We start from the raw sequence: 110677 nt of genomic DNA, 5'->3' as shown, positions 1-110677 counted from the left end.
CGGTCGAGATAATTGACCCGCACGGCTGCCGGGCGTTCGACCTCGGCATAGTAGTCCGGGATCGACAGGCAGCCTTCCTCGTAGACGGAGCGCGTGTCGGCGCTGCTCAGGATTTCCGGGTTGATGAAGACATGCGGTGCCGGCGTCTCGTCTTCCTTGGCCAGATCGATCACCAGCATGCGCACCGGTTCGCCGATCTGGATTGCCGCCAGACCGATGCCGGGCGCGTCATACATGGTCGCCAGCATGTCGTCGGCTAATTTGCGCAAAGGCCCGTCGACGCGCTCCACGGGCTTGGAAACCTGGCGCAGGATGGGGTCGGGAAGGATGATGAGCGGCTTGATCGGCATGGCGTTCCACCTAAGACCTCCAGCGAAAAGCGTCAACCGGGGCGCCGGGGCGCCGTTCACGTTTTGATCTGTGCCAGCCCCGCGAATCGGCTATGCTGTCCACATGAATGATCTGACATCCATCCTTTCGGAGCCTGTCGCCCGGCTTGGCGCCTCCACGATCACGCTCGGCCATGCGCTGGCCGTCGGCGCATTGCTGTTTGTCGGCCTGTTCGTGGCGCTTGTCATCGCGCTGTGGCGTTCGGCCAAGGCGCGCGCCGTCGCCGCCGCTGAGGCCGCCGATCATGCCCGCGACGCCGAGGCGCGGATGGCCGGCATTTTGCAAAGCCAGGCCGAGATGCAGGGCCGCATGGGCGCCATCGCCGAAGTGTTCGGAGCACGCCAAGCCGAGCTGACGCAGTCGATCGGCCAGCGCCTCGACGCCATGACCGGCCGCATCGGCCAGACCATGACCGAGCAGACCAAATCCACGCATGAGAGCCTGGCCAAATTGCAGGAACGGCTGGCGATCATCGACACCGCGCAAGGCAACATCCAGTCGCTTGCCGGCCAGGTCGTGCAGTTGCAGGCGATCCTTTCCAACAAGCAGACGCGCGGCGCCTTCGGCCAGTCGCGCATGGAGGCGATCGTTGCCGACGGCCTGCCCCATGGCGCCTACGAGTTCCAGGCAACGCTGTCGAACGGCAGCCGGCCGGACTGCCTGGTGAAGATGCCGAATGGCGCGCCGTCGCTTGCCATCGATGCCAAATTTCCGCTCGAAGCCTGGAACGCCATCCGCGCCGCCGATGGCGCCGACCTGCAGAAGGTTGCTGCCCAGGCCTTCCGCCGCGACATCGAGATCCATGTCCGTGATATATCCGAGAAATATCTGATCCAGGGCGAGACGCAGGACACCGCCTTCATGTTCGTGCCGTCGGAATCGGTGTTCGCCGAGATTCACGAGAATTTCGAGGCCATCGTCCACAAGGCGCACCGCGCCCGCGTCGTCATCGTCTCGCCGTCGCTGCTGATGCTGTCGATCCAGGTCATCCAGGCCATCCTCAAGGACGCCCGCATGCGCGAACAGGCGCATCTGATTCAGGGCGAGGTCATCCGGCTGATGGAAGACGTTGCGCGCGTCGACGAGCGGGTGCGCAAGCTGCAGGTCCATTTCGGCCAGTCGGCCAAGGACATCGACGACATCCTCGTCTCGACGTCGAAGGTCACCAGGCGCGGCCAGAAGATCGAGGCGCTGGAGTTCGGTGAGCAGCCCGACGGTGAGGCTGGCCCCGAAGCCGCATCACGGGCTGCAACCGCGAAGGTCGAGACAGGGACCCGCGTCGCCGATTCGAAGACCGGGCAGCTCAGGCTGAGGGTCGTCGAAGGCGACGACTGACGCCGCAGCGGCGCTACTGCTCCTCCACGGTGGTCATGCCCTGGAATTCCGGCAGCCAGTGCAGCGCTGAACTGTGCCATTTCTGCTGTGTCGGGACCAAATCCTCGCGTTGCCGCGCGGTTCCCGCTCGAATTCCATAGACCTTTGGACCATCTCCAACCGAGGTGGCGTAAAGGTGCGAGCCGCAGTCGGCACAAAAAGCCTGGGCGCGCTTGGCGCCGCTTGCCCCGGTCTTGATATAGATTTTCGGCGTACCGTTGGTGATCCGGTAGTGATCCTCAGGCGCCGGAACAGTCACCCGAAAGGCCGTGCCGGTCAGTTTCTGGCAGTCAGTGCAGTGGCAGATCGAGGTCTTTTCCGCGTCGACCTCCGCCTCGTAGGTGATAGCGCCGCAATGGCAGCCGCCGTCGATTTTCATTTTGTTTCTCCCTGCTTCGCCGACATCTTAACCGGCCTGATCCGGCTCGTCTCCTGACGCGGCTTCAACAATCTTGCGCCGCTGTTCCCAGGTCCCGGTGGTCTGCGGCTTGACGAACAGCCTGGCGATCTCCGGCATCTCTGTTTTCAGCCGCGCCTCCAGGCGCTCCACACAGGCTTCAATCTCCGGCGCCGTCAGGTGATCCTCGAACTCGATGCTGAGAGCAGCGACGATCTCTTGCGGTCCCATGTGGACGGTCAGAACGCCGTTCGCCTGCTGCACCGCCGGATCCTGCTGGACGATCGCCAGCACGTGTCTCTGCACCTCTGGGGAGGCCGGCTCGCCGATCAGCAGACCCTTGCTTTCGCGGGCCAGGAAGATCGCCGTCGCGCCCAGGATCAACCCAATGCCGATCGAGGCGGCGCCGTCGAGCTCCGGCATCTCCAGCAGTTCCGCCGCAAGGATGCCGGTAAAGGCGACGATCAGGCCGAGCAAGGCGGCGCTGTCCTCGAACAGCACGGTGTAGACGCTGGGGTCCTTGCTCGACTGCACGGCCTGCAGCCAGCCCTGCTTGCCCTTCTGCTGGCGGAACTCCTTCAGCGCCACCAGCCAGGAGCTGCCCTCGAACAGGAAGGACAGGCCAAGAACGATGTAGTTCACCTTGGCGTTGACGACCGGCTCCGGCGCCATGATGTGGATCACACCTTCGTAGAAGGAGACGCCGGCGCCCAGCGCGAAGACCAGAAGGGCGACGATGAAACTCCAGAAATAAAGCTCGCGGCCGTGACCGAGCGGATGCGTCCGATCGGCCGGGCGGGCGGCGCGGTGCATGCCATAGAGCAGCAGGCCGCCATTGCCGGTATCGACCAGTGAGTGCACGCCTTCCGACAGCATCGCCGAACTGCCGGTGAAGAAAGCGGCGGCGAACTTGGTCAATGCGATGGCGAGATTGCCGGCGAGCGCCGCGTAGATCACCCTTTTTGAGCCGCCATGCCCGGCCATGATGCTGCCCCCGTTCAAGGCGCCAGTCTAACGGCCAGCCCGTCAAAGCTCCACAAGACCATAACGCGCGAACCGTCGGCTCGTTCGGTCGGCTATTCGACGACCTCGTCGGTCCAAACTTTGAAACCGGCGAGCGTGCCCGGCCCGAAGATATGGGTCAGCGGCACGTCGGCGGCGTCACGACCGGAGGCGATCAGGATGCGGCCGATGCGCGGCGCATTGTTGCGCGGGTCGAAGGCATGCCAGCGGCCGCCGAGATAGACTTCCATCCAGGCGGCGAAATCCATGCTCGACCACGGCTTCGGCGTGCCGATGTCGCTGATGTAGCCGGTGCAGTAGCGCGTCGGGATGTTGAGCGCCCGGCAGAAGGTGACCGCGAGATGTGCGAAGTCGCGGCAGACACCACTCTGTTCGCGATAGGCTTCCGCTGCGGTACGTGTCGGCCGCGCGTTGCCGTAGTTGAAGACGATGTGATTGTGGACGAAGTCGCAGACCGCCTGCACGCGCGCAATGCCGAGCGGCGTGTGGCCGAACAGCCGCCACGCCTCGCTCGCCAACAGGTCGCTCTCGCAAAAGCGGCTGGGCAGCAGAAATAGCAGTGTATCCGCCGGCAGGTCGCGCACCTCGTGCTGCCAGGCCATCAGGTCGCCCATCTCGAAGGTGCCGGGATCGCGGATCACCGCGTCGGTGCCAAAAGTAAACCGCCCTGGCGGAGCGACGAACCGGTTGCACCAATTGCCGAAACTGTCGCGATAACTCTCGATCGGCACGGGCGGGTTGGAGGTCAAAAAGTCGGGCCGCTCAAGGTCGGAGGCGCGGGAATAGTGAACATTCAGCATCGCGATGAGCGGGGTTTCCTGGGGAAAGTCGAAGCTCATCTCGCAGCCGATATGGATTCGCATTGTCGTCCTGACCGGCCTGCCTGTTCATCGCCCGGCGAAAAGCCGGGCTGATGCTGCAGTGCGAAGATGACCATGGCACGGACCGGCGTGGTTTACGAGCAAATTAGAAACCGGTTAAAAGCGGCTGGCTGGCGGTGTCGATAGGCGCTGGCCTCTTGCAGTCGGACGTTTCTCTTGTTTCACTTCGCTTCCCGCAATCGGAGGAACGAATCATGGCTAAAGGTGCGATGAAGGCAGGCAAGGAAGCCCGCAAGCCGAAGAAGGATGCCAAGAAGCCAGCCCCGGCTCCGGCCCTGAAGGCGCCGCCGGTCAAGGCGATGAAGCTCAAGGACAAGTAGGTCCGGGCCGTACCCGTCCGAACGGGATTGCGACCGGCAATGTTGTTGCCGGTCGTTGTTGATCGAGCGCTCGAATTTCTTATATTGGCGGGGCGGGGACGACCTCGCGCTTTCCCCGAAAATCCGGCCGGGACGACCCGCCATTGTTGATTGAGCGTCGGATACCGAATCCGAATTCGGTCCGATGCTTTGATGGAGCGTAGTCGATGGCGTGGATTTTTCTGTTTTTTGCCGGCCTGTTCGAGATCGGCTGGGCAATCGGCCTCAAATACACGGACGGCTTCTCGAAGCTGATGCCGACCGTGCTGACCGTTGCCTCGATGATCGTCAGCCTCACTCTGCTCGGCCTGGCGCTGAAGGCGCTGCCCGTCGGTACCGCCTATGCGGTGTGGACCGGCATCGGCACCGTCGGCACGGCACTGCTCGGCATCTGGCTGCTCGGCGAGCCGGCCACCGCGATCAGGCTGGCCTGCATCGCGCTCATTGTCTGCGGCATCATGGGGCTGAAGTTCGCCGCCTGATAATACCGCTCTATCTCTTTGTTTTACGCAATTCCCTGAGGGAAAGCGCTACGCGCTTTTCCTGGGAAAACCGCTTCACACTTTTCCTGGAATTGCTCTAAAGCGCGTCGCGTTTGGCCGGATTCGGGTGAGGCGCTTTAGGGTCTTGCATGTCGTCCTCCCAAAACCGGGGCCTCATTTGCGAGACATGCATTGGACAAACACGTTCAGGGCCGCTGCAAGGCGACCCTGATCTTTGAAGCAGATTGCTCCGTTGCCTGGAGGCTAGCGGGCGGAGAAGCCCGGAGGCGTCCTGCCCGTGCGCTGTTTGCGCGCTGCATAACGCGCGTCGCGCTTGGCCTTGCGTTCGGCTTCGTCGGCCAGCAAACGGGCGATGCGCTCGTTTTCTTCGGCTTCCCGAATCTTGGCTTCAGCCTGTGCCGCCTCTTCGGCCGCGATGCGTGCCGCTTCGGCTGCTGCCTCGCGCTCGGCCTTCTCGACCGCCTCGCGTGCCAGCTTTTCCTGCTTCAGCCTGGCCTTCTCAGCCTCGCGTATCTGGCGAGCCTCGAGGATTGCCTTGCGTTCGGCCTGTCGTGCCAGCACCGTCGGATCGTCTGCTGCCGGCTTTGACTTGAAGCGCTCCAGAAGCGCCTTCTTTGCCTCGTTTGCGGCATTGCGCCGCTCGAAAATGTCTTTTTCCCTGTAGATAGCCAAGTCCACTTCCCTGAAGTCAATTCGCGACGCTTACATACGCGCGAATGCCGAGAGTTCAAGCGCCAAAACGGCATGCCAGCCATGAAATTCCGCGATGTTGCACCTGGGAGACGTATTTTCGGCCGGAACCGACATGCACTGTTCACCGTCCGCCCCTCTGGCGGCGAGGCGGGTCGATGGCTACCTCTAGCCCGAAACTCCAACACCAGGATGACATTCGAATGGAACTCGGTCTCTACACCTTCGCCGACGTCAGCCCGCAGCCGGGCCCCGGCGCCATCGGCCCGCATGAACGACTGCGCAACCTGATCGAGGAGGTCGAACTGGCAGACCAGGTCGGCCTCGACGTCTTCGGTCTCGGCGAGCATCACCGGCCCGACTATGCTGCCTCGGCACCGGTGGTGGCGCTGGCCGCCGCCGCCGAGCGCTCGAAGCGCATCAAGCTGACCAGCGCGGTCACAGTCCTGTCCTCCGATGATCCGGTGCGCGTCTTCCAGCAGTTCGCCACGCTCGATCTTCTGTCGGGCGGCCGCGCCGAGATCATGGCGGGGCGCGGCTCGTTCATCGAATCCTTCCCGCTGTTCGGCTACAATCTGGAGGACTATGACGAGCTGTTCGCCGAAAAGCTCGACCTCCTGCTTGCCATCCGCGATCATGTGAAGGTCACCTGGTCGGGCAATCTGCGCGCGCCGATCAACGATCGCGGCGTCTATCCAAGGCCGTTCCAGGACAGGCTGCCGGTCTGGATCGCCATTGGCGGCACGCCGCAATCGGCGGCGCGCGCCGGGGCGCTCGGCCTGCCGCTGGCGCTCGCCATCATCGGCGGCGAGCCGGCGCGTTTCGCGCCGCTGTTCGATCTCTACCGCGAGGCCGCCAAGCGCGCCGGCAACGATCCGGCAAGCCTCGCCACCAGCATCAACGTGCACGGCTTCATCGCCGAAACGACCGAGCAGGCGGCGGATGATTTCTACGGCCCGCAAGCCGAGGTGATGAACCGCATCGGTCGCGAGCGCGGCTGGGGCCCGACGTCACGGGCGCATTTCGACCAGTCGCGTGGCCCCAATGGCGCCCTGTTCGTCGGCAATCCCGAGCAGGTGGCCGAAAAGATCGTCGCCCAGCACAGGATCTTCGGCAATGACCGCTTCCTGCTGCAGATGGCAATCGGCACCATGCCGCATGCCAGGATCATGAAGGCAATCGAGCTCTACGGCACCAGGGTGGCGCCGATCGTGCGCAAGGAAACAGCGAAGTCCGCGCCCGCGGTGCCGGCGCCCGTTGCATAGGTCAGCGGGAGGTCCGCGCTCCGGGCCTTGTGCCCGGTTAACGGAACCCAAGCGCCGGTAGAGGCGTTTTCGTCATTGGATTGCACCAATTGCGGTGCGCCGGTGAGGGTCCATGATGAAAGCCGAACCTGCCGCTTTAGGCACAGGCGTTGCCGAGCCTGAAGACCCGCGCGCAGCGGCTCGCGCGGACACGCATCTTATGCGTTCGCTGCTCGTCGGCATCTTCCTGTTCATGGCCATCTACGCGCTTTACTTCGCCCGCGCCTTCTTCATGCCGGTGATCCTGGCTTTCCTGCTGGCGCTGACACTGACACCAATCGTCCGGCTTCTGCGCAGGCGCGGCGTTCCCGAGGCGGTTTCTGCGACACTTCTGGTGCTGTTGTCGGTCTGCATTTTCGCTAGTGCAGGCTATCTGCTCAGCGGCCCGGTCATCGACCTCATCAACAACACCTCATCGATCGGCCAGCAGCTCACCGAACGGCTGGCGCAATTGCGGCGTCCGTTCGAGAGGATCATGCAGATCTCGCACCAGATCGAGCAACTGACCGAGACGTCGCAGGAGTCCGGCATCCAGAAGGTGGCGGTCGCCCAATCAGGCATCCTGTCGTCGGCGGCCAGCAACATCCTGTCGGCTGGAACAGGCCTCACCATCATCTTCGTGCTGTCGCTGTTCCTGCTCGCTTCGGGCACGATGTTCTATGAGAAGATCATCCAGTCCTTCGCCAGCCTCAGCGAAAAGAAGCGGGCGCTGCGCGTCGTCTATGACGTGGAACGGGAAATCTCGCACTATCTGCTCACCGTCACCATCATCAATGCCGGTCTTGGCACGGTCATCGGCCTTGGCTTGTGGGCGCTCGGCATGCCCAACCCGCTGGTCTGGGGCGTCGCCGCGGCCCTGCTCAATTTCCTGCCTTACGTCGGGGCGCTGATGACCATCGTGCTTGTCGCGGTCATGGCGCTGATCAGCTTCGACACCATCTCCTACGCGCTGCTGGCGCCGGCCTTCGTGCTGGTGTGCGACATCGTCGAAGGCCAGTTCGTGACACCGATGGTGGTCGGCCGGCGCCTCGAGATCAACGCCGTGGCGATCTTCATCGCCATCGCCTTCTGGTCGTGGCTCTGGGGCTTCGTCGGCGCCCTGATGGCGGTTCCGCTGCTGGTCGTCATCAAGGTGTTCTGCGATCATTTCGACGGGCTCAGCCCTGTCGGCAACTTCCTCGCCGCGCAGCACACGGCCGTCGTCGTGGAAGACGACATCACCGACACGGAATCCGCAAAGGGCTGATCAATATTTTTGAATTTGCGGCGTCGCCAGGCGCTTCCTACATGCGGACCTTACACAGGACCCCGTTCATGACCGCTCTTTCCGTTCTCGACCTGTCGCCGATCATCGAAGGCAGCGATGCCTCCCAGTCGCTCGCCAACTCGCTCGATCTTGCCCGTCATGCCGAGCGGCTGGGTTACAAGCGTTACTGGCTGGCCGAGCATCACAACATGCCGGGCATCGCCAGTGCCGCCACCGCGGTCGTCATTGCCCATGTCGCCGGCGGCACCAGGACCATTCGCGTCGGCGCCGGCGGCATCATGCTGCCCAACCATTCGCCGCTGGTGATTGCCGAACAGTTCGGCACGCTGGCCGCCTTGCATCCGGGCCGCATCGATCTCGGCCTCGGCCGCGCGCCCGGCACCGACATGGGCACCGCACGCGCCTTGCGGCGCAACCTCGAGGCCGGCGTAGACAATTTCCCGCAGGATGTCGTCGAGTTGATGGGCTATTTCCAGCCGGCCGAGGAAGGCCAGCGCATCCGCGCCGTGCCGGGCGAGGGCCAGAACGTGCCGATCTGGATACTCGGTTCCAGCCTCTACGGCGCCCAGCTCGCCGCCATGCTCGGCCTGCCCTATGCCTTTGCCTCGCATTTCGCGCCGGCGGAACTCGACCATGCCCTGAACGTCTACCGCTCGCGCTTCCAGCCGTCGGAGCAGCTCGACAAACCGCATGTGATGCTCGGCCTCAACGTCTTTGCCGCGCCCACCGATGCGGAGGCGAGGCTGCTGTTCACCTCGCTGCAACAGGCTTTCGTCAATCTGCGCACCGGCCGGCCCGGTCGGCTGCCGCCGCCGGTCGAGAACTATGACCGCGATCTCGATCCGATGGCCAAGACCATGCTTGGCCAGGCGCTGTCCTGCGCGGTCGTGGGGTCTCCGGAAACGGTCCGGCAAGGCATCGACGCGTTCGTGCGCCGCACCGGCGCCGACGAGTTGATGGTCACCGCGCAGATTTTCGACCACGCGGCCCGCGTGCGGTCGTTCGAGATCCTGGCCGAGGCCCACAAATCGCTGTCGCAGGCGGCCTGACATTCTTGGCTTGGAGGATACGGGGTGCTTCTGCTAAGGGCGGGGCATCCTTCCGCAAGATCGAGCTCCCCCGTGAAAAATGACCATGACGCACGCATGCAGTTTGCCATCGAACTGGCGCGGCGTGCCGGCGAACTCGGCCTGAAGTACTTCCGCGACCTCGACAGCCTGACCATCGAGAGCAAGGGCCATCAGGACCTGGTCTCTGAAGCAGACCGCGAGGTCGAACTGTTCATCCGCGCCGCCATTGCCACCGACTATCCGCAAGACGGCATCGTCGGCGAGGAGCATGCCTCGGTCACCGGCTCGACAGGCTATGACTGGGTGATCGATCCCATCGACGGCACCGCCAATTTCGTGCGCGGCATCCCGGCCTGGTGCGTGGTGATCGCCTGCGCCCTGCATGGCGAGACCGTGGTTGGCGTGATCCACGAACCGTCGACCGGCGAGACGTTTCACGGCCGGCTCGGCGGCGGCGCCTTCGTCAACGGCAGACCGATCAGGACCAGTGCGGGCACCAGCCTGGAAGAGGGATCCGTCGGGACCGGATTTTCAAACCGTGCCGACACCGAAAATGTCGCCGTGCTGGTCCGCATGCTGCTGGCCGAAGGCGGCGTCTTCTTTCGCAACGCATCGGGCGCCTTGATGCTCGCCTATGTCGCCGCCGGCCGCCTGCTTGGCTATGTCGAGGAGCACATGAACGCCTGGGATTGCCTGGCTGGCATGCTTCTGGTCGAGGAAGCCGGCGGCATGGTCGTGAAACCCGATCCGAAGACGGTGCTGCAGGACGGAACGCTGGTCATCACGGGCGGCAAGGGCGTCTTCCCAAAGCTGCGGGAGCTTTCTTCGGAGGCGTTCAAGCTCTGAACGCTACCTTGTGCGAAAGACGCTCGGGCCTGTCGAGCCTCAGGCCAGTTTCGCCAGCAGCTTCATGAATGTGGCGATCTCCTTGGCCGAGAGCGGCGCCAGTGTTTCCTGGGTGATGTCGCGGGCAAGCGGGATCAGGCGTTCGACCGCGTCGCGGCCTTCGGCGGTCAAATTGACCAGCAGCCGCCTTTTGTCGACCTCATGCTTGGAGAGATCGACCAGGCCGCGCGCCTTCAGCCGGTCGATGACACCCTTCACCGTCGCCGCGTCCATGGCGATCAGCGTGCCGAGCTGGTTCTGCGAGGTCTCGCCGACATCGCGCAGCTTGGCCAGCGCCGCGAATTGCGGCGGCGTCAGATCGGCGATATGGGCGGCGAAGATCGAGACATGGCGCTGATGCGCCTTGCGCAGGATGAAACCGACCTGCTCCTGCAAGCGATAGTCGTTTTCGTCAGGCTCTTCGGCCTCGACCAGCTTCAGCAGATTGTCCTCGGCGCTCACCGCAGCCCGTCCCAGGCCTTGATATCCCCAGCCGCCAGGCCGCCCATGCGGTCGTGCACGCGTGGGCCACAGGTCATGGCGAGGCAGAACAGGATCTCGTCGGGGCGCGGGCCGTCGCTGATGCCGACTTCCATGGCGTCGAAATGGCTGCGCACATAGGCGGCGTTGATGTGGCCAAGCGGCACGTCGAGCCTGGAGCCGAAGGCGCCGACCTTCTTCGCCGACGGCACGATCGCCTTGGCATCGCCGAGCCGCTCGCGCATGGCGTAGCCGCCGGGCACATGCCACAGCGCGCCGTGCTCCAGTTCGCCTGCGGTGCCGACAATGGCGCCCTTGCCATAGCCGTCGATCTGCTTCACGTCGCCGCCGAGCGCCTCGATCAGCCGGTCGGCCAGCAGCAGGCCGAGCGGCTTCAGATCGTCCATGGCGCTCTGCAACTCCTCGACATAGCGCCCGGCGAACGGGTTCTTGACCAGCGCCATGGCGGCGGCGCGCCGGCGCGGCACCTTGGCCACCGGCCCGCCCTCGTGAAAGATCTCTTCGGTCAGAACCGCGATCTTGCGGATCGGAAACTCAGGCATGGGCAACTTCCTTCCCTGGACTTTTGTCGGGCGCGGCAAGCGCCATGGAACCACTGATGCGGGTCTGGCCGGCAAGAAACAGCGCCGATGCTGCGATCAATCCCCTGCGGCGGAAATCTTCGGCGACGGCAAGTCCGCCGTCCAGCGCCGTGGTGATTTCCCCTGAAGAAAGCCGGTTTACCTCTTGCGTCACCAACCTGTCGCCAAGGTCGCTGTCCGGCGCCAGGTCGCGCGCCGGCACGCGCCGGATGGATGGATGGCCGGGCAGGTCGACGGCATTGGCGATCAGCGTCGCGGCGGCATCGGCCTCGGCCCCGGTCCGCGCCAGCACGGTGACGGCATCGGCGATGCCAAGCGAAAACGAGCGTCCACGCCAGCCGCTGGTGGCGACGCCGCGCACGCCATCGCCGGCATGGATGACGATGCGATCGGCCAGACCGTGGCCGGTGCCGGCGATGGCAAGCGTCATCGACTGGCCGGCGCCGAGATGGATCGCGCTGTCACCGCCATTGTTGACATAGGCGCGGTCGAGCTTCCGGCCGGCAAGCATTGTCTCGAGCATTTCGTCGGCTACCGAACCGGCGACGGCGGCCATCGGCGTGATGAAATCTTTCGCTAGGGGCGCGACGGCCGCTTCCATGCGCTGCGCTGTCGAACCGGCGAAAGCGCGCGGTCGGCTCGTGGCCGGCTGGCGCAATTCAGGCAATTCCTCGACCAGCTCCGGCAAGATGGTCTGGAAACGCGCCACCGCCTGCTCATAGGCCCGGCGGCACTCCTGCGCCTCGCCAAAGGCCTCGACGATCAGGTCGATCGGCCCGTGGTTCAGATGCAGCCGCTTGCCGTCCTGCAGCCAATGCGCTTGCGGACCGGACATCACCCGGCCCCGTTGGGGGGCGCACGGTGCAATTGTGCCAACGGCGGCCATGGATTGCCGGCCGCGGCACCCGTACCCCGGCGCGGATTGAGATACTCACCGCCATTGGCGACGATATCCTCGACGCTGCGGATTTCGGCCTCGTAGCCGCCGAGCCTGACATAGTCGTCGCGGCGCAGCGTGAATTCGATCGGCGCCACCAACGCCGGGGTCGGCACATAGCCGAAGGCGCCTTCCGGCACCCGCGTGACATCGACCATCAGCGTGATGCCGCCGCCCGGCCAGACATAGACCGGCGCGCCGCCGACCGTCACGTAGGTGCTCAGGCCTTGCACGGAACGGGTGAGGTTTACCGGGTTTTCGGTGACGCCGGCGCGCAGCGAGCCACCGGCGCCGCCGATGAACAGCACGGTGCACAGCGCCGGCTCGCAATTGTCCTCGATCAGCCCGACTGACTTTTGCAGCCGCTCCGGGAAGGGTTTCTGTACTGGTTTCAATTCGTCATCGAGTTCGTAATAGGCAAACTGCTCGCCGGTGGTCGAAACCATCAGCAGCGACAGGCCCGGCCGCGCGCCCTTCTTGGCGTTCCACTCGCCGAGGATCGACAGCGGGTCGGATATACTGGTGCCGCCCCAGCCGAGGCCGGGATCGGACACCTTGAAATAGCGCCCCGGCGTCGAGCGGCGGCCGATGATTTTTATGCCCGTGTCCTGCCAGCCCAGCACCTTGCCGGCCTGATGCTCGGACACAACGCCGGTGATGTGGTCGTCGACCACCACCACCTCGTCGACCAGCCCGCGCCATTGCGTGGCGAACATGCCGATGGTGGCCGAGCCGCAGCCGACACGCATGCGGTGTTCCTGCTTGCCGTCGATAACCGGTGGTTTGCCGGCTTCGACGATGACGGTGGCGCCGCCGTCGATGCTGAGCTCCACCGGCTTGCGGTTGCACAGATTGAGCATCGCGTCGCAAGTGGCGCGCCCTTCCGACTTGGAGCCGCCGGTCAGGTGGTGCACGCCGCCCAGCGACAGCATCTGCGAGCCGTATTCGCCCGTCGTGACATGGCCGATCGCTTCGCCTTGCGATCGCACTGTAGCCGTCTCGGGCCCGATATGACGGTCGGTGTCGATCTTCACCTTGACGCCGCAGTAGGAGAAGATGCCCTCGGTAACGACGGTGACGAGATCGACGCCTTCGACTTGCTGGCTGACGATGAACGGAGCCGGCTTGTAATCGGGATAGGTGGTGCCCGCACCGATGGCGGTGACGAAGCGGCGGTCGGTGTTGACCAGTTCGCCGTCCCATGCGTCGCCCTCGGCGATGAACGGCACCATGGCCGCGCCGGCCTCGGCCGCGTGGTCGAGGATGGTCAGCGGATCCATGCGCACGATCCTGCCGCCGATATTGCCGTAGCGGTCGCAGGCGCCGGTGCGGCCATCGGCGATGTAGCACATCACCGGACAGGCATCGCAGCGGATCTTCTCCGCCACCTGCTTTTCGCCGGGATCGTGGGTTTCGAAGCGTTCGGCCAGCTCGCTCATGGGCGTGCCTCCTTTTCGCGAATGGCGGCGCGGATGCGCGTCGGCGTCGCCGGAACCTTGGTGACCAGAACGCCGGTGGCGTGGCGGATGGCGTTGAGGATCGCCGGCGCCGTCGGGATCAGCACATGCTCGCCCAGGCCCTTGGCACCGAACGGTCCTTCGGGATCGGGGACCTCGATCAGGATGGTCTCGATCGGCGGCACGTCGCCAATGGTCGGAATAAGGTAGTCGTGCAGATTCTCGGTGCGGCAGGGGATATACTCCTCCATCAGCGCCATGCCGATGCCTTGCGCGATGCCGCCTTCGATCTGGCCCTCGACCAGCAGCGGGTTGATCGCCTTGCCGACGTCGTGCGCCGCGGTGATCTTGATTAGCTCGACTGTGCCGAGCTTGAGATCGACTTCGAGTTCGGCGATCTGCGCACCGTAGCCATAAACCGCATAGGGCTTGCCCTGGCCCTTGGCGTCGAGCGGCAGCGTCGGCGGGTCGTAGTTTTCCTCGGCGCGGAAGACGAAGCCATCGGCATCCACGTCCAAAGCGGCGAGGTCGATATGGCGCGTCGCCTCGCCCTCGCGGATGATGATCGCCGGGCCGTCCAGTTGCAGCGATGCTTTCTCAGAGACGTTGGCAAAGCGCAGGATCCTTTCGCGCAAGGCACGGCCCGCCTTTTCGGCCGCCTTGCCGGTCACGAAAGTCTGGCGCGAGGCCGATGTCTTGCCGGCATCGGGGGTGATCGCGGTATCGGCGCTTTTCAGCCGGAATTTATCCAGCGGCAGGCCAAGCGCGTCGGCGCAGATCTGGGTGATGACCGTGTTCGAGCCCTGGCCTATATCGACTGCGCCCTGATGCAGGATGATGTCGCCGCTAGCCGCGATTCCGACGCGGATGGTCGACGGGTTGGGCAGCGAGGTGTTGCCGCAGCCATACCAGCAAGAAGCCACACCAACGCCACGCTTTCTATCCCTGTTGGTATCGTTGAACGCGGCAGCATCGGCCTTCGCCCGCGCCCAATGCGGCCGTAGCGATTCCAGGCATTCGGCAATGCCCACGCCGGACTCCAGCCGCTGTCCGGTAACCGTTTCGGATCCGTTCCGAAGGCAGTTTTTCAAGCGAAACTCGAGCCGGTCGATGCCCAGTTTGTCGGCCAGCTCGTCATAGAGCGTCTCCTGCATGATCGTCGCTTGCGGCACGCCGAAGCCGCGGAAGGCGCCGGAGATCGGCCCATGGGTGTGAATGGCGCGGCCCTCGGCACGATAGTTCGGTGTCGCATACGGGCCGGAAGCGTGCACCGGCACGCGGTTTGCGACAGTCGGCCCCCAGCTGGCATAGGCGCCGGTGTTGAAGTCGCCGGCAAAGATCATGCCGGTGACATGGCCGTCGGCATCGGCGCCGATGGTCGCCTTCATCTCGGCCGGATGGCGCTTGGTGGTCGACATCATCGATTCGTTGCGGGTGTAGGTGAGCGCCGCCGGCCGGCCGGTCTTCAGCGCCACAAGGCCGATCAGCGGCTGCAGCGAAACGTCGAGCTTGGAGCCGAAGCCGCCACCGGTCGCGGTCGGCACGATGCGCACCTTGTCGACGGCCAGGCCGAGCACCTTCGCGGTCTCGTCACGGTCCATATAGGGCGCCTGGGTGCAGGCGACGACGACCAGCGTGTCGCCATCCAGATATGCATAGCCGGCTTCCGGCTCGATATAGGCGTGCTCGACATAGGAGGTGTCGATGGCGCCGGACACGGTGATGGCAGCGCCGGCAAGCGCCGCCTCGGGATCGCCTCGCTCGACAAAGCCGGCGGTGAGCAGGTTCGCCGGGCGGTTGTCGTGGATCAGCCTGGCACCGCTGGCCTGCGCCTCGCAAGGCTCCAGGAGCTGCGGCAACTCGCTCCAGCGTATTGGGAAATCCGACAGGTCGAGATCGAGGATGGCCTCGCGCTCGCCGGCGACCAGCGCCACCGCTTCGCCGCGAAGGCGCGCGAAACCCTCGGCCAGCGCCGGCTGGTCGGCGAACGGGCCGATAACGCCGAAGCAGTTCTTGCCCGCAATGTCGGCTGCGGTGAAGACACCGGCGATGCCGGGATGCGCCTTCACCCAACCACCGAGGTCGCCGAAGGCAAAGCTGGCATGGTAATACGGCGAGCGCACCACCAGCACGGCCAATGCATCGGCGGGGAAGGAATCGCCGCCGAATTTTTCACCGCCGGTGACCTTCGGCACGCCGTCGAGCCGGATGGGCGAAGAGCCCACAGCATGGCCCGATCGCGGCAAGCGGAAATCGAGGCTTCCTGCCTGCAGGGAGGCATCCATCACCGCCGCGATGATCTTGCGGTAGCCGGTGCAGCGGCAGAGGATGCCGCCCAGCGCGTCCTGGACCTCGATCTCGGTCGGGTTGGGTTTCTTGTCCAGCAATGCCGTGGCCGCGACAAGCAGCGCCGGCGTGCAGATGCCGCACTGCGCCGCGCCATGGTCGAGGAACGAGGCCTGCAGCGCCGACAGCCGGCCATTGGCGAGCCCTTCGACGGTTGTCACAGCCGTTCCCGCCGCGGAAGCCGCCGACATCAGGCAGGCGCAAACCGGATCGCCGTCGACCAGCACCGTGCAGGCGCCGCAGTCGCCGGCGTCGCAGCCGACCTTGGTGCCGGTCAAAAGCAGTTCGTCGCGCAGCACCGAGGACAGCCGCCGCAGCGGCGGCACGTTGACCGAGATGGTTGCGCCATTCACCTCGAATGCGATGTCGGCTCGCTCAGGGCCGAGGCGAGGCTGAACGCCGCCCAGGTCGGGCAGAGCTTCGCGCATTTCAGGCGAGACCTGGCTCATGCCGCCACCACCTCGGGGTCGTTCATCAGCCCACAGGCCTTGAGCACGGCGCGGGCGGCGATCTCGCGCACCGCATCGAGCCGGTATTCGGCGCTGCCGCGCACATCGGCGATCGGCGACAGCTCAGCCATCGGCGCGGCCAGGACCGCATTGGCGAGCGCCTGGCCGGCGGGCAGGCCGCGCAAAGCGGCTTCGACGCCGGCGAGGCGCTTGGCCACCACCGAGCAGGAGCCGGCGGCAACCGCCGCTTCCACGACGATGCCGTTGTCAACCACCAGACGCGCCGCCACCATGGCGATGGAAATGACGAGATAGCGCCGCGCGCCGAGCTTGACGAAAGCCGACGTGCCGGCAGCAGGTTTCGGCACGCGGATGGCAGTGACCAACTCGCCGGGTTGCAGGGCAGTGCGACGATTGCCGAGAATGAAGTCCTGCAGCGGCACGCGACGTGTCGTTGTCGCCGACCGCAGTTCGACTTCGGCATCGAGGACGAGCAGCGCCGGCACGCCATCGGCGGCCGGCGAGGCGTTGCACAGATTGCCGGCGACCGAGGCGACGTTCTGGATCTGCGCCGAGCCGACCTCGCGCCCGGCCTGTTTCAGCGCATCGAAGGTCGGCGGCAAGGGGTGGCGGATGATGTCGGTCCAGGTCGTGCGCGCACCGATGACGAAGTGGTCATTCGTCTCGGCAATGCCGCGCAGTGCCGCGAGGCCATTGATGTCGAGAACATTGTCGCGGAAGGGCTTGCTGCCTTGTGCTGGATAGAAATCGGTGCCGCCGGCAAGGATCCGCCATGCGCTCTCGCCAAGCAAAGCGAGCGCTTCGTCGACCGAGGTGGGTTTGGCGTAACGGATCACGCTTTGCCTTCCAGAAAAGAGGCCTTCCAGAAACCGGTATTTTCGAAAGACCATGCCGGCATCGATGCCGGACGAAATTCATTCGTATGCAAATGATATCAAGACCGTAGGAATTGTCAAAGCCAGAGTTTTTGGCAGCTCGTCCGGCACGCATTTGTTATGCCTTGAGAGGTTGACGCCGCCGGCCATCTGGTCGAGTTTCTGCCTCCGGTCGCGTCAGCGGCATTTTCCACTGGAGCCTGCATACAGAAGAGGAAAGCCCCATGGCCGACGAAGCGCTTGTTGTCATCGACCTGCAGAACGATTTTTGTCCGGGCGGCGCGTTGGCTGTTGCCGGCGGCGACGAGATCGTGCCGCTGGTCAATGATCTGATCCGGCACGCCGATCATGTCGTGCTGACGCAGGACTGGCACCCCGCCGGCCATTCGAGTTTTGCCTGCAGCCATCCGGGCTCGCAGCCCTTCACGATAATCGACATGCCTTACGGCCAGCAGACTTTGTGGCCGGACCACTGCATCCAGGGCAGCCTGGGTTCCGATTTCCACTCCGGCCTCGCCTGGACCAAGGCGGAGCTCGTTGTCCGCAAGGGGTTTCGGCCCGCCATCGACAGTTACTCGGCCTTCTTCGAGAACGACCGGACCACGCCGACCGGCCTTGCCGGCTATCTCAGGGAACGCGGCATCGACACGCTGACCCTGGTCGGGCTGGCGACCGATTTCTGCGTCGCGTTTTCGGCGCTGGACGCCATCAGCCAAGGTTTCAAAACCACCGTACGGCTCGATGCCTGTCGTGGCATCGATCTCAACGGTTCGCTCGAGACAATGCTGCACCGCATGCGCGACGCCGGCGTGACGCTTGAAGACCACGTCTTGGATTGAACTGAACGTGCGGCGCAAGAGGGGCTTTTTGCGGATTGCGACAGGAGCGGGCGCTGTGATCGCCGTCGCAATGCTGTTTCCAGGCCAGGCCTTGGCAGCGGAGCAACACGCGCTGCCCGGCGCCGCGATGTCGCTGTGGTGGGCGCTGCCCTTTGCCGGCCTGCTTTTGTCGATCGCCACCGGGCCTCTGCTCTTCCATCACATATGGGAGCATCACTATGGCAAGATCACCGCGCTGTGGGCGGCGCTGGTGATCGTGCCGCTGGCTTTGGCCTTCGGCATTCCGAGTGCGACCGAGGCGGTGCTGCATGCGCTGCTTGCGGAATACATGTCCTTCATCATCCTTTTGTTCGCGCTTTACACGATTTCGGGCGGCATCCTGCTTGCCGGCAACATCCACGGGACGCCGCTGGTCAATGCCGGGCTGCTGCTGGCTGGCGCGATCCTGGCCTCGGTGATCGGCACGACCGGCGCCTCGATGGTCCTGATCCGCCCGATCCTGCGCGCCAATGACGCCAGGCCGTTCAACGCCCATGTCGTCATCTTTTTCATCTTCCTGGTTGCCAACATCGGCGGCTCGCTGACGCCGCTCGGCGACCCGCCGCTGTTCGTCGGTTTCCTGCGCGGCGTCGACTTTTTCTGGGTCACCGCCAACCTCTGGCGCGAGACGCTGTTCGTGGGCGGCGTCGTGCTGGCCGTCTTCCTGGGCATCGACATCATCCTGCACCGGCGCGAAAACGGTGCACCGAAGACCAGGGATCCGACGCCGGATACCAAGGTACGTCTGCGCGGCCTGGCCAACCTTCCGCTGCTGGCAGGTGTGATCGGTGCGATCCTGCTGTCGGCGGCCTGGAAGCCGGGCGTGAGCTTTTCCGTGTTGGGCGTGAGCCTCGAGCTGCAGAATCTGGTGCGCGACGCCATCAACCTGGCGCTGGCCTTGCTGTCGCTTCCCCTATCGTACAAGAGCCACCGCGAAGCGAACGGCTTCAACTGGGGGCCGATAGCAGAGGTGGCGAAATTGTTTGCCGGCATCTTCATCTGCATCGTGCCGGTCATCGCCATCCTCAGGGCAAGCCATGACGGCGCTTTGGCGCCGCTGGTGGCACTTGTCAGTTCGCCCTCCGGCCAGCCCAACGATCTCGCCTATTTCTGGCTGACCGGGGCACTGTCGTCGTTCCTCGACAATGCGCCGACCTATCTGGTGTTCTTCGAACTCGCAGGCGGCGACCCTCGGCATCTGATGACGGAGTTTGCCTCGACCCTGGCGGCAATCTCGGCGGGCGCTGTGTTCATGGGCGCCAACACCTATATCGGCAATGCGCCCAACTTCATGGTCTATGCCATCGCCAGGCATCGCGGCGTGAAGATGCCGGGCTTCTTCGGCTACATGCTGTGGTCCGGGCTGGTGCTGATCCCGACCTTTTTGATCGCGGGTTTTATGTTCTTCGGCTGATCACCCGACCCCCACATACCGCCGCACCGCCGACGGGTCGGCGCGCAGCTCCTCGACATCGACCGTCTCGCGGTTGCGGCCGTTCTCGATGAAGCATACACGGTCGGCAACCGACAGCACCGCATCGACCCGCTGTTCGACGAGGATCGTGGACACCCCCATGTCGCGCAGTTTCGACACCGTCTCGCGGATCTTGGCGATCATCGACGGCATCAGCCCTTCGGTCGGCTCGTCGAGCAGCAGCACCTCTGGTTCGAGACAAAGCGCGCGCGCCATCGCCAGCATCTGCTGCTCGCCGCCGGACAAGGTGCCCGAGCGTTGCCGCAGCCGCTGGCGCAGCAGCGGGAAGAGGTCGAGCACGGCTTCGCGCGTCGCCTTGCCCTTGCCGCGCGCCATCAGGCCGATCTCGATGTTTTCAGCGACCGTCATTTCGGCGAACAGCCGCCTTCCCTGCGGCACATAGGCGACGCCGGCCTTCGGCACCTCATGCGCCGGCAGACCGGTCAATTCCTTGCCACCGAGCCTGATCGAGCCGGCGCTTGAGGGGACCAGTCCCATGATGGCCTTCAGCGTCGTCGTCTTGCCGGCGCCGTTGCGGCCGAACAGGCAGAGCACCTCGCCCTTGTTCAGCACGAGATCGAGGCCGTAAAGCACCTGGACCTCGCCATAGAAGCAGTCCAGCCCCGAGACCACCAACGCCTCGGTCTTTGTCCGCGCCTTGGTCGTTTCGGTCATGGGGCGGTCCCCAGATAGGCTTCTTGAACAGCCGCGTTCTCGCGGATCGCCTCGGGCGAGCCTTCGGCGAGGATCTTGCCGGCGTTGAAGACGGTGATGCGGTCGGCCAATTGCATGACGACCGGCATGTTGTGTTCGATCAGGAGCACCGTGGCACTCGCGGCGATCTCGCGCACCAGGGTGATGAAATTGTCGATCTCGCTGTCGGCCAGGCCTTGCGTCGGCTCGTCGAGGATCAACAGGCGCGGCTTCAGCGCCAGGCCCATCGCCACTTCCAGCAGGCGCTGGTGGCCATAGGATAATTGTCCGGCCGGCATGTGGGCGCGGTCGGCCAGGCCGGTGCGTTCGAGCGCCGCCATGACGCCGGCCCGCACCGCGCCCTTCGAGCGGCCATCGCTCAGCGTGCGTTGCACCGGCAATGCGACATTGTCGTAGGCGGTGAGGTTGGCGAAGACGCTGGTGATCTGGAACGTGTAGGCAATGCCCTGGCGGACCCGGACATAGGCCGGCAGGCCGGTGATGTCGGCGCCATCGAAGACGATCATGCCTGACGACGGCTGGATGCGGCCGCTGACCAGGCTGACGAAGGTGGTCTTCCCCGCGCCGTTCGGGCCGATGACGGCGCGGATCTCGCCGGGCATCAAGGTGAAATCGACGCTGTCGACGGCGCGCAGGCCACCGAAGTTGCGCGACAGGCCCTTGGTGGTCAAAAGCGGCGTCACGGCAGCCACCCGAGCCAGCGCTGCCGCATGCTGCCGAGAATGCCCTTGGGGAAAAACAGCACCAGCAGGATGAGGGCGACGCCGACGATCAGCAGATAGGCCGAGGTGTAGCCGCTGGTGATGTCGATGACGTAGTACATGAACAGCGTGCCGATCAGCGGCCCAAGCGTCGTGGCGGCGCCGCCGAGCAGCACCCACAGCAGCGGCAGGATGGAATACTGCACCGACGCGAAGCTCGAGCCGACATAGCCGAACAGCAGCGCATAGGCAGCACCCGATGCAGCGCAGACGATGCCGGAGATGACGACGGCGGCGAGCTTGTTGGAGAAGGTGTCGTAGCCCAGCATCTTCGTCCGCTCCTCGTTCTCGCGGATGGCGACGAGCACGCGGCCATATCTGGAGCGGACGAGGGCAAGCGTGATCAGCAGCACCAGCGAGAACAAGCCGAGCGCGCTCATGTAGCGCACGGTCGGGTTGGTGAGATCGAGCGATGTGGCGCCGAAAGCAAGCACCCGCGCCGGCTGCGGCACGACCATGCCCTGGTCGCCGCCGGTCCATGACGAGAAGTAGAGGATGATGAGATAGAACACCTGCGCGAACATCATGGTGACGATCATGAAGGCGACGCCTGACGTGCGCAGCGCCAGCAGGCCGATCACCAGGGAAAGAACGACACCGCAGCAGAGGCCCGCGGCGAATGCCGCCGGCACGTTCCAGCCAAGCTGGATGACGGCAAGACCGGCACCGTAGAGCCCGGCGGAAAAGAACATGGCGTGGCCGAGGCTGAGCAGGCCGACATAGCCGAACAGCATGTTGTAGCCCATGGCGAAGACCGCCAGGACCATGATGCGGGCGAGCAGGCCGTGATAGTACTCCGGCAAAAGGAAGCTCAGCACGAACAGCAGCGCGATGATGCCGAGATGCAGGCCGTAGGCCTTTGCCGGCGAAGCTTCGCTCATCGCGACGCCGTCCCGAACAGGCCTTGCGGCCGGAACACCAGCACCATGGCGACCAGCAGCGTGGCGATGATCTTGGCCAGCGTCGGCGAGAAGAACACCGAGATGATGCCGTCGGACAGGCCGATCAGCACGGCGGCGACGACCGTGCCGCGCAGCGAGCCGAGACCGCCGATGATGACGACGATGAAGGACAGCAGCAGCGGATCCTGGCCCATCAGGTAATGCGCCTGGCTGATCGGCACGATCAGCACCGCGGCGATGGCCGCCAGGATCGCGCCGAGCGCAAAGACGCCGCCATAGACGCGGCCGACCGGGATGCCGAAGGCTTGCGCCGTCTCGCTGTCGTACTGCGTGGCGCGCATGATCAGGCCGATCTTCGTGCGCGCCAGCACCAGCCAAGTCACCACAAGCAGAAGCGCGGAGGCGGCGATAACAGACAGTTTGTAGCCGGAATAGCCGAACCACGGCAAAAGGATGCGATAGCTGAACGGCGGCTCCACCGGCCGCGCCTCCGGGCCGTAGAAGGTCAGCGCCAGCTGCTGGATGATGTAGAGCATGCCGATGGTGGCGACGATGGTGGCTTCCGGATTGTAGTTGAGCCGGCGCAGCACCAGCCGTTCGGCAACCAGCGCGATGGCGCCGACGATCAGCGGCGCGATTACCAGCGCCGCCAGGAAACCGAGCGCGGGGTGACCGCCGATCGCCGTGGTGATCGCCCAGGCAAGCACGGCGCCGAGCATGAAGAACTCGCCATGGGCGACGTTGACGACGCGCATGACGCCGAACACCAGCGACAGCCCAAGCGCCGTAAGCGCCAGCACGGCGGAGGTGACGAGGCCTTCGAGGGCGGCGAGGAGAAGGTGGGGACCGAAGTGCATCGGCTACACTCTGGCAGGCGCCAAGTGCACCCCCCTCTGGCCGGCCGGCAATCTCCCCCTCAAGGGGGGAGATTGGCAGTTCGTGCGATGGCGGCCATCCACCAGCTGCGATGATTGGCGAAGGCGGTGAAAGCAGCCGATCTCCCCCCTTGAGGGGGAGACGTCCGGCAGGACAGAGGGGGGTGGCTTGGCGCTCACGCTTGCTGGAGCAGCTAAGACTACAGCGCCTGCTTCGTGTAATCCCCCTCGGCCTCGTAAAGCCCGTCTTCGATCTTGGTCTTGTGGACGACCTTCAGCTTGCCACCTTCGACCTTGGAGATGTTCTGGATACCGAAGCACTGGTGGATCTTGCCGTTGAAGGTTTTTGGGCCCTGCGGATGCTCGGGTCCTTCGGCGAAGGCGGTCAGCGCCTCGGTCGCCTCGACCAGCTTGGCGCGGTCTTCCGGCCCCTTGTAGCCGGCGTCTTCCATCGCCTTCTTGACGACATAGAGCGTTTCCCAGCAGCCAAACATATGCGACGCGGTGGAGACGTCCTTTGGATCGCCGACGGCGGCGCCATTGTCGTCGATGCCGACGGCGGCGCGATAGGCTTTTTGCGCGGCGCTGTCGTCGGCCTGCGCATAGCGCGGCGAACCCTCCCAGAAATGGCTGCCGTCCAAAAATTCGAGCCCAGGGCTGTTGATGTCGGTGGCCTCCAGCGAATCCATGAAGCCGAACAGCTGCGGCCGGTTGGAGCCGTAGAACTCGCCGAGTTCCTTGACGAAGGTGAGCACCGCCGGGCCGACCATGACATGGTAGATCACCTCGGTCTCGGCCGGGATTTGCGGGAAGTATTTGGTGAAGGACGATTCCGTCGGCGGGATGGCGATCTGCGCGATGACTTCGGCGCCTTGCGCCTTCAGCGCCGGCGGCAGGTAGTCGCGGTGGTCGTAGCCGAAGGCGAAATCCGGGAAGATCTGCGTCACCTTCTTGCCGGCATTGGCCGCAATCCACGGCGCCATCGACTGGATCTGGCTCTTCACGTCGGTGATGCCGGGCTGGAAGACATAGCGGTTGAGCTTGGTCGAAGCGACATGATGGCCTTCGCTGACGACGAAGTAGGGGATCTTGGCCTCGCCGGCGGCGGGCGCCGAGCCGATGACGACATGCGAGAACAGCGTCCCGAAGACGATGTCGGTCTTGTGCTGGGTGGCGAATTTGCCGACCACTTCGGCGCCGCGGCCCGGATCGGTGCCGTCATCCTCGATGATCACCTCGACCTGGCGGCCATTGATGCCGCCGGCGGCGTTGATCGCCTTGATGGCGGCAGCGGTGGTCTTCTCGTACCAGCGGCCATAGGCGGCGCCGATGCCGGTGCGGTGCGACTGGAAGCCGATCTTGATCGGCGCCGAGCTCTGTGCCTGGGAATAGCGGACGAAGCCTGGCGCGGTGACCAAACCGGCGGTGGCGGCCAGCCCCTTCAGCGCCGTGCGGCGGGTGAGACCGGTTTTCGAGAGGTCGAAGGTCTTGCTCTTGTCCATGATGCCGTTCCCCTTTTTCAGCGTTTAGGAGCGCAAAGTCCGCTCATTTCCGGAAGTCGAAAAATTGCATGTGTACAAACTAAATCACCAAAGTCCGGACACGGCAATGCCGGTTCCGAAGGGGAAGCCCGGTTTATTTTTCCAGCGCGAACGGCTCAGCCAACCGTCGGCGTGGCAAGCAGCCAGAGGCCGAAGACCGTATAGGCGATCATCAGCACAGTGAGCGGGAACTGGCTGAGGGTTGCGCGGGAGGGCTGCGGGTGCAGGCGCCAGGCGAAGCCGTGGGCGACGAGGACGGCCAGCACATGGCCTGATATGATGACGCCAGCCTGGACGTTCCACAGCCACCAGGCGGAATCCGCACCGGCAACGATGCCCGCCTCGATCTGCATGTCGGCGGTGCCGAACAAGTTCCAACCCAGCGCGAACGGGTCGGACAATGCCGCAAGCGCATACTGGCCGTCGACGAGCAGCGACGTCAGGTAATGCGCGGCATGATAGGCAAGCGCGATCGGCACGATCGACCACACCAGCAGTCCGGCTGCCTGGCCGATGGGGCGATCGCTGCCGGCAAGATACTGGCCGAGCCAGACGGCAAGCATGAACACGCCTGCCAGCAACACGAACGTCAGAACCAGCCCAAGGCTTCCGCTGCCGATCACTGCCGTGCGGCCCGGGAATTCGAGCGGGTTCACGCCGAACAGACCGAGCCAGAAGAAGGTCTTCGACAGGCCGTCGAAGGACACCGACGACAGGGCAAGAAGAAGGAAGGCAATGCCGCTGGCCGGTAACGGCTCGGCGGCGAGCAGCTTGGCACCCGGCCAGCACAGGCCAAGCCGGCCGGTTCCGTTGCGCTCGACGACCGCGAAACGCGCCACCATCGAGAAGAAGACCGACAGGAATTCGCCGCTGCGGCTCCAGTTTCGACAGCCGAACGCCAGCATGGCAAGGAGGGTGAATAGCCAGTAGAGGCCGGCAGCATACGCCAGCCGCGCCGGATCGTCGGGCGCCGGATCGACGAGTTCGAACCAGGCGAAGGCGAAAAACAACAGGACGGCCGGCCAGCAGCCGAGCCATCGGGGAAGTCGCCAGCTCCCTTCATCCCCCGCGCCGAGCAGACGTGAGGCAAGGCGCCACGGCCCATACCATGGGTTGAGCCATGACCAGAGATCGCCGAGGACACCTTGCAGCAGCGTGACGCCAGCCCACAGCAGGGTCCAGATCACCAGCGGCAAAGGGTTTGAAAGCGGGTCGCGGCTGCCGAAAAGGCCGGCGGCGATGAGGATTGCAAAGCCGGCAAAGGAGATCAGGCTGACTGTGGTGCGGGTGCTATCGCCAAAGCTGAACAGCGGCATGCGCCGGCGCCAGAAACGCTCGAGCCAATCCCCCGGCAGCAGCGCCAGCACGAGGAAACTGACAGCCACGGCGAAAGCCCCGCCGGCCAGATAGTAGCCGGTCGGCAAGAGCAGGACATGGCCACGGTCGGAGGCGTGGGCGAAGGCAGGGGTGGGGAGGACAAAGATCAGGGCTCCGACAAAGGCAATCGTCGAGCAGGGATACACGCCACTGCCGCGATCCTTCGCACCCCCCTCTGTCCTGCCGGACATCTCCCCCGCAAGGGGGGAGATCAGCAGTTCATCTGCCGGCCACCTTTCTTGCAATGTTGAAAATTGGCGAAACCAGAGGTGGCGGCCGATCTCCCCCCTTGCGGGGGAGATGTCCGGCAGGACAGAGGGGGGTGGGAGGGAATGCGACCGGGCGGTCATGTCATTCAACCCATCACCCCTCACACCTTGACCAGTTGCTCCACGCGGTCCTTCTGACCGAAGATGCGCAAATAACGCTCGATCTCTTTCTCGTCGCCGGTCGCCTTGGCCGGATTGTCGGAGAGCTTGACCGCCGGTCTTCCATTGGCCTCGGTGACCTTGCAGACCAGCGATATGGCGTCCAGGCTGTTGGTTTCAGTCGGCGCGCAGCCCTCGAAATCATTGGTGAGGTTGGTGCCCCAGCCGAACGACATGCGCACCTTGCCCCTGAAATGGCGGTAGGTCTCCTCGATCGTTTCGACCTCGAGCCCATCGGAGAAGATCAGCAGTTTCTGCCGGGGATCCTTGCCCCTGTCGCGCCACCAGGACAGGATTTTCTCACCGCCCTCGATCGGCGGCGCGCTGTCGGGGCGAAAACCAGTCCAGTCGGCCACCCAGTCCGGCGCGTCGCGCAGGAACGACGCCGTGCCGAAGGCATCGGGCAGCACGATCAGCAGATTGCCACCATAATAGCGCTGCCAGTCCTGCAGCACCTTGTAGGGCGACTGTTTCAGCTCTTTTTCCGAATTGGCGAGCGCGGCGAACACCATCGGCAGTTCATGCGCGTTGGTGCCGAGCGCTTCGAGGTCGTTGTCCATGGCCAAAAGCACGTTGGAGGTGCCGGTGAAAGCTTCGCCGATGCCTTCCTTCAACGCCTCGACGCACCAGCGCTGCCACAGGAAGGAATGGCGCCGGCGCGTGCCGAAATCCGAAATGCGGATGCCGGGAAGCGCCTTCAGCCGTTCGGTCTTGGCCCACATCTTGGCCTTGGCGCGGGCATAGAGCACATCGAGCGCGAAGGGGCCGTACGCCCGCATGGCCGCGCGGGAACGGAGCTCATTTATGATCGCGAGCGCCGGGATCTCCCACAGCGTGGTGTACATCCACGGTCCGCTGAAGGTGAGTTCATACTGGCCGTCGCGCTTCGACAATTCGTATTCCGGCAGCCTGAAATTCTCCAGCCAGGCGAGGAACTCCGGCTCGAAGATCTGCTTGCGGCCGTAGAAATTGTTGCCGCCGAGCCAGATCATCTCCTTCTTGCTGAAGCGCAAGGTGCGGGCATGGTCGAGTTGTTCGCGCAGTTCGCCCTCGTCGATCTCGTCGGCCAGCCGCACGGAGGTGGTGCGGTTGATCAGCGAGAAGGTGGTGTCGACCTTGGGGTACATGCCCCAGATCATCTGCAGCATCAAAAGCTTGTAGAAGTCCGTGTCGAGCAGGCTGCGCACGATCGGGTCGAGCTTCCAAGTGTGGTTGTAGACACGCCGCGCAATATCGGTCCTAGCCATGTTTCAACACCGCCTTCGCTGCCTGCTACCCACAACCGCGACAGGCCTCATAGCATCGAATTGGCCAAAACGCTGCCCGGTTTCAGGGCTGGCCCGACAAAAAGAAAACCCTGCATGCGGCCGAGCACGATCGGCCGTCGCCGCCACCGCCAGCCGGTGTCAGCTCCCGGTTCTGCCGCCGATGACCCTGAGCGCCGGGCGCTTGCGGCGGGTGACGACGCGGCCCGCCACCGGCGCATCGGCGCGGCCGTCATCCTGTGCCTTCTCGGCAAACAGCCAGTCGATGAAAAGCTGCACGATCGGCGTCGACTTCATCTCGTTGCGACAGACGACATAGAAATCGTCGATCGCCGGCACCGACAAGCTGAACGGCGCCACCAGCATGCCCCTGGCCAGCAGCGAACTGGCCGTCACCGAATCGCCCAGCGCCACGCCATGGCCGTGGACCGCAGCCTCAACCGCCATGCGTGCATCGCCCAGATGATGACGGCGGCCGCGCTCCAGGTCCAACGCATCGGCGGCCGCCAGCCAGGTATGCCATTCGCGGCCGTCATCGCCATGCAGGAAGACATGGTCGGCGAGATCCCTGACGCTGCGGATCGGACGGTTGTTGATCAACGTCGGGCTCACGACGGGGAATAGCTCGAGCCCCGACCATTTGCGCATCCAGCAATCGGTCCAGCTGCCATCGCCGTAATGCACACAGACATCGATCTGCGGCGTGCGGATATCCTTGGCGTCGTTGGAAGGGATCAGCGTCAGCCTGATGTCAGGATATTGCGCCATGAAACTGCCGAGCCGCGGCGTCATCCACAGCAAGAGCAATGCGGGCACGCAGGAGACGGAGAGCGTGCCGCTGCTCGCCGGCCTTGTCATGCGCTGCGTGGCGGCGGCGATGCCGTCGAAGGCGCTCGAGACCGCGGGCAGCAGCTCGGCACCATGCGGCGTCAGTTTGACCCGCTGGCCGGCGCGCTCGAAAAGCTTGACGCCGAGCGACTGCTCGAGCGCCTTGATCTGGTGGCTGATGGCGCCATGCGTGACATTCAGCTCACTCGCTGCCTTGGTCAGCGAGCCATGGCGGGCGGTTGCCTCGAAGGCGCGCAGCGGATTCAGCGGTGGCAGGCGCTTGGCCATGGGCATCCATTGAAGCACGATCCCGAAAAATGGAGGCCGGTTTTCGGATGAGACCGTGCTCAGAGTTAATTGTGAGATTTTCTCACAGCCAACACCCTAACAATATCAATTGATTTTTCAATGCGGCTGCCGGACACTTTGGCCCGGAACAGCATCAAGACGTGAAATCTGCAGGCAGCCAGCGGGACAACGACCCGGCCGGATGACGGTCGCTTCGCCAAGGTCACCGGCGGCCGCCTGCATCAGGCAGGAGGAGCGGACATGGGTTACGATCGCGGCAAGCTCGACGCGTTGCGTCGCAAATATGGCGAGAGCCATGGCGGCGAGATGTTCGACCCGAAGTTTCGGCGCGTCGCCGACAAGATCTTTTCCAAGTCCGGCACCCGGCTGGCGCCCTATTCCGGCATACCAACTTTCCTCGCCGCCCCCTACCGCGAAATAGCGGCCGACAATCCAGATTTCGGCGACCTGCAGGTGGCGATGATCGGCGTACCGATGGACCTCGGCGTCACCAACCGGCCGGGCTCGCGTTTCGGGCCAAGGGCGCTGCGCGCCATCGAACGCATCGGCCCCTACAATCACGTGCTGGAATGCGCCCCGACGCATGAACTTCGGGTCGCGGACATCGGCGACACGCCGTTCCGCAGCCGCTACCGGCTCGAGATCAGCCATGAGGATATCGAGCGCCGCACCAACCAGATCGTCGATGCCGGCATCATCCCGCTGTCGGTCGGCGGCGACCATTCGATCAGCCATCCGATCCTGAAGGCGGTCGGCAAGAAAGCCCCGGTCGGCCTGATCCATATCGACGCCCATTGCGACACCAGTGGCCTGTTCGACATGACCAAGTTCCACCACGGCGGACCGTTCCGCAACGCGGTGCTCGACGGCGTCCTCGATCCGACGCGCACGATCCAGATCGGCATTCGTGGTTCGGCCGAATATCTGTGGGAGTTCACCTACGAGTCCGGCATGACCGTCGTGCATGCCGAGGAGGTGACCGGTCTCGGCATCCCCGCCATCATCGAGAAGGCGCGCAAGATCGTCGGCGACGGGCCGACCTATGTCTCCTTCGACATCGACAGCGTCGATCCGGCCTTCGCGCCCGGCACCGGCACGCCCGAGGTTGGCGGCCTGACGACGCGCGAAGTGCTCGAACTGCTGCGCGGCCTGAAGGGCCTCAACATCGTCGGCGGCGACGTCGTCGAGGTGGCGCCGCAATACGACGCGACCACCAACACGGCGCACGCCGGCGCCCAGGTTCTGTTCGAAATCCTGAGCCTGATGGTGTTCAGCCCGGCGATCACAGGCAAGGGAGCCTGACGTTTAGATGACAAAGGCGGCCGCCGCGCTGGAGCCGGCGGCCGACCCAGACAAACAAAGCTTCCAGAGGGGAATAAAAATGACGATCCGTATCACGCTCAAATCATCCATCGCCGCCGTGCTGATGCTTGGCACCGCAAGCCTTGGCCTCGGCACGCAAGCCGCCAATGCCGACGCGCTGGCGGACATCACCAAGGCCGGCACCATCAATGTCGGTGTCTTCGCCGATTTTCCGCCCTTCTCTTCGGCGAGTGCCGACATGAGCCTCAAGGGCTATGACATGGATGTCGCGCAATACATTGCCGACACGTTGAAGGTGAAGCTCAATCCCGTCGCCGTCACCGGCCAGAACCGCATTCCGTATCTGAACGACCATCGCGTCGACCTCTTGATGAGCGTCGGCTATTCGAAGGAACGCGAGCAGGTGATCGACTTCGCCGCAGCCTACGCGCCCTACTACATCGCCGTGATCGGTCCGGCGGCGCTGTCGGTCAAAGGCAAGGAAGACCTTGCCGACAAGTCGATCGCCGTCAACCGCGGCACGCTCGAAGATACCTCGCTCACCGAAGCGGCTCCGGCGTCGGCCGACATCAAGCGTTTCGATAACTACAACTCGGTGATCCAGGCCTTCATTTCCGGCCAGACGCAGCTGATGGTCGTCGGCAACGACGTCGGCGCGCAGGTGCTGGCCAAGCAGGACGCGCTGAAGCCGGAGCAGAAGTTCCAGCTTCTGACCTCGCCTTCGCATATTGGTCTCAACAAGAACGAAGACAGCTTGAAGAAGGCGGTCAACGACGCCATCGCCAAGATGCTGGCGGACGGCAAGCTGGACGCAAGCTCGCAGGCCTGGCTGAAGACGCCGCTCAACCCTGACAACCTCAAGGATTGAGGTCCGGTGGCCTTTGCCTGGCTTCCAGGGGCTGCGGGTGACATCGCGCGCGGAGCGGTCACGACGATCCTGTTGATCGCCGTGACCACGCTGGCGGGGACGTTCCTCAGCATCCTGGGGGCTGCGGGACGGCGAAACGGCCCCGTGCTGCTCAAGCGCGCCATCGGTGTCTATGTCGAGGTGATGCGCAACACGCCGTTCCTGGTGCAGCTGTTCTTTATCTTCTTCGGGCTGCCCAGCCTCGGGATCAGGCTCGATCCGGTGCTGGCCGCCATCCTGGCGATGACGCTCAACATGGCGGCCTATACGATCGAGATTGTCGGCGCCGGGCTTGACGCGGTGCCGCCCGGGCAGACCGAAGCAGCCCTTGCGCTGGGCTTGAGGCCACGCCAGGTGTTCGTCAAGATCGTGCTGCCACAGGCGCTCAAGGTGATCTATCCGGCGCTGACCAGCCAGATCGTCATCATGATGCTGGAGTCCGCCGTGGTGTCGCAGATCGCGGTGCGCGAGCTTACCTACGAGGCCGACATGCTGCAGGCACGCACGTTCCGGTCGTTCGAGACCTATCTTGTCGTGACGCTGGTTTATCTCGTCCTGTCGATGGCCTTGCGCCGGCTGTTGGTCACGGGCGGACGCCGCGTCCTGGGGGCTGGCGTGTCATGATCGAATTCACCTTCTGGGACATCGTGCGCAACCTTTTGCTCGCCGCCCGCTGGACGGTGCTCTTGTCGCTGGCCGCCTTCGTTGGCGGCGGCGTGGTCGGCATGGTCGTGCTGTTCTTCAGGATCGCCAAGAACAAATGGAGCCGGCGCATTGCCTCCGGCTATATCGCCCTGTTCCAGGGGACGCCGCTGTTGATGCAGCTGTTCCTGATGTTCTTCGGCCTGCCGATGCTCGGGCTGCGCATCGAGCCGTGGACGGCGGCGGTGCTCGGCCTGACCTTCTTCGCCAGTGCCTATCTGGCCGAAATCTGGCGCAGCGGCGTCGACGCCCTGCCGCGCGGCCAGTGGGATGCCGGCGCCAGCCTTGGCCTGCACTATCTGCAGGAGCTGAGGCTGATCATCCTGCCGCAGGCGTTTTCGATCACCCGCGCGCCGACCGTCGGGTTCCTGGTGCAGCTTATCAAGTCGACCGCGCTCACCTCGATCATCGGCTTCGAGGAGCTGGTACGGACCTCCAACGCCATCAACAACGCGACCTTCGAACCCTTCAAGGTCTACGGGCTGGTGGCGCTGATCTTTTTCGTCATGTGTTTTCCACTGACGCAATATGCGCGTTCGCTCGAACGACGCGCCGCCCACTGAGCCGCAAGAAGACGGCGGGCAACGGAATCAAGGGAACCAGCCGGAGAACCGGCACAAACAGAGGAGAGACCAGATGAACAGATTGATCGCAACACAAGTCAGCCGGCGCAGCGTGCTTGGCGCTGGCCTGGCGACGGCCGGCGTGCTCGCCATGCCGTCGATCCTGCGGGCGCAGGACAAGTCGCTCAAGGTCGGCGTCTATGGCGGCTACTTCAAGAAATCCTTCGACGAGCACGTCTTCCCCGACTTCACCAAGGCCACCGGCATCGCGGTGGAATCGGTTGCCGAGCCGACCGGCGAGGCGTGGCTGGTGCAGCTCGAACAGGCGGCCAAGGCGGGCCAGGCGCCGGCGGATCTTTCGATGATGTCGCAGACCTCGACGCTGAAGGGCCAGTCGACCGAACTGTGGACGCCGCTCGACACCTCGAAGTTCAAGCATTACGGCGATCTCTTGCCGCGCTTCATCAACAAATATCCGGATGGCCGCGTTGCCGGCATCGGTGCGGTGGCCTGGTGGATCACGCTGGTCTCCAACACCGATGTCTACAAGGAGGCGCCGACCTCCTGGGCGGCATTCTGGGACAAGGCGAACGAGGACAAGCTCGGCCTGCTGGCGCTCGCCTCCAACTCGTTCCTGCTCGAAGTGACGGCCAAGACCTTCATGGGCGGCACCAATGCCCTCGACACCGAGGAAGGGTTGAACAAGGCGTTCGAGAAGCTCGCCGAGGTCAAGCCGAATGTGCGCCTCTGGTATCGCGACGAGGCGCAGTTCGAACAGGCGCTGAAGTCGGGCGAAATCCCGATGGGCCAGTATTATCACGACGTCACCGGCCTCGCGATCGCCGACGGCTTCCATGTCCGCACCACCTTCCCAAAGGAGGGCGGCATCCAGGACTCCGGCAATTGGGTCCTGTCGCGCGCTTCGACCAAGGTCGACGAGGCGCATGCCTTCATCGACTATATGAGCCAGCCGTCGATGCAGGGCGTGATGTCGCGCAAGGTCGGCACCACGCCGACGCTGAAGAAGGAGGTGCTCGACCTGACGCCGGCCGAGTTCGCATCGGTGTCGTCGGAGATCGAGCCGATCATTCCGCGCTACGACCTCTATACGTCCAAGGCCGACTGGATCAACCAGAAGTGGACCGAGCTGATCGTCGGCTAAGCCGAAAACAGCTCGCCCGACATCGAAGCGCTCCTCATGACGGGTCACTTCGCGAACCACCTCTCCCATTGCGATGGGAGAGGATATGCTACGCGCCGAAAATCGCGGCGCCTCTCCCTCTTGCGACCGAGGAGAGGCCGCCGCGAAAACGAGGCGGCGAGGAACCATTCCATATCCTCCGGTTAACAGGATCAGCCATGTCCGGACTTGATATCAACGCCATCACCAAGGCCTTCGGCAATTTCATCGCGGTCGACAATGTTCGGCTCAACGTGCCGCACGGCACCTTCGTCTGCCTGCTTGGACCATCCGGCTGCGGCAAGACCACGCTGCTGCGCATGATCGCCGGGCTGGAGGAGCCGACCAGCGGCGCCATCGTGCTCGACGGCGAGGACATTACGCCGCTGCCGACCCACAAGCGCAATCTCGGCATGGTGTTCCAGTCGCTGGCGCTGTTTCCGCATCTTTCGGTCGGCGACAACATCGCCTACGCCCTGCGCATCCGCGGCGCTTCGAAGGAAGAGCAGAAGAAGCGCGTCGACGAATTGCTGACGCTGATCCACCTGCCCGGCTTTGCCGACCGGCCGGTGGCGAAGCTTTCGGGCGGCCAGCGCCAGCGCGTGGCGATCGCCCGTGCGCTGGCACTGTCGCCGAAGCTGTTCCTGCTCGACGAGCCGCTTTCGGCGCTCGACGCCAAACTGCGCGAGGCCATGCAGGTGGAACTGCGCCAGCTGCAGCAGCGGCTGGGCATCACCACCATCGTCGTCACTCACGACCAGCGCGAGGCGATGACCATGGCCGACCTGGTCGTGGTCATGGGACACGGCAGGATCCTGCAGGCAGCGCCGCCGATCGAGATCTACCGCAAGCCGGCCGACGCCTTCGTCGCCGATTTCATCGGCATCACCAACCTTCTGCCGGCGGAGGTCGACAGCGCCGGACGCACCACCATCCTTGGCACCGCCATTCCTGGTCTCGCCATGCCGGCCGGCGTCACCAAGGCCTCGGTGTCGATCCGTCCCGAAGACGTGCACCTGGGCCAACCCGGCAGCCGCGCCATCACCGGCCAGGTGACCTTCGTGCGTGACCTTGGCGGCACCATCGAGACCTTCGTCGAGGTTGGCAGCACCAGCATCATCGCGGTGGCGACGCCCCGCGAAAGGCCCAACGTCTCGGTCGGCGCCAAGGTCGGCGTCACGCTGCCGCCCGAGAGCTGCGTGGTGCTCGGCTCATGAGACGCGAAGCCCCGAAATCATTCGCCGACTATACGCCGCTGCTGTTCCCCGGGCTGATGCTCGTGGTGTTCTTCGTCGTGCCGTTCTCGACGATGATCGCGGTCAGCTTCTTCAAGCGCAATCCGGCCGGTTTCTACACGCCCGATTTCGTCATCGACAATTATGCGCGGTTCCTGACCACCTTCTTCGCCGGCGTGCTCGGCTTTTCGCTGATGCTGGCGGTGCTGGTCGCCGTCTGCTGCGTCTCGATCGCCTTTCCCTTCACCTATCTGCTGACCAAGCGCTCGCGTCGCGTGCAGACGCTGTGGCTGGTCGGCCTGTTGTCGGTCTTGTCGCTGTCGGAAGTCATCATCGGCTTTGCCTGGTCGACGCTGTTTTCGCAGACCGCCGGCATCACCAACCTCTTCGTCGCGCTCGGGCTGATGGACAAGCCGGTGGCGCTGCTGCCGACCTTCGGCGCGGTGCTGGCCGGCATGATCTACCAGGCGCTGCCCTACACCATACTGGTGCTCTATCCCGCCCTGGTCCGCCTCGACCCGACGCTGCTCGAGGTCGCCCGCACGCTTGGCGCCTCGCCGGTCAAAGCTTTCTTCAACGTCGTCACCCCGGCGCTGCGCAACACCATCGTGGCGACGCTGATCATGGTCTTCGTCTTCGCGCTCGGCTCCTATCTGCTGCCGCAGATCCTCGGCCGGCCACGCCACTGGACGCTGTCGGTGCTGATCACCGACCAGGCGATCTACCAGTCCAACATGCCGTTCGCAGCCGCCATGGCGGTCTTCCTGGTGCTGATCTCGCTGGCGCTGGTCGGGCTGACGCTGCTCGTCGGCCGCAGGGAGAACGCACTATGACCGCCACCTTCCTTCGCCGGCTCTATTTCACTATCGTGGCTTTGTTCCTGGCCGCGCCGCTGATCGTCGTCGCCGGCGTTTCGGTCAACGCGCGGCAGGAATTGACCTTCCCGCCGAAAGGCTTCTCGCTCGCCTGGTATGGTCAGATCTTTGCCGATCCGGAATGGCGGCTGGCGCTGATCCATTCGGTGACGCTCGCCGTCTGCTCGGCGGCGATCGCGGTCGCCATCGCGCTGCCGCTCGCCTGGTTCCTGTGGCGGCGCATCGCGCCCTGGGCAAACATTTTTCAGGTACTCGGGCTTGCGCCTTTCATCCTGCCGCCGGTCATCACCGCGCTCGGCTTCCTCACCTTCTGGGCGACGGTCGGGCTGTTCGGCCAGTTCTTCACCGCCATCATCAGCCACGCCATTTTCTTCGTGACGCTGCCGCTGGTGACGCTGTCGCTCGGTTTTGCGTCGATCGACCGCTCGCTGGTCGAGGCCGCCGCGACGATGGGTGCTGACGACCGCACGGTGCTGAAGACGGTGGTGCTGCCGCTGATCCTGCCCTACCTCGTCTCCGGCTACGCCTTCGCCTTCGTGCTGTCGCTCAACGAATACATCGTCGCCTACATGACGATCGGGTTCACCACCGAGACGCTGCCGATCAAGATCTTCAACGCGCTGCGCTACGGCTACACGCCGACCATGGCGTCGGTGTCGGTGTTCTTCGTCGCGGTGGCAGCCCTGGTGTTCGGGGCGATCGCCAAGTTCGGAGACATCCGCAGGCTGCTCGGCGCGATGTCGTCCGAAGGCAACTGACCGGACCTGTGCGAAAACGAAGACGGCCGCCGTTTCGCCAGTGCTGTGATGTCATCGCGTCGGTCGCTCGAAATAATGATTCTGTCTTCACTTTCGGGAGAACGGAGTTCTAATCTCAGTCGGTCCTGGATCGCGGAAGGGGATGCGACATGGTGGATTCTGATCGGATCGACAAGATGATCAAAACGGTGCCCCCCGCCTTGGCGCTTCGAGCCGGGCTGGACCTTGGCATCTTCACCCGGCTCGGTGGCAGCGCGATGACTGCGGACAGCCTCGGGGCCGCGCTCAAAGTCGAGCCCAATCGTCTGTCGCGACTCCTCTACGCGCTCGCCAGCATTGGTTTCCTCGAAGTCGAGGATGGCCAATTTCGCAACGGAGCCGAAGCGTCGGCCTTCCTCGACGCGTCCAAGCCGACCTATCGCGTCGGCGATCATGCGCTCCTGCGCGAGCTCTGGGGAGCCGATCTGCTGACCGCAGACTCGCTGCGACAGAACCGTCCGGCTGCGCTGCACGATTTTTCCGAAGCAGGGCCCGAGGAAGCGGCGGCCTTCAGCCGCATGCTCGCACCGGGGGCGGTGATTTTCGGCCGACTTCTGGCCCAGGAGATGGACCTCTCGGCGATCGGTTCGGTGATTGACATCGGTGGGGGCCCAGGGACCATTCTCGTCGGACTTCGCGAGCGGTGGCCGCAGTTTGCGGCAACGCTGATGGAACTCCCAACGGTCGCAGCGGTCGCGCCGGATATCCTGTCGGAATATGGTGCCGACGACGTGGTTGTCGAAGAGGGGGACATAACTGTCGCGCCATCGGTCGGTCGGCACGATCTGGCGATCCTGAAGGCCGTCGTCCAGGTCCTGCCGCCGGACCAGGCGCGCAGTTCTATCCTGAACGCGGCGGGTTGCCTCACACCGGGCGGCGAGATCGCAATTGCGGGGTGGGGTGTCGTCGATGACGACCGCCTCGGCCCGCGTGAGGGTGTCTTTCTGAATCTCACCTTCTTGAACCTCTATCGCAACGGCGAATCGTACACTGAAGGTCAGTATCGGGCGTGGATGACCGAGGCTGGATTCCGCGATATCTCCAGGTCGCGCCTGACGGACGGCTGCACCTTGTTTCGTGCGCGCCTTGCGGGCTGATTGTTGCCGGATGCCTGGTTTCGGACGCGGGGGCAGGCACCCATGAGCACACGGCAGTATGCCCGGCCGTTGCATCGGCGCCGCCTCACGTCGAAAATGCCCCCATGGAAGCTGTCCGATTTCCCACGCTCTCGACAGCAAGGCTCATGCTTCGGGCGCCGAGCGAACGGGATATCCCCGCATGGTTTGCACGCGCGACGGATGTCGAATCCGCCTCCCTTGCCGGCGATCCCGTTCCCGACGACATAAGCGCAGGCGAACGGTGGCTCGCCCGTTCGCGTCAGCGGTTCGCTGACGGCAAGGCGATCAAGTGGTCCATAGACCAGGCAGGGGTATCGAACGCGATCGGGATGATAACCCTGTCCTTCGGCGCAACCGACGCCAAGGCAGCGGCATTGGGATTTGTGCTGGCGCGTGCGCATTGGGGGCGCGGCTTGGGCAGCGAGGCGGCGCGCGAAGTCCTCCGCTACGCCTTTGAAACTCTGGCGCTTGAACGGGTGACGGCCGAGGCGACGGCGCGCAATTTCGTGTCGCTGCGGATATTGGCGAAGCTCGGCTTCAACCATATCGAGAGCTTCATCGATGAGGCCGACGGCGAGCGCTGCGAGCGTTTTGCGCTCGACGGAGACATCCGATCGTCACTGTTGGCGAGCAACCCGATGCCGGACTGCTAATGCATTCGTCGCCTCGGTGCCAAGCGTCGGCTCACGGCGCTTGACGACGTTTCGCGGGCCATCGTTTGACGAGCCACTATGTTGGGCCTTGGCTCAGTGCCCAAACGCCAATAGCGGCGCCAGGCGGTCCCGGCGCAGCCAACGCGCCAGCAGCAGCGCCGCCACCACGGCCAGCCCCGACGACAGGCCGATCCAGATGCCGACGCCATGGAGGCCGAAATGGAAGGCGAGCAGCACGCCGAGCGGCAGGCCGATGCCCCAATAGCCGATCGCGGCGTAGATCATCGGCACCTTGGTGTCATGCAGGCCGCGCAGCATGCCGGCGGCAACTGCCTGCGCGCCGTCGAAGATCTGGAACAGCGCTGCAAAGACCAGGAACGACACGGCAAGCGCGATCACCCTGGCATTGGCCGGGTTGGCGAGATCGATGAAGGCGCTGATCAGCAGATGCGGCCACAGGATCATCACCAGCCCCATCAGCGCCATGAACGAAACGCCGATGACAAAGGCGGTCCAGCCGGCGCGGGAGACGCCTTCCGGATTGCCGGCGCCATGCGCCAGGCCGACGCGCACCGTCACCGCCTGGTTGAGGCCGAGCGGCACCATGAAGCTGATCGAGGCGATCTGGATGGCGATTGCGTGAGCGGCTAATGAATCGGCGTCGATCAGGCCCATCAGCAGCGCCGCGGCGTTGAAGATGGTCACCTCGAAGGCCAGGATACCGGCAATCGGCATGCCGAGCCGCAACAGCCCCTTGAAGCGCGGCCAGTCGGACCGCCAGAAGCGCCCGAACAGACGGTAGCGCCGGAACTTCTTCTCCAGCATCACCACCACTGCCATGCCGACGAACATCAGCGTGCTGGACAGCGTGGTCGCAAGCCCCGAGCCGGCAATCCCCATCGACGGCACACCGAGATTGCCGAACATGAACACCCAGTTGAAGAGGGCGTTGCAGGCAACGGCGACGAAGACGATGATCAGCGCCCAGCCCGGCCGCTCCAGCGCCGAGATGAACGAGCGCAGCACGATATAGCCGTAGAAAGGCAGCACCGCCCATTCGAGCCAGCGCAGATAGATGCCGGCCTGATGCGCTAGCGCGGGTTCCTGGCCCATCGCCAGCAGGATGGCCTCGCCGTGCCAAAGCACCAGCCAGATCGGGATCGAGATCAGGATCGCCAGCCACAGGCCCTGGCGCACGGTGCGGCGCAGGTCGCGCACCGAATGGCGGCGGCGGCCAAGCTCGGTGGCAATCATCGGCGACGTCGCCAGCATCAGGCCGAGCCCGAAGATCAGCGGCATGAAATAGAGGTTGGCGCCAAGCGCGCCGCTGGCCAGCGTGTCCGCCCCCAGGCGACCCATCATCATGACGTCGGTGGCCGTCATCGCGGTCTGGCCGAGATTGGTCAGCACCATTGGCCATGCGAGCGCCAGCGTCGCTCTGATTTCCTGACGCCAAAGATTTTCCGGCGCGCAAGCGCCGGCTTCGATCGCAGACATTGTTCCGCTCTTTCCAGGTACGGCGCGTCGGCAAGAAGCCGGAAGCCGCATTTCAAACGGCAAAACCTTCGGTTTCGCAGCGTTTGCGTCAGCTTTTGGACGAAACGCGACATGAAGGCAAGAGAGGAGGGGCCGGAACAGATTGAGCCAGCGATCGGCTCGCGTTCCTACCGGATCGCGTCCAGCATCTGCCGCTGCCGGTGCATTTCGAGGAAAACCCTGTAATCGCGGTCGAAACGCCCGGCCGATTTCGGGTTCGACGCACGCGTCCTGCCGCCCTGCTGCATGGCAAGGCAGGCGGCGTTGAGGTCCGGGAAAATCCCGGCCGCGGTGGCGGCGACCATGCCGGTGCCGAGCAGCACCGCTTCGTCGGCCAGCGGCTCGACCACCGTGCAGCCGGTGGCGTCGGCATAGAGCTCCATCAGCAGCGGGTTCTTGGTGTGGCCGCCGGTGACATGCAGCGTGTCGATCAGGTAGCCGTTTTCGTTCAACGCCTCCAGCACATGCCGCACGCCCAGCGCAATGCCGACAGCGGTGCGCCAGTAGAGCTTGCACAGGCTGTCGAAGGAGGAGTCCAGCGTCAGCCCGCTGACTACGCCGACGGCGTGCGGATCGGCGAGCGGCGAACGGTTGCCGTGGAAGTCCGGCAGCACATGCAGCCGTGCGGCGAGCGCCTCGCCTTCGGCTGCGCGCAACTCGGCGACACGCCTGGCGATCTTGGCATGCATGGCGGCGTCAGGCTCGCCGCCGGCGCCGTGCCAGCGGATGATATGGTCGAGCAGCGCGCCGGTGGCGGACTGCCCGCCTTCCGACAGCCACAGCTTCGGCAGCGCCGCGCCGTAGTAGGGACCCCAGACCCCGGCGAAGGGTTGTGGATCTGGCGACATCGCCATGACGCAGCTCGAAGTGCCGGCGATCAGCGCCAGGTGCCGGCCGATGTCCTGTTCGTCGCCGGCAAACCCGCCGAGCACGCCAAGCGCGCCAGCATAGGCATCGATGACGCCGGCGCCGACCCGGCATTTCTGTGAGAGACCGAGATCCGCCGCCGCTTGCGCCGTCAGCGGGCCGATATCGGTGCCCACCGGACTGGCCCTCTCGGGCAGGTTCCCGTGCTCGAAAAGATCGTCGAGGCCGACGAGCTCGAAGAAATCGCGGCGCCAACCAGTCTCCTCATGCGCCAGATAAGTCCATTTGGCGGTCAGCGTGCATTGCGAACGAGCCAGGGATCCGGTCGCCTGCCAGGTCAGGAAGTCGGTCAGGTCGAATAGATAGCCGGCTTCATTCCAGATCTTCGGCAGGTGCCGTTTCAGCCACATCAGCTTCGGTGTCGCCATTTCCGGTGACATGACGCCGCCGACATAGTCGAGCACGGCGTGGCCGCTGGCCGTGCATTCGTCGGCCTCGGCGATGGCGCGGTGGTCGAGCCAGACAATGGTGTCCCAACGCCTGTCGCCGGTGACCGAGACGCTGAGCTGGTCGCCTTGCCGGTCGCGCACCACCAGTGAACAAGTGGCGTCGAAGGAGATGCCGACGACATCTTCGGCGGCGACGCCGGCTTTCTCGCGCGCGGCACGCACGGCGATGCAGACGGCGGACCAGATATCGCGCGAATCATGCTCGGCGTGATCGGGCTTCGGCTGGTTCATCGCGATCGGCCGTTCGGCACGGCCGAGCAAGGTGCCGCTGGTGTCGAGAATGCCCGCGCGAGCGCTCCCGGTGCCGACATCGACCGCGCAAACGAACTGTTTCAAGATGCTCTTACTCTCGCTCCCAGGCCTGCAATCAGATCGGGCAATTGCAGCATGTCAGCGAATATAAAGTCCGGTTCACTCGACGCAAGCCGCGCTTGCAAGGTCGGGTTGCCGGCATGCGAGCCGCCGGTGAAGGCGAAGACGCGCATGCCCGCCGCCCGCGCCGCCGCGATGCCGGCCGGGCTGTCCTCGACGACGAGGCATCTGCGCGGATGGGCTCGCATGCTGGCGGCGGCATGGAGGAACAGGTCTGGCGCGGGCTTTCCCGTGGTCACCATAGCGGCGCTGAACAGATGCGGCTCCATCAGCCCGAGCAATCCGGTGACGTCGAGCGCGTAGCGGATGCGGTCGAGCGTGCCCGAGGACGCGACACAGAACGGCAGCCCGAGCCTCGGCAGCATCTCTCTGACGCCCGGGATCGGCTTCAGCTCTTCGCGAAACCTGCGCATCAATTCGACGCGCATGTCGGTCAGCTGGCTGTCTGTGATCTCAAGCCCGAAGTCGCGGCCGAGGATCTCGCGCACGCTTTTCATGCTCTTGCCGAGGAAATGCTCGTAGGCGACATCCTCGCCGATGCTGCCGCCGGCAAGCCGGATCATGCCAAGCAGCGCCGAGACGGAGAGCGCCTCGCTATCGACGAGCACGCCATCGCAGTCGAAGATGACCAGTTCAGGCGTCATGGCGCCGAATGGCCTCAGAGCGCGCCGGCGAGGTAGCGCGTCAGCGTCGCGCGCGTGCCGTTCGCCCACAGCACGTTGAGCGCATGGGCGAAGGCCTCGACGAACACGCTGGCGCGGCCGACATCGCCATAGATGTCCTCCATGGCAAGCCAGGCGGCGGGCGCGTCCTTTGCCGCCTTTGCCGTCGCCTGCAGCCGGTCCCAGCTCGGGTCGTTGGCCTCGATGACGGCGCCGCTGTCCGTCGTGCCGAAGCAGTAGCGGCACCAAAGGGCCGATTCCAGCGCCAGGCCGGCGACGCCCTTGCCGGCCTTCAGCCGGTCGGCAATGGTCGGGATGATGAATTTGGGCTGGCGGTTGGAACCGTCGAGGCAGAGCCGGCGCACCGTGTCGCCGATCTTCGGATTGGAAAAACGGCTCTCGATGAGCTGGTAATAGTCCTCCAGAACCGTGTCCGGTACCGGCGGCACGGTCGGAATGATCTCTTCCCGTTCGAGCTTGGCCAGAAAGCCGCTGACCAGTGGTTCCTGCATTGCCTCATGGACGAAATGGATGTCCATCAGTCCGGCCGGATAGGCGATCGTGGCATGGCCGCCATTGAGGATGCGGATCTTCATCAGCTCGTAGGGCGCGACGTCCTTGACGAACTGTACGCCGACCTTTTCCAGCGGCGGCCGGCCGTCGGTGAAATGGTCTTCCAGCACCCATTGCCGGAACGGCTCGCAGAACACCGGCCAGTTGTCCTCCAGCCCGAACTCGCTGACCAGGATGCCGCGTTCGCGATCCGTGGTGGCCGGCGTGATGCGATCGACCATGCCATTGGGAAAGGCGACATGCTCGCTGACCCAGTTTGCCAGATCCTCGTCGATTAGCCGGGCAAGGCCGATGACGCCGTCGGAGGTGACGTGGCCATTGTGGGGAATGTTGTCGCAGGACATGACGGTGAACGGCACGACGCCGTCATCGCGCCGGCGGACCAGCCCGGCGAGGATGATGCCGAACACCGTCTTCGGCGTGGCGCCCGGCTGCGCGTCGGCGACGATGTCGGGATGGGTCGGGTTGAAGACGCCGGAAGCCGGGTCGATGAAGTAGCCGCCTTCGGTGATAGTCAGCGAAACGATCTTGATCGCCGGGTCGGCGAGCCGTTCGATGATGCCCGCCGCATCGCCCGGCATCAGGAAGTCGATCATGACGCCGGTGACGCGGGCACTCATATGGCCGCTATCCTGTTCGACCACGGTGGTCAGCCAGTCCTGCTCCTCCAGTTTGCCGCGGCCGATCTTCTCGCCCTCGAACACGCCGGCGCCGACCAGCGCCCACTCATGGCCGATTCCCGAATTGAACAAATCGTCGAGATAGACGGCCTGATGCGAGCGGTGGAAATTGCCGACGCCGAAATGGACGATGCCGGGCTTGAGCGCCGCGCGGTCGTATTTGGGACCGGCAACCTTGGCGGGCAGCTTGGCGAGGTTGGAAGACGAGAGTTTCACGGTCATCTGTTTTACCCTTTGGCCGGCTTCGGCCTTCGTTTGTCGGCCTCTGCTCCCCGCGGAGGGACGAGGAGCAGAGACCACCCCCGCCCTCAACTCATCCACTGGCCGCCATCGACATTGTAGGTCTGGGCGACGATGTATTCGGCATCGCTGCTGGCGAGAAAGACCGCCATGCCGGTGAGGTCCTGCGCCGTGCCCATGCGGCCATACGGCACCGCCTCGCCAACCAGCCTCTTCTTCTCGCCCTTCGGCCGGTTTTCATACTTGGCAAACAGCGAATCGACGTGATCCCAGTGCTCGCCGTCGACGACCCCAGGGGCAATCGCGTTGACGTTGATGCGGTGCTTGATCAGGTCGAGCCCCGCCGACTGGGTCAGCGAGATGACAGCGGCCTTGGTGGCGCAATAGACGCCGACCAGCGCCTCGCCGCGCCGCCCGGCCTGGCTCGCCATGTTGATGATCCTGCCGCCCTTGCCCCGCGCGATCATCGAGCGGGCAGCGGCCTGCAGCATGAACAGCGTGCCGGCGACGTTGACGGAAAACAGCTTGTCGTAGCTTGCCTTGGTGATCTCGACGATCGGCGCCAGATCGAACAGAGCGGCATTGTTGATCAGGATGTCGAGGCCGCCGGTCGTCGTCTCGACGGTTCTCACCGACGCCTCGATGGAGGCGATGTCGGTGACGTCGAGCTTGACCGCATAGGCCTTGCCGCCGATCTCGGCGGCTGTCTTCTGCGCAGCCTCGAGATTGATGTCGGCAATGGCGACGGTGGCGCCTTCGCCGGCATAGGCTTCGGCGAAGGCTCTGCCGATGCCACGGGCCGAACCCGTGATCAGCGCGGATTTGCCGGCCAGGCGCATGCTCACATTGCCTTCCCGTCGGCGCCGAAGCGATGCAGCTTGGCCTTGTCGGGTGTCAGGTAGATGGTGTCGCCGTGGTGGACGGCGAGTTCGCCGTCGGCGCGCACCGTCAAAGGACCGACGCCATCGGCCTGGACATGCAGGAAGGTGTCGGAGCCGAGATGCTCGGCAACGCCGACGATGGCTCTCCATTCGCCCGCCGTGGTCGAAATCTCCATATGCTCGGGACGGATGCCGACGGTCTTGGCACTGTATTTGGCAGCCGGCGCCCCTTCGATCAGGTTCATCTTTGGCGAGCCGATGAAGCCGGCGACGAACAGGTTCTTCGGCGTCTTGTAGAGTTCCATCGGCGAGCCGACCTGCTCGATGTTGCCGGCGTTCAGCACGACGATCTTGTCGGCCATGGTCATGGCTTCGACCTGGTCGTGGGTGACGTAGATCATCGTCGTCTTGAGCTGATGATGCAACTCGCTGATCTCCAGCCGCATGGTGCCGCGCAGGGCGGCATCGAGGTTGGACAGCGGTTCGTCGAACAGGAAGGCCGAGGGCTGGCGCACGATGGCACGGCCGATGGCGACGCGCTGGCGCTGGCCGCCGGAGAGCTGGCCGGGCCGGCGTTCGAGATAGTTGGTGAGGTTCAGGACGCGCGCCGCATCCTTTACTTTCTTGTCGATGGTCGCCTGGTCTTCGCCCGCCATCTTCAGCGGGAAGGCGATGTTCTTGGCCACCGTCATGTGCGGATAGAGCGCGTAGGACTGGAACACCATGGCCAACTTGCGCTTGGCCGGCGCTTCACCGGTGACATCGCGGCCATCGATGTTGATGGTGCCGCCGCTGGTGTCCTCCAGCCCGGCGATCAGGCGCAGCAGCGTTGACTTGCCGCAACCCGACGGGCCGACGAAGACGACGAACTCGCCATTTTCGATTACCAGATCGAGGCCGGGGATGATGATCGTCGATCCAAAATGCTTGGAGACGTTCTTGAGCGTGATGTTTCCCATGGTTTCCTCCCCGAGGGCTTATTTCTGCCGGATTGCGTCAGGCAATTTCTGTTACTTCACCGCACCAAATGTCAGGCCGCGCACCAGCTGCTTCTGGCTGAACCAGCCCATGATCAGGATTGGGGCGATGGCCAGCGTCGAGGCGGCCGAAAGCTTGGCCCAGAACAGGCCTTGCGGGCTTGAGAACGAGCTGATGAAGGCGGTCAGGGGTGCTGCGTCCGTGGTGGTCAGCCGGATCGTCCAGAACGCCTCGTTCCAGGCCAGGATGATGTTCAACAGCATGGTCGAGGCGATACCCGGCACTGCCATGGGCGTCAGCACATAGACGATCTCGTTCCACAGCGAAGCGCCGTCCATGCGCGCCGCTTCCAGGATCTCGCCCGGGATTTCGCGGAAGTAGGTGTAGAGCATCCACACCACGATCGGCAGGTTGATCAGCATCAGCATGACCATCAGGCCGACGCGGCTGTCGAGCAGCCCGAAGTTGCGGAAGATCAGGTAGATCGGGAACAGCACGGCGACCGCCGGCATCATCTTGGTGGACAGCATCCACATCAGGATGTCCTTGGTCCGCTTGGTCGGCGAGAAAGCCATCGACCATGCCGCCGGAATGGCGACCAGCAGGGCCAGGATGGTCGAGCCGACCGAGAGCAGCACCGAGTTGAAGAAGAACTTGAAGTAGCCGCTCTGCGCCTGAACCTCGGTGTAACTCTCGAACGTCCCCGACGGGATCAGGTTGAAGCCCTGGATCGCTTCCTGCTCCGACTTGAACGAGGTGATGATCGTATAGAGGATCGGGAAGAAGATCAGCAGCGCGACGATCCAGGCGGCAACGGTCGCGATTGTCTTATGCTGGGTGGTGACTGCACGTGCCATCTCAATCTCCCTTACTTGTCCAGGTTCTTGCCGACGGCGCGCATGGCGAAGAAGGCAACGATATTGGCGAGAATGACAGCGATGATGCCGCCGGCGGATGCCTGGCCGATTTTGAACTCCAGCAAGGCCTTCTGGTAGACGAGGAAGGGCAGGTTGGTGGAGGCGTATCCAGGTCCACCATTGGTGGTGACGAGGATCTCGGCATAGACCGACAAAAGGAAGATCGTCTGGATCAGGATGACGACGGTGATGGCGCGCGACATGTGCGGCAGCGTCAGGTAGATGAAGCGGCTGATGAAGCCGGCGCCGTCCATCTCGGCGGCCTCTTTCTGCTCACCGTCGAGCGACTGCAGCGCGGTCAACAGGATGAGCGTCGCGAAGGGCAGCCATTGCCAGGCGACGATGATGATGATCGCCGTCATCGGATGCTGCCCGAACCAGTCGATCGGCTGGGCGCCGAAGAAGCGCGCTATGTCGGCAAAAATCCCGTATTGCGGGTGCATGATCATGTTCTTCCACACCAATGCGGCCACCGGCGGCATGACGAAGAACGGCGAGATGACGAGGATGCGGACAATGCCTTGTCCCCACATCGGCTGATCGATCAAAAGCGCCAGCAGGATGCCGCCGATCACCGTGATCAACAGCACGCTGATCACCAGCGTAAGCGTGTTGAGGATCGATTGCAGGAAGGCCGGGTTGGAATAGAACAGCGCGTAGTTCGAGAAGCCGACGAACCCGTCGCGGATCGGATTGAGCGGGTTGTACTGCTGGAAGGAGAACCACAGCGTGAGGGCCAGTGGAACAACCATCCAGACCAGCAGGAGCACGACAGATGGCGCCATCATGAAACGGGCAAGCGAACGGGTCTGCTGAGTAGCCATGACGGTCACCCTTCAATGGTCGGACTGAATTTTCAAAAGACGTTAAAGGCGGCCGCCCGAACTGGGACTCGGGCGGCCGTTGCCGGTCAAGGAGGCGACCGGCATTCGGCACCGGGAGGAGCCTACTTGATATAACCGCCTTCGGTCATTGCCGCGGTGGCAGCGTCCTGGGCTTGCTTCAAGGCATCGTCGACGCTCGACTGGCCGGCAAGAGCCGCCGAGAACAGCTGGCCGACAGTGGTGCCAAGTCCCTGGAATTCAGGGATGGCGACGAACTGCACGCCGACATAGGGCACCGGCTTGACGGTCGGATGCGTCGGATCGGCGGCATTGATCGAGTCCAGCGTCATCTTGGCGAACGGAGCCGCCTTCTGGTAGTCGGCATTGGCGTAGAGCGAGGAGCGCGTGCCGGGAGGAGCATTGGCCCAGCCTTCCTTCGAGGCGACCAGTTCGGCATAGTGCTTGCTGGTTGCCCAGGAGACGAACTTCTCGGCCGCATCTGCCTTCTGCGTGCCGGCGGGAATGGCCAGCGACCAGGCCCACAGCCAGTTGCCGCGCTTGCCCAGGCCATTATCGGGCGCCAGCGCATAGCCGACCTTGTCGGCGACGGTGGAGTTCTTCGGGTCCGACACGAAGGATGCGGCGACGGTGGCGTCGATCCACATGCCGCACTTGCCCTGCTGGAACAGCGCCAGGTTTTCGTTGAAGCCGTTGGACGATGCGCCCTCAGGCCCGTCGGCCTTCATCAGGTCGACATAGAACTGCAGCGTGTTCTTCCATTCGGGCTGGTCGAACTGCGGCTTCCAGTTCTCGTCGAACCAGCGTGCGCCGAAGGAGTTCGACATGGCGGTCAGGAAAGCCATGTTCTCGCCCCAGCCGGCCTTGCCGCGCAGGCAGACGCCGTTCACGCCATTGGCGCGGTCGGTCATCTTGTCGGCGGCCTGCTTGATGAAGTCCCAGGTCGGCGCGTCGGGCATCTTCAGCCCGGCCTTGTCCATCAGGTCCTTGCGGTACATGACGAAGGAGCTTTCGCCGTAGAAGGGCGCTGCATAGAGCTTGCCGTCAACCGAAAGACCGCCTGATATGGCCGGGATGATGTCCTTGGCGTCATAGTCGTCGCCAAGCTTGTCGAGCGGCAGAAGCCAGCTCTGCTTGGCCCAGATCGGAACTTCATAGGTGCCGATCGTCATCACGTCATACTGGCCGCCCTTGGTGGCGATGTCGGTGGTGACACGCTCGCGCAGTACATTTTCTTCGAGCGTGACCCAGTTGAGCTGGATGTCGGGGTTAGCCTTGGTGAAGTCTTCCGTCAGCTTTTGCATGCGGACCATATCGCCATTGTTGACGGTGGCGATGGTGATGGATTCGGCATGTGCGGCGAAGGCAAGAGCGCTGGCCGACAACAAGCCCAGGGTGAGCGTGCGAAGTTTCATCAAATTCCTCCCATGAACCAAGATGAGCATTTGCCTTGGCTTTGAGCAATTACTCACTTGGCGTTAATTATGTCAAGCCGGATTCGATGCTGCAGCGCAGCACTCAGCGGTGTCGACGGACGATGTGTGCGTGGAAATTGCCAAGCCGACTTCGCCGGTCCCGGCCATTCAGGCGACAGGACAGCTATTCAGGCGACAGGGCAGGATTGGCTTGCCGGAGGACTTGCCCCTCAGCAGGCGATTTCGGCCAGCAGCCAGTCGCGGAAGGCGCGGATCTTCGGCACGTTGCGGCGCGCCTGGGGATAGACCAGCCAATAGGCGTGGCCATCGTCGCCAACCAGGTCGAAAGGCTGGATCAGGCGGCCGTCGGCGAGTTCCGCCTTGAACAGCGCCCGGGTCAGGATCGCCACGCCATGGCCGGCGATGGCTGCATTGGCCTCATAGGCCTGCGCGCCCATGCTGCTGCCGGGCCGTTTGGCAAGGTCGTGCGAGTTCACGCCGGCAGCCGAAAACCACTCGGTCCACCAGATGTCGCCGGGATCGAGGATCGGCAGCCGCAACAGGTCGGCCGGCTCTTTGACGCCGCCGATGGTCGCCGCGAGTTTCGGGCTCAGCATCGGCGTGAAATCGGCATCGAGCAGCTTGTAGGCTTCCAGTCCCGGCCATTTGCCGCCGCCCGAACGGATGGCGAGATCGACATCCTCGCGGGCGAAGTCTGTCAGGCGGCTCGACGTCTCGAGCCGTACGGCAAGGGAAGGATGAGCGATCTGGAACGAGCCGAGATGGTGCGCCAACCAGTTCGAGGCAAAGGTCAGCACCGTGGTGACGCACAGCAAGCCGTCGGCGCCGCCACGCGCCGCGGCGTAGGCCTGGCCAAGAAGGGCAAAGGCTTCGCTGACACCCGGGGCAAGGCGCTGTCCGGCTTCGGTCAGCACAATCTGCCTCGGCCGCCGCAGGAACAGCGGTGTGCCGACGCGCTCCTCCAGCACCTTGATCTGATAGCTGACCGCCGCCTGCGTCATGGCGAGCTCCTCGGCGGCCTTGGTGAAGGAAAGATGCCGCGCCACCGCGTCGAACACCCTGATCGCTTGCAGCGGCGGGAGTTGGGAGAGCTGTCGCGAGCTGAGGTCAGGCATAAAACCTCCTTATGGGCCATAACAGATGTTCGATTGGCAAAGCCGGCCGGCAAGACCGACATTCAGGGTCAACCATTCATTCGGGTTCAGGATAGCGAAGGTTGACGATCATGACCATGGCGCAGCAAAAGTGCACTCCCGCTCCGGATCATCGCTGGATTTCGTGGCTCACGGACGGATTGGGCTGGTTCGCAATCAGAAAACGGACGCATCTCGACATCAGGGACCTGTCGCCGCATCTGCAGCGCGACGTCGGCTTCCTCGACGGCAACGACCCTTTCGGGCGGGGCAAATAGCCCGGCTGGCTTTATCCGAAATCATTCGCGCCAGCGTCTGCGATCGACGGCAGCCCGGTCAGACGCTGGCCAGCAGGGCAGCCGCCGTCCGCTCGTCGGTGATGAGGCCATTGATCAGCCGCCGGTTGGCCGCCGCCAGGATACCCGGCAGTTTGCGTTCGCCCATCGCCAGTGCAATCACCAGTGATTTTTCGCGCGATGGCAGCGAAGCCGACGACACCCGGTCGTTGGTGATGCCCTCGATCATGCGGCCTTCGCGATCGTAGACCCAGCCGACGATCTCGGCGATGCCGCCGGCCTTCTGCAGCGCCTTCAATTCGCTCTCCGAAATGAAGCCGTCCTCATAGAGCGGCGCCTTGGGGCCGAGATCGCCAATGCCGATGAAGGTGACGTCGGCCTCGGCGGCCAGCGCCAGGGTCGGCTGGATCATCGGCTGGTTGAGCAGCATCTCGCGCTCCTCCGGCGAAGAGGCGATGACCGGCAGCGGCATCGGGAAGGATCGCGCCTTGACCCTGTCGGCCATGGTGAAGATGACGTTGTAGAAGGCGGCCGAGCCGTCCGGCGAGATGTTGCCGGTCAGGGACACCACCTTGTGCTGCGGGCATTCCATAGGCGGCAACTGTTCGATCGCCGCTTTCAGCGTGCGGCCGGTGCCGATCGCCATGACGATCGGCGTCGGCGAGCGCAGCCGCCGCTCGATCTCGGCCGCGGCCGCCTCGGCGATGCCGATGGTGGTGGACGATGAATTGGGATCGCTCGGCACCACTTCGACTAGGTCGAACGCGAAGCGCGATCTCAACCGCGCCGCCAGATCGAGGCAGTTGGCGATCGGGTGGTCGACACGGACCTTGATCAAGCCTTCCGACACAGCCAGCGACACCAACCGCTGCGCCGTCTGCCGCGAAATGCCGAGCGTGGTGGCGATCTGGTCCTGCGTGTTGCCGGCAACATAATAAAGCCAGCCGGCGCGCGCCGCGTCGTCCAGCCTGTTGCTGCCGCCATCCTGCCGGGTATTCACGTCCTGCCTCCCGAAACCGCCGGTCATGAGCGCGGTCCGCGTCTACTCTCGCAGGGAACGGCCTGCTGCGCAATTGTCAATCTCAAGGGCAATTGCTTGCAACCTTCGGCGCACACGGCGCGCAAATTTCCTCCTCCGGCGATGATTGCGCCGGACAAAGACCATCGGTTTTGGCTCCGACAGGTGGCACGTTGTGAGATCGGGAAGGTTTATCTCCCGGCGCAAACCCTTTAAGGGATCGCAGAAAGGAGCCTTGCATGACGCCGAAAGCGGTTTTCTGGGATATGGACGGCACGCTGGTCGACAGCGAACCGCTGCACGAGGCCGCTTTGGTGGCGGCGATGCGCAATGTCGGCCTCGTCCCGCCGGCCGACCTGCATGAGCGCGTGCTCGGCGTCGCCGCCTGGCCGGTCTATGAGATGATGCGCGACGAGTTCGGCCTGGACCTGCCCTTCGACGACTGGATCATCCGCAAATACGAGCACTATCTGCCGCTGGTCGAGCGCTTGCAGCCGCGCCCCGGCGCGATCGAGATCTTCAACGACTTGCGGGCAAGGGGCGTGGCGCAAGCCGTGGTGTCGAATTCGGACCGCATGATCGTCGACGCCAACCTTCGGATGGTCGGGCTGACCTATCCCGGCATGAAGACGATCAGCCGCAACGATGTGCGCGAGGGCAAGCCGCACGCCGAACCCTTCCTGCGCGCCGCGTATCTCGCTGGCGTCGCTCCTGCTGAGGCGATAGCGATCGACGACAGCTGGCCGGGCGCCATGGCGGGGCTGGCGGCAGGCATGACGACGATCTTCTGGCCGGAAAAGCCGATGGAAGGCCCGCCCGGTGCTATCGTCATCAACAGCGCCGAGGAATTGCGTAAAGAACTGGCTCTCTGATCGAACTCACAAACGTCGGCGCCGCCCCTCATCCGGCTGCCGCCACCTTCTCCCCGTAGTGACGGGGAGAAGGGGCTTGCCACACCTTGGTGCTCTTTCTTCAACGTTGATGATTGGTGAAACCGTCTGTGACAGCGACCTTTCTCCCCGTCACCATACGGGGAGAAATGCCCGGCAGGGCAATGAGGGGCGGAGCGACGCTGAAATTCTTCTCACGACGAAACAGGCGCCAGCCAAGAACCCGTGGTGCTCAGTTGCGGTAGACCGGTTCCTGCTCGTCGAGGATCGCCTTCAACTCGCTGAGATGGCGTTCGGCCTGGCCGGGATAGTCGTCCATCTCGCTTGCGGTCTTCTCGGCGATCGCGTCGGACAGCGTCCGCAGCGGGCGGCCTGTCCACAGCGCCTTGATGTAGGTCTCGGCGGCGCGCTCGAAATAGAACATGCGGTTGAAGGCATCGGCGACCGTGTCGCCGATGACCAGCACGCCGTGGTTTCCCATCACCATCACCTTGACCTTTGGATCGACGAGGAGCTGCGAGCAGCGTTCGCCCTCCTCCTCGAAGGCCAGCCCGCCATAATGGGCATCGACGACATGGCGGTTGAAGAACATCGCCGAGTTCTGGTCGATCGGCGGCAGGCGAGAGTCGGCGAGCGACGCCAGCACCGTGGCGTGGATCGAATGCACATGTATGACGCAGCGCGCGTGGCGGACATTGCGATGGATGGCGCCATGCAGCCCCCACGCCGTCGGGTCGGGCGCGTTCGGCCCCGAGAGCGTGTCGGGATCGTTGGCGTCGATCAGCAGCAGGTCGCTCGCCTTGATGCGCGAGAAATGCACCTGGTTGGGGTTCATCAGGAACTGCGTGCCGTCGTCATTGACCGCCAGCGAGAAATGGTTGGCCACCGCCTCGTGCATGTTGAGCCGCGCGGTCCAGCGAAAGGCGCAGGCGAGATCGACGCGCTCCTCATAGAAGGGCAGGTTGGTCAGCGGTTCCTTTTGCAGGCGGGCTATGCTCATCGAGGACACTCCGTGAAAGAGGCGAGAATGCCGCGACCAGCCGAGGCTCGCAACCGCTTTCGCTTGGTGCAGGGACCGACGCCGATGTCCTTGCCTATGCCGCCGTGCTGGCGGCGGCGACGGCCCGCAGGCCGCCATGCTCGACGATGAAGTCGATGACCTCCCGCAGTCCCTTGCCGCGCGACAGGTCGGTGAAGCCGAACGGCCGCTTGCCGCGCATGCGGCCGGCGTCGCTCTCCATCACATCGAGATTGACATTCACATAGGGCGCCAGATCGCTCTTGTTGATGACCAGGAAATCGGAGCGGGTGATCGCCGGCCCACCCTTGCGCGGGATCTCCTCGCCCTGGCAGACCGAGATGACATAGAGCGTCAGGTCGGCAAGATCAGGCGAGAAGGTGGCGGCGAGGTTGTCGCCGCCGGATTCGATGAAGACGATGTCGAGGTCGGGGAATTTCTTGTTCATCTCGGCGATCGCCTGCAGATTGATCGAGGCATCCTCGCGGATCGCGGTATGCGGACAGCCACCGGTCTCGACACCCATGATGCGATCCTCCGGCAGCGCTTGCAGCCGGGCCAGCATCATGGCGTCTTCCTTGGTGTAGATGTCGTTGGTCACCACCGCGATCGAGAATTCGTCGCGCAGCGCCTTGCACAGCTTTTCGGTCAGCGTCGTCTTGCCCGAACCGACCGGACCGCCAATGCCGACGCGCAGCGGACCATTTTTCTGTGTCATGCGGGAAACTCCGTGATGGCGAGGATGGCAAAGCCGAGCCCGATCAACAGGCACAGCGGCGAGTAATAGCGCAGGTCGAGCCGCGCGAAAGGCTGCTCCGGTGCCAGCCGCCGCCACCATGGCGTGAAGCCGGCAATGCCGCGCCCCAGGAACACCAGCCCGATGAGCAGCGAGGTGGCCGCGAGGCCCTCCCTGGGGAAGGGCGAGGCAAAGACCCCTTCAAGCGCCATCGGCCACAGTGTCGCCAGGGCAAGGCACGCAGCAACGGCGAAACTGGCGAAAGGGGTCGGCATCTCATCGACTCCGCGAAAGCCGACGACGGCATGGGCGCAAGAGGCCGCATCCCGGCCCGGCCAGATGCCGCCAATGCCCCAGTAGACATGCAGCGCCGTGATCAGCAGTAGGACAAACGATAGCGCGAAGGCGAGAAAAATCATGAACGGAACAACCGCGAATACTGGGTTTCGTGCTTCATAGCCATGATTTCGGAGACAAGGGCGCAGCCGCCGAGATCATCCAATGCCGAGCGCGCGGCACGGCCGGCTGTCGACAACGCCAGCGGCTCGAAGCCGGCAAGCAGCGCGGTGGCCTTGCTCTGGCCAACGATGCCGAGCCGGATCGCGGCCTGGACGAGGTTGGAGAAGAAGGCCTGCAGGAAGGCGGACAGCGCGTCCTGAAGCGCAATCGCATTGCCGCCTGCGATGGCGCCGACGGCGACACAATAGGCGCATTCGGCCGGCAGGCGCTCCAGCACGGGGCTGGGCCAGGCTGCCGCCGCTTTCAGAAAGGCGGCGCCTTGCAGCATGGCCTCGGTGTGGCGTTCACGCGAACCGGCAAGCGCCTCGGCAAGTGTCGCTATTTCGTCGAGATCACCGTTGTTGCGCGCGCGGCGCCAGCTCTCGGCGAACAGCACGGCGTCGTTCCAGCCCGAACCCATCTCGACCAGCGTTTCCAGCCACCGGGCGAGGGTTTTCGCGTCGGCAACCAGCCCGTCATGCACCGCGCGTTCGAGACCGTGGCTGTAGGAAAAGCCGCCGACCGGAAAGGCCGGCGACAGCCACGCCATCAGCCGCAGCAGGGCGATGTTGGAAGGCTGGTCACTCATGATCGTGGTGGTGGCCAGCGTGACTGTGCGAATGCGAATGCGATTCGCTGTGCGAGTGGGAATGCGCTTCACCATGGCTGTGCGCGTGTGCCTCGGCGTGCGCATGGCCGTGATCATGGCTGTGCCCACCGTGGCCGGAATAGGCGCCGCGCACCGGCTTGAACGGCTCGGAGACGTCGGACACCGTGGCGCCCAGCCCCTCCAGCATCGCCTTGATGACATGGTCGCGCAGGATGAGGATGCGCCCGGCCTCGATGCTCGCGGCGAGATGGCGGTTGCCGATATGCCAGGCGAGCTCGGCCAGATGCACGCCGTCGCGAGCGCGGATGTCGTAGACATCTTCCGGTGCCGCGATGATCTCGATGTGGCGGCCATCCTCCAGCACCAGCCGGTCGCCATCGTTCAGGGCGACGGGCTCTGGCAGGTCGACCAGCACCTTGCTGCCGTCGGCAAGCTCGATCGCCCTGCGGCGCAGATGCCGCTCGTCATGGGCGAGAATGGCGCGGCCGGATGGTGCGGTGGTCCCGGCATTGCCCGCGGTCAGCACCGAGACGGCGCGGGGAAATTTGGTGAAATCGGTGCGGATGTCGAGCTTCATTTCATGGATCCCCCATTGGCTTGCGCCCTTGCACGAGCGGGCCGCGCCAAGACGCGGTCGAAATAGGCGTCGACGCGCTCGGATTCGATGGGAAACCGGCCGGCGCGCGCCCAGCCGCCCATGTCGCCGAGTAGCACGTCGACGGCCGAAAACCGGTCGCCCAGTGCGAAGGGCTTGTCGCCCAGTCGTCGGTCCAGCGCCTTGAGCTCGGAGGCGAAGTCGTAGGCCGCCGCCGGGCCGACATCGACCCGCACCTCCTTCGGCAGCAGGAAGCGATGGCGCAGCTTGTTCCAAAGCGGTGCTTCGAATTCCGATTGAGCGAAATGCATCCAGGAATCCATTTCGGCACGCCCGGCAACGCCCGGACTGGCGCCCATGCCCTTGTCGGCGTGCTTGTCGGCGAGATAGACGCAGATCGCCGCCGAATCCGTCACCGTCAGCTCGCCGTCGATCAGGATCGGCACCTTGCCCGACGGGTTGAGCGCATAGGCTTCCGGCGAGCGCAGCTTCACCTCGACGAATTCATAGGGCTGCCCGAGTTCCTCGAGCATCCAGAGAACGCGGCTGACCCGGGATCCACGCGATCCGACGGCCTTGTACATGCGCAAACCTGCCTTTCCCTGGAAGCCTAGACCATCCCTCACTTCATCCCAATGGGCGCCAGTCAAAGTGCTACAGCGTCCTTTGCGCGTCGGAAAGACGCGCGGCGCTGTAGTCAAACGATCGTGTCGAAGAGCCGCAGGATGAACGATATCTGATAGACGAGCGCGGCCGCGACAAAGGCGACGTGGAAACGGCGGTCTTGCACCAGGATCGCGGCGATGCACAGCGCGACGAAGACCGGCGTGCGGAACAGATATTCGTTGCCGAAGCGGGCAAAATGCTCCGGTCCCTTCAGCAGCGTGTCGATCACGTCGAGCAGATAGGTCGCGGCCAGCAGGCCGAAGAACCAGGCCCGGCGCGAATAGAAGAAATCCTCGTAGCTGGTGTAGTCCAGCATCGAATCCGGAAACAGAAGCGCGCAGAGCAGGAACAGCGTGATCGCATAGAAGATGATGAACAGGTACTTGCCGAAGGTCCACGTCTCGATGGTGTAGAGGCCGAACTCCCACCACCAGAAATGCACCAGCATCAGAAGCACCGAGGCGACCCAGGCCAGGTGCACGGGATAGAGCCGGTACTGGGCGGGATGCTGGACGATGCGTGCCACCCCTGACAGCAGGCGGGCGACGCCAAGCCCGATCACCATGCCCATGACGATGCGGATATGCGGGAAGATGTCGTGGGCAGAAGCGATTTCGGTGGCCATGCTTGATCACATCGAACCTGTTCGTCCGCCGCATATTGCTGCGCGCCACCAGAGGCCGCAACGAATATTGCACCGGTCGGCTCGCCAGCCAATTTCGCCTCAAAACAGAAAATACCGCTGCGCCATCGGCAGCACTGTCGCCGGCTCGCAGGTCAGCAGCTCGCCGTCGGCGCGGACCTCATAGGTTTCGGGATCGACCTCGATCTGCGGCCTGGCGTCGTTGAGCACCATCGAATGCTTGCCGATGCCGCCACGGGTGTTCTCGACGGCGACGAACTGCTTGTCGACGCCAAGCCTGCCATGCAGCCCCGACTCGAGCGCCGCCTTGGAGACGAAGGTCACCGACGAGTTGGTCCTGGCCTTGCCATAGGCGCCGAACATCGGCCGGTAGTGCATCGGCTGCGGTGTCGGGATCGAGGCGTTGGGATCGCCCATTGGGGCAGCAGTGATCATGCCGCCGATCAGCACCATATCCGGCTTGACGCCGAAGAAGGCCGGGTTCCACAGCACCAGGTCGGCGCGCTTGCCGACCGCGATCGAGCCGATATCCCTGGACAGCCCATGCGCGATGGCCGGGTTGATGGTGTATTTGGCGATGTAGCGGCGGACGCGGAAATTGTCGTTGTTGCCGGTCTCCTGCGGCAGCGCGCCGCGCTGGCGCTTCATCTTGTCGGCGGTCTGCCAGGTGCGGATCGCCACCTCGCCGACGCGCCCCATGGCCTGGCTGTCCGACGAGATGATCGAGAACGCGCCGATGTCGTGCAGAATGTCTTCCGCCGCGATGGTCTCCTTGCGGATGCGGCTTTCGGCGAAGGCGATGTCCTCGGGGATCGATGGCGACAGATGATGGCAGACCATCAGCATGTCGAGATGCTCGGAGAGCGTATTGACCGTGTAGGGCCGGGTCGGATTGGTCGAGGACGGAATGACGTTGGGTAGCCCGCAGACCTTGATGATGTCAGGCGCATGGCCACCGCCGGCGCCTTCGGTGTGGAAAGCATGGATGGTCCGGCCCTTGATCGCCGCCACCGTGTTCTCGACGAAGCCGGACTCGTTCAGCGTGTCGGTATGGATCATCACCTGCACGTCGTAATCGTCGGCAACCGACAGGCAGCAGTCGATGGCCGCCGGCGTCGTGCCCCAGTCCTCGTGCAGCTTCAGCGAACAGGCGCCGCCGAGCACCATTTCCTCGAGTGCCGTGGGCAGCGAAGCATTGCCCTTGCCCGACAGGCCGATGTTCATGGGGAAGGCGTCAAAGGACTGGATCATGCGCGCCATGTGCCATGGCCCCGGCGTGCAGGTGGTGGCCAGCGTGCCATGCGCGGGGCCGGTGCCGCCGCCAAGCATGGTGGTGATACCGCTCATCAGCGCTTCCTCGATCTGCTGCGGGCAGATGAAATGGATATGCGCGTCGAAGCCGCCGGCGGTCAGGATCTTGCCCTCGGCGGCAATGATCTCGGTGCCGGGGCCGATGATGATGGTGACGCCATGCTGCATGTCCGGATTGCCGGCCTTGCCGATTGCCGCGATGCGGCCGTCGCGCAGACCGATATCGGCCTTGAAGATGCCGGCGCTGGCATCCACCACCAGCGCATTGGTGATGACGGTGTCGACCGCGCCTTGCGCGCGTGACACCTGGCTCTGGCCCATGCCGTCGCGGATCACCTTGCCGCCGCCGAATTTCACCTCCTCGCCATGGGTGGTGAGATCTTTCTCGACCTCGATGAACAGCTCGGTGTCGGCAAGCCGCACGCGGTCGCCGACGGTCGGGCCATACATCTGCGCATAGGCGGCGCGGGTAACTCTGGCCATCAGCGATTGCTCCCGAAATGTGGTTTGCCGAAATGCGATTTGATTGAAGCCTGGCCGCACATTGTCGCCATCCAATGGTCACGCAATGACCCGCTGGCCGACACCTTCTCATCCGATTTGACGGTTGAGGTTAGGGCGTCACCCCAAACCGACCGTTTGCCAAATCGATGGAAGGAAAATCCATGCGCAAGACGATATTGATTGCAGCCGCCGCCACGCTGATGCTGGCGGGCGCCGCCAGTGCCCAGCAGCAACCCGCGCAACAGCCCGCTCCGGCGCCGACCACACCTGCCCCGGCCGCGCCCAAGGCTCAGCCGGCTGTTCCGACGATCCAGAGCGTCAACATCGTCGACATCACGGAGCTGCCAAAGGACACCCAGACGCAGGTCAACCAGGTGATCGCCCAGCGTGGCGACGCCGGCCTGCAGAAATTGCGCAGTTCGATCGACGCCACGCCCAAGGTGAAGTCCGCGCTGGTAGCAAAGGGGCTTAGCTCGGCTCAGGTCGTCGCCGCCAGCATGCAGCCCAATGGCGCGCTGACCCTGATCACCAAGAAGGCGAGCTGACAACGCAGCACGGCGGGCCGGCGTCCGGCCCGCCGGCTGCAGAGGGAAAGGAACCTTGGCAGGGCTGGATTCGTTTCGCCTTTTGAGTGTCGAAACAAATCTCGAAAGCGAGCGATGACCATCATCACCTTGCCCGACGCCCGATGGCTGCATGCCATTGCAGCGGCTGCGTTTCTGTCGGCGAGCCTGTCCCACGCCACGTTGAAAGCGCAGGGCCTCGAAAGCCCGGAGACCGTCAACCGTATCGTCGGCTCGGACGTCAAGCAGGAAGAAGCCAACGCCACCGCCGAAGCCGGCAACGTCAACACGGCGATCGACCGGACGCGTGAAAACATCGGCACGGTGCGAAAGACGTCCAAGCTCGACAAGGTCGAGATCGTGCTCCTCACCGACGCGGCGCGCAGCGAAGGCGGCCCGCCGCCGGTGATCGAAAGCAAACTCAAACAGCATCGGCACGACATTGCGGAATTGCGCAAGGAGATCGAGGCCAACGCGCTGCTGTTCAACGCCATCGAGTCGCGGCGCGTGCTTGCACAGGACGTCCTCGCCGTCGAATTCGACGATCCTGGAAAGATCGTCATCTACGCTGCGGCCAAGCCGTCGGACTGAGTCGAAAGCGCCAGTCATCCTTGGGCGACATGCATGAGACGCCATCGATCTCACAGCTTGCCCATCACCTTCTGCTGAAATCCGTAGACCTCGCGCTTGCCGCCGAGCGGCACCAGCGTCACGTCGCGCTCCTGGCCAGGCTCGAAACGCATGGCCGTGCCGGCGGCGATGTCGAGGCGCATGCCGCGCGCGCGGTCGCGGTCGAACTTCAGGCCCTCATTGGTCTCGAAGAAATGATAGTGGCTGCCGACCTGGATCGGCCGGTCGCCGCTGTTGGCCACTTTCAGGGTGACTGTGGGCAGCCCCTTGTTGAGTTCGATGTCGCCGTCCTTGGTGATGATTTCGCCGGGGATCATCGTGCCTCACAACATGCCGAAGACGAGGCCGGCACCGACCGCCGCGCAGCCCGCACCGGCGGCGCGGGCCAGGCCACGGAACCTGACGCCAAGCCCGAGCCCGGCAGCGATGCCGGTGGCATGCAGCAGCACTGTCGCGATGGCAAAGCCCGCCATATATTCGAGCCCGCCGGCATTTTCCGGCACCTCGGTGCCATGCGCATGGCCATGGAACAGCGCGAACAGGCCAATGATGGCGACGCCGGCCGAGACTGGCAGATCGACTGCCAGCGCCACCAGCAGCCCGAGCGCCACGACGGACGCCAATATGCCGGGTTCGACGAACGGCAGCGGCATATGCAGCATGCCGAGCCCGCCGCCGACCAGCATCACGCCGATAAAAGCCGCCGGCCAGGCCCAGATTGCCTTGCCGCCCTTGAGCGACGCCCACAGGCCGACCGCGATCATCACCGTCATGTGATCGAGGCCGGAGGGCGGGTGCATGAAGCCGGCCATAAAGGAGGAGGTCGTGCCGATGCCGACATGGGCATAGGCCGGCATGACTGCTGCCAGCAGCAGGATCGCCGACAGGCACAGGCGTTTGGCGGACATCATTCTATTTGCCTTTCGTTTGCGGGGTGGTGGTGTCACGCCGCCTTGCGGGGCCCGCACCCTTCAGCTTTGAGAACGCGCCTGGTCGAGGCGGGATATTTCTTCAGCATCGCCGGCGGGCGGATCGGCCGCGCCGAAAAATTGCCGCCGCAATTGGGGCAGGTGCCGCCCAAAATGTGTTCCACGTAGTCGGCGCAAAAGGTGCACTCGAAGGTGCAGATCAGCGCGTCCGCCGCCTCCAGCGGCAGGTCCTTGTCACAGCATTCGCAATTGGGACGCAGCTCCAGCATTTTTCTCACCTCACCTGATGGGTTCGTGCACGGTCACCAGTTTGGTGCCGTCGGGGAATGTCGCCTCGACCTGCACGTCAGGGATGATCTCGGCGATGCCTTGCATCACCTGCGCGCGGGTGACGACGTAGGCGCCGGCCTCCATCAACTCGGCGACCGGGCGGCCGTCACGGGCGCCCTCGACGACGAAATCGGTGATCAGCGCGATCGCTTCCGGATGATTGAGCTTGACGCCGCGTTCGAGCCGCTTGCGCGCCACGATCGCCGCCATGGCGATCAGCAGCTTGTCCTTTTCCCTCGGTGTCAGGTTCATGCGCTTCCCTGGACTGGCGTAGACAGACTTACAGTGACCATAATTTGGGCAACCCAGCCTTTCCGTTGAGCAATTCGACCAGCGGAACCAGCCGCTGGCGGAGCCGATAGCCGTCCCCGGCGTAGAGCCTCGCAAGAAGCTTGCCAGATTTCCTCACGCTCCAGGCACTGGCGCTGCCCTGGTCGCTGACGATCTCCAGAACCGGATCGAGCAGGGCCTCGGCCCGCGGCGACACCAGCAGCAGCGTCGCCATCGCGACCGCGCCACCGGCAATCGCCGGGCGGTCCAGCGTGGCAGCAATATCGGGTCCGATGCGGAAATCCTCGGCATGAATGAGTTCGCCGTCCTGGCGGACACGCCAGCGGTCATGGAAATTGCCTTTCGTGACGTGTTCGCCCATGGCCAGGCGGCCAAAGACCGTGGCCTCCAGCACCAGCGCCTCGGCGCCGACGGCAAGCTCGACGTCGAGCGTGCGGGCAAACGCCGCCTGGTCGAAGACGATGGTTTCCTGCGGCAGCCAGGCGATGCGGCCGTTTTCACCGACCGATAGTTTCACCCGTACCTCGGCATGGTCGGATGCCGCCCGATAGATTTTCTCGCAGGCCTGGGTCGTGATCGAGGCCGAGGCCGCCGCACCGACATCCACCTCCCAGGCGATACGGTCACCGCCGGTCATCCCGCCGGCGGTGTTGATCAGCACCGCTTCGAGCGGATCGGCCGAGACCGCCGGCATCCTTATCTTGGCGGCACCGTCCTGATAGAGGCGCCGCAGCCGCGTGCGACCGTCGACGACGGCGCAGGAAAGCCGAGCCGCGCCCGCGGCGCGCTGCGTCGAAATCCTGCCATGTTCGGTCTTATCCATGCCAGCACGTTAAGCACTCCGGCGCCTTTGTCGATGCATGGCTTGATATAGCTTGTTGCTTGACAACGTTTCGGTTTCTATAGAGGGAACCACCTTGGTACGGTCATGCAGCGCTTGGCGGGGGTATAGAGCGAAGACGGCGGCTTGATACCGGGAGAAAAAGGGGCGCTGCTCAATTGGCGTCGGGAAACGCGACATAGTGGGGAAGAAACCGAATGGCCGACCAGCTGGCAACGGATATCATCGCGAAGATCAAGGCTCATGCCGAGCCCGGCGGCGAAGAAATCACGACCAACACTGAATTGACCTCGCTTGGTATCCATTCGCTCGAGCTGACGGAGATCATCTTCGATCTCGAGGAAGATTATGGCATCGAGATCGAGATGAACACGGTCGATGCCTGGAGCAATCTGAAGAATGTCGGCGACATGGTGGAAGCTGTTCGCGCGCTGATCGCGAAAAAAGCCTGACCTGAATGCGGCAGCGCGTTGTCATCACCGGCATGGGCGGTATTTGCGGGCTTGGCACCAACGCGCCCGCGATCTGGAATGAAATGCGCGCCGGCCGCTCGGCCATCGGCCAGATCAGCAGTCCGCAATTGCATGATCTGAAGGTCAAGGTCGGTTGCGAAATCAAGACGCTTCCCGATCACGGCATCGACCGCAAGCAATTGGTGTCGATGGACCGCTTCAGCCTGCTGGCGGTGATCGCGGCCAGGGAGGCTATGCAGCAGGCCGGTCTGGCCTCGGACGAAGCCAACACCTACCGGATGGGCACCGTCGTCGGCGTCGGTGTTTGCGGCTGGGAAGCGATCGAAGAAAACTACCGCGCCATCCTGATCGAGGGCAAGAACCGCGCCGGCATCTTCACCGTGCCGAAAGTGATGCCCAGTGCGGCCTCCGGCCAGGTCAGCATGAGTCTCGGCCTGCGCGGTCCGGTTTTCGGCGTCACCTCCGCTTGCTCGTCGTCCAACCATGCCATCGCCTCGGCCGTTGACCAGATCAGGCTCGGCCGCGCCGACGTGATGGTCGCCGGCGGCACCGATGCGCCGCTGGTCTGGGGCATCCTGAAGGGCTGGGAAGCATTGCGGGTGCTGGCGCCCGACACCTGCCGGCCATTCTCGGCCGATCGCCAGGGCCTGTCGCTCGGCGAGGGCGCCGGCATGGCGGTGCTGGAGAGCTACGAACATGCCATGGCGCGCGGCGCCACCATTCTTGCCGAAATTGCCGGCGCCGGCCTTTCCGCCGACGCGTCCGACATCGTCGCGCCAACCATCGAAGGACCGACGGCCGCCATGCGCGCCTGCCTGGCCGACGCCGGGTTAAATCCCGAGGATGTCGACTATCTCAATGCCCATGGCACCGGCACCAAGGCCAACGACCAGATCGAGACGGCGGCGATCAAGCGCGTCTTCGGCGACCATGCTTACAAACTTTCGGTGTCGTCGACCAAATCCATGCATGCCCATTGCCTTGGCGCATCGGGCGCGCTGGAGATGATCGCCTGCGTGATGGCGATCCGTGAAGGCATGGTGCCGCCGACGGCCAATTTTCGCGAAGCCGATCCTGATTGCGACCTCGACATCACGCCGAACGTGGCGCGTGAACGCAAGGTGCGCACGGCGATCAGCAATGGTTTCGCGTTCGGCGGCACCAATGCGGTGCTGGCCTTCAAGGCCGTCTGATCTTAGCCGGTCTCGACCGGCCGCAGACGATCCCGGCCTGCCCGGGCGGTCCGTCTGCTTGATGCTGTGCTGTTGGAAGATCGCCTGGCAGAGGTTGGAGAGCAGTCATCGCACGAGACGCGTGCGTTCACTCCGGCCTGGTGGTCCAGGCACCTATCTCCGATCGCCCCATCAACGTGCCGACGGCACCGATCTCCGACAGGATGCGGTCAGCGAGTGTAAGGGGCTCGACCTGCGAAGCTGATGCGATCCCGAGCCGCTCCATGGTCGGCAATTGTGTCTCCACGAGATCGGTCACAAGGCGCACAACGTCAACTGCCCGTGGTCCTGACGAGATGACCGCCTCCAGCCTCAGGACAGGCGAGGGTAGACCAGCCTCTTCAAACAGAGAGGCAAGTCGGGCACCAAGGCGCACCTGCGCTCCCGCCCCCTCGATTGTACGGCTGAGCCACCCGCATACCTTATCGTATGTCGGCGACGGGGGCGACGAACGAGCGCCATCCCAGTCAAGTTCGTGGAACACGACGACCCCACCAGGCCGCAAATGACGGACGATCCGTCGGAGCGACTGTGCTGGATCGGGCATGAATTGGAGAACGTAGCGACCAACGATCGCATCGAAGGGTTCGTCAAAATTCAGTTCAGCCGGATCACCGTGTCTGAAGGAGATTGTGCCTGACCCGGCATTCCTGGCGCGCAGCTCCGCCCTTTCGACGGCTGCAAGGGCAAGGTCGGTACCCACAACCTCTCCAGTCGGCCCAACCAGTTCGCCACAGAGAAACGCGACATCGCCGGCGCCGCTGCCGATATCGAGGATGCGCATGCCTTTGGTGATTCTGGCAGCTTCCAGAAAGCGACGCGTGATCGGGTCGATCAACCGTGCCTGGGTGCTGAGTCGGCGCAACTCCGCCTCTGCATGTCCCAGCGCGTAGTCGGTGTCGTTCATCGAGCCCCCCAAGGTGCAGGAGATATAGCACGGATCGCGACGTTCGCTATGTCCAGCGCCTGTTGCCGATATCCTGATGCGGCGTGCTTCGCATACCAAAGGTGATGGCTGCCAGTGATTATCCGGCAGTATGCTCCTCCGTCGATCGAGCCTGCACGCGCCCTGCTTTAAAAAGTGCTATGACGGCCAGGTGGCGCATTTCGCCAGTCACGGAAAGGAAGGCGGGCTACCACCCGCCAAGGCGATCCCTACCGTCCCCGAACCGCCCGGTTCCATGGACATCCGGGCGCAGCGAAACTGTCGCCGCCATATTGATCAGAATCGGCCGTCCGCCTAAATCCTTGGCTGAACTCGCCAAAACCAGTGCCGCCCCGGCGCCAATCCCCGTTCAGGAGTTTTCCATGGCCGACCTGTCCGCCTTTCCGATCGCAACGCGCTGGCCAGCCAGGCATCCGGACCAGATCCAGCTCTATTCGGCCACGACGCCCAACGGGGTGAAGATATCGATCGCTCTGGAAGAGCTCGGGCTGCCCTACGAGCCGCATCTGGTCAACATCGGCAAGAACGAGAGCTGGACACCGGAATTCCTGTCGCTCAACCCCAACGGCAAGATACCGGCGATCATCGATCCGAACGGTCCGGACGGGAAGCCGATCGGCCTGTTTGAATCCGGCGCCATCCTGCTCTACCTCGCCGAAAAGACCGGCCTGCTCATGCCGGTGGACGCGGCGCGGCGCTACGAGACGATCCAATGGGTGTTCTTCCAGATGGCCTCGGTCGGGCCGATGTTCGGCCAGGTCGGCTTCTTCCACAAATTCGCCGGCCGCGAAATCGCCGACAAGCGCCCGCTGGAGCGCTATCGCGATGAATCGCGACGGCTGATCGGTGTGCTCGACGGCCGGCTGAAGGGCCGCAAGTGGATCATGGACAATGACTTCACCATCGCCGACATCTCGCTGCTCGGCTGGGTGCGCAACCTGATCGGCTTCTACGAAGCGCGCGAACTCGTCGGCTTCGATGATTTCGCTAATGTCGGGACATGGCTGGAACGCGGCCTTGCCAGGCCTGCGGTGCAAAAGGGCCTGACCATCCCGGCGAAGGGCTGAGCCGGCCAGGCCCTCGACAGAACGCGGCTATTTTGCCTTCGCCTTGGCTTTCGAGCCGCCCTTGCCCATGACCGAGGCCGCAAGCGATGCGGTGCCTCTGGCCGCGATGACAACCGCGCCTGCCGCTACATTGGCCGCCGCCTTGACCGTGCGCATAGCGCTGCCGGACACCGAGTTGTCGGCGCTTGCCGGCTTTTTCGGCTTTGCGGCCTTCGGCGCGGTCTTGGCCGCGGCAGGCACCACTTTCTTCGGCGGCGCCTTGCCGAAAGACGGCTTGGCGTCCTTGGAACGCTCGGCGATCGCCGGACCGGCGCCTGCCTTCGATTGGGTTGCCTTGCCCTTGGCGGGCGCGGGTTTTCTTGCCTTTTGTGCCATCGGATGGAATCCCTCTTCTGGCCGAATTGCCTAGGGAGATAACGACCTGAAAGTCTTAAGGTTCCCCTTGAAGAATCCTTACAATCACGCCGAAACGCCGATCACCAGGTCGGCGGTCCGGCGGCGGGCAAGCACCCGGTCGATGTTGGGCATGTCGTTGGAGGCGATCCAGGCGCGGGCATCCGCGTCGGAGCGGCCATGACCGTGCCAGCGCTCGAGCAGGCGGCGCTCGAGCTCGTCGCGCGGCACGTCGACGAAGATCGAGAAATCGAACAGCGGCGCCAGCCGCGACCACGGCTCCTCGTCGAGCAGGAGGTAATTGCCCTCGACCAGGATGAACTTGGTCTCGGTGGCGACGATCGAGGCGGCGGCGCGCGACAGTTCCATGGTGCGGTCGAAAACCGGGATGGCGATGTCGGGTTCACCGGCGCGGATGCGTTTCAGCAAGGTTTCGAAGCCGGCAAAGTCAAAGGTTTCCGGCGCCCCCTTGCGCGCGCGCAGGCCACGCCGCTCGAGCACGATGTCGTCATAGTGGAAGCCATCCATCGGCACGACTTCCACCGCACCTTCCGGCAGCAGGTCATGCAGGCTTGCCGACAATGTCGACTTGCCGGCACCCGGCGGACCGGCAATGGCGACGACGAAGCGTCGCATCTTGCCGGCGCGCTTGAAGATGGTGGCGGCGAGATGGGCGATTTCGGACATGGGAGCCTCTCTCTGGCAGGAGCTTCAAATCCACCATGTTCCGCATGATGATTTCGGCCACATCTTGGCGGCAGTCGGCGGAAATTTCAAATCCGCATTGATGCCGCGCACTCAGCCTGGAACAGGCTGGCCGATGCGCAGGAAATCGTTGTCGAAGGGAACCTCCCGGGTCGAGCCGCCGGCCGCCAGCAGCATGCGGCCGTTCGCCGTGGTGACCGCCTGTGGTGGCTCGCCGCCGGAGAGCGGCATGGCGCCGATGACATGGCGAAAGGAAACGCTGATGCCCTCGCCGAGCGCAAAGGCGGTCGCCACCCCTTCGCGCTTCAGCCAGTTGTCGCCGATCGACGCGGCATGGCCGACGGAAGCGCGGCCGTCCTCGATGCCGAGCACGCCGCGATGGCGGCCGCTCCATGGCGCGTAGTCGCGCCCGGCATTGCTGAGCCACAGCATGGTGATCGGCAGCTCGGCCGGGTTCTTCAGTACCAGCACCAGATCGCCTTCGGCCTGGCGCGCCAACGCCGTCCAGCCCGGGCCGCCATGGTCGGCCTCGACCAGCGTGACGAAATCCTCGCGACGGTCGTCCATGCGGTACTGCGTCAGGTCGAGCGTGCCGCCGCCGGCGGCCGGGAAATGGCTGAGATCTGCGGACCGCGCCGGATAGGCCAGCATGAAGCGGCCGCGTGCGGGATCCGGCTCCAGCGGATCGTCCAGCGTCGCGGCGAACCGCTTTGGCGAAAAGGCCAGCCTGCCGCCGCCGGTCATCGCCGTCATCGGGTGATGCGCGACCGAGATCGCGCCATGGCCGCCGGAAAACACATGCTCCTGATAGAGGAACGGATGGTTGTCGCGCAGCGTCAGGATCTTGTCGACCGTCGCGCCCATCACCTTGTGCCGCAAGCGGAAGCTGGCCCGCCAGCCATCGTTGGTCGCGGCGCTGTCGGTGACATCCCAGGCGCTGTTGGCCGGCCAGCCATGCAGCGGCGCCTCCTCGACGTCGCTGCGCGAAAACGGCGCGCAGAGAAAGTCGCCGGACAGGCGCACGGTGCCCTCGGGCAGGTCTTTGGGCAGCGTCTCGCGCGGCTCGTCGATCCACGGCGCGCGATGCAGCGGCTTGAGCTGCCGCCCGTCGCTGTCGACGATCATCTCGGCGATGTGGCCGACCGTGAGGTCGAGCGAGACCGAAATGCCTTTTGCCTTGATCGTGCTGATAGTCATAGCGCTCTCACCGATTCTGATGGGCGGAACAAGAACCCGTTCGGCGCGGCTTGCGCAAGCACCGCGTAAGGCATTTTGCATCAGGCATATGGAAACCGTCGGGTCGGCGCTGCCCCGCATCCGCGTGCCGGCACCTTCTCCCCGTATACTGACGGGGAGAAGGGAACTGGCCGCAAGGCCCGCGCTTTCTCTGCAACGCTGGTGATCGGCGAAACCGTTGACGACAGCGCCCCTCTCCCCGTTCCTATACGGGGAGAGGATGCCGGCAGGCAGGTGAGGGGCGGCGCAAACGCTGGGCAAGGCAAATCTCGACCCGAAGCCATCGCCATGAAAGGCTTACTGCCGCTTGTACTCCCGCACCGGCGATTTGGTGCCGTCGGTGTAGGTGACCTGCACCGACATCGACGTCACGCTGTCGGCAACCTTGATGTAGCCCTTGGCCTCGTAAGGGATGGCGTAGGGGTCCTTCTTGTCGCAGGGCGGGATCTCGAACGACTTGTCGAGCGCGGCGCCGTTGAGGCTGTAATGAACCTCCTTGATGGCGCAGCGGTAGGACAGCATCTGGGTGAAATAGACCAGGCCGTGATTGCCGCCCGAGTCGAAGGCGATCCACGAGGTCCAGAACTGGTCGAGGATCTGCTTGTCGCCTTGCTGGAGTGCTGCCTCCGGGTCGAAGCGGATATCGAACGGGCCGGTCTCGCGCCCCCTGATGTCGAGATATTTGACGGCGATGGTGCCGGCCGCGGTGCTGCTAGGCAGCTCGAAACTCGGATTGGGCATCGGCTTGCCGGTGGTCTGGTCGTTGAGCGCCAGGAAGCCGGTGTCGGTGAACGGGCCGCTGTCGCCCATGCGCCAGGAGATGGCGGTCGCCGGTTCGGGCAGTGAGATGGTCATTGACCAGCCCTGGTTCGAGCGCATCGGCGTCAGCGTCGGCACGAAGCGGGAGGGATCGAGCACGTCGCCTAGCGCTGCCAGCCGGCTGCGGCTTCGGTCCAGCCAGTCGGCGAGCTGGGTCTGGTCGACGAAATATTTGAGCAGTCCGCCGTCCTTTTCGTAGGAAATGAATTTGGTCAGCGCCTTGGCCTCGTTGCGCTTGTCGGCCAGCGTCTGGGCGCCGAGGCGATCTTCCGAGAACTCCTGCGCCAGCAGGAAATGCGCCGGTGCGAAATCCGGATTGGACGCGATGAAGGCGTTGAGCTTGTCGAGGCGCTGGGCGTCGTCGAACTGCAGGATATGCACGAGCTTGATCGATAGCGCCTTGCCCTTGTCGGAAAGGGCGCCGAACACCTCGCGGGCGCCGGCCTTGCCGTCCTGCACCCGAAGCAGCGTGGCAAAGCGCGTGTAGGGATCGATGGCATCGACATCGAAGCCCGCGAAGGCGAGGTAGGAGCGCCGCGCATTGAGCATGTCGCCCGACAATTCGTAGACGCGGGCGTTGTGATAGAACTCGTCCGGCCGCTTCGGCTCGGCGATCGCCCCGCCCTGCGCGGCAAGGGCGGCAAAGCCCTTGGCGATGGTGTCGATCGAGGCCGCGATCTGCTGCGTCGTCGCTTGCAGCTTCTCGGTCTGGGCCTGTTGCTGCGCCTGGCCGGCGGCCAGCGTCTCGGTCTGCTTCTTCACCTCTTCGGCGGTCTTCTGCACCTGCGCGGTCTGCTGCGTCTGCTGCTGCTGGGCCGAGGCGATCTCGTCGGTCTTCTTCGCCACCGTGTCGGTCGACTGCTTGACCGCTTCGACCGTCTTTTGCGTCTGCGTGACGGTCTGCTCGATCTTGGCCACCTTCTCCGAGACGATGCCCATCGATTGCTGCAGCCCGGCGATGGCTGGCACCAGGCTGGCGATCACCCCGTTCTGCGAATTGGTCTGCTGTTGCAGGCCGTAGACGCCGCCGGCGACGGCGGCCGCGCTGGTGGCGAAAATCAAGGCCGGCAGTGCCTTGGCCGCCAGCACCAGCCGCAGCACGATGGCAATGGCGATGATGACCGCCGCCACCGAGGCGACCAGCGCGATATAGGCGGCGAACGGCGCCAGCGGATTGAGGATGTCGGAAGCGGCACCGCCGACAAAGGCGATGCTGCCAGCCCATTTGCCGGTGCGGCTGAGTGATGCCTTGATTAGCGACGGCGCAACGCCGCCAGCCCCGATGTTCGTCATGCCCAAGCCCCCCAAGCCGACAGATGCCACGCCCCTTCCCACAGGAAGCGCGGCTTTGGCAAGGGAAGACAGGAAACAGGCGATTTCGGGGCGGCTGCTCGATAGGGGCGCCACCACTGTCCCAAGTCGGCGCTGCCCCTCATCCGCCTGCCGGCACCTTCTCCCCGTGAAGAACGGGGAGAAGGGAGAAGCTCCAGCGCCAGCGACCCCCTCTCCCCGTTCTTCACGGAGGGTAGGGGTGAGGGCAGCGCAAACATCCGGAAGATGGGGCTAGAATCGGTTGGCGCCGTTCAAAACCAGGGGAATTGCCCTGAGACCGCCATTAACCAGTTGGACGCAGCTGGCGCGTTACGTTAGCTTCGCCTCATCTCAGCAACAGCATGACCAGAATAGACTTGCCCTTGTTCAACTCGCGTTCCCTTACGCTCGTCCAGAGACTTTTCGCGGCGCTTGCCCTGTTGCTGCTGCTCGCCGGCTGCACGACCGTGACGCCGCCCGATGCCGTGCTGGCGGTGCCGGCGCCGCCGCAGAAATATGCCGCCATCGTCGTCGACGCCAGGACCGGCAAGCAGCTGTTCGAGGTCAACTCGACGGCGCAGCGCTATCCGGCCTCGCTGACCAAGATGATGACGCTGTACCTGCTGTTCGAGGCGTTGGAGTCCGGCCGCGTCACCAAGGAGACGCAGATCCCGGTGTCGGACCACGCCGCCTCGCAGCCGCCGATCAAGATGCGCTTCCGGCGCGGCGAGACCATCGACGTCGATTCGGCGATCCGCGCCATTGTCGTCAAGTCGGCCAATGACGTGGCGGTGGCGGTCGGCGAATATCTCGGTGGCTCGGAGGAGCAGTTCGCCGCCATGATGACCGCCAAGGCGCGCCAGCTCGGCATGGTGAGCACCGTGTTCCGCAACGCGTCGGGCCTGCCCGACGGCGACCAGCACAGCTCGGCGCGCGACATGGCGGTGCTCGGCATGGCGCTGCATTCCCGCTTCCCGCAGCAGTTCCACTATTTCTCCGAAAGCGATTTCATGTTCCGCGGCAGGCTGGTACGCGGCCACAACGACATGCTCGGCCGCGTGCGCGGCGTCAACGGCATCAAGACCGGCTACATCAGGGCCTCCGGCTTCAACATCGTCACCTCCTACGACGCCGACGGCCGCCAGCTGATCGTCGTGGTGATGGGCGCCGACAGCGCCCGCCAGCGCAACGACCATGTCGAGGCGCTGATCCAGCGCAGCCTGTCGCCCGCGATGGCCGACACAAAGACCAGGCTGATGTTCGCCGAACAGCAGTGAGGAGTGGTCCGCGCAGCGGACAAAAAGCCAATTGCTTGGCTTTTTGAACGACGAACGCCCTGAGCCTGCGAAGGGCGAGCTGCGGTAGCAAGCATCGAGCCACTTTCGCGCCCGGCTGCCCGCCAACGGATTGCCCGGTGAGGGCAATTGTGCTATAGGTTGGGATATGGTGCTGATTTGCGCCAACTGACCTACTGGACGAGTAACCCGCCGCGAGGCGGGTTTTTTGTTGCCGCCGCCAACCATGCCGCGACGTCAGAGCGCTGCGGCGGTGCAGAAGTTGGTGTGATGTCGGCGGGACAGCACCCCCCTCTGTCCTGCCGGACATCTCCCCCTCAAAGGGGGGAGATTGGATGTCACGACTGCATTCGCCAACACCCAACGTCGAAGAAAAAGCGCCGTCAGAGCAAACTGCCAATCTCCCCCCTTGCGGGGGAGATGTCCGGCAGGACAGAGGGGGGTGTGAAGGATCGCTACCGAACGAGCTTCCATCCCGCCGCTGCATTCTTCGGCCATGCCAGCCGCTGCCCCTTCAGATCGATCACAAGAACTTGTACGGCATGCGAAATCCGTCGCGAAACTGGCGATGTTGCGGCATAGGCGTATCGTCAAGCTGAGCACCCCCATCAGGAGCCCGCACCATGAGCACCGTCCCGAAAACGCCGGAGCAGTCGGCAGAAAACCAGAACGATGGCGGCGGCGAATATTTCGAGGCGCCGACCATTGGCGAGCATGAGGCCGAGCATGGTTCGGACGAGCACTCCGAGGTGCCCGAAGTGCCGGATTCGGAGCCATCGGCCCCAGGCGCATCACACGCCAAGGCGAAGAAAAAGCCATCGGCGATCTCGGGCCGCAAATTCCGCAAGCGCGATCTTGTTCGCATCGACACGCTGCGCCCCAGCCTTGCCGACCGCATTCATGCCGACCATCCGGACCTGCCGGCCGGCGCCCGCATCAGCCGCGCCGAGCTTGGCCGCTACCGCATGCGCTACATGGAGGAGCTGCTCCAGCAGGAGCATGGCGAATTCTCCGAGCTCGACCGCCAGGTGGTCGAATCGATCGCCAGGCAAGACACCATTTCCGAAAACAGCGAGGAGGAGTTCGAGGAGCACCGGACATTTGCCGACCGTGTCTCCGACAACATGGCCGCTTTCGGCGGCAGCTGGTGGTTCCTGATCTCCTTCGCCACCGTGCTTCTGGTGTGGATCGGCCTCAACCTGCTCGAGGGTACGGTCAGCGCCTTCGATCCCTACCCCTTCATCCTGCTCAACCTTCTGCTCTCCTGCATTGCCGCCATCCAGGCGCCGATCATCATGATGAGCCAGAAGCGGCAGGAGACCAAGGACCGCCTGCGCTCCTTCAACGAATACCGGGTCAACCTCAAGGCCGAGCTCGAAGTGCGCCATCTGCACGAAAAGCTCGACTACCTCATCTCGCGCCAATGGACGCGCCTGGCCGAAATGCAGCAGATGCAGCTCGACGCCATGCACGAACTGACCGGCGCCAAGAAACCCAAGCGCGCGCCACGCAGGGCGCGGGCAGTGAAGGGGTGAGGCGGGGAGGAGCGGCAGCGGACGGAAAGCCAATTGCTCGGCTTTCCGAACGACGAACGGTGAAGCTCCGGTCCGCCTTCGGGCGGATCGAAAGGTCCACTGGACCTTTCGAAGGGGCTGAACGCCCGAAGGTGGAGGCCACACGTTCGAATCGTGTCGGGTGCGCCATCTCTCTCGAAAAACCTTTAGAGGGCCAGACTGGGCTCTTCAGCGAAAATTTCAGCCAGAAAGTCAATGAATACCCTGACCTTGCTAGCGAGGAACCTTGCGTTGGGCCTGACCGCGCTGATCGCAAGCTTTGGGCGCGAGTAATCCTTCAACACCTCCCGCACCGTTCCGGAGGCGATCTCCGCGGCGAACAGCCAGCCCGGTGTGTGTGCCAGGCCCAAGCCAGCCAGGACGGCCGCGCGGATCTGTTCCGCGTCGTTGGTGCGGAAGGCGCCCTTTGGGTGGTGGACGATGGGACTGAAGCGGCTCGAAAACTCCCAGACACGTGGCGCGCCATCGGGCGCATAGATCACGCAAGCGTGTCGTTCCAGATCGTCGGGCATCCGCGGCTCGCCATGCTCCGCCAAGTAGGAGGGGGTGGCGACGGTGACGATAGGCGTCTGGGCGATCTTCCTGGCGATCAGGCTGGAATCCGATAGTTCGCCATTGTGGATACCGAGATCGACGCCCCCTTCGACCAGGTTGACCAGGTGATCGGTGACGACCAGTTCGACGGATACCCCGGGATAGCTGGCGAAAAACGCGCTCAGCCGAGGCACGATATAGAGCCGGCCGAAGACGGGTGTCACATTGGCTCGTACCAGGCCGGATGGCGCGACGACGCCGCGTCCCACACGGGACTCCGCAGCTTCGAGGTCGCCTAGCAGTCGCACGCCGGCCTCGTAGAAGTCACGGCCGGCCTCGGTAAGGGTCAGGCTGCGGGACGTCCGCTGCAGCAGCTGCGCGCCGAGGTATGATTCGAGAGCCGCGATCTGCTTGCTCACCGCCGGCTGCCCGACGCTTAAGGTGCGAGCCACAGCGGAAAAGCTTCCGGCGTCCACCACCCGGACGAACAGGCTGATGGCGCCCATACGGTCCATCTGCGTCTCCATCCATTCCTAGAATGGAATTGATTGTATTCCAATTGGCCTTCTACCCCCTCGTTCAAGGAAAGAATAGTTCTCTTCTCATCCGCCGGAGGAAAGCCCCTGGCGCATTCGAAAAGGAGATCGCCATGACCAAGAGCACCGACGAGAAGGCCCTCACCGACATCGTGAAGGAAATGGCTACGTCCATGACCGCTGAGCAAAGCACGCGGCACTGGGCGGACGATGCGCTGTGGTTCGACATTCCGGCCTACGCTTCAAGGGGCCTTGAGCCGGCGAAGAAGATGTTCGACCGCGTGTTCAGCGGGTTCAAATCCTGCGACATCGACATCCTCGAAGAGGATGTGAAGATCAGCGGCGACATCGGGATCGTCTGTACGGTCCAGAAGGCCAAGATCGTGCTCAAGAACGGCGAGACCAAGCACGCCTGGGTGCGCCAGACCGACTGCTTCGAGCGGCGGGGCGGCGAGTGGAAGCTGTTCCATGAACACGCCTCATCCCCCGCCGGCGGGGAATGGGACGGCAAGATCATCACAGCGTAGTTGGGGGCTAAGCAAGCCCAGGAAAGGAAGCCGCCATGGTCCTTTCGATGGATCGTCAGATCGCAGCTGCACTCGACCGAATGGTCGAGGGGCTGGGCGAGGTCCAACCTCGCCCGCCCGTCGGCGACTGGCGCATGCGCCGTGAAGGCGGCACCGCCAGGTTCGGCATGTGGGCCGCCCTTCAGTCGGTCCCCACGGACGTGGCCACGCGCGACATCTCGATCCTGTCGCAGGAGCGGCAGCGGACGGAAAGCCAATTGCTCGGCTTTCCGAACGACGAACGGTGAAGCTCCGGTCCGCCTTCGGGCAGATCGAAAGGTCCAGTGGCTGAACGCCCGAAGGGCAGGGAGCCTGCGAAGGGCCGGGCGGAGCACGCACCTGATCAGCCTATCCGGCTCGACCTATGAAACGGCCAATCTCCAATTGCCCGTTGAAGCCTGCCCCGGCTTCCGCTAAGAAGCCGTGACTTGCCGGTTCACCGGCTGGTTCGTTTTCCGGATCGCCGGGAAGCACCCGTAGCTCAGCTGGATAGAGCGCTGCCCTCCGAAGGCAGAGGTCACAGGTTCGAATCCTGTCGGGTGCGCCAGAACCTTCAGATACTTACCAAAATCTCGTAGCTGGGTCATATTAGGCGCACCCTCTCTGGCCCAATTCAGAATGGCTAGGGATAGAGCTCCAGGTTTGTTTTCTTTGGGGTGGGAAGAGGGTTGCGACGTCGTCCTCGCAGCCGACCACGGAATGCCCTGCGGCAGGCCAGTTTCCTTCCCCCTTCAGATGGTGACCTCTGCCTTCGCCCCCTCACACCACCACAAAATCCGCATTCGTCATCGCGAGGTTCGCCGCCACCGTGGCGAAATGCTTCGAGCCGCCGGCGGCATCGCCGTTGCTGTCATAGTAGAGCCAGCCGGTGTCGGTCTCGTAGATGATGTGCTGGTCGGCGGAGGTCGCGGTGCCGGAGGCGTTGGCGGTGAACTGGTCGGGGCTCAGCGTGCCATTGCCGGCAACGGCTGCAAAGATCGCGTGATCGAGCACAATGGTGTCGTCGATCACCGAGAAGTCGGTGATGGTGTCGACATTGACGACGAAGCTGAGTGCGGTGGTGAAGAGGAAACTGTCATGGCCCAGCGCGCCGGTCAGCGTGTCGTTGCCGCTGAGGCCGTTGATGATGTTGTCGCCGGAATTGCCGGTGATGACGTTGTCGATGTGGTTGCCGGTGCCGTTAATGGAGGCCCCGCTGCGCAGGTTGAGGTTCTCCAGTTCCTGGCCGGAGAGATTGAAGCTGACGGAACTGTTGACCGTGTCGGTGCCCTGGCCGTCGAGCTCGATCGCCCGGTCGCCGGCATTGTCGACGAAGTAGGTGTCGTTGCCGGTGCCGCCTTGCATCGTGTCGGCGCCGGCCTTGCCATCCAGCGTGTCGTTGCCGCCAAGGCCGATGAGCGTGTTGGCGCCGGCATTGCCGGTGAGCGTGTTGCCGGTCGAGTTGCCGGTGCCGTTGAGGTTGCCCGCGCCGGTCAGCGTCAGGTTTTCCAGCTCCTGGCCCGAGAGGTTGAAGGAGACGGAACTGAAGACGCTGTCGATGCCCTGGCCGTTCAGCTCGAAGATATGATCGCCAATATTGTCGACGAAATAGGTGTCGTTGCCGAGGCCGCCCCGCAGCGTGTCGGCGCCGCCGAGGCCGTCGAGGATGTTGTTGCCGCTGTTGCCGGTGATGTCGTTGATGGTCGAATTGCCGGTGCCGTTGATGTTGCCCGTGCCGAGAAGCGTCAGGTTCTCCAGCTCCTGGCCGGAGAGGTTGAACGAAATGGCGCTGTTGACCGTATCGAAGCCCTGGCCGTTGAGCTCGATCACATGGTCACCGAGATTGTCGACGAAGTAGGTGTCGTTGCCGAGGCCGCCCTGCATGGTATCGGCGCCAGCCATGCCATCCAGCGTGTCGTTGCCGCCCAGGCCGAAGAGCGTGTTGGCGCCGGCATTGCCAGTGAGAAAATTGCCGGTGGAATTGCCGGTGCCGTCGAGGTTTGCAGCGCCAAGCAGCGTCAGGTTTTCCAGTTCCTGGCCGGAGAGGTTGAAGGAGACGGAACTGAAGACGCTGTCGGTGCCCTGGCCGTTGGCCTCGATGATATGGTCGCCGGCATTGTCGACATGATAGATGTCGTTGCCGACGCCGCCTTGCATGGTGTCGGCGCCGGCCTTGCCGTCCAGCGTGTCGTTGCCGCCGAGCCCGATGAGCGTGTTGGCGCCGGAATTGCCAGTGAGAACATTGCCGGCCGAATTGCCGGTGCCGTCGATGCTTGCGGCGCCGAGCAGCGTCAGGTTCTCCAGCTCCTGGCCTGAGAGGTTGAAGGAGACGGAGCTGAAGACGCTGTCGATGCCCTGGCCGTTGAGCTCGATGACACGGTCGCCGGCATTGTCGAGATAGTAGCTGTCGTTGCCGGTGCCGCCTTGCATGGTGTCGGCGCCGCCAAGACCATCGATGATGTTGTCGCCGCTGTTGCCGGTGATGGTGTTGGCAAGTTGATTGCCGGTGCCGTTGATGGACCCTGTGCCGGTCAGCGTCAGGATCTCGATCTCCTGGCCGGAGAGATTGAAGGAGACGGAGCTGAAGACACTGTCGGTGCCGTGGCCGTTCGCCTCGATCACCTGGTCGCCGGCATTGTCGACAATGTAGGTATCGTTGCCGAGGCCGCCTTGCATGATGTCGGCACCGCCAAGGCCGTCGATGATGTTGGCGCCGGCATTGCCGATGATGGTTTGCGCGAACTCATTGCCGGTCAGGGTGAGGGCGGTCGTGGCGGCAACATTGTCCGTTGCCAGCGTCTCGATCTGCTGGCCCGCGGCAAGTGCATAGCTGACCGAGGTCCGGACGGTGTCATTGGTGCCTTCGCCCGCCGCCTCGAACACCTGGTCGCCGGCATTGTCGACGGTGTAGGTGTCGTTGCCGGCAAGGCCATGCATGGTATCGGCGCCGATGCCGCCATTCAGCGTGTCGGCTCCCGCCGTGCCGATCAGATTGTCGCCGTCGCCATCGAGGCCATGGACAGTGATGGTCACCGTGCCGATGCTGCCGCCGGCGAGCGTATAGGTGAAGCTGTCGGTTGCGGTCGTGTTGCTCGCACCCGACGCACCCGGCAGGTCGTTGAAGACGCCATTCGGGTCGTAGTCGAAGGTGCCGTCCGCATTCAGCGTCAACAGCGCGCCGGAGGCCAGCGTGATCTCGGTGCCGACATTGCCGGCGACGCCGTTCACGGCGGCGACTGAAAGCGGATTGTCGATGTCGACATCGACGCCGTCGCCATTGTCGGCGAAGACGTTGAAGCCCGGGCCGATCGCCGTCGCCTCGTTGGTCGAGAAGGAATCGACAGCCGCAAGCCCGGGGTCGTCGACCGCCGCCACGTTTATGCTGACCGTGGCGACGTCCGAGGTCGTCGTTCCGTCACCGACCTTATAGGTGAAGCTGTCGGCGCCGTTGTAGTTGGCGTCGGCCGTGTAGCTCAGCGATCCGTCGGCATTCAGCGTCAGCACGCCGTGCGACGGGCCGTTGACCAGCAGCGCCGTCAGCGGATCGTGGTCGGCATCGCTGTCGTTGGCCAGCAGGCCGGGCGCCGCAATCGTCAGCTGCGTGTCCTCGCTGGCGTTGTAGCTGTCGTTCGCGGCTACCGGCGCGTCGTTGACGGCGGAGACGTGAACCGTCGTCGTTGCCGTATGCGGGCGCAGGTCGCCATCGAAGCTCACGGTGACCGTGCGGTCGGCGGCCGATGGGTCGGCGCCGTTGCTGTTGGAATAGGTCAACGCATGCAGCAGCGTTTCGAAATTCGCGTTGTTCAGCGAAAGATCGAGAGTGACGGTCAGGTCATGCCCGTTCTGGCCATCGCCACCGGCCGCGATCGTTCCGACGGTTACCCCGCCGACCGTGACGACGCTGCCGGCGGTGAGGCCGTCGGAAAGCGAAACATCGCCTGACGTGTCGAAGCCAAGAACGTCCTCGGCCGCCGTGCCGCCGCCGGTGATCGAGACTGTGAGATGCCCGGGCTGCGCCAGATTGTTTGAATCGTAGGTGTAAAAGACCGTGCCGTCGGCATCGGCCAGCGAAGCGGCGGTGCCGGTATCGAGATGGACAGCCGGCCCGTCCTCGGTGAAAGTCGCCGCGTCGCCGTCGAGACCGGCAAAGGTCGGCAAGGCATACATGCCGGCATCGCGGCTGGTGTCGTTCTGGCCTTCGATCAGGCTGAATGCACCTGTCAGGCCGGTTGACACGGACACGTCGCTGTCGGTCGCGTCGTTGGAGACAGGCGAGTCCTGCGTCGTCAGCACATATCCCGAGGGCGCCGTGAACTGCAGCTGATAGGAACCGGGCAGGAGATTGGTGAAATTGTAGTGCCCGTTCGCATCGGTGGTGGCGGTTGCCAGGATGTTATGTGCCGCGGATGTGTCGACAAGTGAGACGGAAACGCCCGCAATTCCCACCTCGCCGGCGTCCTGGCGACCGTTGAGGTTGGTGTCGTTGAAAACGAAATCGCCGACCGTGGCGGGCACGGCCATGCCGGCGTCCACATTGGAGATGTCGGCGTTTTCAACGAGGACGATCGTCGGCGCGATGCCCAGGGAATTGACGTCGCTGTCGAGGGCGGCAACACCACCTTGGTTCGCCGGTGAGAAAATATGACCGTCGGCGTCGAACTGGACAGAATAGGCGCCATCGACGATGTCGGTGAAGGAATAGCCTCCATCGAGACCGGTCGTGGTCGATACGTTGACCGCGTTGCCGAGATGGTCCGTGCCTAGAAGGTGCACGGTAATTCCGCTCAACACGGCACCGTCGTCATTGATGCCGTTGCCGTTTTTGTCGTCGAACGCGGTGCCGCTGATCATGTTGTGATCGAGGCCGGTCAGCGCCAGCGCATTGCTTGCGCCACCTGGATTGCCGGCGGCATCGCTATAGGTCGCGCCGGCGACGCCGATGCTGCCATGCACCGCGTTGGGCGTGAAAATGGCTGTCCGCGTCAGGCCCGTGCCGGTGATCGCGCTGAGCGTACCGCCACTGACGGTGACATCGCCCGTCGAGCCGTCCCACGCAAAGGTCGAGCCGGGGTCCTCGCTGAAGGTGAACGTGATCGTTGCCGATTCGCCGACGTGGATCTGGTCGATGTCGCTGGAGATCGTCAGGGTCGGCGCGCTGGTGTCGAGGGTGAAGTCCAGCGACGACGTTGCGGTGTTGCCGGCGGCGTCCGTTTGGCTCGCCACGATGGTGTGCTGGCCGTCCAGCAGGCCGGTCGGCGTGAAGGCCCAGACGCCGGCGCCGTTGGCTGTCGCCGTCCCGGCGATGGCATTGCCGTCGACGGTGAAGTGCACGATGGCGTTGGGGTCACCCGATCCGGTCAACGTCGCGACATTGGTGATGGTGTCGCTTCCCGAAACGCCGGTATCGCTCTGGAGATGACTGGTCACCGGCGGCACGCTGGTGTCGAGGGTGAAGGTCAGCGACGCCGTCCCAGTATTGCCGGCGTTGTCTGTCTGGGTCGCCACGATCGTATGCTGGCCGTCCAGCAGGCCAGTCGGCGCGAATGTCCAGACGCCGGCGCCGTTTGCGGTCGCCGTCTGGGCGATTGGGTTGCCGTCGACGGTGAAGTGGACGATCGCGTTGGCGTCACCCGATCCCGTCAATGTCGCGACATTGGTGATGGTGTCGGCGCCGGAAATGCCGGTATCGGTCTGGAGATGGTTGGTCACCGCCGGCAAAGTGGTGTCGAGGGTGAAGGTCGTCGACGAGGTTCCGGTGTTGCCGGCGTCGTCGGTTTCGCTCGCGATGATGGTGTGCTGGCCATTCAAGAGGCCGGTCGGCGTGAATGTCCAGACGCCAGCGGCGTTGGCGGTCGCCGTCTGGCCGACGAGCGTGCCGTCGACGGTGAAATGCACGATCGCGTTGGCGTCGCCCGTCCCGGTCAGTGTGGCGACGTTGGTGAGAGTGTCGATGCTGGAAATGCCGGTGTCGGTCTGGAGGTGGTTGGTCACGACAGGTGCTGTGGTGTCGATGCCGGTCAGCACGACGTTGTCGAACAGCGTCTGGCCAGTGCCGATTTCGGTGATGAGGACCTTGACGGCCAAGCCCCGCGTGGTCGCGTCAAGCGCGGCTGTGTTCAGCACGTAGTGCGCGACGCTGCCATGGGCCTGCACAGCCGATGAGGTGTCGTAGTCCTGCGAGGCGATCTGGATCCCGCCCGCGATGACCTGCACCCGCACGGTGGTTCCGTTGCCCGTGTCGGCCCGGCTCCCGAGGTCGAAAGCGACACTGTAGCTGTCGAAGTTTCCAGGCGCGTTGACCGTTTGCGATACGCTGCCACCGTTGCCCAAAAAACCGATATTGCTGCCGGCAAAGCCGGTCGAAACGGCTGATGTCGGCGCGAAAGCGCCGAATGAGCCGATCCCGGTCCATCCCGTCAGCACGCCAGCCACCGTATTGCCGGCAGTGTGATCGATACTCACGCCGGGGCCGGTGTCCGACAGATCGATGAGCTGGAAATCGCCGTCAGCGAGAAGGTTGGAGATCGCGATCGTCGTGTTGCCGTTGACGTCGGTGGATGTCACGAAACGATTGCCGAGATAGCTGTGGGTGACATCGAGTTGCAGGATCTCGCTGCCGCCGGAAGCGCGTGTGATCGTCAGGATGTGGGTGCCCGAATCATACGAGACGCCGGTCGCCGAACCAAAGCCGAGCAGTGAAATCGTGTCGGATGTGCCGAAATTCTTGAGCTGGTTGGCGATGTTCACACCCGAAGCGAGCTGCAGCGCGCCATGGCCGAAGAAGTTGATGGCGCCCGATCCGGCGGCGGTTGTGTTGGCCAGTGAAAGCGTGCCGCTGTAGACGGTGATGCCGCCGGCAAAGCCGTTAGCGCCACCCAGCTGCAGCGTTCCAGCGCCTTTCATGACGATGCCGCCGATGCCGTCGCCGTCCTGGATGACGTCGTTGATGGTCGAGGTCTGCCCGAGCGCCGTCGTGAAGTTTATGGTCGCGCCGTGCAGGAAGATGCCGGAGCCGGACGATCCGCCGCCGCCGCCACCCTGGACCCCGATGCCCTGATTCGGGCCCGCCGCTCCTCCTTGCACCGCACCGCCGGAGATCGTGCCTCCGGCGATGGTCAGCGTGCCAAGCGTATCGACGAAGATGGCACCGCCTGCTCCCAGGCCGCCGCCGCCGCCGGCGTATCCGGCATGGCTGAAGCTTCCGACGCCGCCTCCGCCAGCGCCCCAGCCGCCATTTCCAGGCACATTGGGTGCGCCGGCAGAGGGTGTGGCCGCGCCGCCGCCGGCGCCGAAGCCACCACTTGCACCACTGCCGCCAGGGCCTGAGCCAGTCCCGCCAATGCCGCCTATGCCGAAGCCGGTGCCATCGTTGAGGAAGCCATTCCACAGGCCGCCGTTGGCGAAAGTGCTGCTGATGCCGCCGCCATTGCCGCCGATGGCCCGGTCGCCGGTGAAATCGACATTGCTGATCGTCACATTGGCGCCGGCGCCGACGAACAGGCCGCCGCCCAGCCCGGCGCCGCCGCCGCTGCCATTGCCTTGCCACACGCCGCCAGTACCGCCTCTTGCGGTGGTATGGACGATGTCGAGGTCGTTGATCGCGACAGTGCCGTGCTCGATGACGAAGCCGCCATAGGTGTTGGCGCCGTCGATCGTCTGGCCATTGCCGTTGATCGTCAGGTTTTCGCCGGCCGTCAGGAACAGCGGCGTCATATTTCCGCTGAGCGTGAAGCTGGTCGTGAAATTGAAGATGTCTGTCCCGGCGCGGCCCGCGATAGCGGTGATCGCCGCATTGAGGGTGGCCTGGTCGGAAATCGTGAAAGTGGTCATCGTCGTCCCTCGTTAGCGCCCGCACCGACGCCTGGCGGTGATGGCCGGGTTCGCCGCAAAAATTGATCCTCTGGGTTTAGCCACCGACCCTGGTCGGCAAGAGGAATGCGCCAACGCGCCGCGTCCTGGACCGTGGGCGCGCGAGGGATCGCGCCCCGCCATCCGAAAAAACCTGCTGCTCAAGCGTCATCCGCCCCTTGTGCCCTGCTGGAGCCCGTCGACAGGACACAGCTGTCCGCCCGGATGCCGCGCCAGGGACAGCGCATCCGTTTCAAGCACCAAATTCTTGAGGCAACCCAAACCCAACCGCGGCGGACGCTAGGTCGGGACTTGCTCGCGGTCAATTCGCGGCATTTGACTATTTCTGGGCGGACTTTTGCGTGGCCGCGGACAACCGGGCAGCGAAGGCAATGGAAGACATGAATTGCTGCTTCAAGCGCGCGCTTTTTAGGACACGGCCGCCACGGCCCGCACGCTTTCCCGCTCCACCAGCGGGCATTCCAGCTTGGTGATCGGATAGCGTCCTCGCCCAGGCGCCGCCGGCACCTCGAGTTGCTCGATCGCCCATTGTCCCATTGCCATGTGCGGCAGGATCGAGGTCGTCAGCGGTGGGAACAAATGCCGGGCGATTTCCTCGTCGTCGTAGCCGACGACGGAAATGTCCTGCGGAATGTGCAGGCCGGCTTCCTTCAGCGCTTCGTAGCAGCCGATCGCGGTGCGGTCGTTCTGGCAGAAGATGGCGGTCGGCCGGTCCTTCAGCGCCAAAAGCTTGACGGTCGCGGCATAGCCGGCGCTGGCCGACCAGTCGCCCTCGACCACCAGTTCGGGATCGAACGGGATGTCGGCGGTGGCGAGTGCGCGGCGATAGCCCTTCAGCCGATCTTGTGCAGCCTGCATCCACGGCTCGCCGGTGATGGTGGCGATGCGGCGGTGGCCGTGGCTGATCAGGTGGCGGGTGGAACTTTGGCCGCCGGCGATCTCGCTCGGCACCACGGCGGGGAAGGCATAGTCCGCCGTGTAGCAATTGAGCAGGATCACCGGGATGTCGAGGCCGTAGAGATAGTCGGGTGCGGTTATCTCGCGGGTGAAGATGGTCATGTAGATCAGCGCCGAAATGCCCCGCTTGGTCAAGGCGGCGATGGCGCGCGGCTCCATGACGGAATCGCCCAGCGTCTGCGCCACCAGAAGCACGTTGCCGGCGTTCCACGAGGCCTGCCGCGCGCCTTCGATGGCGACGACGGCTTCGGGGCTGGTGGCAAGCTGGTCGACGGCAAAGCCGATCACGCCGTCAAGCCCTTCGAACGAGGCCACGGGCGCCCGCAGGGCGGAGAATGCCGGCGCGGCATAGCCGAGGGAGCGCGCGGCCTCGATCACCCGTTCGCGCGTCTGCTGCGACAGCTTGATGCCGGGCGAATTGTTGAGCACGAAGGAAACGGTCGCCTGCGAGCAGCCGGCGGCCCTGGCGATGTCGGTCATGGTGACGCGACCCCTGGCGCTCTTTGCCGGCGGCTTGCGCCGCTTCGCCGTGTCGAGGGTTTCCGGATCCGTCGTCTCGCTCATGGCATCCCCAATCCTAGGCCTGTCTAGCGGCAGCCGGTGAGGCCGACAAGATGGCGTGACATTATCGATTTATAGAAATCGCTGCGATCATTTATATCTATTAGCACTCTGGAGGTCCATCTCTCATGCAGTGCCACACAGTCCGGAACTCAAAATCCACAAGGCTTGGCCTCAGACGCAGGCAACGCGCCGGCTCGCCGGCAGGTGCGCCGCGAAACCGCAATACTGCCCTGGATACCGCTCAAAAACTAATACTGTTTACTAATACAAGAATGCGCTGTACCGTCAATCCATCGCATCCGGCCCGGTCGGTCCGGGAGCGGTGGGAGTGCGTGAAAATAGCCCGATGGCGAGCGGATACTACCTCCGCAAGCTGTGTTTCCGACAAGTGATATGTCTGACAAATCGGACTATTTACGAACGAAGGATGAGTCTCTAAAGTCCATGATCGCAGCTGGAGCGACGCCGTTGTTTCGGCGCCGGGACCCTTTGAGGAGGAGGGCGTCCAAGCTGCAGAAGGCAAATTCAGGTGACTAAGATCGGTCAGTCGAACGACTGAGCCAAACGGGAGGTTGAACATGAAATCCTTGATACGAAATGCATCCGTAGCCACAGCGGCGCTGCTCATCGGCCTGACGGCGACGGCCATCGCACGCGCCGACGACAAGCCGACGCTGGCCTTCGTCGTCAACGGCGCTTCCGATTTCTGGAAGGCCGCCGAAGCCGGCGTCAAGAAGGCGCAAGGCGAACTGCCGGACTACAATCTTGAGCTCAAATATCCCGAGCAGTCCTCCGTCGCCATCCAGCAGCGGCTGATGGATGACCTGGTTACGGCTGGCGTCAAGGGCATCATGGTCTCGGCCGTCGATCCCAAGACCTCGACCGACGGACTGAACAAGATCGCCTCGCAAACGGCGCTGTTCACCACCGACAGTGACGCCCCGCAAACCAAGCGTGTCGCCTATATCGGCTCGTCCAACGTCGATGCCGGCAAGCAGGCGGCCGAGATCGCCAAGAAGGCGATGCCCAATGGTGGCAAGTGCCTCGGCTTCGTCGGCCTGCTCGGCGCCGACAATGCCAAGGAGCGTATCCAAGGCATGAAGGACGGCCTCGCCGGCACCAAGATCGAACTCGTCGACGTGCGTGGCGACGACATCGACCAGGCGCGCGCCAAGAAGAACGTCGAGGACGCGCTGGTCGCCAGCCCCGACGTCACCTGCATGGTCGGCTTCTACTCCTACAACACGCCGCGCATCTATGAAGCGCTGCGCGACGCCGGCAAGCTCGGCTCGATCACCGTCGTCGGCTTCGATGACGATCCGATCACGCTGGGCGGCGTCAAGGAAGGCACCGTTGCCGCCACCGTCGTGCAGCAGCCCTTCGAATGGGCCTATCAGGGCATGAAGCTGATGGCTTCCTATCTCAAGGGCGACAAGTCGGGCATCCCGGAGGGCGGCCTGATCATCATCCCGACCAAGATCATCGGCAAGGACGACGTCGACGCCTATGCCGCCAATCTGAAAGCGATGTCCGGAAACTGAGACAGAGCAATTGCGCCGGTCCGGGGTTCGCCCCGGGCCGGCATTCGTATTGACGGGCCGGCGAAGGCCGGTCAGTCTGTGGCCCACCGGCTGCTGTCAGGCGTGATGAATTATTCCGAAACATCCATAACGGCGTCCACCCCGTTCCTCACGCTCGAGAACGTGCGCAAGACCTATCCAGGCGTCGTCGCGCTCGACGGCTTCTCCATGGAGGTCAGGCCGGGCGAGGTCATCGGCCTCGTCGGCGAAAATGGCGCCGGCAAATCGACCTTGATGAAGATCCTCGGTGGCGTCACCAGGCCCGACACCGGCACCGTCACGGTCGACGGCATCGCCCATGACGGGCTCTCGGTCGAAGCCAGCCTCGGTTCCGGCATCGCCTTCGTCCACCAGGAACTCAACCTGTTCGACAATCTCGACGTTGCGGCCAACATCTTCTTTGGCCGCGAGCCGTTGCGCGCCGGCGCACTGAAGCTAGTCGACCGCGCCCGGCTGCGCACCATGGTGGCGCCGCTGCTGAAGCGCGTCGGTGCCAATTTTTCGGCCGACACGCCGGTCGCCGCTCTGTCGCTGGCCCAGCAGCAGATGGTCGAGATCGCCAAGGCGCTGTCGATCAAGGCAAGGCTGGTCATCCTCGACGAGCCGACATCGAGCCTGCCGCTCGCCGAAACCGACAAACTGCTCGACGTCATCAAGGCTTTGAAGGCCGACGGCATCAGCGTCATCTTCATTTCGCACCGCCTGCATGAGGTCGAGCGCGTCGCCGACCGCGTCGTCGTTTTGCGCGACGGCATGCTGGCCGGCACACTGCAGAAGAGCGCCATCAACCACGACCAGATGGTCAAGCTGATGATCGGCCGCATGCTGAAGGAGCGCGAAAAAGCCTCCGAGGCCGCGCGGGCTCCCGGCGCGGTCGCGCTTGCCGCCAAGGCCATCCGCACTCCTGCCTATCCGAGCCGGCCTGTCGATCTCGATGTCAGGCGCGGCGAAATCCTTGGCCTTGCCGGGCTTGTCGGCTCCGGCCGCACCGAACTGGCGCGCGTGTTTTTCGGCATCGACAGCAGCCTTGGCGGCGCGCTCGAGCTTGGCGGCAAGCCGCTTGCACTGGGCTCGGCGGCGGATGCCGTCGCCCACGGCATCTTCCTGGTGCCCGAGGACCGCAAGCTGACCGGCATCCTGCTCGACCTGTCGATCGCCCAGAACATCTCGCTGCCCAATCTGCCGGCGCATGCGCGCCGCTCGCTGGTTTCGGCAAGTGCCGAGACCGCCACCGCCGAAAAGCAGAAGAGCAATCTCGGCATCAGGGCGCCGTCGGTGCAGACACGCACTGGCACGCTGTCGGGCGGCAACCAGCAAAAGGTCGTGCTCGGCAAATGGCTGGCCATGAACCCGAAAGTGATGATCCTCGACGAGCCGACGCGCGGCATCGATATCGGCGCCAAGGCGGAGATCTACGGGCTGATGCGGGCGCTGGCCGACGCCGGCGTCGCCGTGCTGATGATCTCCAGCGACATGGAGGAGGTGATCGGCGTGTCCGACCGCATCGCCGTCATGCATGAGGGCCAGATCTCGGGCATTCTCGACAAGGACCAGTTCAGCCAGGAAAACGTGCTGCTGCTGGCGGTGGGCAAGCAGCCGAAATAGTTTTTTGCCGCGGGGTCGCGGGAAGCGCGATCTGCTCCGGCGGCATTGGGGAGAAGACGATGAGCAAGAAAGATCTCGGCCTGCTGATCCTGATCCTGGTGGTGGGAACGGTGGTGGCGATCATCAACCCGCGCTTCCTGTTGCCGATCAATCTCGCCAACACCTCGAACCTGATCGGCCTGTTCGGCATCCTGTCGATCGGCCAGGCCTTCGTCATCATCACCGGCGGCATCGAATTGTCGGTCGGCTCGGTTGTCGCGTTGCTGGGAACGCTGTTCATCGACTTCATCGCCGTGCGCGAACTGGACTGGCCGCTGGCCTTCGTGCTGATCATCGCGCTCGGCGCCATCATCGGCCTGGTGCATGGCTGGCTGATCACGCGGCTCAAGCTGCAGCCCTTCGTCGTCACCCTGTGCGGCCTGCTGATCTATCGCGGCGTCGCCCGCTTCTACACCGCCGACGGCACCGCCGGCTTCGCCTTCGGCCAGAATTTTCCTGACCTGGAATTCCTGACGGCCGGCCGCTCCTGGGGCGTGCCGAACAGCTTCATCGCGCTGATCGTCATCTCCATCGTCATGTGGGTGGTGCTGCACCGCTCGGTGTTCGGCCGCTATCTCTACGCCATCGGCAAGAACGAGGAGGCGGCGAAATATTCCGGCATCCGCACCGGCCGCGTCGTCATGGCCGCCTATGTCATCTGCGGTGTACTGACGGCGCTGTCGGCGATCTATTTCGCCATGTACACGCGCTCGATCTCGCCGGCCAGCCATGGCCAGTTCTACGAGCTTTATGCCATTGCCGCGGCCGTGCTCGGCGGCTTCTCGCTGCGCGGCGGCGAGGGCTCGTTGATCGGCGTCATCCTCGGCACGGTGCTGCTGCAGGAACTGCAGAACCTCGTCAACCTGCTCGGCATCCCGTCCTCGCTCAATTTCGCGGTGATGGGTGGCGTCATCCTCATCGGCGTGCTGGTCGACCAGCAATGGGGCGTGTTCCGGGCAAGGCGGCTGATGGTCGACGCCGCTCGCAAGAACGTGGCCGGTGCGGCCGCGGAATAACCGTCAGCCCCGGCACAGCTCTGTATCGATGAAATGATTGCAGCCGTGGTGTTGTTCTGCGATCCACTGGACACGCACATCGGGCCAAATGCCTGATATCGATGGCGGATGGATGGTAGGCGATGGGTGCAGTTCCTGAACCATTGACGCTCAGGGCCGGGGCGCTTGCGGTCGACCTCGTGCCGCGCATTGGCGGCAGCGTGGGCTCGCTGCGCTGGCGCGGCATCGACCTCATGCGCCGGCTTTCCGATGACGATCGGCAAGCGGGCAACGTGCTTGGCGTCGCCATGTTTCCGATGATGCCCTACGCCAACCGCATCGCTGGAAACGCCTTCGACTTCGCAGCCAAGCGCTGGCAGGTCCAGCCGAACAATCCACCCGAAACAATCAACGTGCATGGCAGTGGCTGGAAACACGCCTGGACTGTCGCTGAGGCGAGCGACGCCCAGGCAACGCTGTCGCTGGATATCGCAGCCGGCGTCGAACCTTACTCCTACCGCGCGACGCAGGCTTTCGTGGTGTCCGAGGTAGGGCTCAACGTGACCATGACGCTGACCAACACGGGGCCGGTTTCCATGCCGTTCGGTTTTGGCCTGCATCCCTGGTTCGATCGCGACCCGGACGTCACATTGCAGTTCGAGGCGACGCGGTTCTATCTCGAAGAACCGCAAGGCATCGCGGGCGATCCGATCACGCTTGCACCCGAACTCGACTTCGCCGCCGGCCGGCCTTTGCCCGCCGGCTGGCGCAACAATGACTATGGTGGCTGGACGGGCGAGGCGACGCTTCGCTTTCCCCTGCGCGGCGCAGGCTTGCGCATCAAGGCCGATCCCGTCTTCGGACACCTGATGCTGTACGCCGACCCGACGAAACCGTATTTCTGCGTCGAACCGCAGACCAACGCCTCCGGCGCTTTCAACCGGGGCGGATGGAACGATCCGGACGAGGGCATCATCGTGCTCGCCCCAGGCGAAAGTGCGGCTGGCACCGTGTCGCTGATGCCCTTTGCCCTTGGGGCCTGAAGCAACGCGCCAGCCCTACCGATTGGTCCCGCGTGCGGCGCGGCGAACGCTGTGCAACAGGATGGCGAGGCAGCCCACCAACAGCAGGGCATCGCCGAGCAGCGGCGGCAGCGCCAGCAGCTTCACCGCCGCCGTGATGAGGGCCACCAGGACCAGCGCCAGCAGCGCCAGACTGCCGTCGTCGACGAACATACCGAAGAATTCCTTGGCCGCGAGCCGAATGACGTTCATCGGGCGAGCCCTCCGCTGAGTGTGGGGTAAGCACCGCGCAGCCAGCGCACCATGGCAAACGAGGCCAGCGCGACGATGGCGAAAATGGCGAGCAAGGCGAGATCGGCACCCGGCCAGTCGGCGCCGATGCCTTCGCCGGTCCAGAAGATGCCGAAGCTGGTCAGCATCAGCCCGACGACGAATTTCAGCGCATTTTCCGGCACACGTGCCAGCGGCCGATGGACCGCCAGGCCGATAAGCATCACCAGGACGAACGCCGCCAGCGCGCCGAGGCTGGCGTAGAGCGTCTGCCCATGTGCGGCGCCGACCGCAATGACGATGAACACCACCTCGACGCCCTCGAGCAGCACCGCCTTGAACGACGCCAGCCCGGCGAGGTAGTCGGCGCGGCGGTCGTTGGCCTGCTGGTGCAAGGCTGCGGTTTCCTTGGAGAAGGCCGCCTCCTCGTCATGCAGGGCGATGACGCCGACGCTGCGCAGGATGGCCTTTCGCAGCCAGCGCATGCCGAACAGGATCAGCAGCACCCCGACGACGAACTGCAGCGTGGTGATGGGTACGAGCGCCAGCAGCGGGCCGAACGTCAGCACCAAAGCCGCCAGCAGCGCCAGCGCCAGTGCTGCGCCGGTCAGTGCCGGGCGCCAGCTGCGCGTCACCCCGACGGCGAGCACGATGGTGAAGGCCTCGACGACCTCGACGAAGGACGCCAGGAATGCCGCCGTGATCGTCGAAAGGATGGGTGTCAGAGTCTGCATGGAGATTCTTCCTGGAAGGTCGTTGCCCCGGGATCGCGATCCGGCATCATGATGCCGTCAGCACCATACAGCGCTCCAGTGGCAGCGAAAAAGCAAGTGAAGCGCCAATTGGCTCTAGATCAAGCCCGATATGTCGGAGAAGGCCATCGCCTTGCGCAGCACCTCGGCGAAGCGTTCACCGGCCGCCTCGCGCGGGCCGCTGTTGTCGATCGAGGTAACATCAGGTCCCGACAAGGTCACACTGGCGCTTCGCGCCAGCCGCGCCAGCACTTCGCCGCGAGACTCGCGCCCGCGCATCGCCAGCCGCTCGGCCAGCACCTCCGGCGAGGCGGTGATCTCGACGATGGCCAGGTTGGCATAGCGCTCGCGCAGCACCGGGATGATCGCGCGCGACACGTTGGCGACGGCGACATGGCCATTGGCGACCGACCAGTCGACATCGGCCGGAATGCCATAACGCAGGCCATGCGCCTCCCAGGAGATAGCGAAGGCGCCATCCGCTTCGGCTTCGACGAAGGCCGCGTCGGCCAGCGTGTCGTGATCCTCGCTCGCGGCATCGCTCGGCCTGGTGATGACGCGGCGAACGAACTCCAGCCGGGTCTCGTCGGCAAAGCGGGCTCGGGCGTAGCCGATCACCGTGTCCTTGCCGGCGCCGCTCGGGCCGACGACGGCGACGAAGACGCCGTCGCGGATCGGAAACCTCTCGGCGGACAATTCGCGCTCGATCAAGGCCGACACCATCATGCGACCCGGCGTCCCTGCCGCCAGACCGTGCGCACGACCGGGACATGGTCGTCGACACGCACGCGCACCAGATCGGCGCGACGGCCCTGCTCGATAATGCCGCGGTCGGTCAGGCCGACCGCTTCGGCCGGGTTCTTCGAGACCATGGCGACCGCCTGCGGCAGGGAAATGCCTTCGACAACGTCGCCGAGGAAGAACGCCGACTGGATCAGGCTGAAAGGAATATAGTCGGACGACAAGATATCGAGCAGCCCGTCGCCGGCCAGCGTGCGGGCCGAGACATTGCCCGAATGCGAAGCACCGCGCATGACGTTGGGCGCACCCATCAAGACGCCGAGCCCTGCCTGTTTCGAGGCCCTGGCGGCTTCCTCCGTGGTCGGGAACTCGGCGACGCGCACGCCCTGTTCGATCGCCTCGTCGACATGGCCTGTCGTGGCGTCGTCGTGGCTTGCCAGAACGATGCCGCGCTCGTGGCAGGCGGCGGCGATATGCACACGGTTCGGTCCCGAATTCCGGGCCGATTCCGCCATCCGCTTTTCGCAGAACAGCTTGAAGTCGCGGTCGGTCAATTTCAGCTTGCGCTGGTAGTAGTAGGCATAGGTTTCGAGGTTGACGAACTGGCGCTGGCCGGGCGCGTGGTCCATCAGCGATGCCAGCTTGACCCGCTCGTCGCCGTCGAAATTGGCGAAGGCCTTAAGGCAGTCCGGCGCCGAAACCTCACAACGCAGATGGATGAAATGGTCGGCCCGCAGACGATCCTGCTGGACACTGTCCTCGATCGCGTCGGCCAGCTTGCGGATGTCGTCCGATGTCAGGTCGGCGTCCTCGTCCATGCCGACGCGCAAGGCATCGAGCACGGTGGTGATGCCGGCGGTCGCCACTTGCGCGTCATGGGCGAGCACGGCGGCGATCGGGTTCCAGCGCACCTTCGGCCGCGGCGCGTAGTGGCCTTCGAGATGGTCGGTGTGGAGTTCGACCAGCCCGGGAATGATATAGTCGCCGCCCATGTCCTCGCCGGCCATGGTCCCGCCGGTGTGGTCGGTGCCGGCATCGATGCCGGCGATAAAGCCGTCGCGCAGCACCAGCGAACCCTCGACGATCTCGTCGGCAAGCACGATGCGCGCGTTGGTAAGAACAGTTTCGGCGGTCATTTCAGGCAGTCCTTGTTTATTCCGGCTGGGTTGTTCAGGCGGTTTTTCTGGCAGGGCGGCGCCCGAGCGCGTGATGGGAGAGCACCATGAACGGTGCGCCCGGTTCGGTTTCGACAAACAGCGTCAACGCATCCACCAGCACCGGCTGTTGCAACACCTCCGCGAACAGGCTGTCGATTGCTGCACGAAGACGAGGGCTTTCCTGTGGCCCCGCCCGGCCGGACAGCGTCATGTGGAAGCGGAAGGTCTCGAAGACATAGGGATAGCCCCACTGGCACAGATTGCGGAATTGGGCGGGCTTCAGCGAGTCCGGGCTGCGCCGTTCGATCTCCGCCTCTGTCAACGGCGCGCGAAACCGGTCGAAACCGAGCACCACGTCATCGGCAAAGCGGTTGAGCGGAGGCAGCGGTCCTTCCGGCACCAGCGCAAAGAAGCTGTCGATCTGGCTGACGACAAGGCGCGGGATCGTCACCACCGGCGTTGCCTCGGCAAAATGGTCGAGTGCCGCGCGCAGCGAGGTCTCCGTCTCGTTGGCAGCCAGCCGGAAGGGGGCTTTCAGCGTCGCATGAAAACCGTAGCGCCGCGCCGAAGCGGTGTGGAAGGCAACTTCCGCCGCCGACAGATTGGCCACCGTCTCCACCGGCCTTGTCGCGCCACCGAACGGGTCGCGGCCCAGCCAGTTGGCGGCGATCCGCGCCAGCGGCTCGTCCTGCCGGGGAGTGAAATAGATGGCGTAGCGCATGAGAAGAAGTCCTCGTTAAAGCGCGCCGCGTTTGAAGAAATGCTGCGACGCGCTTTAAGTCTTGGTTTTTCGCATATCGTACTCCCAAAACCGCTGCTCACTTTTGGGCGACATGCACTGGCCCCGCTGCCATAGGCGATTTCCATGACGGATTGACGAAGCTTTGAAGGGTTTTCGAAGGCAAATCGACCCTGCAGGTTCTTAGCCGACGATTTTCCCAGCTGGACCAACAGCTTCACCCGAAACGAATGACCGGTTAGGCTTTCATCAACCATTCGTGCTCGGGCGCGTTGTGGAATTTCCACGTCCGCTTCGGCCCGGCCATCACGTTGAGATAGTAGAGGTCGTAGCCGTGGCAGGCGGCACAGGGATGATAGCCCTTGGGCACCAGCACGACATCGCCATCCTCAATCGCCATGGCCTCGTCCAGCGCGCGATGACCGTTCTTGTCGGCGTCGGTGTAGACGCGCTGGAAGGCAAAGCCCTGCGGCGGGTTGAGGCGATGATAGTAGGTTTCCTCGAGATAGGATTCGGCCGGCAGATTGTCCTGGTCGTGTTTGTGCGGTGGGTAGCTCGACGTGTGGCCGCCGGGCGTGATGACCTCGACCACCAGCAATGAATCGGCCGGCTTGCCTTCCGGCAGGACGTTGGTGACGTAGCGCGTGTTGGTGCCCTTGCCGCGCACCTCCTGGCCGAGTTCGTCCGGTCCGATCACGCGCACCGGCAGGCCGCCGCCGAGGCCCGGTGCAGAGCAGACCGCGAGCTCCAGCTCCGTGTCTGCCGTAACCGACCAGTCCGACCCTTCGGGTATGTAGACCGACCAGGGTTTGCCCTCGAACGGCGACATGCGCTCGCCGAGCAGGCCGAGGTCCTTGCCGCCGGCTGTCGCTTTGCCCTTGCCGGTGACGAACACCAGGCAGACCTCGCGATCGTCCGTTTTTCCCGACGCGCTCTCGCCGGGCTTCAGCCGATGCAGGTCGAAACCGACATAGGTCCAGCCGGCGGTTTTCGGCGTCACATGGGCGACGCGGCCATGGCCCTTGTCGGCCTTCACCAGCAGTTTCGACATCCGGTTACTCCTTCGGTTCGGCCTCGGCCGTTGTCTTGCTCTCGTCGGCCGGCCTCTCGTCGGCCGGCTTGTAGAGATAGAAGAACTGCCACACGCCGTAGCCGGCGAAGCCGAGCGCGATCACGCCCCAGAACGGCGTGCCGGTGGCGAATTCGATGATCGACCAGATGACGCAGACCGCGACGACGGCGACGCGCCGCCACAAAGGCCGGAAAAACGGATGCTCGGAATCTCTCATCCGGCCAACCTACAGCAACCCGGCTTCGCCGAGAACCAGCGCGTCAGGCATTGGGGAAGCCCTAGGCATTGGGAAAGCCCTAGGCATTGGGAAAGCCCTGCGTCTCGACCGTATAGCCGGCCGCCGTCATCACCCGCATCAATTCCTTGTGGCCCACCTCAGCCATCTTGAGCGGCGGGTTCTTCTTCGGGTCCTGCTCGGCCTCGACCACGAACCAGCCCTCGTAGCCATGGTCCGCGAACCGCTGCACGATGGCGCCGAAATCCAGCGAGCCGTCACCCGGCACCGTGAAGGCCCCGAGCGCGACGGCGTCGAGGAAGGATTGCTTGGTGCGGTCGAGCTTGTCGATCACGCCCATGCGCACGTCCTTCACATGCACATGGCTGATGCGCGCATAGTGGTTGTCGATGGCGCGCAGGACGTCGCCGCCGGCAAAGGCCAGGTGCCCCGCATCGAGCAGCAGCGGTATGCCGGCTCCGGAATACTTCATGAAGGCATCGAGTTCCGGCTCGGTCTCGACGACCGCCGCCATGTGATGGTGATAGGAAAGCGGCATGCCCTGTTCGGCGCACCATTCGCCAAATTCGGTGAGGCGTTTCGCATAGACCTTCATCTCGTCGTCCGAGAGCTTCGGCTTGGTTGCGAGCGGCTTCGAGCGGTCGCCCTGGATCGAGCGGCCGACCTCGCCATAGACGATGCAAGGCGCGTTCACCGCCTTGAACAGATCGATCATCGGCTGGATGCGATCCTTGTTCTTGCCCATGTCCTCATCGATCAGTGTGCCCGAGAACCAGCCGCCGCAAAGCGTCACGTCGGCCGCCTTCAGGATCGGCAGCATGACATCGGGATCGTTGGGAAACCGCCGGCCCATCTCCATGCCGGTGAAACCGGCCGAGCGCGACTGGCGCAAACACTCTTCCAGCGACACATCATCGCTGAGTTCCGCGAGATCGTCGTTCCACCACGCAATGGGGGACATGCCCAGTTTGGCTTTCAAGTCGTCACTCCAGTTTTCAGTTCGTGCCCACCCTCCCCGCGAAGGGAAAGGTGGGATTTGCCGGCGTTGGCATCAATCGCCAATGGTCTGCATCTGCCGTTTTTCGTCATAGGCCTTGCGCGCCGCGTTCACCTGGGCACGCGCCGAGACCTCCGGCACCGCAACATCCCACCAATGGCCGCCGGCATCGGTCGAAACCAGCGGATCGGTGTCGATGACCAGCACGGTGGTGCGGTTGTTCTTCCTTGCCTTTTCCAGGGCGTTTTCCAGCCCGGCGATCGATGGCACTTTCTCGGCAATCGCCCCCATGCTCGCTGCATGCGCGGCGAAGTCGATATCGGGCAGGATTTCGTGGCGCGAGTCCTTCAGGAGATTGTTGAAGTTGGCGCCGCCGGTCGCCATCTGCAGCCGGTTGATGCAGCCATAGCCACGGTTGTCGAGCAGCACGATGGTCAGCTTGAGGCCGAGCATCACCGACGTGGCGATTTCGGAATTCAGCATAAGATAGGAGCCGTCGCCGATCATGACGACGATCTCCTCGTCAGGCTTCGCCATCTTGGTGCCAAGCCCGCCGGCAATCTCGTAGCCCATGGTCGAGAAGCCGTATTCGGCGTGGTAGGAGCCCGGCGCGCCCGCTTGCCACAGCTTGTGCAGTTCGCCGGGCAGGCCGCCGGCGGCGTGCAGCAGGGTTACGCCAGAGCCCATCGCGCGCTGCACGGCGCCGATCACCTGCGCGTCGGACGGGTAGGCGGCGTTGGTCGACGCCGTCACCTTGGCCGCCTCCACCTGCCAGGCCTTCTTGCCGGCGGCCGCATTGTCGGTCCAGCTTGCCGGCGCTTTCCAGTCCTTCAGCGCCGCGCCGAGTTCGGCCAGCCCCTCGGCCGCATCAGCGACCAGCGGCAGCGCCCGGTGCTTGCCGGCATCGAAAGGCTGCACGTTCAAGCCGATGATGGTCTTGCCGGAGTTCTTGAACAACGCCCACGAGCCGGTGGTGAAATCCTGCAGGCGCGTGCCGATGGCCAGCACGATATCGGCTTCCTCGGCCAGCCGGTTGGCGGCCGAGGTGCCGGTGACGCCGACCGCCGCCATGTTGAGCGGATGATCGTCCGGCAGCGAGGATTTGCCGCCTTGCGTCTCGCAGACCGGGATGCCGGCGCCCTGCACGAATTTCGCCAGCTCGTCCGAGGCCTGCGAATAAAGCACGCCGCCGCCGGCGATCACCAGCGGCTTCTTCGCCCCCTTGAGTGCTGCCACCGCCGCGGCAAGCTCGTGGCGGTCCGGCCGCGGCCGGCGCTGGTGCCAGACGCGCTCGGCAAAGAAGCTCTCGGGATAGTCATAGGCCTCGGCCTGCACGTCCTGGCAAAGCGACAGCGTCACTGGGCCGCAATCGGCCGGATCGGTCAGCACCTGCATGGCGCGGCTGAGCGCCGGGATGATCTGTTCGGGCCGCGTGATGCGGTCGAAATACCGCGACACCGGACGGAAGCAGTCATTGACCGTCGCCGTGCCGTCGGAGAAATCCTCGGCCTGCTGCAGCACCGGATCGGGAATGCGGTTGGCGAAGACATCGCCGGGCAGAAAAAGCACCGGCAGCCGGTTGACGTGGGCCAGTGCCGCAGCCGTCACCATGTTGAGCGCGCCGGGGCCGATCGACGAGGTCGCCGCCATGAAGCGGCGGCGGAAATTGGCCTTGGCATAGGCGATCGCCGCATGCGCCATCGCCTGTTCATTGTGGGCTCGGAAGGTCGGCAGTTCGTCGCGCACCTGATAGAGCGCTTCGCCGATGCCGGCGACATTGCCGTGGCCGAAGATCGCCCAGACACCGCCGAAGATCGGGACTTTCTTGCCGTCGATCTCGGTCATCTGCCTGCTGAGAAAGCGGGTCAGCGCCTGCGCCATCGTCAGGCGGATTGTCTTGCTCATGGTGGTTTTCCTCCGCAGTCCTATGCCGCGCCTTCTTATGCTGCTTTGCGGCCGCGCGCGGCAAGCCACGCTTCGGTCAACTGTTCGAAGCGCGAGGCCATGTCGGCGATCGCCTCGTCATCCGACATCTTGCCGGCCAGCCATTGTTCGGCCGCGTGGACGAAGATGGTCCGGCCGACGGCAAACCCCTTGACGATGGGCGCCTTGGCGGTTGCGGCAAAAGCTGCTTCCAGCTCGTCCTGCGGCGCTTCCAGGCCAAGCAGCACGACGCCCCGGCACCATGGATCATGCTTCAGGATCACCGCTTCGATCTTTGCCCACGCCGCTGCCGAAGCCTGTGGTTCGAGCTTCCACCAGTCGGGCTTGATACCGAGCGCATAGAGTTCCTCCAGCGCGCGCGGGATCGTCGTGTCGTTGAGCTTGCCGTGTTTTCCAGCGATGATCTCGACCAGTAATTCCCTGCCGACCTTGCGTGCGGCCTCGAACAGCGCGCGCAGCTTCTGCTGCTGCTCTTCCTTGAGCGCCGCCGGATCGTCTGGATGATAGAAGCACAGGCACTTGATGCAGTGATCGACCGGCCATTCGACGAGCTGCGAGCCGATGTCCTGCGAGAACTCGAACCGTAGGGGTCGCGATCCCGGCAATTCGACTGGCCGCCCGAGCCAGGCGAAGGGATGGCGGGCGAATTCGAACATCGCCTCGCGGCCATGCTTCTCGTCGATCAGCATGCCATAGCCGTCGCGACCGGCGGCGACCTTCGCCGCCGCCTTGACCGCCAGAACCTTGAAATCGCGGATGCGTGCGGGATCGGCACCGGCCTTCGCCGCCACATCCTCGAGCTGCACGCGGTGATCGCAGGCGAGCGCCATCAGCGAGGGAACATCGCGGCGACGCGTGGTTGCCCAATGGATGTGGTTGACCGCCTCGTCCTTGCGCAAGGCGAGATGCTTGCTGCCGTTCTTGAGGAAGAACTGCAGCTCCTCGAAGGTCGGATATTCCGGCGCGCACAGCAGCCGCGACACGGCGAAGGCGCCGCAAGCATTGGCCCAGGTCGCCGCCGTCGCATGGTCTTCGCCACCCAGCCAGCCACGCAGAAAGCCGGACATGAAGGCGTCACCGGCGCCGAGCACATTGTAGATCTCGATCGGAAAGCCCTTGCCGACGACGCCGTCCTCGAGATCCTCGCTGATCGGCCCGTCATAGACGATGCAGCCCATGGCGCCACGCTTCAGAACGATGGTCGCGGCGGACAGCGAGCGGATCGTCTTCAAGGCGCTCAGGCAATCATCGGCACCCGACGCGATCATGATCTCTTCTTCGGTGCCGACGATCAGGTCGCAATCGGGCAGTACCGTCTTCAACTGGGCCGAGACCCTGTCTGATTTCACATAACGCTCGAACCCTTCGGCATGGCCGGCCAGACCCCAGAGGTTCGGCCGATAGTCGATGTCGAACACCACCTTGCCGCCCTTGGCCTTGATGATGCGGATTGCCTTGCGCTGGGCGGCATCGCTGTTGGGACGGGAAAAATGCGTGCCGGTGACGACGATGGATCGCGCCGAGGCGATGAAGGCCTCGTCGATGTCTTCCGGCGCCAGCGCCATGTCGGCGCAGTCTGAGCGGTAGAAGATCATCGGCGACACGCCTTCATCCTCGACCGACAGCAGCACCAAGGCGGTCAGCCGCTCCTTGTCGGTATTCAGCCCGGCGACGCACACGCCTTCGCGCCTTAGCTGTTCGCGGATGAAGCGGCCCATCTGCTCGTCGCCGACGCGGGTGAGCAGTGCCGAGCGCAAGCCGAGCCTCGCCGTGCCGACAGAGATGTTGGCCGGGCAGCCGCCGACCGACTTGGCGAATGAGGTGATGTCCTCCAGCCGCGAGCCGATCTGCTGGCCATAAAGGTCGACGGAAGCGCGACCGATGGTGATGACGTCGAGCGGCGCCTGTTTCGCGTCCACGGCTTCGCTCATTGGAACCTCCCGTCAGTCTTGTTGTCTTGAGCAACGCATTTTGGGGTACACGCGCGAGCGGCAGCGTGGCGCCAGGAATATGAAATAATAATTCCAATCCATAGTCAATATGGAATGAGCATTCCCCGGTCTAAAATTGTCTTTGAGGTGCCTGCTAGGCCTTGCGCCTGCGGCCCGTGCTGCGCCGTTTTTCGCCGACGCCAACGGTCAGCGCCATGGCCAGCGCCATCGTCGCCGACAGCGAGCGGAAGCCGGCGAAATCCGCCTCGGCAACCTCGAACCAGATGCTGGCGAACTGGGCAAGAGGCGAAAACGAGCTGTCGGTGATGGCGACGATCGGCACGCCCTGTTCCGAAATGTTGCGCGCCTCCTCGATGGTGGCCGGCGCGTACGGCGAGAAGCTGATGGCGATGACGGCGTCCGCCGGCGTGGCGAATGCGATCATCTCGGCGTTCAGCCCGGCGGCCGATTCGATCAGCTGGTTGCGGATCTTCAGTTTGCCCAGCGCATAGGCGATGTAGGACGCCACCGGATAGGAGCGGCGCTTGGCCAGCACATAGATGGTCTCCGCCTTCGCCAGCAGCGAAATCGCGTCTTCCAGATGCGCGTCGTCCAGCGTGCGCGAAATGTCGTTGAGCGAGGTGCTGGCGGCGGCGACGAAGCCGTCGAAGATCGCCCGGTGACCGGCGGCGCCCTCGGCCTTGGCACGCAGCGCCTGCAGGCGTTCGTCATAGGACGAGTTGCGCTCGCGCAGCCTCTCGCGAAACACCTGCTGCAGGCTGGTGAAACCGTCGAAGCCAAGCTGCTGGGCAAAGCGGATCAGGGTCGACGGCTGCACGCCGGCCGAAGCGGCGATGCTGGCGGCGGTGCCGAAGGCGATGTCGTCGGGATTGTCGAGCGCGTAGGCGGCGATCTGGGCGATGCGCTTGGGCAGGCTTTCGCGCCGGTCCAGGATGGTGGCGCGCAGCGTCTCGAAGTCGCGAGGTACCCGTTCGTCCATCGTCGCTCTGTCCAGGCTCATCTATGGGTACCCTCTCTGCCCCATCATAGCGAGCCTGCGCAAGAACGCCATAAAAAATGAGGCAGACATTCCATTCCAGGAGAAAATGGACTAATTCATCCATCCAACGCTTCAGGCAGTGGAGAAATGGAAAATGGTCGGCGTCGGTCTCATCGGCACGGGTTTCATGGGCAAGTGTCACGCCATCGCATGGAGTGCCGTCGGCGCCGTCTTTCCCGACGTGCCCAAACCCCGGCTCGTCCATCTCGGCGAGGTCAATGAGGACCTCGCCAGGCGCAAGGCCGGCGAGTTCGGCTTCGCCAAGGCGTCCGGCGACTGGCGCGCCGTCGTCAACGACCCGGATGTCGATATCGTCTCGCTGACCACGCCCAACCAGTTCCATCCGGAAATGGCCATCGCCATACTCGAGGCCGGCAAGCATCTGTGGTGCGAAAAGCCGATGGCGCCGAGCTTCGCCGAGGCCGAAGCCATGGCGGCGGCGGCGAAGAAGTCGGGCAAGGTCGCCGCCCTCGGCTACAACTACATCCAGAGCCCGGCCATCCGCCACATCGGCGCGCTGCTCGACGAGAAGGTCATCGGCGACGTCAATCATCTGCGCATCGAGATGGACGAGGACTTCATGGCCGACCCGGAGGCGCTGTTCTTCTGGAAGCACGAAGCGGCTTCCGGCTATGGCGCGCTCGACGATTTCGCCGTGCATCCGCTGTCGCTGGTCTCCGCCTTGTTCGGCCGCGTCGCCAGCGTCATCTGCGACATGGCCAAGCCCTATGCCGACCGCAAGCTCGCCGCCGGTGGCCGCCGCGCCGTCGAGACCTACGACATCGCCAGCGTGCTGATGCATCTGGAAAACGGCATTGCCGGCACGCTGCTGGTCAACCGCTCGGCCTGGGGCCGCAAGGGTCGCATCGCCATCCAGATATTCGGCTCGAAGGGATCGATCCTGTTCGACCAGGAGCGGATGAACGAATTCCAGCTCTACCTCACCGCCGATCGCCCGACCGAGCAGGGGTATCGCACCATCCTGGTGGCGCCGCACCACAAGCCCTACGACGCCTTCCTGCCGGCGCCCGGCCATGGCCTCGGCTTCAACGATCTCAAGATCATCGAGTGCCACGAACTGTTGACGCGGCTGGCCGGCAAGCCGGCGCGGATCATCGAGTTCGCCGAAGGGCTGGAGATCGAGCGCACGGTGCATGCGATGGCGCGCTCGTTCGACGAAAAGCGCTGGGTGGATGTGAGGTAGTCCGCTTCGCGATGGATCGCCTCAGTTGCTCGCGGCCTGGGCGACGTTCGTCTCCCACCCGTTCACCCACACCTGCCGCAAGCGATCGCCTTCGCCCTTGAACCGCAGCCCCGTCGCCTGGCAATCCTCGATCCGGTCGCTGCGGAAATTGCGGATGGCCTGGCGCAACTCGCACCAGGCGACGATGTTGGCGGTTTCGGCGTAATAGATCAGCGCAATCGGGCGGATGAGGCGCTCGGAGGCGCGGCCGAGTTCGTCGCGATAGGACAGGTCGAGCTTCTCCTCGTCGCGGATGGCGCGACGCACCAGCGCCAGGTCGACCGCACCGACCGAGGGCGCGGCGAACCCCCACGCATGCAGCGCATTGGCGTCGAACGTCTGGCGCAAGGGCGGCGGCACCGCGCCGGCGATCTTGGCGCTGACGCGCTTGGCCGCCTGCTTGAGTTCGCTGTCACCCGTGCGCTCCAGCAGTGCCAGCGACAGAACGATCGCCTCCATCTCCTCGATCGAAAACATCAGCGGCGGCAGGTCGAAGCCGGGGCGCAGGATGTAGCCGATGCCGCGCCCGCCCTCGATAGGCACGCGCATCGCCTGCAAAGCGGCAATATCGCGATAGACGGAGCGCACCGTCACCTCCAGCTTTTCGACCATCATTGCCGCCGTCACCGGCTGCCGCGCCAGCCGCACGATCTGGATGATCTCGAACAGTCGCGATGCCTTGCGCATTTCCTTACCCGCTCCGATCACAACTGACACTACATCGTCAGTAGGGCTGACCTATACGACTGCCTATCGAATTGAAAATCAACACATTCCTCAGCGGCTTCGCCAGGTGAGGCGACAGGCAACTGACATGGACTATGCGGATAATCTCTGGCTGTTCTTCCTCCTGCTGTTAGGCATCATCATCGTGCCCGGCATGGACATGCTTTTCGTGCTTGCCAATGCGCTGACCGGTGGCGGCAACAGAGGCCTTGCCGCCACCGGCGGCATCATGCTGGGCGGCATGGTGCACACGCTGAACGGCGCCGTCGGCGTCGGCCTGCTGAGGCATTTCGTGCCGATCCTTTACAATCCGCTGCTGATCGCCGGCGCCGCCTACATGGCTTTCATCGGCCTGACGCTGATGCGCAGTTCGATCAAGGTCGGCCACGAGGGGCCTGCCGGCAGCCGCTCCGCATGGAAGGCGTTTCGCCAGGGGCTGGTGATCTGCCTGATCAATCCCAAGGCCTACCTCTTCGTCTTTGCGGTCTATCCGCAATTTCTCAAGCCGGCCTATGGTCCGATCTGGATACAGGCGGCCATCATGGGATTGATGACGGTGGCCGTGCAGTTTGCCGTCTATGGCGGGCTTGCCGTCACTGCCGGGCGCAGCCGCAACCTACTGGTCGCCAACCCCCGGGCGACCGCATTTGCCGGCCGGGCGGCTGGATTGCTGCTGGTTGCGGTGTCGGTGCTGACCGCGTGGCAAGGTTTGAAGGCGGCGTGAATTCCAGGCCCGCGCCTGGAAACACCGCCGCCTTATCCCCGGCCTGTCAGGCTGCCCCTTGGCGGCTGTCGATCATGGCGCGGCGCGCCGAGCGGCGCCACTCGACCGCGCCAGCAAGGCCGTGCAGCACCGTCTCGGTGGTCGCCCAGTCGATGCAGCCGTCGGTGATGCTCTGGCCGTAGACGAGCGGCTTGCCGGGCACCACGTCCTGCCGACCGGCGACGAGATTGCTCTCGATCATGACGCCGATGATGCGCTCGTCGCCCGCCGTGACCTGGCCCGCGACATCGGCCGCCACCTTGGGCTGGTTCTCGGGCTTCTTTGAGCTGTTGGCGTGGCTGACATCGATCATCAGCCGAGGTGCGACGCCGATGCGGGCGAGTTCGACCGAGGCCGCCTCGACGCTCGCCGCGTCATAGTTGGGCTGAACGCCGCCGCGCAGGATGACGTGGCAGTCTTCATTGCCGGTGGTCGTCGCGATGCCGCTGCGTCCGCCCTTGGTCACCGCCATGAAATGGTGCGGCTGGGCGGCCGATTTCACCGCCTCCGCGGCGATCCGCAGATTGCCGTCGGTGCCGTTCTTGAAGCCGACCGGGCAGGACAGGCCCGATGCCAGCTCGCGGTGGATCTGGCTCTCGGTCGTGCGCGCGCCGATAGCGCCCCAGGCGACGAGGTCGGCAATGTATTGCGGCGTGGTCATGTCGAGGAATTCGGTCGCCGCCGGCAGGCCGAGGTTGTTGACGGCGGAGAGCACGTTGCGCGCCATCCTGAGCCCCTTGTCGATGTTGAAGCTGCCGTCGAGGTCGGGATCGTTGATCAGACCCTTCCAGCCGACCGTTGTGCGTGGCTTCTCGAAATAGACCCGCATCACGATCTCGAGCCGGTCGGACAGGGTCTCGCGCAGCGCCGCCAGACGGCTGGCATAATCGACGGCCGCGACCGGATCGTGGATCGAACAGGGACCGACGATGACGAGCAGTCGATCGTCGGTCCCGTTCAAGATGGCGTGGGTTGCATTGCGTGAGGCGGCAACGGTGCGCGTCGCCGTCAGCGTGCGCGGTATCTCCCGCATCACCTGGTCCGGCGTACTCAATTCCCTGATTTCCTTGACCCGAAGGTCATCTGTGGTGGTCAACACGGCTTTCTGCTCCTGATTGGGAGACCTGCCGGCTGAAACAAAAAAGCCGCCAGGTCTGGCGGCTGTTCGGATCTTGTTGCTGCAATCTTCAGATCGAGCGCAATCCTCCCGCCGCCAGCGAGCTCCTAAAGTACCAATACGTGGCGGTCAGGTTGATCATGAGGCTCATATAGTCGAAGCGGAGGCGCTTGTCACGTCCCCCCTCAATTTGAAATGTGCTCGTGGCCCTGCGGAAACCAGATGCCGCGTCGAAACCAGTTGGCTCCGCCCATATTGGGCACGACGTGATTTTGTTCGAGATCGTTAATGTCCTTGATGATCTCGATGCTGACAATTTTCTCGGCGGACCCGAAGGCAAGCACGAAGAGTTCCTGCGCATCGGCTTCCGACCGGGCGGTGATGCCGACACCAAGATGGCCGCTTAGCGTGATCCAATATGGATGCATCGAACCGAGGTTCTACTCACCGATCACTCCGGCGATGTTCTGGTCGTAGTCGACCAGCGACCCGGTCATGACGCCGGCTTGCGGGCTGATCATATAGCTGATCAGCCGGGCGAGCTGCGCCGGCTTGACCAGTTGGCCCATCGGCTGCGCGGCCTCGGCCTTCTCCAGCCAGTCGTCCGGAGCGTCGTGCCATTTCTTCTGCACGATCGCCTCGCCCTCGGTGTCCATCCAGCCGGGCAGCACGGCGTTGCAGCGGATGCGGTTCTTTCGATAGGAGCTGGCGACATTCTTGGTCAGCGTCATCAGCGCGCCCTTGCTGGTCGAATAGGGCGTCAGGAAGGACTGACCGGCATGCGCCGACATCGACAGCACGTTGACGATCGACCCTGGCGCCTTGCGCTCCAGGAGGTGGGCGACCAGCCCCTGCATCAGGAAGAAGGGACCACGCACATTGGTGTCGAAGATCTGGTCGAAAAGCTCTTCGCTCGTCTCGACCAACGAACCGCGTGCCGACGTCGCGGCGGCATTGACCAACGCGTTGATGGTGCCGAAATGCGAGATTGCGGTCGCGACCGCGCGCTTGCAGTCGGCGACCTTCGAGACGTCGGCGCTGATGAAGATCGCGTCGACGCCTGCTTTCTTGAAATGGGCGACGGCCTTGTCGCCCTTCTCCTGCGAGCGCCCGATGAGCGCGAGCGCCCGGCAGCCCTCGTCGGCCAGCGCCTCGGCGACGGCAAAGCCGATGCCTTGCGCGCCGCCGGTGACGATGGCGCGCGTTTCATGATTGCGACCGGCTGATGTACTCATCGCTGGGCTCCTGTACCTGCTGTTCTTAATTTGCCGTGTCGAGACGGACGGTCTTGCCTGATGTCGCCGACTTCAGCGCCGCATCGGCCAGCTTCAGCGCCACGAGCCCGTCGGCGCCGCTTGGCGCCGCCTTCTTGCCCGACGTCGCTGCCGTGATGAAGGCAGCGATCTCTATGGCATAGGCGTCGAGATAGCGGGTCATGAAGAAATCATGCAGCGGCGGGCGCGTATAGCCCTTCTCGTTGGCCAGCTCGATCGACACCGGACGCTGGTTCTCTGCCGCGATCATGCCCTTCGAGCCATGCACCTCGATGCGCTGGTCATAGCCATAGGTGGCGCGGCGCGAGTTGGAGATGACCGCCTGCTTGCCGGACGCGGTCTCGAGGATGACGCTGACGCTATCGTAGTCGCCGGCTTCGCCGATCTTCTTGTCGACCAGCACCGAAGCATGGGCGCTGACCGCCACCGGCTCTTCGCCGAGCAGGAAGCGCGCCATGTCGAAATCATGGATGGTCATATCGCGAAAGATGCCGCCGGAGCGCTTGATGTAATCGATCGGCGGCGCACCCGGATCACGCGAGGTGATGGTCACCATCTCGACGGTGCCGATGGCGCCGTCGTCGATCGCCTTGCGCACGGCGGCGAAATGCGGGTCGAAGCGCCTGTTGAAGCCGACCATCAGCGTTGCCTTGGCCTTCTCGACCACGGCCAGGCACTTCTCGACGCGCTTGACGTCGAGGTCGATCGGCTTCTCGCAGAAGATTGCCTTGCCGGCCTTGGCGAAACGCTCGATCAGATCGGCATGGGTGTCGGTCGGCGTGCAGATGACGACGGCGTCGATGTCCTTGGATTTTTCAATGGCGTCGATGCTGCGCACCTCGGCGCCATAGGCCGTCGCCAGCTCGGTCGCCGCCTTCTCGAAGGCGTCGGCGACAGCAACCAGTTTGGCCTGCGGGTTGGAGCCGACGGCGCGGGCGTGGACCTTGCCGATGCGGCCGGCACCGAGGAGGGCGAAGCGGAGTACCATGGAATGTCCTTTGAGGATGGTTCGAAGCAAGGCGCCGGTCATGGGCGCGGGTGATTTTCCGGTCAAGACGACATCGACAGGAAGGCGGTGACCACCGCCTCCTTGCCCGGCCCTAGGCCACGAGTTCCGCCTCTCCGGTCTTGGCGCCGGTGATGTAGGAGACGATATCGTTTCCGTCGGTGTCCTGCTTGCGCAGGTTGGCGACGATGCGGCCGCGGCGGAAGACGACGATGCGGTCGCAAAGGTCGAACACCTGGCGCATGTTGTGGCTGATCAGGATCAGCGGCTCGCCATTGTCCTTCAGCGTGCGGATGATGTTTTCAACCTGTGCGGTCTCCTGCACGCCAAGGGCTGCCGTCGGCTCATCCATAATGATCAGCTTGGAGGCGAAGGTCGCGGTCCTGGCGATCGCCACGCACTGGCGCTGGCCGCCCGACATGTGCCGGATGGTGTTGGACAGGTTGGGGATCTTCACCGCGGTGCGGACCAGTGCCGCCTCGGTCGCCTTGCGCATGTATTTGCGGTCCAGGATCGAGAACGGCCCGAGATTGAACAGCACCTTTTCGCGCCCGAGGAACAGGTTCGACGGCACGTCGAGGTCATCGGCCAGCGCCAGGTTCTGGAACACGGTCTCGATGCCCGCCTCGCGCGCCGCGATCGGCCCGGTGAAGTTCACTTCCTTGCCGTCGAACCAGATCTTGCCGTCGGTGCGTTGCTCGACGGCGGTTATTTGGCGCACGAAGGTCGACTTGCCGGCACCGTTGTCGCCCATGATGGCGACATGCTCGCCCTTGCGCAGTTCGAAGTTCGCGCCTTCCAGCGCATGCACGCCGCCATAGCGCTTGGTCAGGTTTTCGGTCTTCAGGACGATGTCTGCCATGATCAAGCCCTCATTGCCCTAAGGCGTTGACGCCACTGGTCGAGAACGACTGCGCCGACGATGATCACGCCCTTGACCATCTCCTGGTAATAGGCGTCGAGGCGCAGGAAGGTGAAGCCGGAGATGATGACGCCGAAGATCAGCGAGCCGATCACCGTGCCGACGATCGAGCCGCGGCCGCCCGACAAGGAGACGCCGCCGATGACCGCCATGGCGATGGCGTCGAGTTCGTACATTACGCCCATGCCCGACTGCGCGGTGAGGTTCTTGGAACTCAGCACCACGGCGGCGAGCGCGGCGAGCACGCCGGCGATGACGTAGACGAGGATCTTGTGGTTGGCGATCTTGATGCCGGACATGCGCGCGGCATCTTCATTGGAGCCAATCGCGTAACAGTGCTTTCCGTACCGCGTGTAGGTCATGATCAGCTGGAACAGCACCGCCAGCGACAGGAAGATGATGACCGGCATCAGGCCTTTGCCGATTGCCGCGAAACTGTCGGTGGGAAACGAGATCGGCTGTCCCTTGGACCACCATTTGGCGATGCCGCGCGCCGTCACCATCATGCCGAGCGTGGCGATGAACGGCGGAATGCGCGTGTAGGCAATCAAGGCGCCGTTGACCAGGCCGGCGAACAGCCCGCAGCTGATTGCGACCAGCAGCGGCACGATGACAGGCAGGTCGGTCCAGCCTTGCGCGAGGAACATCGCCTTGGGGTTGGGATTGCCATTGACGGTCGCCACCTGGGCAAAACTCATGGCGATCATTGCGGTCGCGCCGACGATTGAACCCGAGGACAGGTCGATGCCGCCGGTGATGATCACTTGCGTCACGCCGATGGCGATGATGCCGACGATCGACACCTGCAGGATGATGATCTGCAGGCGTGCCTCGTTGAAGATCCCGCTGACGTCGCTGCGGGTGTTGAACAGGAAGCTGTCGCCGAGGAAGATCCGGCCGATCAGTTCGAAGACGACGACGAGGATGACAAGCGCCAGGAAAACGTTGATTTCGGCAGGCCACGCGCGCTTCTTCGCGTCGTAGCCGACCCCGCCGACGCCATGAGATGTCTGTGCCAAATCTTCTATCCTCCGTCAGCCGCGGTCGCCCCTCGCTGCCTTGCCGGCGCTGAGGGAAGGGGAGCGGCGCTGAAGCGCCGCTCCTAATGCCCGTTGCTCAGTTCTTCTTCAGGAACTTGTCGATGTTCGCCGGCGTCACCAGCTGGAAGGGGACGTAGACCTTGTGTTCGACCTTCTCGCCCTTGGACAGTTTCAACGCCGCGTCCAATGCGCCCGCGCCCTGACCGGCCGCGTCCTGGAACACGGTTGCGTCAAGGTCGCCCGCCTGCATCGCTGCAAGCGCGTCCTGGGTGGCGTCGACGCCGCCGACCACGACCGACTTCATGTCGATGTTGGCGGCCTTCATCGCCTGGATGGCGCCGATGGCGCTCTCGTCATTGTTGGCGATGACGCCATCGAACGGCTTACCGGTCGACAGCCAGTTGGTCATCAGGTTCTGGGCCTCGTCGCGGTTCCAGTTCGACGTCTGCTTGTCGATGATCTTGATGAAGCTGCAATCCGGCGTGGCGATCACCTCTTCAATATCCTTGGTGCGCTGCACGGCGGCCTGGTTGGACAGCTCGCCCATGATCACATAGACATTGGCTTCCTTCTTGCCGGCTTCCTTGAACAGGCGGCAGACTTCCTTAGTTTCGAGCGTGCCGGAATCGGCCTCGTTCGAAGCGACGAATGCCTGGTTTTCCGGCAGCTTGTCGACATTGACCGGTTCGCGGTTGACGTAGACCAGTGGGATCTTGGCGGCCGCCGCGGCGTCCGACATTGCCTGCGTGGCCGAGGTGTCGACCGGGTTGACGATGATCGCGTCGACGCCGGAGGCGGCGAAGTTCTTGATCTGGTCAAGTTGCTTGGCGACGTCGTTCTGCGCGTCCTCGACCTGCAGCTCCACGCCGCTCATGCCCTTGGCCTGCTCGATCATGCCGTTGCGCAGCACGGTCAGGAAGTTGTCGTCGAACTTGGCCATCGATACGCCGACCTTGGCGGCCATGGCGGATGAACTCATCAGCGCCGCGAAAGCGACGCCCAAAATCAGTTTCTTCATTGTGTTTCTCCTCCACATATTGGTGTCCGGTTGCACCGATCTATCCGGAATCCCCGATCTCCCCGGGGAATCTCTCCCTGATATCGCTTCGCTCCGTGTGGCATTCCCTGCTTGGACTGGAACGCCAAACCCTCTGTTTGAAACAGACGTTCCGGAACGAAAGAACCAAAATGCACAGTTGGTGAAATATTTATTCCATTCCAGCGGAACGTCAAGTGCGATTCCGCGGCCTGCCGCCGGATTTTCGGATCGTTCTGATGGATTCTATCATTCCCCGCCGCGGCACTCGCGCGGGAAAGGTCAGATATTTTCCGGCAGATAGATGTCGAAGGGCAGGAAGGTTTGGCCAGGGGCGTTGGCTGCGCCGGTTTCGATGGCATGCACCATCCGATCGACCAGTTCGCGGCAGAGCGCGGCCAGCGGCGTCGAGATCACCATGGTGAGGATGTTGTCGGCGAGTGCCGCGCGCGACTCGGCGTTGATCTCGTTGCAGACGACCACAGGCATATTTACGGGCCTTGCTGCCCGCAGCGCCGAGACCGCGCCTTCCATGCCGCCGCCCGCGACGTAGCAGCCGGCAAGATCCGGATAGCGCGCCAGAAGATCGATCATCGCATCATGGGTTACTTGGTTCGCTTCCAGGTTGACCAGCGTTTCCAGCACGCTGAAGTCGGGTGCATGCTCGCGAAAGAAAGAGCGGAAGCCGATCTCGCGCAACTCGTGGCCATGGAAACGGTGGCTGCCGACGAAGAGGGCGACTTTGCCGGGCTGCCGCGCCGCCCTGGCGATCATCCAGGCCGCGGTACGACCGACCTTGCGGTTGTCGAGGCCGACATAGCCCTCGCGGATACCGGCGGCAAAATCGGACAGCAGCGAGAAGACTGGTTGCCCCCTAGCCTTCAACGCCTCGACCGCCGCCGTCAGGGTCGGATGGTCCGGGCCGACAACGGCGATGGCCCTCGATTTTGCCGCCAGCTTGCGCATCTGGGTGGCGATCTCGTCGGGGACCAGGGAACTGGCGAAGTCGATGGTTGCGGCGCCGCGGAACCGCTGCGATTGCGAGACCGCCAGTTCGAGCTCCGACGCGAAATCGCCGTAGAAGACATCATTGCCTCGCAAAAGCAGGAAGCCGAGCCGGTACTCCGGCAGTTCATGATGCATCCGCTGCTTGATCAAGCCGGCCGCGTGATAGCCGATCTCGGTCGCGGTTTCATAGACGCGCCGCGCGGTCTCCTCGCGCACCGGCAGGCGATTGTTGAGCACGCGGTCCACCGTGGCAACGCTGACGCCGGAGATGCGCGCCAGATCGGTGATGGTCGGCCGTTTTGCCATGCTTGCCTCATCGGATTGCTTGGCCCCGTCT

107 protein-coding genes and 1 tRNA gene (1 of these 108 cut by a window edge) are annotated in these 110677 nt (G+C 64.1%); 38 read left to right on the top strand and 70 right to left on the bottom strand.

Annotated features, from left to right (window positions below; translation table 11 throughout):
• On the bottom strand, positions 1-350 hold the 5' portion of the coding sequence (gene def, locus AC1D0I_RS03620) for a peptide deformylase (RefSeq protein WP_095083447.1). Its footprint begins 181 nt before the window's first position; the window shows 350 of its 531 coding nt (coding positions 1-350); it begins with the start codon at positions 348-350; its stop codon lies off the left edge, out of view.
• A gap of 103 nt (positions 351-453) precedes the next feature.
• Between def and AC1D0I_RS03615 the strand changes: the two genes are divergently transcribed.
• A complete protein-coding gene (locus tag AC1D0I_RS03615) occupies positions 454-1725 on the top strand; it encodes a DNA recombination protein RmuC (protein ID WP_477393119.1) in 1272 nt (423 codons plus the stop codon).
• 13 nt (positions 1726-1738) lie between these two features.
• On the opposite strand, the gene AC1D0I_RS03610 is transcribed toward AC1D0I_RS03615, so the two are convergent.
• The 3 genes from AC1D0I_RS03610 to AC1D0I_RS03600 all read right to left on the bottom strand — a co-directional run bounded on the left by AC1D0I_RS03610 (position 1739) and on the right by AC1D0I_RS03600 (position 4047).
• Positions 1739-2143 carry a GFA family protein gene (locus tag AC1D0I_RS03610; RefSeq protein ID WP_477393117.1) on the bottom strand — a complete coding sequence of 135 codons (405 nt, stop codon included), beginning with the start codon at positions 2141-2143 and terminating at the stop codon, positions 1739-1741.
• A 27-nt stretch (positions 2144-2170) separates the two neighbouring features.
• Positions 2171-3145 (bottom strand): cation diffusion facilitator family transporter, encoded by a 975-nt coding sequence (locus tag AC1D0I_RS03605; protein ID WP_477393115.1) that lies wholly within the window; start codon positions 3143-3145, stop codon positions 2171-2173.
• 92 nt (positions 3146-3237) lie between these two features.
• Positions 3238-4047, bottom strand: a complete 810-nt coding sequence (locus AC1D0I_RS03600; protein WP_457152961.1) for a transglutaminase-like domain-containing protein — start codon at positions 4045-4047, stop codon at positions 3238-3240.
• A gap of 212 nt (positions 4048-4259) precedes the next feature.
• Here AC1D0I_RS03600 and AC1D0I_RS03595 point away from each other — a divergent pair, with 212 nt between their 5' ends.
• Both AC1D0I_RS03595 and sugE read left to right on the top strand, forming a co-directional pair.
• Positions 4260-4385 (top strand): hypothetical protein, encoded by a 126-nt coding sequence (locus AC1D0I_RS03595; RefSeq protein ID WP_013528464.1) that lies wholly within the window; start codon positions 4260-4262, stop codon positions 4383-4385.
• 206 nt (positions 4386-4591) lie between these two features.
• Positions 4592-4906, top strand: coding sequence for a quaternary ammonium compound efflux SMR transporter SugE (gene sugE / locus AC1D0I_RS03590; protein ID WP_095083439.1), 315 nt, complete (start codon positions 4592-4594; stop codon positions 4904-4906).
• Positions 4907-5170: 264 nt separating this feature from the next.
• Here the strand turns inward: sugE and AC1D0I_RS03585 are convergent, their stop codons facing one another.
• Positions 5171-5599, bottom strand: a complete 429-nt coding sequence (locus AC1D0I_RS03585) for a DUF6481 family protein (protein ID WP_184872979.1) — start codon at positions 5597-5599, stop codon at positions 5171-5173.
• A gap of 221 nt (positions 5600-5820) precedes the next feature.
• Here AC1D0I_RS03585 and AC1D0I_RS03580 point away from each other — a divergent pair, with 221 nt between their 5' ends.
• The 4 genes from AC1D0I_RS03580 to AC1D0I_RS03565 all read left to right on the top strand — a co-directional run bounded on the left by AC1D0I_RS03580 (position 5821) and on the right by AC1D0I_RS03565 (position 10104).
• Positions 5821-6882 carry an LLM class flavin-dependent oxidoreductase gene (locus AC1D0I_RS03580; RefSeq protein ID WP_477393113.1) on the top strand — a complete coding sequence of 354 codons (1062 nt, stop codon included), beginning with the start codon at positions 5821-5823 and terminating at the stop codon, positions 6880-6882.
• A gap of 115 nt (positions 6883-6997) precedes the next feature.
• A complete protein-coding gene (locus AC1D0I_RS03575; protein WP_477393260.1) occupies positions 6998-8167 on the top strand; it encodes an AI-2E family transporter in 1170 nt (389 codons plus the stop codon).
• A gap of 68 nt (positions 8168-8235) precedes the next feature.
• A complete protein-coding gene (locus AC1D0I_RS03570) occupies positions 8236-9237 on the top strand; it encodes an LLM class flavin-dependent oxidoreductase (protein WP_477393111.1) in 1002 nt (333 codons plus the stop codon).
• A gap of 72 nt (positions 9238-9309) precedes the next feature.
• Positions 9310-10104 (top strand): inositol monophosphatase family protein, encoded by a 795-nt coding sequence (locus AC1D0I_RS03565; RefSeq protein ID WP_477393109.1) that lies wholly within the window; start codon positions 9310-9312, stop codon positions 10102-10104.
• A 39-nt stretch (positions 10105-10143) separates the two neighbouring features.
• Here AC1D0I_RS03565 and AC1D0I_RS03560 read toward each other — a convergent pair whose 3' ends face one another.
• The 6 genes from AC1D0I_RS03560 to AC1D0I_RS03535 are packed head-to-tail and all read right to left on the bottom strand — an operon-like array spanning position 10144 to position 17271.
• Complete coding sequence (locus AC1D0I_RS03560; protein ID WP_095083429.1) at positions 10144-10605, bottom strand: MarR family winged helix-turn-helix transcriptional regulator; 462 nt, start codon at positions 10603-10605, stop codon at positions 10144-10146.
• The gene (locus AC1D0I_RS03555; protein WP_095083427.1) at positions 10602-11186 is read right to left on the bottom strand and encodes an amino acid synthesis family protein; all 585 of its coding nucleotides are present in this window, start codon (positions 11184-11186) and stop codon (positions 10602-10604) included. Before AC1D0I_RS03555 ends, AC1D0I_RS03560 begins: the two co-directional genes overlap by 4 nt.
• A complete protein-coding gene (locus AC1D0I_RS03550) occupies positions 11179-12060 on the bottom strand; it encodes a UPF0280 family protein (RefSeq protein WP_477393107.1) in 882 nt (293 codons plus the stop codon). Before AC1D0I_RS03550 ends, AC1D0I_RS03555 begins: the two co-directional genes overlap by 8 nt.
• Positions 12060-13601: a 6-hydroxynicotinate reductase gene (locus tag AC1D0I_RS03545; RefSeq protein ID WP_477393105.1), complete on the bottom strand. Its 1542-nt coding sequence runs from the start codon at positions 13599-13601 to the stop codon at positions 12060-12062. Before AC1D0I_RS03545 ends, AC1D0I_RS03550 begins: the two co-directional genes overlap by 1 nt.
• On the bottom strand, positions 13598-16393 hold the full coding sequence (locus tag AC1D0I_RS03540) for a molybdopterin-dependent oxidoreductase (protein WP_477393258.1): 2796 nt from the start codon (positions 16391-16393) through the stop codon (positions 13598-13600). The genes AC1D0I_RS03545 and AC1D0I_RS03540 overlap by 4 nt, the downstream gene beginning before the upstream one ends.
• 17 nt (positions 16394-16410) lie before the next feature.
• Entirely contained in the window at positions 16411-17271 is an 861-nt protein-coding gene (locus AC1D0I_RS03535) for an FAD binding domain-containing protein (protein WP_477393103.1), read from the bottom strand.
• 263 nt (positions 17272-17534) lie between these two features.
• Between AC1D0I_RS03535 and pncA the strand changes: the two genes are divergently transcribed.
• Together pncA and AC1D0I_RS03525 are read left to right on the top strand one after the other, a co-directional pair.
• A complete protein-coding gene (pncA, locus tag AC1D0I_RS03530; RefSeq protein WP_477393101.1) occupies positions 17535-18149 on the top strand; it encodes a bifunctional nicotinamidase/pyrazinamidase in 615 nt (204 codons plus the stop codon).
• Between the two features lie 70 nt (positions 18150-18219).
• Entirely contained in the window at positions 18220-19602 is a 1383-nt protein-coding gene (locus AC1D0I_RS03525) for a sodium:proton antiporter (protein WP_477393256.1), read from the top strand.
• On the opposite strand, the gene AC1D0I_RS03520 is transcribed toward AC1D0I_RS03525, so the two are convergent.
• The 8 genes from AC1D0I_RS03520 to gcvA (AC1D0I_RS03485) form a co-directional block, all read right to left on the bottom strand.
• The gene (locus tag AC1D0I_RS03520) at positions 19603-20337 is read right to left on the bottom strand and encodes an ABC transporter ATP-binding protein (protein WP_477393099.1); all 735 of its coding nucleotides are present in this window, start codon (positions 20335-20337) and stop codon (positions 19603-19605) included.
• Positions 20334-21059 (bottom strand): ABC transporter ATP-binding protein, encoded by a 726-nt coding sequence (locus AC1D0I_RS03515; protein ID WP_477393097.1) that lies wholly within the window; start codon positions 21057-21059, stop codon positions 20334-20336. Before AC1D0I_RS03515 ends, AC1D0I_RS03520 begins: the two co-directional genes overlap by 4 nt.
• Positions 21056-22018, bottom strand: a complete 963-nt coding sequence (locus AC1D0I_RS03510) for a branched-chain amino acid ABC transporter permease (protein ID WP_477393095.1) — start codon at positions 22016-22018, stop codon at positions 21056-21058. Before AC1D0I_RS03510 ends, AC1D0I_RS03515 begins: the two co-directional genes overlap by 4 nt.
• Entirely contained in the window at positions 22015-22896 is an 882-nt protein-coding gene (locus AC1D0I_RS03505; protein ID WP_477393093.1) for a branched-chain amino acid ABC transporter permease, read from the bottom strand. The genes AC1D0I_RS03510 and AC1D0I_RS03505 overlap by 4 nt, the downstream gene beginning before the upstream one ends.
• A 218-nt stretch (positions 22897-23114) precedes the next feature.
• Positions 23115-24416: an ABC transporter substrate-binding protein gene (locus AC1D0I_RS03500; protein WP_477393091.1), complete on the bottom strand. Its 1302-nt coding sequence runs from the start codon at positions 24414-24416 to the stop codon at positions 23115-23117.
• 155 nt (positions 24417-24571) lie between these two features.
• Positions 24572-26023, bottom strand: a complete 1452-nt coding sequence (locus AC1D0I_RS03495; protein ID WP_477393089.1) for a hypothetical protein — start codon at positions 26021-26023, stop codon at positions 24572-24574.
• 179 nt (positions 26024-26202) lie between these two features.
• Positions 26203-27507, bottom strand: coding sequence for a nicotinate phosphoribosyltransferase (pncB, locus tag AC1D0I_RS03490; protein ID WP_477225010.1), 1305 nt, complete (start codon positions 27505-27507; stop codon positions 26203-26205).
• Positions 27508-27666: 159 nt separating this feature from the next.
• Positions 27667-28641 carry a transcriptional regulator GcvA gene (gene gcvA, locus AC1D0I_RS03485; RefSeq protein ID WP_477393087.1) on the bottom strand — a complete coding sequence of 325 codons (975 nt, stop codon included), beginning with the start codon at positions 28639-28641 and terminating at the stop codon, positions 27667-27669.
• Positions 28642-28902: 261 nt separating this feature from the next.
• Here gcvA (AC1D0I_RS03485) and speB point away from each other — a divergent pair, with 261 nt between their 5' ends.
• The 10 genes from speB (at position 28903) to AC1D0I_RS03435 (ending at position 38015) form a co-directional block, all read left to right on the top strand.
• Positions 28903-29964, top strand: a complete 1062-nt coding sequence (gene speB / locus AC1D0I_RS03480; protein ID WP_477393085.1) for an agmatinase — start codon at positions 28903-28905, stop codon at positions 29962-29964.
• A 79-nt stretch (positions 29965-30043) separates the two neighbouring features.
• Complete coding sequence (locus tag AC1D0I_RS03475) at positions 30044-30853, top strand: transporter substrate-binding domain-containing protein (RefSeq protein ID WP_477225013.1); 810 nt, start codon at positions 30044-30046, stop codon at positions 30851-30853.
• 6 nt (positions 30854-30859) lie between these two features.
• Positions 30860-31516, top strand: a complete 657-nt coding sequence (locus AC1D0I_RS03470) for an amino acid ABC transporter permease (RefSeq protein WP_477393083.1) — start codon at positions 30860-30862, stop codon at positions 31514-31516.
• Positions 31513-32157, top strand: coding sequence for an amino acid ABC transporter permease (locus tag AC1D0I_RS03465; protein WP_457150838.1), 645 nt, complete (start codon positions 31513-31515; stop codon positions 32155-32157). Before AC1D0I_RS03470 ends, AC1D0I_RS03465 begins: the two co-directional genes overlap by 4 nt.
• A 73-nt stretch (positions 32158-32230) precedes the next feature.
• The gene (locus AC1D0I_RS03460) at positions 32231-33319 is read left to right on the top strand and encodes an ABC transporter substrate-binding protein (protein WP_477393082.1); all 1089 of its coding nucleotides are present in this window, start codon (positions 32231-32233) and stop codon (positions 33317-33319) included.
• 197 nt (positions 33320-33516) lie between these two features.
• A complete protein-coding gene (locus AC1D0I_RS03455; RefSeq protein ID WP_477302675.1) occupies positions 33517-34554 on the top strand; it encodes an ABC transporter ATP-binding protein in 1038 nt (345 codons plus the stop codon).
• Positions 34551-35405 carry an ABC transporter permease gene (locus AC1D0I_RS03450; protein ID WP_477393080.1) on the top strand — a complete coding sequence of 285 codons (855 nt, stop codon included), beginning with the start codon at positions 34551-34553 and terminating at the stop codon, positions 35403-35405. Before AC1D0I_RS03455 ends, AC1D0I_RS03450 begins: the two co-directional genes overlap by 4 nt.
• On the top strand, positions 35402-36205 hold the full coding sequence (locus AC1D0I_RS03445) for an ABC transporter permease (RefSeq protein WP_095083388.1): 804 nt from the start codon (positions 35402-35404) through the stop codon (positions 36203-36205). Before AC1D0I_RS03450 ends, AC1D0I_RS03445 begins: the two co-directional genes overlap by 4 nt.
• Positions 36206-36354: 149 nt before the next feature.
• Positions 36355-37341 (top strand): methyltransferase, encoded by a 987-nt coding sequence (locus AC1D0I_RS03440; RefSeq protein WP_477393078.1) that lies wholly within the window; start codon positions 36355-36357, stop codon positions 37339-37341.
• Between the two features lie 146 nt (positions 37342-37487).
• Positions 37488-38015 (top strand): GNAT family N-acetyltransferase, encoded by a 528-nt coding sequence (locus AC1D0I_RS03435; RefSeq protein ID WP_477393076.1) that lies wholly within the window; start codon positions 37488-37490, stop codon positions 38013-38015.
• A 93-nt stretch (positions 38016-38108) separates the two neighbouring features.
• On the opposite strand, the gene AC1D0I_RS03430 is transcribed toward AC1D0I_RS03435, so the two are convergent.
• The 10 genes from AC1D0I_RS03430 to gcvA (AC1D0I_RS03385) all read right to left on the bottom strand — a co-directional run bounded on the left by AC1D0I_RS03430 (position 38109) and on the right by gcvA (AC1D0I_RS03385) (position 49623).
• On the bottom strand, positions 38109-39512 hold the full coding sequence (locus AC1D0I_RS03430; RefSeq protein ID WP_477393074.1) for an MATE family efflux transporter: 1404 nt from the start codon (positions 39510-39512) through the stop codon (positions 38109-38111).
• Between the two features lie 167 nt (positions 39513-39679).
• On the bottom strand, positions 39680-41266 hold the full coding sequence (locus tag AC1D0I_RS03425) for an FGGY-family carbohydrate kinase (RefSeq protein WP_477393254.1): 1587 nt from the start codon (positions 41264-41266) through the stop codon (positions 39680-39682).
• Positions 41260-41943, bottom strand: coding sequence for an HAD family hydrolase (locus AC1D0I_RS03420; protein WP_477393072.1), 684 nt, complete (start codon positions 41941-41943; stop codon positions 41260-41262). The genes AC1D0I_RS03425 and AC1D0I_RS03420 overlap by 7 nt, the downstream gene beginning before the upstream one ends.
• A gap of 14 nt (positions 41944-41957) precedes the next feature.
• Positions 41958-43436, bottom strand: coding sequence for a mannitol dehydrogenase family protein (locus AC1D0I_RS03415; protein WP_477393070.1), 1479 nt, complete (start codon positions 43434-43436; stop codon positions 41958-41960).
• A gap of 86 nt (positions 43437-43522) precedes the next feature.
• Positions 43523-44293, bottom strand: a complete 771-nt coding sequence (locus tag AC1D0I_RS03410) for an L-iditol 2-dehydrogenase (protein WP_477393252.1) — start codon at positions 44291-44293, stop codon at positions 43523-43525.
• Positions 44294-44295: 2 nt separating this feature from the next.
• Entirely contained in the window at positions 44296-45294 is a 999-nt protein-coding gene (locus AC1D0I_RS03405; protein WP_477393068.1) for an ABC transporter ATP-binding protein, read from the bottom strand.
• Positions 45295-45345: 51 nt separating this feature from the next.
• Entirely contained in the window at positions 45346-46170 is an 825-nt protein-coding gene (locus tag AC1D0I_RS03400; protein ID WP_095083370.1) for a carbohydrate ABC transporter permease, read from the bottom strand.
• Positions 46171-46181: 11 nt separating this feature from the next.
• A complete protein-coding gene (locus AC1D0I_RS03395; protein ID WP_477225021.1) occupies positions 46182-47054 on the bottom strand; it encodes a carbohydrate ABC transporter permease in 873 nt (290 codons plus the stop codon).
• A 122-nt stretch (positions 47055-47176) separates the two neighbouring features.
• The gene (locus AC1D0I_RS03390; RefSeq protein ID WP_477393067.1) at positions 47177-48487 is read right to left on the bottom strand and encodes an ABC transporter substrate-binding protein; all 1311 of its coding nucleotides are present in this window, start codon (positions 48485-48487) and stop codon (positions 47177-47179) included.
• Positions 48488-48717: 230 nt separating this feature from the next.
• Positions 48718-49623, bottom strand: a complete 906-nt coding sequence (gcvA, locus tag AC1D0I_RS03385; protein ID WP_477393065.1) for a transcriptional regulator GcvA — start codon at positions 49621-49623, stop codon at positions 48718-48720.
• Positions 49624-49733: 110 nt separating this feature from the next.
• On the opposite strand from gcvA (AC1D0I_RS03385), the gene AC1D0I_RS03380 reads away from it, so the two are divergent.
• Positions 49734-49919: a hypothetical protein gene (locus AC1D0I_RS03380; RefSeq protein WP_095084331.1), complete on the top strand. Its 186-nt coding sequence runs from the start codon at positions 49734-49736 to the stop codon at positions 49917-49919.
• A gap of 58 nt (positions 49920-49977) precedes the next feature.
• On the opposite strand, the gene AC1D0I_RS03375 is transcribed toward AC1D0I_RS03380, so the two are convergent.
• Positions 49978-50937 (bottom strand): sugar-binding transcriptional regulator, encoded by a 960-nt coding sequence (locus AC1D0I_RS03375; RefSeq protein ID WP_457150178.1) that lies wholly within the window; start codon positions 50935-50937, stop codon positions 49978-49980.
• Positions 50938-51194: 257 nt separating this feature from the next.
• Here AC1D0I_RS03375 and AC1D0I_RS03370 point away from each other — a divergent pair, with 257 nt between their 5' ends.
• Positions 51195-51827, top strand: coding sequence for an HAD family hydrolase (locus tag AC1D0I_RS03370; RefSeq protein ID WP_477393063.1), 633 nt, complete (start codon positions 51195-51197; stop codon positions 51825-51827).
• 250 nt (positions 51828-52077) lie between these two features.
• On the opposite strand, the gene AC1D0I_RS03365 is transcribed toward AC1D0I_RS03370, so the two are convergent.
• From AC1D0I_RS03365 to ureC, 8 genes are all read right to left on the bottom strand, one after another.
• Entirely contained in the window at positions 52078-52845 is a 768-nt protein-coding gene (locus AC1D0I_RS03365; RefSeq protein WP_477393061.1) for a class II aldolase and adducin N-terminal domain-containing protein, read from the bottom strand.
• A 94-nt stretch (positions 52846-52939) separates the two neighbouring features.
• On the bottom strand, positions 52940-53581 hold the full coding sequence (ureG, locus tag AC1D0I_RS03360; RefSeq protein WP_477393059.1) for an urease accessory protein UreG: 642 nt from the start codon (positions 53579-53581) through the stop codon (positions 52940-52942).
• Positions 53578-54018: a DUF3995 domain-containing protein gene (locus AC1D0I_RS03355; protein ID WP_477393057.1), complete on the bottom strand. Its 441-nt coding sequence runs from the start codon at positions 54016-54018 to the stop codon at positions 53578-53580. The genes ureG and AC1D0I_RS03355 overlap by 4 nt, the downstream gene beginning before the upstream one ends.
• A complete protein-coding gene (locus AC1D0I_RS03350) occupies positions 54015-54686 on the bottom strand; it encodes an urease accessory protein UreF (RefSeq protein ID WP_477393056.1) in 672 nt (223 codons plus the stop codon). Before AC1D0I_RS03350 ends, AC1D0I_RS03355 begins: the two co-directional genes overlap by 4 nt.
• Positions 54679-55284, bottom strand: a complete 606-nt coding sequence (locus tag AC1D0I_RS03345; protein ID WP_477393054.1) for an urease accessory protein UreE — start codon at positions 55282-55284, stop codon at positions 54679-54681. The genes AC1D0I_RS03350 and AC1D0I_RS03345 overlap by 8 nt, the downstream gene beginning before the upstream one ends.
• Positions 55281-55886 (bottom strand): glutathione S-transferase family protein, encoded by a 606-nt coding sequence (locus AC1D0I_RS03340; RefSeq protein ID WP_477393052.1) that lies wholly within the window; start codon positions 55884-55886, stop codon positions 55281-55283. Before AC1D0I_RS03340 ends, AC1D0I_RS03345 begins: the two co-directional genes overlap by 4 nt.
• Before the next feature lie 113 nt (positions 55887-55999).
• On the bottom strand, positions 56000-56593 hold the full coding sequence (locus AC1D0I_RS03335; RefSeq protein WP_477393050.1) for a hypothetical protein: 594 nt from the start codon (positions 56591-56593) through the stop codon (positions 56000-56002).
• Between the two features lie 99 nt (positions 56594-56692).
• Positions 56693-58408 (bottom strand): urease subunit alpha, encoded by a 1716-nt coding sequence (gene ureC, locus AC1D0I_RS03330; protein ID WP_477393250.1) that lies wholly within the window; start codon positions 58406-58408, stop codon positions 56693-56695.
• 179 nt (positions 58409-58587) lie between these two features.
• On the opposite strand from ureC, the gene AC1D0I_RS03325 reads away from it, so the two are divergent.
• Together AC1D0I_RS03325 and AC1D0I_RS03320 are read left to right on the top strand one after the other, a co-directional pair.
• Complete coding sequence (locus AC1D0I_RS03325; RefSeq protein WP_477225032.1) at positions 58588-58971, top strand: hypothetical protein; 384 nt, start codon at positions 58588-58590, stop codon at positions 58969-58971.
• Positions 58972-59085: 114 nt separating this feature from the next.
• The gene (locus AC1D0I_RS03320; protein ID WP_477393048.1) at positions 59086-59580 is read left to right on the top strand and encodes a hypothetical protein; all 495 of its coding nucleotides are present in this window, start codon (positions 59086-59088) and stop codon (positions 59578-59580) included.
• Between the two features lie 50 nt (positions 59581-59630).
• On the opposite strand, the gene AC1D0I_RS03315 is transcribed toward AC1D0I_RS03320, so the two are convergent.
• The 5 genes from AC1D0I_RS03315 to AC1D0I_RS03295 are packed head-to-tail and all read right to left on the bottom strand — an operon-like array spanning position 59631 to position 61992.
• The gene (locus AC1D0I_RS03315) at positions 59631-59936 is read right to left on the bottom strand and encodes an urease subunit beta (RefSeq protein WP_477393046.1); all 306 of its coding nucleotides are present in this window, start codon (positions 59934-59936) and stop codon (positions 59631-59633) included.
• A 6-nt stretch (positions 59937-59942) separates the two neighbouring features.
• Positions 59943-60530 (bottom strand): HupE/UreJ family protein, encoded by a 588-nt coding sequence (locus tag AC1D0I_RS03310; RefSeq protein ID WP_477393044.1) that lies wholly within the window; start codon positions 60528-60530, stop codon positions 59943-59945.
• Between the two features lie 32 nt (positions 60531-60562).
• Positions 60563-60817 carry a DUF1272 domain-containing protein gene (locus tag AC1D0I_RS03305; RefSeq protein WP_477393042.1) on the bottom strand — a complete coding sequence of 85 codons (255 nt, stop codon included), beginning with the start codon at positions 60815-60817 and terminating at the stop codon, positions 60563-60565.
• A gap of 10 nt (positions 60818-60827) precedes the next feature.
• A complete protein-coding gene (locus AC1D0I_RS03300) occupies positions 60828-61130 on the bottom strand; it encodes an urease subunit gamma (RefSeq protein ID WP_477393040.1) in 303 nt (100 codons plus the stop codon).
• Between the two features lie 28 nt (positions 61131-61158).
• Positions 61159-61992, bottom strand: coding sequence for an urease accessory protein UreD (locus tag AC1D0I_RS03295; RefSeq protein ID WP_477393038.1), 834 nt, complete (start codon positions 61990-61992; stop codon positions 61159-61161).
• Positions 61993-62207: 215 nt separating this feature from the next.
• Between AC1D0I_RS03295 and AC1D0I_RS03290 the strand changes: the two genes are divergently transcribed.
• Positions 62208-62462 carry an acyl carrier protein gene (locus tag AC1D0I_RS03290; protein ID WP_184873030.1) on the top strand — a complete coding sequence of 85 codons (255 nt, stop codon included), beginning with the start codon at positions 62208-62210 and terminating at the stop codon, positions 62460-62462.
• 5 nt (positions 62463-62467) lie between these two features.
• A complete protein-coding gene (locus tag AC1D0I_RS03285) occupies positions 62468-63676 on the top strand; it encodes a beta-ketoacyl-[acyl-carrier-protein] synthase family protein (RefSeq protein WP_477393036.1) in 1209 nt (402 codons plus the stop codon).
• A 127-nt stretch (positions 63677-63803) separates the two neighbouring features.
• On the opposite strand, the gene AC1D0I_RS03280 is transcribed toward AC1D0I_RS03285, so the two are convergent.
• Entirely contained in the window at positions 63804-64622 is an 819-nt protein-coding gene (locus AC1D0I_RS03280) for a class I SAM-dependent methyltransferase (protein WP_477393034.1), read from the bottom strand.
• Between the two features lie 401 nt (positions 64623-65023).
• Between AC1D0I_RS03280 and AC1D0I_RS03275 the strand changes: the two genes are divergently transcribed.
• Positions 65024-65728: a glutathione S-transferase family protein gene (locus AC1D0I_RS03275; protein ID WP_477302629.1), complete on the top strand. Its 705-nt coding sequence runs from the start codon at positions 65024-65026 to the stop codon at positions 65726-65728.
• A 27-nt stretch (positions 65729-65755) separates the two neighbouring features.
• Here AC1D0I_RS03275 and AC1D0I_RS03270 read toward each other — a convergent pair whose 3' ends face one another.
• From AC1D0I_RS03270 to AC1D0I_RS03255, 4 genes are all read right to left on the bottom strand, one after another.
• A complete protein-coding gene (locus AC1D0I_RS03270) occupies positions 65756-66103 on the bottom strand; it encodes a hypothetical protein (RefSeq protein WP_477393032.1) in 348 nt (115 codons plus the stop codon).
• 84 nt (positions 66104-66187) lie between these two features.
• Positions 66188-66808 (bottom strand): nucleoside triphosphate hydrolase, encoded by a 621-nt coding sequence (locus tag AC1D0I_RS03265; RefSeq protein ID WP_477393030.1) that lies wholly within the window; start codon positions 66806-66808, stop codon positions 66188-66190.
• A gap of 111 nt (positions 66809-66919) precedes the next feature.
• Positions 66920-68023: a hypothetical protein gene (locus AC1D0I_RS03260; RefSeq protein ID WP_477393028.1), complete on the bottom strand. Its 1104-nt coding sequence runs from the start codon at positions 68021-68023 to the stop codon at positions 66920-66922.
• Between the two features lie 336 nt (positions 68024-68359).
• On the bottom strand, positions 68360-70174 hold the full coding sequence (locus tag AC1D0I_RS03255) for a methyl-accepting chemotaxis protein (protein ID WP_477393026.1): 1815 nt from the start codon (positions 70172-70174) through the stop codon (positions 68360-68362).
• 380 nt (positions 70175-70554) lie between these two features.
• Between AC1D0I_RS03255 and AC1D0I_RS03250 the strand changes: the two genes are divergently transcribed.
• Positions 70555-71469: a D-alanyl-D-alanine carboxypeptidase family protein gene (locus AC1D0I_RS03250; RefSeq protein ID WP_477393024.1), complete on the top strand. Its 915-nt coding sequence runs from the start codon at positions 70555-70557 to the stop codon at positions 71467-71469.
• Between the two features lie 641 nt (positions 71470-72110).
• Positions 72111-73022, top strand: a complete 912-nt coding sequence (locus AC1D0I_RS03245; protein ID WP_477393022.1) for a DUF1003 domain-containing protein — start codon at positions 72111-72113, stop codon at positions 73020-73022.
• A gap of 185 nt (positions 73023-73207) precedes the next feature.
• On the opposite strand, the gene AC1D0I_RS03240 is transcribed toward AC1D0I_RS03245, so the two are convergent.
• Positions 73208-74110, bottom strand: coding sequence for a LysR family transcriptional regulator (locus AC1D0I_RS03240; RefSeq protein ID WP_477393020.1), 903 nt, complete (start codon positions 74108-74110; stop codon positions 73208-73210).
• A 134-nt stretch (positions 74111-74244) separates the two neighbouring features.
• On the opposite strand from AC1D0I_RS03240, the gene AC1D0I_RS03235 reads away from it, so the two are divergent.
• From AC1D0I_RS03235 to AC1D0I_RS03225, 3 genes are all read left to right on the top strand, one after another.
• A complete protein-coding gene (locus AC1D0I_RS03235) occupies positions 74245-74658 on the top strand; it encodes a YybH family protein (protein ID WP_477393018.1) in 414 nt (137 codons plus the stop codon).
• 35 nt (positions 74659-74693) lie between these two features.
• Entirely contained in the window at positions 74694-74945 is a 252-nt protein-coding gene (locus tag AC1D0I_RS03230; protein ID WP_477393016.1) for a hypothetical protein, read from the top strand.
• 222 nt (positions 74946-75167) lie between these two features.
• A tRNA-Arg gene (locus tag AC1D0I_RS03225) sits at positions 75168-75244 on the top strand.
• A gap of 212 nt (positions 75245-75456) precedes the next feature.
• Here the strand turns inward: AC1D0I_RS03225 and AC1D0I_RS03220 are convergent.
• Positions 75457-82506 carry an Ig-like domain-containing protein gene (locus AC1D0I_RS03220; RefSeq protein ID WP_477393014.1) on the bottom strand — a complete coding sequence of 2350 codons (7050 nt, stop codon included), beginning with the start codon at positions 82504-82506 and terminating at the stop codon, positions 75457-75459.
• A 447-nt stretch (positions 82507-82953) separates the two neighbouring features.
• A complete protein-coding gene (locus tag AC1D0I_RS03215) occupies positions 82954-84066 on the bottom strand; it encodes a LacI family DNA-binding transcriptional regulator (RefSeq protein ID WP_167392031.1) in 1113 nt (370 codons plus the stop codon).
• A 578-nt stretch (positions 84067-84644) separates the two neighbouring features.
• Between AC1D0I_RS03215 and AC1D0I_RS03210 the strand changes: the two genes are divergently transcribed.
• From AC1D0I_RS03210 to AC1D0I_RS03195, 4 genes are all read left to right on the top strand, one after another.
• Positions 84645-85607 (top strand): sugar-binding protein, encoded by a 963-nt coding sequence (locus AC1D0I_RS03210; protein ID WP_095083299.1) that lies wholly within the window; start codon positions 84645-84647, stop codon positions 85605-85607.
• A gap of 105 nt (positions 85608-85712) precedes the next feature.
• Positions 85713-87251 carry a sugar ABC transporter ATP-binding protein gene (locus tag AC1D0I_RS03205; protein WP_095084325.1) on the top strand — a complete coding sequence of 513 codons (1539 nt, stop codon included), beginning with the start codon at positions 85713-85715 and terminating at the stop codon, positions 87249-87251.
• Positions 87252-87310: 59 nt separating this feature from the next.
• Positions 87311-88306 (top strand): ABC transporter permease, encoded by a 996-nt coding sequence (locus tag AC1D0I_RS03200; protein WP_095083296.1) that lies wholly within the window; start codon positions 87311-87313, stop codon positions 88304-88306.
• Positions 88307-88428: 122 nt separating this feature from the next.
• Positions 88429-89328 carry an aldose 1-epimerase gene (locus tag AC1D0I_RS03195; protein WP_477393012.1) on the top strand — a complete coding sequence of 300 codons (900 nt, stop codon included), beginning with the start codon at positions 88429-88431 and terminating at the stop codon, positions 89326-89328.
• Between the two features lie 15 nt (positions 89329-89343).
• On the opposite strand, the gene AC1D0I_RS03190 is transcribed toward AC1D0I_RS03195, so the two are convergent.
• The 11 genes from AC1D0I_RS03190 to AC1D0I_RS03140 all read right to left on the bottom strand — a co-directional run bounded on the left by AC1D0I_RS03190 (position 89344) and on the right by AC1D0I_RS03140 (position 100145).
• Positions 89344-89559 carry a hypothetical protein gene (locus AC1D0I_RS03190; RefSeq protein WP_477393010.1) on the bottom strand — a complete coding sequence of 72 codons (216 nt, stop codon included), beginning with the start codon at positions 89557-89559 and terminating at the stop codon, positions 89344-89346.
• Positions 89556-90311 carry a COG4280 domain-containing protein gene (locus AC1D0I_RS03185; RefSeq protein ID WP_477393008.1) on the bottom strand — a complete coding sequence of 252 codons (756 nt, stop codon included), beginning with the start codon at positions 90309-90311 and terminating at the stop codon, positions 89556-89558. The genes AC1D0I_RS03190 and AC1D0I_RS03185 overlap by 4 nt, the downstream gene beginning before the upstream one ends.
• Before the next feature lie 114 nt (positions 90312-90425).
• Positions 90426-91055, bottom strand: coding sequence for a phosphonate metabolism protein/1,5-bisphosphokinase (PRPP-forming) PhnN (gene phnN / locus AC1D0I_RS03180; protein ID WP_457150150.1), 630 nt, complete (start codon positions 91053-91055; stop codon positions 90426-90428).
• Entirely contained in the window at positions 91052-92206 is a 1155-nt protein-coding gene (locus tag AC1D0I_RS03175; protein WP_477393006.1) for an alpha-D-ribose 1-methylphosphonate 5-triphosphate diphosphatase, read from the bottom strand. Before AC1D0I_RS03175 ends, phnN begins: the two co-directional genes overlap by 4 nt.
• 34 nt (positions 92207-92240) lie before the next feature.
• Positions 92241-92948, bottom strand: coding sequence for a DUF1045 domain-containing protein (locus AC1D0I_RS03170; RefSeq protein ID WP_477393004.1), 708 nt, complete (start codon positions 92946-92948; stop codon positions 92241-92243).
• 256 nt (positions 92949-93204) lie between these two features.
• The gene (gene iolB / locus AC1D0I_RS03165) at positions 93205-94017 is read right to left on the bottom strand and encodes a 5-deoxy-glucuronate isomerase (protein ID WP_477393002.1); all 813 of its coding nucleotides are present in this window, start codon (positions 94015-94017) and stop codon (positions 93205-93207) included.
• A 4-nt stretch (positions 94018-94021) separates the two neighbouring features.
• Positions 94022-94255 (bottom strand): DUF3329 domain-containing protein, encoded by a 234-nt coding sequence (locus AC1D0I_RS03160; protein ID WP_477393000.1) that lies wholly within the window; start codon positions 94253-94255, stop codon positions 94022-94024.
• A gap of 79 nt (positions 94256-94334) precedes the next feature.
• Positions 94335-95252: a myo-inosose-2 dehydratase gene (gene iolE / locus AC1D0I_RS03155; protein ID WP_477392998.1), complete on the bottom strand. Its 918-nt coding sequence runs from the start codon at positions 95250-95252 to the stop codon at positions 94335-94337.
• Positions 95253-95324: 72 nt separating this feature from the next.
• A complete protein-coding gene (gene iolD, locus AC1D0I_RS03150) occupies positions 95325-97175 on the bottom strand; it encodes a 3D-(3,5/4)-trihydroxycyclohexane-1,2-dione acylhydrolase (decyclizing) (protein ID WP_477225064.1) in 1851 nt (616 codons plus the stop codon).
• Between the two features lie 35 nt (positions 97176-97210).
• Positions 97211-99145: a bifunctional 5-dehydro-2-deoxygluconokinase/5-dehydro-2-deoxyphosphogluconate aldolase gene (locus AC1D0I_RS03145; protein ID WP_477392996.1), complete on the bottom strand. Its 1935-nt coding sequence runs from the start codon at positions 99143-99145 to the stop codon at positions 97211-97213.
• 154 nt (positions 99146-99299) lie between these two features.
• Positions 99300-100145: a MurR/RpiR family transcriptional regulator gene (locus tag AC1D0I_RS03140; protein ID WP_477393248.1), complete on the bottom strand. Its 846-nt coding sequence runs from the start codon at positions 100143-100145 to the stop codon at positions 99300-99302.
• 154 nt (positions 100146-100299) lie between these two features.
• Between AC1D0I_RS03140 and AC1D0I_RS03135 the strand changes: the two genes are divergently transcribed.
• Positions 100300-101409 (top strand): Gfo/Idh/MocA family protein, encoded by a 1110-nt coding sequence (locus AC1D0I_RS03135; protein ID WP_477392994.1) that lies wholly within the window; start codon positions 100300-100302, stop codon positions 101407-101409.
• A 21-nt stretch (positions 101410-101430) separates the two neighbouring features.
• Here the strand turns inward: AC1D0I_RS03135 and AC1D0I_RS03130 are convergent, their stop codons facing one another.
• Positions 101431-102135 carry a helix-turn-helix transcriptional regulator gene (locus AC1D0I_RS03130; protein ID WP_477392992.1) on the bottom strand — a complete coding sequence of 235 codons (705 nt, stop codon included), beginning with the start codon at positions 102133-102135 and terminating at the stop codon, positions 101431-101433.
• A gap of 127 nt (positions 102136-102262) precedes the next feature.
• Between AC1D0I_RS03130 and AC1D0I_RS03125 the strand changes: the two genes are divergently transcribed.
• Positions 102263-102898, top strand: a complete 636-nt coding sequence (locus AC1D0I_RS03125) for a LysE family translocator (protein ID WP_477392990.1) — start codon at positions 102263-102265, stop codon at positions 102896-102898.
• A gap of 46 nt (positions 102899-102944) precedes the next feature.
• Here AC1D0I_RS03125 and AC1D0I_RS03120 read toward each other — a convergent pair whose 3' ends face one another.
• Entirely contained in the window at positions 102945-104036 is a 1092-nt protein-coding gene (locus tag AC1D0I_RS03120; protein WP_477392988.1) for a 3-deoxy-7-phosphoheptulonate synthase, read from the bottom strand.
• Between the two features lie 221 nt (positions 104037-104257).
• On the opposite strand from AC1D0I_RS03120, the gene AC1D0I_RS03115 reads away from it, so the two are divergent.
• Positions 104258-104461, top strand: coding sequence for a hypothetical protein (locus AC1D0I_RS03115; RefSeq protein WP_477392986.1), 204 nt, complete (start codon positions 104258-104260; stop codon positions 104459-104461).
• 33 nt (positions 104462-104494) lie between these two features.
• Here AC1D0I_RS03115 and AC1D0I_RS03110 read toward each other — a convergent pair whose 3' ends face one another.
• The 6 genes from AC1D0I_RS03110 to AC1D0I_RS03085 all read right to left on the bottom strand — a co-directional run bounded on the left by AC1D0I_RS03110 (position 104495) and on the right by AC1D0I_RS03085 (position 110646).
• Positions 104495-105289 carry an SDR family oxidoreductase gene (locus AC1D0I_RS03110; protein WP_477392984.1) on the bottom strand — a complete coding sequence of 265 codons (795 nt, stop codon included), beginning with the start codon at positions 105287-105289 and terminating at the stop codon, positions 104495-104497.
• A 25-nt stretch (positions 105290-105314) separates the two neighbouring features.
• A complete protein-coding gene (gene iolG, locus AC1D0I_RS03105; RefSeq protein ID WP_477392982.1) occupies positions 105315-106316 on the bottom strand; it encodes an inositol 2-dehydrogenase in 1002 nt (333 codons plus the stop codon).
• Between the two features lie 112 nt (positions 106317-106428).
• Positions 106429-107196: an ATP-binding cassette domain-containing protein gene (locus tag AC1D0I_RS03100; protein WP_477392980.1), complete on the bottom strand. Its 768-nt coding sequence runs from the start codon at positions 107194-107196 to the stop codon at positions 106429-106431.
• Between the two features lie 2 nt (positions 107197-107198).
• Positions 107199-108275: an ABC transporter permease gene (locus AC1D0I_RS03095; protein ID WP_095083255.1), complete on the bottom strand. Its 1077-nt coding sequence runs from the start codon at positions 108273-108275 to the stop codon at positions 107199-107201.
• A gap of 97 nt (positions 108276-108372) precedes the next feature.
• On the bottom strand, positions 108373-109314 hold the full coding sequence (locus AC1D0I_RS03090) for a sugar ABC transporter substrate-binding protein (protein WP_095083253.1): 942 nt from the start codon (positions 109312-109314) through the stop codon (positions 108373-108375).
• Positions 109315-109614: 300 nt separating this feature from the next.
• Positions 109615-110646: a LacI family DNA-binding transcriptional regulator gene (locus tag AC1D0I_RS03085; protein ID WP_477302567.1), complete on the bottom strand. Its 1032-nt coding sequence runs from the start codon at positions 110644-110646 to the stop codon at positions 109615-109617.
• Positions 110647-110677 lie beyond the last annotated feature (31 nt).

The organism is Mesorhizobium sp. P2_D1 (assembly GCF_056404455.1).
The sequence above is the reverse complement of the archived record's forward strand: the minus strand, read 5'-3'. Positions and strand labels throughout refer to the sequence as shown.

What these genes read in the sequence shown, in the direction of transcription:
- AC1D0I_RS03250 (WP_477393024.1), top strand. Translation starts at nt 70,555, where the DNA reads ATGACCAGAATAGACTTGCCCTTGTTCAACTCGCGTTCCCTTACGCTC.
- AC1D0I_RS03100 (WP_477392980.1), bottom strand. Translation starts at nt 107,196, where the DNA reads ATGGCAGACATCGTCCTGAAGACCGAAAACCTGACCAAGCGCTATGGC.
- AC1D0I_RS03355 (WP_477393057.1), bottom strand. Translation starts at nt 54,018, where the DNA reads ATGATTTTTCTCGCCTTCGCGCTATCGTTTGTCCTACTGCTGATCACG.
- phnN (WP_457150150.1), bottom strand. Translation starts at nt 91,055, where the DNA reads ATGATGGTGTCGGCCTTGATCGAGCGCGAATTGTCCGCCGAGAGGTTT.
- AC1D0I_RS03395 (WP_477225021.1), bottom strand. Translation starts at nt 47,054, where the DNA reads ATGGCTACTCAGCAGACCCGTTCGCTTGCCCGTTTCATGATGGCGCCA.
- iolG (WP_477392982.1), bottom strand. Translation starts at nt 106,316, where the DNA reads ATGGTACTCCGCTTCGCCCTCCTCGGTGCCGGCCGCATCGGCAAGGTC.
- sugE (WP_095083439.1), top strand. Translation starts at nt 4,592, where the DNA reads ATGGCGTGGATTTTTCTGTTTTTTGCCGGCCTGTTCGAGATCGGCTGG.
- AC1D0I_RS03345 (WP_477393054.1), bottom strand. Translation starts at nt 55,284, where the DNA reads ATGAAGCTCGACATCCGCACCGATTTCACCAAATTTCCCCGCGCCGTC.
- AC1D0I_RS03415 (WP_477393070.1), bottom strand. Translation starts at nt 43,436, where the DNA reads ATGACCGTGAAACTCTCGTCTTCCAACCTCGCCAAGCTGCCCGCCAAG.
- AC1D0I_RS03380 (WP_095084331.1), top strand. Translation starts at nt 49,734, where the DNA reads ATGACCATGGCGCAGCAAAAGTGCACTCCCGCTCCGGATCATCGCTGG.
- AC1D0I_RS03125 (WP_477392990.1), top strand. Translation starts at nt 102,263, where the DNA reads ATGGACTATGCGGATAATCTCTGGCTGTTCTTCCTCCTGCTGTTAGGC.
- AC1D0I_RS03135 (WP_477392994.1), top strand. Translation starts at nt 100,300, where the DNA reads ATGGTCGGCGTCGGTCTCATCGGCACGGGTTTCATGGGCAAGTGTCAC.
- pncB (WP_477225010.1), bottom strand. Translation starts at nt 27,507, where the DNA reads ATGGCTAGGACCGATATTGCGCGGCGTGTCTACAACCACACTTGGAAG.
- AC1D0I_RS03265 (WP_477393030.1), bottom strand. Translation starts at nt 66,808, where the DNA reads ATGTCCGAAATCGCCCATCTCGCCGCCACCATCTTCAAGCGCGCCGGC.
- AC1D0I_RS03295 (WP_477393038.1), bottom strand. Translation starts at nt 61,992, where the DNA reads ATGGATAAGACCGAACATGGCAGGATTTCGACGCAGCGCGCCGCGGGC.
- iolD (WP_477225064.1), bottom strand. Translation starts at nt 97,175, where the DNA reads ATGAGCAAGACAATCCGCCTGACGATGGCGCAGGCGCTGACCCGCTTT.
- gcvA (WP_477393087.1), bottom strand. Translation starts at nt 28,641, where the DNA reads ATGGCCAAGCGCCTGCCACCGCTGAATCCGCTGCGCGCCTTCGAGGCA.
- AC1D0I_RS03205 (WP_095084325.1), top strand. Translation starts at nt 85,713, where the DNA reads ATGAATTATTCCGAAACATCCATAACGGCGTCCACCCCGTTCCTCACG.
- AC1D0I_RS03365 (WP_477393061.1), bottom strand. Translation starts at nt 52,845, where the DNA reads ATGAGCATAGCCCGCCTGCAAAAGGAACCGCTGACCAACCTGCCCTTC.
- AC1D0I_RS03350 (WP_477393056.1), bottom strand. Translation starts at nt 54,686, where the DNA reads ATGAGTGACCAGCCTTCCAACATCGCCCTGCTGCGGCTGATGGCGTGG.
- AC1D0I_RS03310 (WP_477393044.1), bottom strand. Translation starts at nt 60,530, where the DNA reads ATGATGTCCGCCAAACGCCTGTGCCTGTCGGCGATCCTGCTGCTGGCA.
- AC1D0I_RS03545 (WP_477393105.1), bottom strand. Translation starts at nt 13,601, where the DNA reads ATGAGCGAGCTGGCCGAACGCTTCGAAACCCACGATCCCGGCGAAAAG.
- AC1D0I_RS03140 (WP_477393248.1), bottom strand. Translation starts at nt 100,145, where the DNA reads ATGGACGAACGGGTACCTCGCGACTTCGAGACGCTGCGCGCCACCATC.
- AC1D0I_RS03200 (WP_095083296.1), top strand. Translation starts at nt 87,311, where the DNA reads ATGAGCAAGAAAGATCTCGGCCTGCTGATCCTGATCCTGGTGGTGGGA.
- ureG (WP_477393059.1), bottom strand. Translation starts at nt 53,581, where the DNA reads ATGACACAGAAAAATGGTCCGCTGCGCGTCGGCATTGGCGGTCCGGTC.
- AC1D0I_RS03245 (WP_477393022.1), top strand. Translation starts at nt 72,111, where the DNA reads ATGAGCACCGTCCCGAAAACGCCGGAGCAGTCGGCAGAAAACCAGAAC.
- AC1D0I_RS03400 (WP_095083370.1), bottom strand. Translation starts at nt 46,170, where the DNA reads ATGGCACGTGCAGTCACCACCCAGCATAAGACAATCGCGACCGTTGCC.
- AC1D0I_RS03195 (WP_477393012.1), top strand. Translation starts at nt 88,429, where the DNA reads ATGGGTGCAGTTCCTGAACCATTGACGCTCAGGGCCGGGGCGCTTGCG.
- AC1D0I_RS03445 (WP_095083388.1), top strand. Translation starts at nt 35,402, where the DNA reads ATGACCGCCACCTTCCTTCGCCGGCTCTATTTCACTATCGTGGCTTTG.
- AC1D0I_RS03290 (WP_184873030.1), top strand. Translation starts at nt 62,208, where the DNA reads ATGGCCGACCAGCTGGCAACGGATATCATCGCGAAGATCAAGGCTCAT.
- AC1D0I_RS03570 (WP_477393111.1), top strand. Translation starts at nt 8,236, where the DNA reads ATGACCGCTCTTTCCGTTCTCGACCTGTCGCCGATCATCGAAGGCAGC.
- AC1D0I_RS03430 (WP_477393074.1), bottom strand. Translation starts at nt 39,512, where the DNA reads ATGTCTGCGATCGAAGCCGGCGCTTGCGCGCCGGAAAATCTTTGGCGT.
- AC1D0I_RS03525 (WP_477393256.1), top strand. Translation starts at nt 18,220, where the DNA reads ATGCTGTTTCCAGGCCAGGCCTTGGCAGCGGAGCAACACGCGCTGCCC.
- AC1D0I_RS03215 (WP_167392031.1), bottom strand. Translation starts at nt 84,066, where the DNA reads ATGAGCGAGACGACGGATCCGGAAACCCTCGACACGGCGAAGCGGCGC.
- AC1D0I_RS03450 (WP_477393080.1), top strand. Translation starts at nt 34,551, where the DNA reads ATGAGACGCGAAGCCCCGAAATCATTCGCCGACTATACGCCGCTGCTG.
- AC1D0I_RS03555 (WP_095083427.1), bottom strand. Translation starts at nt 11,186, where the DNA reads ATGCCTGAGTTTCCGATCCGCAAGATCGCGGTTCTGACCGAAGAGATC.
- AC1D0I_RS03275 (WP_477302629.1), top strand. Translation starts at nt 65,024, where the DNA reads ATGGCCGACCTGTCCGCCTTTCCGATCGCAACGCGCTGGCCAGCCAGG.
- AC1D0I_RS03255 (WP_477393026.1), bottom strand. Translation starts at nt 70,174, where the DNA reads ATGACGAACATCGGGGCTGGCGGCGTTGCGCCGTCGCTAATCAAGGCA.
- AC1D0I_RS03495 (WP_477393089.1), bottom strand. Translation starts at nt 26,023, where the DNA reads ATGTCCGGCAGGACAGAGGGGGGTGCGAAGGATCGCGGCAGTGGCGTG.
- AC1D0I_RS03110 (WP_477392984.1), bottom strand. Translation starts at nt 105,289, where the DNA reads ATGAGTACATCAGCCGGTCGCAATCATGAAACGCGCGCCATCGTCACC.
- iolB (WP_477393002.1), bottom strand. Translation starts at nt 94,017, where the DNA reads ATGTCGAAACTGCTGGTGAAGGCCGACAAGGGCCATGGCCGCGTCGCC.
- AC1D0I_RS03340 (WP_477393052.1), bottom strand. Translation starts at nt 55,886, where the DNA reads ATGTACAAGGCCGTCGGATCGCGTGGATCCCGGGTCAGCCGCGTTCTC.
- AC1D0I_RS03420 (WP_477393072.1), bottom strand. Translation starts at nt 41,943, where the DNA reads ATGACGCCTGAACTGGTCATCTTCGACTGCGATGGCGTGCTCGTCGAT.
- AC1D0I_RS03500 (WP_477393091.1), bottom strand. Translation starts at nt 24,416, where the DNA reads ATGGACAAGAGCAAGACCTTCGACCTCTCGAAAACCGGTCTCACCCGC.
- AC1D0I_RS03190 (WP_477393010.1), bottom strand. Translation starts at nt 89,559, where the DNA reads ATGAACGTCATTCGGCTCGCGGCCAAGGAATTCTTCGGTATGTTCGTC.
- AC1D0I_RS03315 (WP_477393046.1), bottom strand. Translation starts at nt 59,936, where the DNA reads ATGATCCCCGGCGAAATCATCACCAAGGACGGCGACATCGAACTCAAC.
- AC1D0I_RS03600 (WP_457152961.1), bottom strand. Translation starts at nt 4,047, where the DNA reads ATGCGAATCCATATCGGCTGCGAGATGAGCTTCGACTTTCCCCAGGAA.
- AC1D0I_RS03390 (WP_477393067.1), bottom strand. Translation starts at nt 48,487, where the DNA reads ATGAAACTTCGCACGCTCACCCTGGGCTTGTTGTCGGCCAGCGCTCTT.
- AC1D0I_RS03300 (WP_477393040.1), bottom strand. Translation starts at nt 61,130, where the DNA reads ATGAACCTGACACCGAGGGAAAAGGACAAGCTGCTGATCGCCATGGCG.
- AC1D0I_RS03235 (WP_477393018.1), top strand. Translation starts at nt 74,245, where the DNA reads ATGACCAAGAGCACCGACGAGAAGGCCCTCACCGACATCGTGAAGGAA.
- AC1D0I_RS03270 (WP_477393032.1), bottom strand. Translation starts at nt 66,103, where the DNA reads ATGGCACAAAAGGCAAGAAAACCCGCGCCCGCCAAGGGCAAGGCAACC.
- AC1D0I_RS03605 (WP_477393115.1), bottom strand. Translation starts at nt 3,145, where the DNA reads ATGGCCGGGCATGGCGGCTCAAAAAGGGTGATCTACGCGGCGCTCGCC.
- AC1D0I_RS03550 (WP_477393107.1), bottom strand. Translation starts at nt 12,060, where the DNA reads ATGTCCGGTCCGCAAGCGCATTGGCTGCAGGACGGCAAGCGGCTGCAT.
- AC1D0I_RS03540 (WP_477393258.1), bottom strand. Translation starts at nt 16,393, where the DNA reads ATGCGCGAAGCTCTGCCCGACCTGGGCGGCGTTCAGCCTCGCCTCGGC.
- AC1D0I_RS03575 (WP_477393260.1), top strand. Translation starts at nt 6,998, where the DNA reads ATGAAAGCCGAACCTGCCGCTTTAGGCACAGGCGTTGCCGAGCCTGAA.
- AC1D0I_RS03085 (WP_477302567.1), bottom strand. Translation starts at nt 110,646, where the DNA reads ATGGCAAAACGGCCGACCATCACCGATCTGGCGCGCATCTCCGGCGTC.
- AC1D0I_RS03130 (WP_477392992.1), bottom strand. Translation starts at nt 102,135, where the DNA reads ATGCGCAAGGCATCGCGACTGTTCGAGATCATCCAGATCGTGCGGCTG.
- AC1D0I_RS03455 (WP_477302675.1), top strand. Translation starts at nt 33,517, where the DNA reads ATGTCCGGACTTGATATCAACGCCATCACCAAGGCCTTCGGCAATTTC.
- AC1D0I_RS03240 (WP_477393020.1), bottom strand. Translation starts at nt 74,110, where the DNA reads ATGGACCGTATGGGCGCCATCAGCCTGTTCGTCCGGGTGGTGGACGCC.
- AC1D0I_RS03510 (WP_477393095.1), bottom strand. Translation starts at nt 22,018, where the DNA reads ATGAGCGAAGCTTCGCCGGCAAAGGCCTACGGCCTGCATCTCGGCATC.
- AC1D0I_RS03595 (WP_013528464.1), top strand. Translation starts at nt 4,260, where the DNA reads ATGGCTAAAGGTGCGATGAAGGCAGGCAAGGAAGCCCGCAAGCCGAAG.
- AC1D0I_RS03335 (WP_477393050.1), bottom strand. Translation starts at nt 56,593, where the DNA reads ATGGCCACCGAAATCGCTTCTGCCCACGACATCTTCCCGCATATCCGC.
- AC1D0I_RS03405 (WP_477393068.1), bottom strand. Translation starts at nt 45,294, where the DNA reads ATGGGAAACATCACGCTCAAGAACGTCTCCAAGCATTTTGGATCGACG.
- AC1D0I_RS03465 (WP_457150838.1), top strand. Translation starts at nt 31,513, where the DNA reads ATGATCGAATTCACCTTCTGGGACATCGTGCGCAACCTTTTGCTCGCC.
- AC1D0I_RS03220 (WP_477393014.1), bottom strand. Translation starts at nt 82,506, where the DNA reads ATGACCACTTTCACGATTTCCGACCAGGCCACCCTCAATGCGGCGATC.
- AC1D0I_RS03520 (WP_477393099.1), bottom strand. Translation starts at nt 20,337, where the DNA reads ATGACCGAAACGACCAAGGCGCGGACAAAGACCGAGGCGTTGGTGGTC.
- AC1D0I_RS03460 (WP_477393082.1), top strand. Translation starts at nt 32,231, where the DNA reads ATGAACAGATTGATCGCAACACAAGTCAGCCGGCGCAGCGTGCTTGGC.
- AC1D0I_RS03160 (WP_477393000.1), bottom strand. Translation starts at nt 94,255, where the DNA reads ATGAGAGATTCCGAGCATCCGTTTTTCCGGCCTTTGTGGCGGCGCGTC.
- AC1D0I_RS03320 (WP_477393048.1), top strand. Translation starts at nt 59,086, where the DNA reads ATGACCATCATCACCTTGCCCGACGCCCGATGGCTGCATGCCATTGCA.
- AC1D0I_RS03615 (WP_477393119.1), top strand. Translation starts at nt 454, where the DNA reads ATGAATGATCTGACATCCATCCTTTCGGAGCCTGTCGCCCGGCTTGGC.
- AC1D0I_RS03210 (WP_095083299.1), top strand. Translation starts at nt 84,645, where the DNA reads ATGAAATCCTTGATACGAAATGCATCCGTAGCCACAGCGGCGCTGCTC.
- AC1D0I_RS03435 (WP_477393076.1), top strand. Translation starts at nt 37,488, where the DNA reads ATGCTTCGGGCGCCGAGCGAACGGGATATCCCCGCATGGTTTGCACGC.
- AC1D0I_RS03580 (WP_477393113.1), top strand. Translation starts at nt 5,821, where the DNA reads ATGGAACTCGGTCTCTACACCTTCGCCGACGTCAGCCCGCAGCCGGGC.
- AC1D0I_RS03280 (WP_477393034.1), bottom strand. Translation starts at nt 64,622, where the DNA reads ATGAACGACACCGACTACGCGCTGGGACATGCAGAGGCGGAGTTGCGC.
- AC1D0I_RS03475 (WP_477225013.1), top strand. Translation starts at nt 30,044, where the DNA reads ATGACGATCCGTATCACGCTCAAATCATCCATCGCCGCCGTGCTGATG.
- AC1D0I_RS03410 (WP_477393252.1), bottom strand. Translation starts at nt 44,293, where the DNA reads ATGCGCCTGGCCGGCAAATCCGCGCTGATCACGGGTTCGGCCCGTGGC.
- AC1D0I_RS03145 (WP_477392996.1), bottom strand. Translation starts at nt 99,145, where the DNA reads ATGAGCGAAGCCGTGGACGCGAAACAGGCGCCGCTCGACGTCATCACC.
- pncA (WP_477393101.1), top strand. Translation starts at nt 17,535, where the DNA reads ATGGCCGACGAAGCGCTTGTTGTCATCGACCTGCAGAACGATTTTTGT.
- AC1D0I_RS03325 (WP_477225032.1), top strand. Translation starts at nt 58,588, where the DNA reads ATGCGCAAGACGATATTGATTGCAGCCGCCGCCACGCTGATGCTGGCG.
- AC1D0I_RS03440 (WP_477393078.1), top strand. Translation starts at nt 36,355, where the DNA reads ATGGTGGATTCTGATCGGATCGACAAGATGATCAAAACGGTGCCCCCC.
- speB (WP_477393085.1), top strand. Translation starts at nt 28,903, where the DNA reads ATGGGTTACGATCGCGGCAAGCTCGACGCGTTGCGTCGCAAATATGGC.
- AC1D0I_RS03090 (WP_095083253.1), bottom strand. Translation starts at nt 109,314, where the DNA reads ATGAAGAAACTGATTTTGGGCGTCGCTTTCGCGGCGCTGATGAGTTCA.
- gcvA (WP_477393065.1), bottom strand. Translation starts at nt 49,623, where the DNA reads ATGCCTGACCTCAGCTCGCGACAGCTCTCCCAACTCCCGCCGCTGCAA.
- AC1D0I_RS03505 (WP_477393093.1), bottom strand. Translation starts at nt 22,896, where the DNA reads ATGCACTTCGGTCCCCACCTTCTCCTCGCCGCCCTCGAAGGCCTCGTC.
- AC1D0I_RS03185 (WP_477393008.1), bottom strand. Translation starts at nt 90,311, where the DNA reads ATGCAGACTCTGACACCCATCCTTTCGACGATCACGGCGGCATTCCTG.
- AC1D0I_RS03230 (WP_477393016.1), top strand. Translation starts at nt 74,694, where the DNA reads ATGGTCCTTTCGATGGATCGTCAGATCGCAGCTGCACTCGACCGAATG.
- AC1D0I_RS03170 (WP_477393004.1), bottom strand. Translation starts at nt 92,948, where the DNA reads ATGCGCTACGCCATCTATTTCACTCCCCGGCAGGACGAGCCGCTGGCG.
- AC1D0I_RS03285 (WP_477393036.1), top strand. Translation starts at nt 62,468, where the DNA reads ATGCGGCAGCGCGTTGTCATCACCGGCATGGGCGGTATTTGCGGGCTT.
- AC1D0I_RS03260 (WP_477393028.1), bottom strand. Translation starts at nt 68,023, where the DNA reads ATGACTATCAGCACGATCAAGGCAAAAGGCATTTCGGTCTCGCTCGAC.
- AC1D0I_RS03305 (WP_477393042.1), bottom strand. Translation starts at nt 60,817, where the DNA reads ATGCTGGAGCTGCGTCCCAATTGCGAATGCTGTGACAAGGACCTGCCG.
- AC1D0I_RS03610 (WP_477393117.1), bottom strand. Translation starts at nt 2,143, where the DNA reads ATGAAAATCGACGGCGGCTGCCATTGCGGCGCTATCACCTACGAGGCG.
- AC1D0I_RS03175 (WP_477393006.1), bottom strand. Translation starts at nt 92,206, where the DNA reads ATGACCGCCGAAACTGTTCTTACCAACGCGCGCATCGTGCTTGCCGAC.
- AC1D0I_RS03370 (WP_477393063.1), top strand. Translation starts at nt 51,195, where the DNA reads ATGACGCCGAAAGCGGTTTTCTGGGATATGGACGGCACGCTGGTCGAC.